Origin of the sequence: Cupriavidus oxalaticus, from assembly GCF_016894385.1 — a bacterium.
GTDB classification, from domain to species: domain Bacteria; phylum Pseudomonadota; class Gammaproteobacteria; order Burkholderiales; family Burkholderiaceae; genus Cupriavidus; species Cupriavidus oxalaticus.
On record NZ_CP069812.1, the window covers coordinates 2934574 to 3049916 of the forward strand.

Consider the following 115343-nt stretch of genomic DNA (forward strand, 5'->3'; position numbering starts at 1 on the left):
CACGGACTCGACCGTCTCTCGCGTGCCGAAAGACCCAAACCAAAACGGATCCAGATTGTAAAATGCCGGCATCACTGTGGTCAACGCGAGTGACGGACGGCCCCCACCGAGAGCAGCTGAAGGCGAAACCCGGTGGATCTGGTTTAATTAAGAGCGTTATCGTTTCCGAGTCCGCGTATAATAATACCCCCTTCACTCCCCTACTCTTTTCGATGAGCCGAATTGGCAGGCACACCTTTCTCCGCTTCGTTCTCGTTGGGGCCAGCGCCACCGCACTGCATTACGCAGTCATGGCCGGGCTGATATATGCAGCCCAGATCAACCCAAGCAACGCATCGGCCACCGGGTATCTGTTGAGCACCTTCTACAACTACTGTGCCAATGCATATTACACCTTTGAGGGTGGTCACAATCACGCCCGCAGCCTTCCACGCTTTCTGGCCACCGCTGCGGTTGGTCTGGGCATCAACCAAATCGTGCTGCTGGGCCTGATTTCGCTCTCCATACCGGTTATCATCGCGCAATTCGTAGCCACCGCCGCGGTGCTGCTATGGAACTACTTCATCAACGCGATCTGGGCCTTTGCCCGAAGAGATTCCTTATGACGCTCCCTGTTCTCGGCCTCGTCATCCCGTGCTACAACGAAGAGGAAGTACTGCACGAAACGACGGCCCGTCTGATTCCGCTGCTCGGAAAAATGCGTGAAGATGGCCTAATCAGCGACCGCAGCGCGATCTTCTATGTGGATGACGGGAGCCGCGACCGCACTTGGTCGCTCATTGAGAAGTTATCCGGGGTACATCCGGAGGTGTGCGGCATCAAGCTGTCATGTAACCGCGGACATCAGAATGCGCTATTGTGTGGTCTAATGACTGCACCCGGCGACGTCCTTATCAGCATAGACGCTGACCTTCAGGACGATCTGGACGCGATCCCACAGATGGTACGTCACTATCGAAATGGCTGCGATATTGTCTATGGAGTCAGAAGGCGACGCGATACCGATACTTTTTTCAAGCGCTTCACTGCTGAAGGCTATTACAAGCTCATGGCCGCAATGAAGGTCGATATTATTTTTAACCATGCAGATTACCGTCTATTGAGCCGCCGTGCCGTTGAATCACTCTCCGAGTACCGCGAGGTGAATCTTTTCTTGCGTGGACTCGTGCGTCTGCTGGGATACCCCAGCGCCATCGTCGAATACGATCGAGCCGAGCGCTTTGCCGGGGAATCTAAATATCCATTGCGCAAAATGGCATCGTTCGCCTGGCAGGGGATCACCTCATTCTCAATCGCTCCGCTACGGCTTATCACCATGATGGGTTTTGTCGTTTCGATCGGTAGCTTAGCACTTGCTAGTTGGGCACTGATTGTCAAGTTGCTCGTTCACGGCGCCTTCCCGGGTTGGGCATCGACCGTTGTCCCGCTATATTTTCTTGGCGGCGTACAACTCCTGAGTCTAGGCACGATCGGTGAGTACATTGGCAAGATCTACATGGAAAGTAAAGGGCGTCCGAGATTTCATGTTTCACAGCGTTTAGGCCAAGCACTCCAGCAAGATCACTAAAATATCTTCAATTTCTCTGGAAGAGAGCACCTCGAATGCATTTCACCATTTTTCCCTTGACGCATTGGTTATTGGATCGCGCATCAGATACATCCATCCAAGATTGGAGTCAATGCCGTGGAGTTTGGCGGGACCGATAGCTGGCAGATGAGCAGTTCAATACACGACTGAAAGGCTGCTATGAATCAATTCGCCATCCTCTAGGTGGAACGCTTCGCCCATCCCCATAACGGAAAAAATGCTGGGTGGCGAGCCTCTAACTTCCGGCAAAAAATGTGGGTCTATTCAGATTGGATAGATGATGTTGCGATAGCAACATCCTCAACATTAGTTATCAACTATTCCCCACCTTACTAGCGCGCGCAAGAATTCTCCGACCAATTCGGATGAAGCGCCAAGCATTCCGCATAATCAATAGATGTGTAGCAGTCACACCAAGAAACATGAGAAAAAGAATTTGCTCAGATATGCCATTTTTCCAACCCATCACTCCGATGAGCCCGAGGAGCGCATTAACAGCGAGAATGAGAAGGACAATGATATCCTGCCCGATACCTAATCGCAGCAGGACGTGATGAAGGTGCGTCCGGTCGGCTGCCAGTGGATTCCGTCGCTTAACCGCGCGACGAATAACAACAACCAACAGATCGATAAGCACAACACCTAGAATCCACAACATTACCACCGGCGGGACCACTGCAGCATTGGGATTATATCGCTTCTGCGATAATTCCACAGAAAACCAGACGATGGCAAATCCAAGCATCAAGCTTCCGGCATCACCCAGAAATACCTTCATACGGCCTCGAAAGGGATTTCTAAGATTGAAGATAAGAAATCCGGCAACCGCGCCGCAGAAAACTATGCAGACACGCTGAGCAGGAGCATTTCCAATCTCACCCGCAAGGTACGCCAACCAGCCAAATATAATCAGTGCTAAGCCGCCCGCCAAGCCATCAAGGCCGTCGCACATATTCATAGCATTGATGACGGCGACTACGGCGAATAGGGTCATCGGAATACCCCAGTTCGCCAACTCTATCTCCCGCCGGCCGAATAAATCACCTAGTGACTCGAGATATACATTCCCCCATGACGTCATCAAAATCGCGGCAAATAGTTGAGCTCCGAGCTTGGTAACAGGGTTCATCCCATAAAGGTCATCCACAAGCCCAACGACCGCCAGCACAGCCACTCCACCCAACAAGGCAATATAGTATCCTTGTGTACGCAAGAATAGTTGACACCCCACAAGGACCGCGATGGTGATCGCAATACCCCCCACCAAGGGGATAACGCCCTCGTGACGTTTACGCGCATCGGGCCGATCAAGCAACCCACCCATCGTCGCTAGCGGTCGAAGCAATAGTACCGCCAAGGCTGACACCAGAAAGGTAAACGCCGGGACCCAAAAATAATCAAACATAATGGTCAACGAGTAGTTGCAGCATGTGGCATTCTACGCAGCCGAAAACGCCAATAGGTTGCAGACAGAAACATCCGAGCGAGGCTTCGTACATGCCATGCCAGATATCCGAATCGGCGATGGCTGTCTCGGCGAGCATCGTGTCGGACCACGATACGGCCTAGTCGGACTACTCGAAAACCAAGGCACCATGTACGCAGGCAAACGTCAACGTCCTCGCAGTACATGTGAAATCGCTCATCAAATCCATGCAGTTGACGAAATACCTCACTCTTAAATCCCATAAACATACCCGCGACCCAGTCGACGTCGACGTCCACGCCGATGGGATAGTCCGACTTCTGCGCGTCTCCCCGCATACGACAAATCATCCGATCGAGTAATCGCCCAGTCGTGGGTACCCTGCGGGCGCTGTCCTCAATCGTACCCGATGGAGAGGCAATACTCGGAGCAACGATTCCCGTGCGTTCGCCTGACAAGAATGCCAATACTGGGGTAAAAGGATCACCGTCCAAAATCAAGTCAGGATTGAGGACAAAAAAATATGGTGTCCGGCATTGGCAAAAAGCAGCATTGTGATTAGCGCCAAACCCTTTTGGTTTTGTATTTTCAATGAATTCAAAACCATAGTCGTCGACATCATCCAGCTTAATGGCACCACGTGTACCAGGCAGATTTTCGGTGACTATGACGTTCATAGGAATCACCGCACTGACTTCATCCAACTGAGCCAACAGCGGCGTCAGGATACTCGCTTGCCCGTGACTAACAATGGAAACCGTTATCAAACAATCGATCACAGTGAACCCAGCTCCGATCAATGCTTCATTTGATGTTCAATGTGGAACCCGAAACTCGAATTCTCGGGGATCAAAATATTCCCCCACACGTATCCCATCAACGCAACCCAACAACTAATATCCTTGTAGGTGACACTCTCGAAATAAGAATTGAATTCTCGCAAGAAATTAAGCACCGAAGGTGAGCAATTCCTTTCCAAAACCACTCGACATTTCCGCCCCTCAATCCATAATTTTTTCAATTCACGCAATGTCGGCAGCGCCCCGTCTTCAAATAGGATATCTTCCGCATTTAGGCGTCCTTGCCGCCCACCCGAGTTCAACCACTTTAGCTGATATTGCCGCCGCAGAATATTTGTCTTTTCGAACTGTCGCCCAGAGTCGGCACGAGAAACGGACTGGGCGTGAATTCTATGATGATAGAGCGGTTTATTCACATAGCGAAACCGACCGAAGTCAGCAATGCGTAATGCCAACTCCCAGTCCTGAATACCGGAAAACTGATCAGATGTGCCACCAACTTTCAAATATACTGACTTACGGATTACTTTGAGATGAGAGGCAACCATGCCGTCCAACAAATCCGATCGAAGATCATTTTTATCGGAGTAAACGATATTCTCATAGCCACCATATAGCGCGTGCCTGAGAATTTCACCGTTTGAGTCAATATCAATTCTGTCGGAAAAGAAGTAGTCCACCGCAGGATAATCACGGATCTGCATCGTCATTTCCGATAGCGCTTGGGATGGTAGCACATCATCGCAATCCAAAAACGCCAGGTACTCGCCCCTTGCATGCGCCACTGCCTCATTTTGATTTGCCGAGATTCCGCAGTTTTGCTCACGCCGCAATACTCTCAGACGTGTGGAGGTTTTCTCGACAAGAGCGAGGAGCTGTGCAACACGAGGATCGGTAGACGCATCGTCGATACACACCACCTCAAACGAAGCTGCATCCTGTGAGGCAACCGAACTGAGGCACTCGATCAAATACTGATAGTGATTGTAGATCGGGATAATCACTGAAATCAGCGGAGCGCCGGCCAACGCGGGAAGTGCGGCGAATTTGGCCGCAAGTTCGGCTAGCTTTGCAGAGGGTTCATCGTCCACAATCTGTGGGACACCGGCACCTGAACCAGTACTACTGGCATTTGCGGTGCCAAGCACCGTCGCCGACGACAGCTCCTCCATATAGCTAGGATGCTTTCGGTAGCACTCCGCATGCCATGCAATTGCAGTATCCATGAACGATGGATACAGGCCTGGCGGCATAAGTGCTCGAATCTTGCCGGCGGCACACAGCCAGCTATCACCCATTCGGAGATATGATCGCCGCATGCTTTGCGCATGCTGCCGGTAGACCGCACCACGAAGTGGGAAATAAGCCATTTTTGATCCGCGCAGCTTAAGCATGCTCCAGAAAACCCAGTCTTCTTTCGCCCGTAAGGTTTCGTCAAAGCGCAGATGGTTCAGCGCCTCACGCCTGAACAGTCCGCAGTGGATAGGGATTGAAAGCCCTCTCTCCCAACGGAAAAGAAAGTCTGATAACTCGAATGCGGATGTCGAAATAGCACTCTCGACATTGCTACACGATATACGCGTATCATCGCACAGCATGTAGTCAGAGACAGAGACATCCAACCCTGGAGCAATGGCGAAGTGATCGAGTTGGCGGTCGATTTTGTTTGGCACCAATAGATCGTCGGCATCCAGGAACTGGACATAGCTGCCAGTGGCATGTTGAAGGCCGGTGTTTCTTGCGCTTGAGAGCCCTCCATTTTCCTTGCGCACGACTCTCAGGATCGAACGTTCCGAACGTAAGTTCTCCAACTCCCTCTTTGTTCTCGCGTCGGTGCTGCCATCATCGACAACGATAAGTTCGAGCGGCCCGCTATATGCGCCCTCAATCGAGTAAAGCGCATCACGCAGATACACACCTTGGTTGTAGCACGGAATGATTACCGTTACTAACGGCAACACCGGACCGAGACTTTCTATATTCGCTGTCGTCATGAATTGGCTATAGATAGTTCGGAACTTCTGTTAGTCTGCGGCAGAACGCCGTCCATGTATGACGCTCATCAATCAATTTCAGCAACCCGGCAGCTCGTCCTACCGCCAGCTCACGGCTAGACCCAATAGTGCGCAACGCATGGACATACTCCTCGGGTGCCGCTTGCGCCGACACCAGAAAGCCCGTTGTCTCGTCAATCAACTCGCCCACGCCACCAACGTCCGGTGCGATGATAGGAATACCAAGCGCTCCGACTTCAAGAAGCATGTTGGGCATGCCCTCCCAACGTGACGTGAATAGGAATGCGTCATAGACACGCTCGTCGACCAATTCGGTGGGGTCCCCGAAGGGCCCGTGGTATTTCAGGTTGGCCAAGTCAGGCATCGGGTGCTTGCTGCCCACCACGCTCTCACCATAGACGTGAAACTGAATATCAGGGCACTGCATGGCCGTCGCGTATAGAAGATCCACACGCTTTTCCTCGTCCAATCGACCAGCCCAAAGCACATTCATTGTTCCATTGGTGGCAGCAGCGGCACGCACGCGTGACAACTGCATCTGTGCCCGTGATTTCCACTCGCTCTCAGCAATACGGCATGCGTTATACACTGGGATAAATTTCTGACGGAAATTTTCCAACCCATAGATATCAATAGCATCAACCTGAAATCGAGAGTTATCGCTTAACAAACCATCGAGAACATCAATGCTTTGCCTGAGATAGTATTCTGCATAGCCAATACGCTTCGCCAGATCCGGGGTGAACTGAAACGCGAACATACTGCCGTACAAGCGCATCACGCCCCGAAGTCGATGTCCTTCTTGGCAAATGAGCTTCCAGCCGAGGTCGCTATTGATGACATGGAAGACGTCGGGCCTCAGCGTCATCAGGCAGTCTCGCAGGAATGCCAAACGCAATTCCTCTCCTGCCTCAGTAGGCAGGTATTGCCAAAGATTGACCACGTGGACATGTGGTGGCACCGCCAAATCCGGCGTTACCATATCTCTGTCCGTGATCCATATGCTGACACTGCGTCCGCCCTTTGCTTGCGCAATGGCTCGCGCAAACTGTAGCGCTGTACGCTCCGCGCCTCCTTTACCCAGAAAGGGCAACGCGATGATGTGCGTCAATGGCCCATACGTACGACAGTGGATTGCAAGATTGGCATAGAGCCGCAGCGCGATGCGCTGAACCGCCTCCTGATCAACCGCATCCTTCGACAGATACGGATTGAACGAATGCTTAACAGGCTGCTGAAATACCTCCAGCGGAAGTCAGCGCGACAGCCGGGTGAAGCGTTGATTTGAGGATCCCATCCAACCTCACATTTATGCGCGGCGCAGACACCTTCTCCGAAAGCCTGTTCACCATGCGGAGGCTGGATGATTTCGTGCCAAAGTCCCACCCGCTGCGCTCGATCCGCACTATGGCCAACCTGGCGCTGGTGAAGATGAACCGGTTGTTCGCGCAGATGTACGAGGCCGACATTAAGGGCGGCCGGCCCAGCATCGCGCCGGAGAAGTTGCTGCGGGCCATGCTGCTGCAGGTGCTCTACAGCATTCGCTCCGAACGCCAGCTCATGGAGCAGACGCAATACAACCTGCTGTTTCGCTGGTTCATCGGGCTGTCGATGGACGATACAGTTTGGGTGCCCACGGTCTTTACCAAGAACCGCGAACGGCTGATCAAGCATGATGCGGTGATCGAGTTCTTCAACGAAGTGCTGGCCATCGCGCAGAAGAAGGACTGGCTGTCGGGCGAGCACTTCAGCGTCGACGGCACGCTGATTCAAGCGTGGGCGGGCCACAAGAGCTTCGTGCGCAAGGATGGCGGCGACGAAGACGACAACGACGGCGCCAACTTCAAGGGTCGCAAGCGCGGCAACGACACGCACGAGTCCAAGACCGATCCCGATGCCAGGCTCTACCGCAAGGGCAAGACCGCCAGTGCACTGCGCTACATGGGTCATACCCTGAGCGACAACCGCCACGGCCTGGTGGTGAGCGCGATGGTCACCAATGCGGACGGACATGCCGAGCGCGAGGCCGCCAAAGTCATGCTAAATGATGCCAGGCAGGTGGCTGAGGACCTGGATGTGGAAGTCACCGTGGGCGCGGATAAGGGCTACGACGCCGAAGAATTCATTCAGGCATGCCTGGAGATGAAGGTGACGCCCCACGTGGCACAGAACACCTCGGGGCGGCGCTCGGCCGTTCCGGACGAGATCGCCAACAGCACCGGTTATGCGATCTCGCAGCAGAAGCGCAAGTTGATCGAACAAGGCTTTGGCTGGGCCAAGACCGTGGGGCGCATGCGCCATGTGATGGTGCGCGGCCTGAAGAAGGTTGACCAGATGTTTGTGCTGAGCATGGCCGCCTACAACCTCGTGCGCATGCGCTCGCTGGGACAAATCCGTCCGCAGTTGCCGTAATCGCGGTAATGAGGCCGGAATCAGGTACCAAATCGCTGATAAAGTCGATGCAGTGACGTTCGGCTTCCGGATTGTGAAAAATCACAAACCAATCAGCCTTGCAGGGGAAGCTTCGCCGCTTGCGCGGCGAGTACTTCAGCAGCCTGTTAAGATGATGCAACAGGTTCCCGTCGAGTTCTGCCTTTCGCAGAGCGAGCAGGATTGGGCCGAACTTCTCCCTCATGCGCCATTTGGCAGCTTGCGAGAGTGGAGCACGATGATACAAGTATCGTGCAAGGCGAAGCGTACGATTTGACAGTGTCATAGCATAGCGTTTTCTGCTCGAACCGGTTGTTAGCGCGGTGCTTCTCGGTCACCACGCCTCTCGGGCACTAGTTCGACGGCCGGTCTAATTCACCGGTACTCAAGTTTGCTGGGACTTTGCCTCACGTCCGCGTGACGCTAGAATCGCCAACGTCAGCCATCAGAGATATCCCGGGACCTTGGTGATGACGGAACGGAAATGCTCCATTGCATGTCGACCGTTCAGCAATTTCACCGCATTTTCCCAAAGTGCACGACCGCATTCGGGACCATCAATCACTGAGCGAATCCCGCTTACGTAGTCCTCTGCATTATCAGGACAGGACACCGGGACGCCTGTCTTCTCCGTTATGAACTCCCCCACGCCCCCTACACTCGAAGCGACGATGGGAAGGCCCGCTGCAGTAGCATCCAAAAGAACAATCGGTAGGCCATCCCATGCCGACGTATAAAGGAAAGCCGAATATTTTCCATCTTCAACCAGCTGATCAAGAGATTCAAACGGGCCGTTCACCGTGACATTTCCGAGCCTGGCTAAGCGCTTCGCCAGTTCCTGTTCTTCCGGACTACTACCACAGCCATGCACGTCGAAGCGGACGTCCGGCATTAGCGAAGCAATTCTCTCGAGTAAATCCACACGCTTCTGCCTGCTGAAGCGTGCCGCCCACAGAATCGATCGCCCACTGCCAGCGCGATACCGTGGCCGAGCGCTCAGAGCATGCGGAAAGTACAAGGTATGGAGCTTACTGACATCTGCACCGAAACGCCGTGCCAGCTCTCTCGGATAGGCCTGCGTATCACAGAAGATACCCTCGATGTATGGCAGACAACCCGGTAGATAGACATCGGCATAGCTCCATCTCACGCCGTCGCTGTCATAATCGTCACAAAATACACTGGCAAATATCGACTTTCCAATCGCGCGCAAGGATTTGCCGTGGCTGCGTACTAGCTCCCAGCCCAACGGGGCATTGATTAGATGGATCGTCCGCGCCGAGGACTGTAGCAGAATTCTGGCCAACACCATCAGCCGCTCCACGGCGGATAGATTGCGTGACATTTGACCGAACGGAAGGAAACCGACGCCCTCCGGTAATCGATTCGACCAAGGTGACTCTGCATCCAGGGTGGTGATCACCAGCACTGATTTTCCCGCCGCGACAGCCGCTTCCGCGTGATAAATAATCCCTTGATCAGCGCCACCATGCTTCAGCCACGGCGCGAGGATGATCAAATCCGGGCGAAGTTGACGCACTGCGGGGTAGCACTCAGCATACAGTTCACCTGCTGCGGGCTGTAGCGGCAGGTGATATCGCTGAAATTGCGTGAGTAATTCGTGCCTCGGATGCAGCGAGGGTTCAATATGAGCAAGCTCGCGCATTTCCTCGATAGCCCAGTCCGGCAAAATTCCGGATCTCCCCTCCTGAACGGCTTCAGATGTCTCGCGGTTCGCCTCTATTCCCGGATTCGACGCGTGGACAACTACACGCTGCGCTGCCGAATGCACCTCGGTTTGCCGAAATCGTATGCTGTGCCCCTGCACCAATGTCAACTTGGTGTAGTGCAGCAACGTCTCAATCCGATTGCTTGTGGACGGTGGCAGTAACCGGATGACCGGCTTGACGATGGATCGCCAGGTTACACGGACAGCCTTCTTCATCAAGGGCTTCATCGCATAACTCCGCTTCCGCCATAAGCTGCCTCTTTCCAGCGCTCAGGCTCATCAAAAAAACGGCTAGGTCTGACGATGGCGCCACCTTGCGCCATCTCGGTTACCATCGACGAGGCCTTGCGTCGATAGAACAGCGCCGTCTTGGGTGCAGTCACGTGACGGATGCCATCGGCCACTGTCTCAAGATTCCAATGCCAGTCTTCAAAGCCAAAGCCGGTCTCGCGAAGCCGCGTCGGTTGATAAGGATGCTGTTTGTAAATGTCCCGCAATCCAAATGAGCATGAAATCCATGGATGCACCATCATGCAACTTGCCATCGGATAGTTCCCTCGATCCATATCGAACGTCTCCGCAACGCAATGTACGGCACCAAACGAGACCGTCAGCTCGGGATGAACAATCACACGCCCGGCCGCTGCCTCCGCCGTGCGCAACGCCTCCGTAAGCCAATTTTTTGAGTAGTAATCGTCCCCATCGAGGATGGCAATGTAGAGAGCATGTGCCGACGCTATGCCATCATTACGCGACGCAGCTAGATCACCGTTTTGCACCCGAAGAATTTGGTCGTCATGCCTGATTGCGGGATGACTGGTAACGATGCGAGTAGTCTCTTCATCCGCCGAATCAAGCACCGCTACCAGTTCGACCGCGATGCCAGCAGCCTCCGCCGCTGTGCGCACACGCAAAAAACCCAGCAACGCAAAATTGGCCAAGACCTGTTCCCGGTGAAAGGTCATGACCACACTAATAGCTGGAATTGCAGCTCGGTCGGAATTGCTATGAAGCGATTGCATCTTGAGTTCCTAACGCTGTTTTCTCGAGACGAAGGCAAACCGGCGTTTTTCGCCTTGTGCAGCATTTGAACGCAACGTTTCATTCTCAAGTCTGAGGGCGGCAGCTTTCGCTTCCTGCTCGTCAATCGCAGCCTTGAGTTCATCAACATAGGCTAACGTGCGCGTCCGGTTGTCCTCAAGCCACTGTTTGCCTTCGAGTACAGCATCAAGATAGGTGCGTAGGTTTTTCAGGTCCTCCCCGAGACGTTCACGCTCACGTGCCATCGCATCTGAACACATTTCTGCGGCAAGCCCGCCGAAATCTACCGCCGCCTGATACACCGACGGACGTGACTTCGCTAGGCCCACGTTCTTTGCACATGCAAGAAGCCGGCTGATTCGGTCGACAATGAAACCCACCTCCCTAGGCTCAAAGGAGGGGGGATCATAGTCAGCTTCAATCGAGCTCAGGTGCCCGCCTACTCTCCTCATGACACTGACGGCTGTCGTTTGCCATGTGGTGCGAGCCGTCTCATGTTCGCCATCCGCTACAAACATGGAACCAAGCAGCCATGCGGCATCCACGGTCTTGGTTAGCAGCGTGATGCTGTAAGCGGCAGCGTCAGCCTGCAGTACACTCTGCAGCATTGCGCGTGCATCATCACGCCGTCCAGCGTCCAGATAGACCAGAGCCATTACATAGCGCAGCGAAATGCCCCAGCGATGAGCATTGGGATTTCCAGGGGGAGTTGCTATATAGTCCTCAATCTGCGTGGAGATTTGTTCGAAGTTACCCTCGAATTGCTGGTCCAGCAGACGATATGCAAGTATTGTCAATGCGGCGCCACGATCGGCACTGCCACGAGTGCTTGCCTCCGACACATGGTGAGCCCATTTCACCTGAAGCGTTGATGACTCCGTGCGCAAACCCATCGCCACGAGGGATCTGACCAGCCATGGATTCTCATAGTCGCGACCAAAGGCCAGCGCATTGCCAGCCGTCTCACGCTCCGTCACGGAGAAACTCCGTTCGACGTACGGCACATGTGTGCCGACAAGAGGACTTTTCATGGCGACGCAGAGCCACCATTCGGCCTCGGCTGGGTCAACATCGACCCCGGGGAGCTCCGTGATGGAACGGGGACGGCTAATCCATTCACACTGGGCATCCAGCCTTTTGACTCGATCTGCCGTCTGGCTGAAGATTGTCTCGATGTCAAACTGCATGCGCAGCTGCCGACGGAACTTATCTAGTGTGTAAACATGAAGATGGAATGGATTCGGATCCTCACCCGTTTCATCACTCCAGTCGTTGGGCACGCTACCAATGAAGCGCCCGCCTGGCGCGAGCACTCGGTTGAATTCTGCTAGAAGGCCTTCCGGATCCTGCACGTGCTCTAGAGTCTCGAAGCTAATAACGAGATCCACGCTATTGTCAGCAACGGAACTCAGGCACTGAGGCAGAAACCCCTCCCGAAACTCCAACATCGCCTCCGGAGACACATAGTTGCGTGCTGCGTACTCTGCCGCATATTCACTACCATCAATGCCGATAACCTTGCTGGCCTTCGTACCGGTCCAAATCAAGTAGCTGCCATACCCCAGACCGCAGGCAGCGTCGAGCACCACATCTCCCGGTCGCACAAACTGCGCCGCGAGTTGATAGCGAAACACATGTGCGTCGGAGCGGCTACCGCTCTCCCGCAGCATATCCATGTGCAAATCACGCTCATCCTTCAGCTTATCAAGCGGATACAAGTCCCACGCCGTTTCGGGAATCTTTTCGAGTGGAATCACGATCCAAGGGCCATCGTGCTGCAAGGCTGCGTAGTCTGCTGCCTGGTAGTAGCACGGATGCTTACGCCACCCTGCTGCAAAGCATGCGGCTTCCCACCATGCGCGGTTGCCGACGCTTCGGAACGCTATGCTAACCTCACCATCCTGTAAGGTCGGTACACGCAAAAGCATGTTGCGCCGGCATATCCGGCGCAAATTCTTCAGGGCAGTGTCCAGGTTTGCCGGCTCCAGGTATTCAAGGCAATCAGTCACCACAACCGTGTCAAAATCCGATGATCCGAACGGGAGAATCGGAAGTGCGCCACGCCCGCTGCCTTCATCCTCCTCATTAGGGACAAAGGCATTACCATCAAAACCAAAACGTCGCAGTGCACGCAACACGGCGCCGGCAGATCGCCCGACGTCTAGAACCTTGCCTAGTCCGAAGAACGCGCGCACCTGCTTCGCGACGAAAGAAGTGTCTTTTGCTTTCACTACTAGATCCTATTTTTTCTGCCGCGCCCCGGAATAGCAGCACGCAACTCCATATGTCCAGCTCAAAACGTGGCGCACATACCCAAGTCCACAATGCCGCCAAAAAAATTCTCGTCCCGCTTGACTAGCACCTGAAAAAAAGCCGCCTCATCTACCCAGTGCAACTGGCGCTGCGACAGATAGTCCGGTGTATCTTCGTACGTTACCGTGCTCTGCACCTCATACAGATTTGATCCCAAGGCACAGGGGAAATCCAACTCCACGGTAACACGCTCATTGGCACCAAACTTCCGAAGCCAGAATACCTCACCCTCCTGATGGCCTTGCATAATACGCATATCCTGATTCAGAGTACCCCAGGAGTAGATTTTTATTCCCTCCTTATTCCGAATGCGTAAGCCAACGTTGAGTTTTTCGAGAGGACGGCTTGTTTCAAAATTAATCCGGATACGGATAGTCTCACCAGGATGAAATACGGAACTGGGTTGATTGTTTCCATCCAGGACTTCAGTACTGACGATCGAAGCACCACCATCGCCAAATTCGAGGCGCCCCACCCGTCCGTCATTGCCCTCAAGAATGGCAGCTTCCTCGGCAGTTTTGCCATTCGTATGCAACGTAACTGTCTCAGTGGACGACTCAGCCATCGGTATCGGCCGCGGAAGAGTCGACGGCTTCTTCATCTCATTGGCTATCCTGCTGTAGTACTCGGACTCACGTGCATGTAAAAGCTTGCGATACTCAAGGACAACTTCTGAAGAAGTACCAATGGCCGCCATTCGTCCGGCGTTCAGCAGAACCGAGCGATTGGTCAGCGTCCGCACTGTCTCCTGATCATGAGAGACAAACAGGAGTGTCACGCCGTCATTCAGCAGTCGTTCAATCTGCTGATAGCAGCGCTTCTGAAAGAGCGCGTCGCCAACTGCCAAAGCCTCATCAACAATGAGAATATCCGGAGAAAGTTGAACCTGAACCGCAAATGCCAAACGGACCAACATGCCGCTGGAGTACGTCCGCACCGGTTGATCGATGTGCTCGCCAATATCCGCGAACGACGCAATTGCATCGAAGCGGCGGAGAATTTCATCTGTTGAAAATCCCAGAACAGCACCATTGAGCATTACATTCTCTCGACCGGTGAAGTCCGGATTGAAGCCGGAGCCCAACTCCAACAGCGCAGCGATTCGTCCCTTGGTATGTACCTCGCCCACTGTCGGTGTCAAGGTACCAGTGATGATCTGCAGCAACGTGCTCTTGCCACTCCCGTTGCTGCCGATAATACCAACGGCCTCCCCCTTTTTTACTTCAAACGAAATGTCCCGTAGCGCCCAGAACTCTCGAAAATACGGGCCCGCCGCCCCTCCCATCAGGGATGCAATGCGAGGCACAACAAACTGCTTCAGGCGGTCACGTGGCGTATCGTACAGTTCGTAACGCTTGCTAACTTCTGCCACGGAGATTGCGAGTTCATTAGAGGACATCAGCAAACCCCCGACGAGTCTTCTGGAACCACCAATAGCCAGCCCATGCGACTACCAGACCGCCAAGAATATGGAGACTCAGGGCCGGTAGATTCGGCCATTTTCCAAAAATAACCGTCGCTCGTGCCTGCTCAATGATAAAAGTCAGAGGATTCAACATAAGTATCTTTCTGTATCCCTCAGGCAGCGCATTGACCGAGTAAAATACCGGGGAGAGAAACATGATAACTGTCGTGGCAATACCTACGGTCTGCGCCACATCGCGAACGTAGACGCCCAATGATGAGAGAATCCAGCCCAGTCCCAAGGAGAGCAGCAGCAGCGGCACCATCACGAGCGGTAACGCCAGTGCGGTGGCAGGAATGCTGCCGGTCATAAGTACTAACGCAATCAACAACACAGCCACGCCGATCAACGTATGAAACAGTGCGGCGCCAATCGCAACGACCGGCAGAACCTCAAGCGGAAAAATCACCTTCTTTACGTAGTTCGCGTTGGCTGTGACCAGGGTAGGAGCACGGTTCAAGGTTTCGGCAAACAAGCCAAAGATATTCATTCCCACAAATAGAATGATGGCAAATTGTGTCTTCGTCTCTTCCCCGCCTGTACCCCAGCGCGCCTTGAATACAACGCTGAAGACAAACGTATATACGGCCAGCATCAGGATGGGGTTGAAGAATGACCAGGTCAGACCCATGATCGACCCTCGATACCGGCCAAGTATCTCTCGGCGAACCATCTGATTTATCAAGCCACGATTGCGTGCCATGGACGCCACTGCGGAGGCAGGAGATACTGGAAAAGGCTTATGTGGATTCATGCGCAGGGGTTGGCTTAATGACGGTTATGCTGGATTTAGCTCGCATTCGGCGCGCTCTAGCACGCCGAGATGCTTGGATTTGCCTCCACACGGATACTGTGGCCGGCTCTCATCTATCATTCCACGCCCGCATAATTCTTCTGTATCCAGCTCCACGTATCTGCGATCCCATCTTCGAGTCGCATCTGTGCGACGAATCCACACTCTCTGGACAATTTTGTCGTATCCAAAACGTTATAGCCGACGTCAACGCCACGAGATTCCACGTAGCGCAGTTCTATATCGAGACCCTGCGCCGACATCACGGGACGAATAAAGTCATTGACCAAGGCATTAATTGAGACCCCCCTGCCCGTACCTATGTTGTAGGCCTCGCCGTTGCTGCCACATTGAATGGCAGCAACAATGCCCTGGGCTATATCGTCTACGTGAACGTAGTCTCGAACTGCGGTACCGTCACCATAAATCGTGACAGGTTTGCCTTGAAGCGCCGATGCCATGACTGTAGGAATCAGTCCTTGGCCCTTGAATGGAAGCTGTCCGGGCCCATAGGCATTCCCAGGTCGCACGACCATCGCCTGCAGGCCTCGTTGGGCTACATACAGCCCGAGTACCTTCTCGATCATGCTCTTCGAAGTTCCGTATACCGATATAGGCCGGAGAGCCGCCTGCTCTGCAATTGGCGATTTCTCGTCGGGATCGCCATAGACCGTTCCGCCCGATGATACGAACAGCAAACGCGCCCGAGGGTGATCAAGACATCGATCGAACAGGCGGATCGCGGGCTCTACATTTCGCTCAATCTCAGGCAACATGCTGGAATTCAAGCCCAGTAACATTGCACGATGCACAAGATGGACGACGATGTCGACGCCATCAAGCATCCGATCAAGATCGGCATTGTCGTTGAAATCGCCAACGACATACTCGATACCATCGGCTAACACCTGCTCGCCGGATGGTACCTGTATGTCAGCCACGCGAACAGAAAATCCCGCCGACTTACACCGCAGTGCCAGTCGAGCACCGATAAACCCACCACCACCGATCAACAATACCTTGGTCATCACCACTGTCCTTGCCGCACAAAAGGCCTATAGGGTCTTCGTGAAACTTATATATGCGGCCACCTGAGCCGGACCACAGGAAGGTAAGCCGGCAAGAATACGCGAAGCAACTGATACGGAGACACCTTGCGATGATCACCGTGACCGCCACGACTTTCAGTCAAAATAATCTGCCTGCGAAAAGGCGTTAGCTTCTCTATCCTTTGCAGCCAGCATCGGGGCCCCCTCGATTGGCCACAAAATACCAAGGTCGGGGTCGTCCCATCGAATGCTACGCTCGTGCTCCGGCGCGTAGTAGTCGGTCGTTTTGTAGAGAAAATCGGCATACTCGGAAAGCACAAGGAACCCATGCGCGAATCCTTGTGGGATCCAAAGTTGGCGCTTATTGGCTGCCGAGAGGTTTACGCCGACCCATTTGCCAAAGGTAGGCGAGCTCTTGCGTAGATCAACCGCGACATCGAATACTTCGCCAACCACCACCCGTACTAGCTTGCCTTGCGGATGGCTAATCTGGTAATGAAGTCCGCGCAGGACATTCTTCTCCGATCGCGAATGGTTGTCTTGCACGAACACATCCTTCAAACCGGTCGCCTGCTGAAAGTTCTGGGCATTGAAACTCTCGAGAAAAAATCCCCGGTCGTCCCCAAATATTCGCGGCTCAAGAATCAGAACATCCGGGATGGATGTCGGGATAACGGTTAGGTTCATAGCTATGGAGTCCGCACTTATTTCTTACTTGATCGTCTCGGTCACGATACGCTGCAGATACTTGCCATAGCCATTCTTGGCCAACGGCCTAGCCAAAGCCGCTACCTGCTCCGCACCAATCCATTTGCTCCGATAGGCAATCTCCTCCGGACAAGCCACCATCAGTCCTTGCCGGTTCTGCAGCGTCGCAATAAAGCTGGCCGCCTCCAGCAGCGAATCATGCGTACCAGTGTCCAACCATGCGTAACCGCGCCCCATGATCTCCACATCGAGCTGGGACATCTCGAGATAGCGCTTGTTGACGTCGGTAATTTCTAGCTCGCCACGGCCTGACGGTTTGATATCCGCTGCAATATCGCAAACCTGATTGTCGTAAAAATAAAGCCCCGTCACGGCATAGTTTGAACGTGGCTTGACCGGCTTCTCTTCCAGAGATAGCACACGGAAGCTCTCATCGAACTCCACCACCCCATACCGCTCGGGGTCGTGCACGTGGTAGGCAAACACGGTTGCCCCTTCTGTCTGCTTGGCAGCACGAGTAAGCTGGCTGACCAAGTCGTGACCATGGAAGATGTTGTCGCCAAGAATCAGCGTGGACGGATCGTTGCCGATAAAGTCCCGCCCGATGATAAAGGCCTGCGCCAACCCATCCGGCGACGGCTGCACCGCATACTGCAGGTTGATCCCCCACTTGCTGCCGTCACCGAGCATGTCAACAAAACGCGGCGTATCTTCCGGCGTGGAAATAATCAGAATGTCCCGAATCCCCGCCAGCATCAGCGTGGACAGCGGATAGTAGATCATCGGCTTGTCATACACCGGCAGCAATTGCTTGGAGACCGATCGCGTGATCGGATAGAGCCGGGTGCCGGAGCCTCCGGCCAGGATGATGCCCTTGCGCATAGCGACTCGCTCAGGAAAAGATCTGGTCCAGCAGGTGGTGCACACCTTGCTGCCAATCTGGAAGATGGATGCCGAAGGTCTGGCGCAGCTTGCCAGTGTCCAGGCGCGAATTGGCCGGGCGCGGGGCAGGCAGTGGATACGCCGTGGCAGGAATGGCTTCGATGCGGGATGGGTCTGCCTTCAGCTCGATGCCTTGGGCCGCGGCGTAGCGCAGAACTTCGGTAGCGTAGGCGTGCCAGGTTGTCTCGCCGGCGGCAGCAAGATGGTAGACGCCTGAGGCGAAGGTGCTGCGGTCACCGTGGAGCCAGTACCGCGCCACGATCTGCGCGGTCACGTCGGCGATCAGCGACGCCGCGGTGGGGGCCCCGAACTGGTCGGCGATCACGCGCAAGCTATCGCGCTCACGGCCGAGCCTGAGCATGGTCTTGGCAAAATTGCCACCGTGAGCCCCCGCCACCCAGCACGTCCGCAGGACCAGTGCTGGACCACCGGCCGCGGCAATAGCCTGCTCGCCGGCAAGCTTGCTCTTGCCGTACACCGATTGCGGATTGACAGGATCGGTTTCGACGTAGGCGCCGTCCTTGTTGCCGTCGAAGACATAGTCGGTCGAGTAGTGAACCAACAGGCTGCCGAGCGCCTTCGCTTCTTCGGCCAGGACGCCGGCGGCGGTGCCATTGATGGCGAAGGCCAGTTCAGTCTCGGTCTCGGCCTTGTCCACTGCGGTGTAGGCCGCCGGATTGATGATCACGTCGGGGCGGTATTCGCGCACCACCCGGCGAATCTCATCCGGGCGCGACAGGTCGCAGCCGGCGCGATCCAGTGCCACCACCCGCCCAAGCGGTGCCAGGCTACGGCGCAACTCGAAGCCGACTTGGCCGTTGCTACCGGTTACGAGGAGAGTGGGAACGCCTGCACTATGCGGCATATTGCTTTTCCACCCAGTTCCGATACTCCCCGGACATCACGTCCTGCACCCATGCCTGGTTGTCGAGGTACCACTGAACCGTCTTGCGCAGGCCGGACTCAAACGTCTCCGCCGGCTTCCAGCCCAACTCGCGCTCCAGCTTGCGCGCATCGATGGCGTAGCGGCGGTCGTGACCCGGACGATCTTTTACAAAGGTGATCTGATCGCGATAGGAGCCCACCGCCTTCGGGCGCAATTCGTCAAGCAGGTCGCAAAGGGTGTGCACAACGTCGAGGTTGGTCTTCTCGTTCCAGCCACCAACGTTGTAGGTCTCGCCGAGCTGGCCCCGCGCCAACACTTCCCTGATGGCTGAGCAATGGTCACGCACGTATAGCCAGTCACGCACGTTCTGTCCGTCGCCATAGATCGGCAGCGGTTTGCCGGCCAGCGCGTTGGCAATAACCAGCGGGATCAGCTTCTCAGGGAAATGATACGGGCCGTAGTTGTTCGAGCAGTTCGTCGTCAGTACCGGCAGGCCATAGGTATGGTGATACGCCCGGACCAGATGGTCGGATGCTGCTTTCGACGCAGAATACGGACTGTTTGGCGCATAGGGGGTGGTCTCGGAGAACTGTGGATCGGTCTCGCTGAGCGAGCCGAACACTTCATCCGTGGACACGTGCAGGAAGCGGAAAGCGGCTTTGGCAGGTTCTTCGAGCTCGCCCCAATAGGCACGCGCCGCTTCCAGCAGCGTAAAGGTACCTACGATATTCGTCTGAATGAATTCAGCCGGTCCATGGATGGATCGATCCACGTGGCTTTCGGCGGCAAAATGTACAACTGCGCGCGGCTTGTGGGTAGCAAAGAGCTTGTCCAGCGCGGCACGGTCACAAATATCCGTCTGCGAAAACACGTGCCGAGGGTCGTTCTCGACCGACGCCAGCGTCTTCCGATTGCCCGCATAGGTGAGCTTGTCGACGTTGATGACCCCATCCGCCGATTTGTCGCCCAGCCATGCCAGAACGAAATTGGCGCCAATGAACCCGGCGCCCCCAGTGACCAGAATATGGGACAAAACTTGCTCCTTGCCTCGATATGTTTCGATGACCCGACAAAAGCCGAGCGCCCACCTTGTCCTCTTCCTGGACGGCGGGGCGTTAAGTGCCTGCAGAAGTGGCGGTATTCTATCTGACTGAATGCACCAACTTACATGCTGCCTTCCTCTTTTTGTAGCCTCATGTAACCGAGCCACGGTATATCGGTCACAAAACTACAAATAGAAGCGAAATAGTTGCTCAGATTCTCAATGACAAAGTCCAACGTAACCGTTACGCCACATTTCGCCGTCGGCGACCTTCAAGGCTGCTCGCCGTCCCTCTCTACCCTGCTCGCCCAGTTCGGCGAGCAACCTACCCTCCGCTTCGTCGGCGATCTCGTCAACCGCGGTCCCGCGTCCCTCCAGACCCTACGCACCATCCATGCCATGGCTCCCCGGGCCGAAACCGTCCTCGGCAACCACGACATCCACCTCCTTGCAGTAGCCAGCGGCGTCCGCAAAAAGGGCAAGTCCGACACCCTCGACGACATCCTCGCCGCGCCCGATTGTGAGGACTTGCTCACCTGGCTGCGCCACCGCCCGTTGGCCTTGCTGGAAGACAACTTCCTGCTGGTCCACGCCGGCGTCCTCCCCCAATGGACGGCCACACAGGTCATCCACCTCGCCCAGGAAGTCGAAGCGCAGCTCCAGGGCGCCAACTGGCAAGGCTTCCTGGCCGACATCTTCGGCAACACCCCCGACCGCTGGCACGACGGCCTGCGCGGCATCGAACGGCATCGCGTGGTGGTCAATGCCCTTACCCGACTGCGCTATTGCACCGTCGATGGCGTGATGGACTTCAAGACCAAGGAGGGGCTCGGCAAGGCGCCGGACGGCTTCATGCCGTGGTTCGATGTGCCGGGGCGGCGCACCGGGGATGTGACCGTGGTGTGCGGGCACTGGTCGACGCTGGGCCTGGTGATGCGGCCGGACCTGATGGCGCTGGATACGGGCTGCGTCTGGGGCGGCAAGCTGACGGCGGCGCGCATGGCGGCGGATCCGGGCGAGCGGACCGTGGTCCAGGTCGATTGCCCGCAATATTGTGATCCGCTGGCCTGAAAGCGCAATCCCGCGTTGGCGGGGTAATGCCGTTCAGTTAAGGGATCAATCACTACTGTCATTCCAGCGCAGGCGGGACAATGCGCACAGCGCATTGGACGTCCAAAGGACGGCCCGAAGGGCGAGCGTAGCGAGCAATCCAGCGTCTTAAAGCCCCCCGATAGGGGTAATGCTGTTCAGTTAACCACTGTCGTTCCCGCGAAGGCGGGAATGACGGTGGGGCTTGATACCTTAACTGAACGGCATTACCCCGATGGGGGACAAAAGTCACTGGGTTCCCGCCTGCGCGGGAACGACAGTGGTTAACCAAACGGCATTAGCGTTGGCGGGGAGGACAACCGCGCTAGCTGATGGCAGCGGGGGCTGGCGCGGGTTGTGCTGAGACAGGCTGGGCCGGCTGGTTCATCCGCTGGACCGTTGCCACGGCCTCGTCACCGGCGCCCTGCGCGAGATGCTGCACGACCTCGCGGGCGGCGCTTGCCAGTTCGCGGCGGTCGGCGGACACCGGCACCAGCGGCGGCCCGATGACCACCCGTGCCTTGATGCGCGGGGCGCGCAGGACGGCGTTCAGCGACTGCAGCAGCGTGGTGTCGTCGATGTAGGCGGCCGCCAGCGTCGGCTGGCCGGTGGCCGCGTCCAGGTAGTTCAGTCCGACCGGCTGCACCGGCAGGCCGCCGGAAATCGGGGCCTGCATCAGGTTGGCGTGAAACGGCAGCACGCCGGTGCCGTCGGTGGTGGTCCCTTCGGGAAACACGCCGACGAGGTCGCCCTGCAGCATGACGTCGGTGATGTCGTGCAGGACCCGGTGGGCGTCGCGCTTGCGTGCGCGTTCGATGAAGATGGTGCCGGTCTTGTCGCACAGCCAGCCGATCAGCGGCCAGCCGCGGATCTCGGACTTGGCGACGAACCGTACCGGCTGCCAGCTATGGATCACATAGATGTCCAGCCACGAGATATGGTTGGACACGACCAGCGCGCCCTGGCGCGCGGCACCGTGCGGGGCCGCGCCGCGGACATCGACGACTTCGACCTCCACCCCGCAGATGCGCAGCAGGCGCCGCGACCAGCGCCGGATGTGCCAGGCGCGCGAACGTACGCCCAGCCACGGGAACAGCACCGCGCAGGTCAGCAGCCCGCGCAGCAGGTGCAGCACCAGCGCGGTCTTGCGCAGCCAGATCATGCGCTGGCGTGGTTGCCGTTGCCGTTACCGCCGTTACCGTTGCCGCTGCCGCTGCCGTTGCCATAGACGATCTGGCCGCCGACCAGCGTCATGCGCACCTTGCCTTCCATCTCGTAGCCGAGCCACGGCGTGTTCTTGCCCTGGCTCTTGAGCGAGCGGCGATCGACCTTCCACACCTGCTTCGGATCGAACACGCAGACATCGGCGGGGGCACCGGCGGCCAGCGTGCCGGCCTTCAGGCTGCTCACGCGCGCGGGCTCGGAGGTGATGCGGGCCAGCGCCTGCGCCAGCGGCACCTTGTGCTCGGCGGCCCAGCGCAGGGTCAGCGGCAGCAGCAGTTCCAGGCCGGTGGCGCCGGGGGTGGCTTCGGCGAAGGGCAGCAGCTTTTCGTCGTCGTCCACCGGGGTGTGGTCGGAGCACAGCGCGTCGATGGTGCCGTCGGCCAGCGCGGCGACGATGGCGTCGCGGTCGCGGGTGCTGCGCAGCGGCGGCGAGAAACGCATCTGCGAGTTGAAGTAGCCGATATCCATGTCGGTCAGCGAGACGTGGTGGATATTGACGTCGCAGCTGACCGGCAGGCCTTCGCGCTTGGCCTGGCGCACCAGCTCCAGCCCGGCGGCGGAGGACAGGCGGCACAGGTGCACGCGGGCGCCGGTGCTGCGCATCAGTTCGAAGATGGTGTGCAGGCGCACGGTCTCGGCGATCACGGAGACGCCGGACAGGCCGAGGCGCGACGCCACGGCGCCGCTGGCGGCGACGCCGCCGCCCAGGAACGGGTCTTCCGGGCGCAGCCAGACGGTGAAGCCGAAGGTCTGCGCATATTGCAGCGCGCGCAGCAGCACCTGGGTGTTGCGCACCGGCTGCTCGGCCTGGCTGAAGCCGACGCAGCCGGCTTCGGTCAGCTGGCCCATCTCGGTCAGCACCTCGCCCTTGAGGCCGACGGTGAGCGCGCCCAGCGGGTAGACGTGGGTCTGGTTGAGCGTGCGCGCGCGGAACTTGAGCATCTCGACCAGGCCGGGCTCGTCCAGCACCGGGTCGGTGTCGGGCGGGCAGACCAGGCTGGTGACGCCGCCGGCGGCGGCCGCGGCGACTTCGGATTCGAGGGTGGCCTTGTACTCGTAGCCGGGCTCGCGCAGGCGCGCGGACAGGTCGACCAGGCCGGGGCAGACGATCAGCCCCTTGGCGTCGACGACCTTGTTGGCGGTGAAGTCCGCCGGGGCGCTGCCGACGCCGACGATCTTGCCGGCGGCAAGGTAGAGGTCCTGCACGGCATCGGTGTTGCTGGCCGGGTCGATCAGGCGGCCGCCCTGGATGTGAATCTTCATATGTGTCGCTTGGCTATGGCGTTTTTATTGCATGACAACCCGACAAACACCACCGTCATTCCCGCGCAGGCGGGAATCCAGCGTCTTAAAGCCACTGGGTCCCCGCCTGCGCGGGGACGACGGGAATCGGGCCGCGTCGCATCATTCAGTTACGTTGCACTTCCGTGATCAGTCGTTGTTCCCTGCCACGATGCCCATCACCGCCATGCGCACGGCGATGCCGAAGGTCACCTGGTTCAGGATCACCGATTGCGGGCCGTCGGCCACGGCGGAGTCGATCTCCACGCCGCGGTTCATCGGGCCCGGGTGCATCACGATGGCGTCGCGGTTGGCCAGCGCCAGGCGCTCAGGCGTGAGGCCGTAGGCCTTGAAATATTCCTGCGCCGACGGCAGCAGCGCCCCGCTCATGCGCTCGTTCTGCAGGCGCAGCATGATGACCACGTCCACACCCTTCAGGCCTTCTTCCATGTTGTGAAAGACGCGTACGCCCATCTGCTCCAGGCCGGACGGCAGCAGCGTGCGCGGGCCGATGGCGCGCACTTCGGGCACGCCGAGCGTGGTCAGCGCGTGGATGTCGGAGCGCGCCACGCGCGAGTGCAGGATGTCGCCGACGATGGCTACCGTCAGGTTGGTGAAGTCCTTCTTGAAGTGCCGGATCGTGTACATGTCCAGCAGGCCCTGCGTCGGGTGCGCATGGCGGCCGTCGCCGGCGTTGATCACGTGCACGTGCGGCGCGACATGCTCGGCGATCAGGTAGGGCGCGCCGGAGCTGGCATGGCGCACGACGAACATGTCGGCGGACATGGCCGACAGGTTGTTGATGGTGTCGAGCAGCGACTCGCCCTTGCTGGTCGACGACGCATTGATGTTCAGGTTGAGCACGTCCGCCGACAGCCGCTTGGCCGCGATCTCGAAGGTGGTGCGGGTGCGGGTGGAGTTCTCGAAGAACAGGTTGAACACGCTCTTGCCGCGCAGCAGCGGCACCTTCTTGACATCGCGGTCTGAGTCGGACAGCGATACGAACTGGCTGGCGGTGTCGAGGATGTGCGTGATCATGTCACGCGACAACCCCTCGATCGACAGCAGATGCTTCAGTTCGCCGTTCTTGGTGAGCTGCGGGTTGCGGAACGTCTTGGTCATGGCAGGTCGGGCGCGGGCAAAAAACGGGGTGGTCTGGTCTCGTGGCAGGCACCAGGCGCGCGTTGTGGCGCATTGCGACGCATGGCGGCGCCTGGCAGGCAACGCCGGCTCAGCCGGCGGTGGTATCGGCAGTTTCGGTGGCGAAGGCGAAGCGCGCGTCGGCGCCCTCGCCCTGGCGCGACAGCACAAGCGTCGTGCCGCGCGGCAGTTCGATCTCGGCGGCGACGAGGTCGGCGGCGATCGGCAGCTGGCGTCCGCCGCGGTCGGCCAGCACGCCCAGCGCCACGCGCGCCGGGCGGCCGTAGTCGAACAGTTCGTTGACGGCGGCGCGGATGGTGCGGCCGGTGGCCAGCACGTCGTCGATCAGCAGGATGTTGCGGTCTTCCACGGCAAACGGCAGCGTGGTCGACTGGGCCTGGCTGTGCAGGCCCTTCTTGGCGTAGTCGTCGCGATGGAAGGCGACGTTGATCACGCCATGATCGGGCAGGTTCAGGTCATTGGCCAGGCGCGCGGCGATCCACGCGCCGCCGGAATGGATGCCCGCCACCGACCAGCGTTCACGCTCGGCGTCGGGGATCAGGGCGCGGGCCTGGTCGAGCAGCTTGCGGTACAGCGACTCGGCGTCGGGTGCGGAAATCTGCGTCATAGCGGAAATTGGTCGAAATACTGTTGCAGGATGATGCGTGCGGCTTCGGCGTCGAGTTCGCCGCGGCGCGCGCCGGCCATCGAGGCGGCACGCGAGGAATAGCGCTCGTCCACCCATTCCACCGGCAGGTTGAAACGGCCGTTGAGCTGGTTGCCGAAGCGCCGCGCCAGCCGCATCATCGGCTGCTCTTCGCCTTCCGGGTTGACTGGCATGCCGACGATCAGCTGCACCGGATTCCACTCGTGGATCAGTGCGCCGACTGCCTCGAAGCGGCCTTCAACGGTGATATTGGGAAGGATGGTCAGCGCGCGCGCCTCGCGCGTGATGAAATTGCCCAGCGCGACGCCGATCTTTTTCTCGCCGTAGTCGAATGCCAGGACCGTGCCGTCGCGGGGCAGTTCGCGCCCCACGGCGTCAGGCATGCCCGGCCTCGCCCGACAGCATGTTGACGTCGACGCCCAGCAGGCCGATGGCCGCGGCAAAGCGCCCTTCGGGCGGCACGCTGAAGATGATCTCGGGATCGGCCAGCACGGTCAGCCAGCCGTTGCGGCTGAGTTCTTCTTCCAGCTGGCCGGCACCCCAGCCGGAATAACCCAGCGTCAGCAGGAAGCGATGCGGGCCGCTGCCGTTGGCCACGGCTTCCAGCACGTCCTTGGAGGTGGTCATTTCCAGCCCGCCCGGCACCGCCAGCGACGAGACATAGACGCCGACCGGATCGTGCAGCACGAACCCGCGCTCGGTCTGCACCGGGCCGCCGAAGTAGACGGGCTGGTGCGCCACCGGCTGGATCTCGAGCTTGAGGTCGATCTTGTCGAACAGCGTGGCCATGTCGATGTCGATGGGCCGGTTGATCACCAGCCCGAGCGCGCCACGCTCGTTGTGTTCGCAGATATAGACGACGGAACCCGAAAAGGTCGGATCGGCCATGCCAGGCATGGCAATCAGGAACTGATTGGTCAGATTGATGGGTGCTTCGGGCTTCGCCATGCCTTGCATTTTATCAAATCGCCGGGGGTCTTCCGGAAAAGATTGGCGGGCGTTGCAGTGCAGCAATGGGCGCCCGCGCGGGCCGCTTGCCGGAAGCTACAGACCGATGATACGGCCCTTTGGTCACGCCTTGTCATGCCTTGTCATGCCTTGCGGGTCAGCGCTGCGAGTTCGTCGGCCGTCAGCCAGCGCCACTCCCCTTCGGCCAGCTCCGGGTCAAGCTGCATGGTGCCGAGCGCGCTGCGGTGCAAGGCGCTGACATGGTTGCCAGCCGCGGCCACCATGCGCTTGACCTGATGGTACTTGCCCTGCAGCAGGGTCAGCCGCAGGTTGCGTTCGCCAGTGATCTCGCAGGCTTCTGCGGCGATCGGCGCCGGTTCGTCCAGCAGCTGCACGCCATTGACCAGTGCCTGCGCCTGTTCGGGCGTGACCGGCTCCGCAGTCGTCACTTCATAGACCTTGGGCACCTTGCGCTTGGGCGAGGTCTGAGCGTGGATGAACTGGCCGTCATCGGTCAGCAGCAGCAGCCCGGTGGTGTCGTGGTCGAGCCGGCCCACGGCCTGGACGTCGCGCTGGCGCAGCGGCACCGGCAGCAGGTTGTACACGCTGGGATGGTGGCGCGGGCGCTGCGAGCATTCATAGCCGGCGGGCTTGTTCAGCATCAGGTAGGCCTTGGTGCAGGCGATCCATGCCTCGCCGTCGACGGTCAGGCGCAGGCCGTCCACCTCGAACTGGGCGCGCGGGTCTTCGCACAGCTCGCCGTTGACTTCGACCAGCCCGGCGGCGACCAGGTCGCCGCAGTAGCGGCGCGTGCCGAAGCCCTGGGATTGGAGGATGCGGTCGAGTGTCATGTGCTTTGTTGCGGTATTCGTTGTTGGGGTGGCGGATCGGTGCCGAACCGCTATGTTAGGGTATTGGCGCGACGCGCCCCGCGACAACCCCATTTGCCGGCCTCATTGCGCGCATTTTCCTTCGACTCCGTCAGGCAGCGAGCATGCAGCCAGCAGACCCTTCGGCATCGGGCCGCAAACCTTACCGGATCGGCCAGGACTTCGAGCGCGGGCTGGTCTGGTTCCGGCGCGACCTGCGCGCCAGCGACCACGCGGCGCTGCATTATGCCCTCAGGCATTGTGCCCGGGTGTGGTGTGTCTTCGTATTCGACCGCGACATCCTCGACCCGCTGCTGGCGCGCGGCCTGCAGGCCGACCGGCGCGTCGAATTCATCCTCGAGTCATTGCGGGAGCTGGCCCACACGCTGACCGCGGCTGGCGGCGGGCTGATCGTGCTGGACAATCGCGCCGTCGACGCCGTTCCCGCGCTGGCGCAGGCACTGGACGTCCAGGCGGTCTTTGCCAACCACGACTACGAGCCTGCCGCCGTTGCACGCGATGACACCGTGCGCCAGGCGCTGGCGGCACAGGCGCGCTTGCTGTTCACGTTCAAGGACCAGGCCATCTTCGAGCGCGACGAGATCCTGAACGGCCAGCGCAAGCCGTTCTCGGTGTTCACGCCGTACAAGAATGCCTGGCTGCGCACGATACGGCCGTTCGACCTGCGCCCGTATCCGATCGACCCGTACCTGCACGCGCTGGCGCCGGTGCCGGCAGCATATCGCAAGCCACTGCCGACGCTCGAACAGCTCGGCTTTAGCACCAGCAACCTCGCCGAGATCGCCATGCCGGCCGGCGCCACCGGTGCGCAAGCCCTGTTCGAGGAATTCACCGGGCGCATCGGCGACTACGGCCGCCGCCGCGACTACCCTGCCCTGCGCGGCCCCAGCTACCTGTCGGTGCACCTGCGCTTCGGCACCCTCTCGATCCGCACGCTGGCGCGCACGGCGCACGAGGCGGTGCTGCGCGGCGGGGCCGACAGCGCGGGCGCGGCGGTGTGGCTGTCCGAGCTGATCTGGCGCGATTTTTATTTCATGATCCTGCACCACCATCCGCGCGTGGCGGACGGCGCGGCCTTCCACCCGGCCTACGACAAGATCCGCTGGCAGGACAGCGAGACCGGCGAGCGCTATTTCCGCGCCTGGTGCGATGCGGCCACCGGCTATCCGCTGGTCGATGCCGCCATGCTGCAGATCCGGCAGAGCGGCTATATGCACAACCGGCTGCGCATGGTCACGGCCAGCTTCCTGGTCAAGGACCTGGGCGTGGACTGGCGCCGCGGCGAGCAGTACTTTGCCGACCAGCTCAATGATTTCGACTTTTCCGCCAACAACGGGGGCTGGCAATGGGCAGCATCAACCGGCTGCGATGCGCAGCCGTGGTTCCGCATCTTCAACCCGGTGACCCAGTCGGAGAGGTTTGACCCGCAGGGGCGCTTTATCCGCAAGTACCTGCCACAACTGGCGGCGTTGCCGGACAAGTACCTGCATGCGCCATGGACCGCCCCCGACCATGTGCTGGCGGACGCCGGCGTCCGGCTGGGCGAGGACTACCCGCGTCCGCTGGTGCAGCACGACGTGGCACGCAAGGAAACGCTGGCGCGGTATGGGGTGGTGAAAGAGCTTGGAAAGGGCCGTGAAAAGAAGGCTGACGTGGAGGACGACGCCTTCTGACGCCGCTCAGGCCGCCAGCATCGCGCTTTCGCGATAGTGCCGCTGCGCCTCTTCGAATCGCTCAGTTTCCTCGAACAGCCGCGCCAGGGCCAGGTGCGTACGCACGCGCAGCCGGCGCTGCTGGTCGATATCGGCATACTTCAGCGCGCGCTCGAAGCTGGACTGGGCCTTGCCCCACAGCTTCTCGCCCAGGCAAAGCACGCCCAGTGTGTAATAGAGGTCGGCGTCGGCGGGATGCCCGGCCAGCCATTTCTCGGCCTGCTGGATCTGCGGCAGCGCGTGGCCGGGCACCGCGCAGTCGGCGTAGCGCAGCACCAGGCGGCTGTCCCAGTTGAACTTGAGCGCGTCCTCGATGATGCGGCGGGCTTCGTTCTGACGGCCCAGCGCGGCAAAGTAGCGCGCGGCGGGTTCGGCGATGCGCGTGGCGCGGCGCTCGTCGGCGGACAGCGAGCGCCAGAATTCGCCCAGCGCGTCGGCATCGTGGCGGCGCTCGTCGAGCATGGCCTCGACCGCCATCTGCTTGAGCCGCAGCGCCAGCACCGGATGCAGCGCGTTGCGCTTCTCCAGCGAGCGCGCCAGGCGCAGTACCTCTGACCAGTTTTTCAGGTGCTGGTGTGCGCGCAGCGCGATGCGCTGCACATGGATCTGACGCGCACCCTGCGCCTGCAGCTGGGCGATGGTTTCCAGCGCGCCGTCGGCGTCGCGGGCGTCGACCAGTAGCTCGGCCATCGACACCAGCCGGGCCTGCTCGCGCTCGGGATCGGTGACCTGCGACATCCAGGCATCGCGCCGTTCGGTCTCCTGCATCCGGTGCGCGGCGCGCGCGCCGATCAGCGCGGCGGTCTGGGCCTGGTCTTCCCATGACTGGGCCTCGCGCGCGCAGCGCTCGGCGCGGGCGAAGCGGCCGGCGAACAGGTTCTCGATCGATTCGCGCAGCGCCGCCTGCGCCTTGTTCATGCGGCTGCGCTCGCGGTAAGCGGCGGCGCGGCGGGGCATGTCGCCCAGATGGCGGATGGTGGACATCACCGTCCAGACCACGAAGAACAGCAGCAGCAGCAAGGCCAGCGCCAGGTTCAGCGACAGTTCGACGCGGTACGGCGGATAGAACAGCACCACATTGCTGTGGTTGAACTGCGTGAATAGCGCCAGCCCGACGGCGCCGCCGAACAGGACCGCAACCCAGAATAGAAGGCGCATGGGCTTACTGTTCCATAATATCTGCTCAAAATTGAGCATTGGATTTATCCGCACTTCGTTGACGCGGCTTGCGCCGCCCAACTGAAGCCACCTGACGCTCAGTTGCGCCGGAGGAGCGCGCGAGCAGAATCTGCTTCACCTGGAGGTGAGGCATATACCGGGTGATTTCCCGGTCGCGAATCCTGTCCCGCACGTTCCGCGCAGCATTGGTATCCGCCTGAAGAACGTCCCCGTTGACACGGTAAAACTTGTCACCCACGCGCTTGCCTTCCAGCAAGCCCGTGAACGAGTCCATTTGCGACGTATAGGCGGCGTTCACGACGACATGCGTCGCTCCGCGCTGCGTACAAACTTCATCGATCGCTTGTGCCAGTACACCCTTGGCCCATGCGCTCATGCGACGGTTGTAGGACCGCCACTGACTCTTCCCCTTGATCGGGGACGTTAGGTCTTCCGAACCGACCACCGCCGCTTTATCCACAATGGTATGAGCCGACTGATAGGCAATCGTGCGCAACCGCTGCTTCGCGCGGTCCCGGCGTGCCTGCAGCTTCACGCGTCCGAGGTTGCACTTCCTGATGCGCTCGGCCTTGGCGATGCGACCGGCTTTGCGATGGGCCTTTTCAAGGGCATGCAGCCGGTTTCGTGCTTTGCCGGTCTTCGAAACCTGGTTGCTGTAAGCGCTCAGCACAGCGCCGAATGTCTGCCCATGATGCTCGCCATCTGAGTCGGCGAAGGCCTCCGTGTAACCTTTATCGACGCCAATTTCCCCTGTGCCGCAGGGGCGCCCTTTGGCCTTCGCGGTAGCGAAGTGGATTTCGACCGCCTCACCCTTTACGATCACACGCAGGTTGCATCCCGTGAGGTCCACATTCTTTCCGTTGCTGTTCGTCGTGAGCTCAATCGGAGGGCCGTATTGCCTGGCGATGTGTATGGTGATGACAAGGTGCCCGTCTCTGACGCAGCTCTCGTGCTTGTCCGAACGGACGATGAACTGATTGTCGCAACTCGAAACGCCGTGCCGAAAGTACCTGCGCATCATCCGGTGTAGGTACCTGTCTTCGAGCCACTTGTCACGTTTGAGCAGGGTATAGAGCCGCTTTCGCTCTGCCTCGTCGGAGGCCCGCTTCGCGATGGCCTGTCGCACCTTCGCGCATGCGGCCGCCTTGTAGGTCAAGATGTCGTTGACGGCGTCCTTCGTGGTCTCGGCTCGAATTGTGCCGTCCACCGCGAGCGAGGCATACCAGCCGCCAGCAGTCACTTCCTTGCGGATATCAGCCGCACTCTTGCCGACGTTCCCCAGCGCGCCGTAGCGACGCCAGAGGTCCGCTCGGACGAACGCCGTCGCCCTGCACACCGCGCGAAGCGATGGAACGCACGAAGGCGTCGCATAGAGAGTGCGGGTGACGGTTGTCATTCCAGAATTTCCTTCGGTTTCTTGCTATCCGGATAGTCTTTCCTTGATCTGCTTCTAGTACCTTCTCATGCCGTACAGGCAGCATGAGAGGTATCGACGATGGCAGGCAGATCCTTAACCATTTCCTGCTCTGGCGACAGCGATTCCTGATTAACCATGATGATCTCACACCCGTTCTCGTGCGCAAGATGGTCAAGCAGGTCGAATCCGAAGCGAACGAACCTATCTTTGTGGGCAATGAGAACTCGCTCAATCTCACCCCGCTGGATGCGCTCAATCAGCACGAGGAAACGCTTGCGCTTGAAGTTCATGCCACCGCCGACTTCCTGAACCCACTCATCAGCAGCAATCGCGCCAGCCCGCCAGTATTCCTCCATCGCCGCGCCCTGAGATTGCAAGTCGTCGCGCTCCCAGCGGCGCACTGTACTCGGAGCCCGTCCAATGCGCTTTGCGAATTCGTTGATCCGATAAACCTTGCTCATGACGAGCGATTATTGATAGCTTTGAGCAGGATTTGCAGAAATTATCAGTTGCTCACTCCTTCTTCAGGGCGCGCAGCGCGCCCAGGCTCTCGGACATGGTCGGCAGTTGCACCGTGACCGCACCCGCCTGTGCCTGCCTGAGCAGGGTCAGCACGCCCTGCACGCGGCGCGACTTGCTGTCGAAGTAGCGCCCGATCATCGCCTGCGCGGCGGCCAGGTCGTTGCGGAACACCGGCTCGTTGCGCGACAGCAGCGCGAGCCGCGCATTGAGCAGGCGCAGCTTGACGTTCTCGCGCAGGAACCAGCCCTGGTCGCCGGACAGCAGCAGCGCTTCGGCATCGTCGACCTTGCGGATGCGGACCACCTGGGCCATTTCCTCGCGCAGGTAGGTCCACAGGCGGGAGAACCAGCCGTTGGCGGCAGCGGCCGCCGCCGGGACGCTGGCCGCGTCCTTGCCGGCCGCGCCATCCTTGCGGGCATCGGCTTCGGTGCGTTCGAGCATGCGTTCGCTGGACAGCAGCGGCAGCGCGTCGACCTGGTTGATGGCCTCGTCCAGCTTGATCGCGGCGCCGGTCAGGTCGGTGTCGGGCACGGCCTTCATGCGCGCGATGTCCCGGGCGATGGCGCGGCGCAGCAGGTTGTACTGCGGCTTGTCGGTGCGTGCCAGGCGCGCGTCGGCGCTCTGCAGCGCGGCCAGCGCGACCTGCACGTTGCCGGTCAGCTGCAGCTGCTGGCCGGCGTTGGTCAGCAGTTGCTGGATCTCGGCGATTTCCCAGTCGTCGCGGTTGCGCATCAGGTCCTGGTAGACCTGCTCCAGCGCCACCTGCTTGTCGCGGGTCTCGCCGACCTGGTTTTCGAGCACGCCGACCTTGGCCTGCAGCTCCTTGACGGTGTCCTGCGCATTGCGCGTCAGCACGCGCGACTCCTGCACCAGCGCATCGTTGCTTTGCTGGCGCCGGGCCAGTTCGCCGGTCAGGTGGTCGACGCGCTGCTGCAGCCACCAGAAGCCGCCGGCGGTGGCGACCACCAGCACGGCCACCAGGGCCCACAGCGCCGCGGGCTTGCGCGCGGCGGCAGCATGGCCGGCAGCGGCAGCGGAAGTGCCAGGGCCCGGAGCGGGCGTGGAGGCCGCAGCGGGCGGCGGCGTAGCGGAGGAGGACGTGGTTTCTTGCGTCACGCGTTCGACCTTCGTTGACGTTGCGGGGACTGCGACAGCCGGCGCCGGCGCCTCGGCGCGCGCGGAGCTGGTGTCTGTTATCGCGCTGGCGCGGCCGGATGCACCGGACGCACCGGCAGCGTCCGGCACAGCGGCCACCGGCGCCGGCGCCGGACCGGCGTGGGCATCGGCCCATTGCAGGCACGCCGCAAGCAGGCCGGCATCGCCCGGCGCGGCGCGCAGGATGTGGCTGAAACCCAGTGCCAGCGCTTGTTCGGCGATTCTCGCATGCGGCGCGATGCACTGCACCTGCCGCAGGCCGGCATTTTCCTGCGGCGAAAGGTGTTGACGCGCGAGCGTGTCGAGGTTACGCACGGCCTCGGAGCTGGTCAGCAGCCATGCATAGGGCGGCGCGCCGGCCTGCAGGCTGTCGCGCACGGCCTGCCATTGCATCGCGCCGGGCTCGGGCAGCGTGCGCCGGTAGGCCTCGACAGCCTCGACCTGGGCACCGGCCTCGCGCAGGCGGTCGCCGAGCCAGTCGCGGCCGCCGTTGCCGCGGACGATCAGGACTGGCTTGCCGGCGAGCGCGGCGGGATCGAGCTGGGCCCACAACGCCTCGGAATCGAAGCGCGGGCCGTCGTGGTCGTGGTTCGTATCGTGGCTCGGGTCGTGGTTGTGATTGCCGCTTTCGCCGGCGTCATCGGCGCCCTGCCCGTTCATAGCGGCACCGGCCGGCGCGATCACGCGGCAGGTGGGCGGCGCGATGCCACGCTCGGCCAGTGCCGCCACGCTGGCCGGGCCAACCACGGCGGCCGGCACCTGCGCGGGCCATTGCGCCGTGGCAGCACCCTGCACGCCGGCCAGCGCATCCAGCGCATGGGCAATGGCGTTGGGACTGACAAAGACCACCAGCGCAAACTGATCGAGCCGCGCCAGGGCCGCGCGCAGCGGCGCGTCGTCGGCGGCCGGGCCGATGGCCAGCAGCGGAAAGCTGAGCACGTCGAGACCCGCGGCCTGCAGCGCCTCGGTCAGTTGCCGGGACTGCCCGGCGGGTCGTGTGACAACGACGGTCGGGCGGGGCATCGGGCAGCCTCAGGCGGGAGGTTGCGTGCCGGGCGTGCCGGGCGAGGCGGCGGCGGGATCGGCCAGCGCGGCGAGAATCGCGTCGGCCCCTTGCGCCAGCAGCTCGCGCGCGCAGGCCTGGCCGAGCGCGTCGGCGGCGGCCAGATCGGCGGCCGGGCCCGCGGCGGCGGCGCGCAGGCCGCGCGTGCCGTCGGGCATCCCGACAAAGGCGTCGAGCCTGAGCTGGTCGCCATCCCACCAGGCGTGGGCGGCCAGCGGCACCTGGCATGAACCGCCCAGCATGCGCGCCACGGCACGTTCCGCCGTCACGGCCAGCAGCGTCGGCTGGTGGTTGAGCGGCGCCAGCCATGCGGCCAGCTCGGGGCGGCTGGCAGGGATCTCGATGCCAAGCGCGCCCTGCCCGGCGGCAGGCAGCGACGCTTCAACGGGGATCAGCGCGCGAATGCGGTCATTCAGGCCCAGGCGCTTGAGCCCCGCGGCGGCCAGGATGATGGCGCCGTATTCGCCCCGGTCGAGCTTGCCCAGGCGCGTGTCGAGGTTGCCGCGCAGCGGCTTGACCGCCAGGTGCGGATAGCGGGTCCGCAGCAGCGCCTCGCGGCGCAGGCTGGAGGTGCCGACCACGGTGCCGGGCGGCATCTCGTCGAGCGAGGCGAAGCTGTTCGAAACCAGCGCGTCGCGCGGGTCCTCGCGCTCCATCACCGCGGTCAGCGCGAAGCCGGGGGGCAGCTCCATCGGCACATCCTTGAGCGAATGCACCGCCAGGTCCGCGCGGCCTTCGTCCATCGCGAACTCCAGTTCTTTGACAAACAGACCCTTGCCGCCGACTTTCGACAGCGTACGGTCTAGAATCTGGTCTCCGCGCGTGGTCATGCCAAGAATGGACACGTCGCACGCGGGATAGTATTGTTGCAACGCAGCACGCACATGTTCAGCCTGCCACATGGCCAGACGGCTCTCGCGGGAGGCAATGACGAGCGTTTGCGGAAGGTTGCTGGACACGACAGCGGTAGAGGAAGACGGAGTGGCGGGTGCTTGCATCCGTAAATGGTAGCACGCGACCCAATAGCCGCTCCGCCCCATATCAGATAAGCAGACGAGGAGATTGCATGACGCAGCACGCTGCGCGCCCCACTGGCCGCAAGTCCGCCGCTTCGGGCGCTTCGGGCACTTCGGGCACATCCGCCGGCGCTTCGGCCACGAAGGATCCGTCCGCCGGCCAAGGTGAAGCAAACGGCGCATCCGCCGCCAAACCGACCCGCGCGGCCCGCCGCAGCGGCACCAGCGCCACCAACGGCGCCACCTCGCCGCGCGCCAGGCGCGTCACCAAGCCCCAGCTTGCCATCGTGTCGAGCAACGGCACCACCATCGCGGCCGCCCCCGGCCGCCGCACCGCCGACAAGGACCTGCCGCTGCGCGAGGACATCCGCTTCCTGGGCCGCCTGCTCGGCGATTGCCTGCGCGAGCAGGAAGGCGACGCCGCCTTCGAGGTGGTCGAGACCATCCGCCAGACCGCGGTGCGCTTTCGCCGCGAGAACGACCGTGCCGCGGGCGCCGAGCTGGACCGGCTGCTCAAGCGCCTGTCGCGCGACCAGACCAACCAGGTGGTGCGTGCGTTCAGCTATTTCTCGCACCTGGCCAATATCGCCGAGGACCAGCACCACAACCGCCGCCGCCGCGTGCACGCGCTGGCCGGATCGCCGCCGCAGGCCGGCAGCCTGCAGCACGCGCTGGAAAAGATCGACGCGGCCGGCGTCACCGGCAAGCAGCTGCGCAAGTTCCTGGACGAGGCGCTGATCGTGCCGGTGCTGACCGCGCACCCGACCGAAGTCCAGCGCAAGAGCATCCTGGACGCCGAGCGCGAGATCGCCCGCCTGCTGGCCGAGCGCGACCTGCCGACGACCGCGCGCGAGCGCGAGCACAACACCGCCCAGCTGCGCGCCAAGGTCACCACGCTGTGGCAGACGCGCATGCTGCGCGACTCGCGCCTGACGGTGGGCGACGAGATCGACAACGCGCTGTCTTACTACCGCACCTGCTTCCTGCGCGGCATCCCGCAGCTGATGACGGAGCTGGAAGAAGACATCGCCGCGGTGTTCCCGACCACGCGCAAGCGCAAGGGCACCCCGGGCGCGCAGCCCGCACCGCTGGCGCCGTTCCTGCAGATGGGCTCGTGGATCGGTGGCGACCGCGACGGCAATCCCAACGTGACCGCCGAGACCCTGGAGCATGCCTCCAGCCAGCAGGCCCAGATGATCCTGGACTGGTACCTGGATGAAGTCCATGCGCTGGGCGCCGAGCTGTCGATGTCGACGCTGATGGTCGATGCCAGCCCCGAACTGCTGGCGCTGGCCGAGCGCTCGCCCGATGTTTCCGAACACCGCGCCGATGAACCGTATCGCCGCGCGCTGATCGGCATCTACGCGCGCCTGGCCGCCACCTGCAAGACGCTGACCGGCCACGCGGCGCCGCGCCGCCCGGTGGCGCCGGCCGAGCCCTATGACAGCGCAGAAAGCTTCGCCGCCGACGTGCAGGTGGTGATCGACTCGCTGCGCGAAAACCATGGCCAGGCACTGGCCGGCGCCCGCATCGACGCGCTGGCGCGTGCCATCGGCGTGTTCGGCTTCCACCTGGCGTCGGTCGACATGCGCCAGGTGTCGGACGTGCATGAGGCGGTCATCGCCGAGCTGTTCGCCGCCGCCGGCATCGCCCCGGACTACGCCGCCCTGCCCGAGCAGCGCAAGCTGGAACTGCTGCTGGCCGAGCTGCGCCAGCCGCGCCTGCTGACGCTGCCGTGGCACGAGTACTCCGGGCAGACCCGCAAGGAGCTGGCGATCTTTGCCGCCGCGCGCGAGCTGCGCAAGCGCTACGGCAAGCGCATCGCGCGCAACTACATCATCTCGCACACCGAGACGCTGTCGGACCTGGTCGAGGTCATGCTGCTGCAGAAGGAGTCCGGCATGCTGCAGGGCACGCTGGGCAGCAAGACCGACCCGGCGCGCATGGAACTGATGGTGATCCCGCTGTTCGAGACCATCGAGGACTTGCGCAACGCCGCCGGCATCATGCAGTCGCTACTGGACCTGCCGGGCTTCGATTCGGTGATCGCGCACCATGGCGTCGAGCAGGAAGTGATGCTCGGCTACTCGGACTCCAACAAGGACGGCGGCTTCCTGACCTCCACCTGGGAGCTGTACAAGGCCGAGCTGGCGCTGGTGCAGCTCTTTGAAGAGCGCAAGGTCAAGCTGCGCCTGTTCCACGGCCGCGGCGGCACCGTCGGCCGCGGCGGCGGCCCGACCTACGACGCGATCCTGTCGCAGCCGCCGGGCACGGTGAACGGCCAGATCCGCCTGACCGAGCAGGGCGAGATCATCAACAGCAAGTTCGCCAACGCCGAGATCGGCCGGCGCAATCTGGAGACGGTGGTCGCGGCCACGCTGGAGGCGTCGCTGCTGCCGCAGCAGAACGCGCCCAGGGACCTCGACATGTTCGAGGCGGTGATGCAGCAGCTGTCCGACCGCGCCTTCTCGGCCTACCGCGACCTGGTCTACGAGACCCCGGGCTTCAAGGACTACTTCTTCGCCACCACGCCGATCACCGAGATCGCCGACCTGAACCTGGGCTCGCGCCCGGCCTCGCGCAAGCTGATGGACAAGAAGCACCGCCGCATCGAAGACCTGCGGGCGATCCCGTGGGGCTTCTCGTGGGGCCAGTGCCGGCTGCTGCTGCCGGGCTGGTACGGCTTTGGCAGCGCGGTGAAGACGCTGCTGGACCGCGCGCCGGACGAGAAGGCCCGCAAGTCCGCCGTCACCACGCTGCGGCGCATGGTCAAGACCTGGCCGTTCTTCTCCACGCTGCTGTCCAACATGGACATGGTGCTGGCCAAGACCGACCTGGCGGTGGCTTCGCGCTATGCGCAGCTGTGCGACGACGCGGCGCTGCGCCGCAATGTGTTCAACCGCATCAGCAAGGAATGGCACCTGACCAGCGAGATGCTGGCGCTGATCACCGGGCACCAGGAGCGGCTGGCGGATAACCCGCTGCTGGCGCGGTCGATCAAGAACCGGTTTGCCTACCTGGATCCGCTGAACCATTTGCAGGTGGAACTGCTGAAGCGCTACCGGGCGGGCAAGGACGGGGATGATATCCGCGTACGGCGAGGGATCCACCTGACCATCAATGGGGTGGCGGCGGGGTTGCGCAATACGGGCTGACCGCTCGTACAAGACTAAAGCGGGCTGCCGGTTTGCTCCCCTCTCCCGCGCAAGTGGGAGAGGGGCCGGGGGTGAGGGCTGGCGCCTGCAACGGGTGGCGGCCTCCCCGGTGCCAGACCCTGATCTGCCGGCAAATCGACCCCCTGCAGTCCTGCCACCGCCTGCCCTCACCCCCTGCCCCTCTCCCGCGAGCGGGAGAGGGGAGCAAACAATCGGCGAGCGTTGCGCTTCAGCCCACAAACGCCCCCGGCACCGGATCCTCGCCCAGCGCATGCAGCAGGATGGCCCAGTGCATGGCCTCGTCCCCGAGGATGCTGCCGGCGGCCCGGGTCAGCTCGCGGTTGTGGAAGTTCGGCAGCACGCCCAGGTAGGCGGCGGTCGCGCCCTTCTCCAGCCCCGCGGCAAAGCGCAGCACATCGGCCTGGTTCTTCAGGCTCTCGGTCGGGAACTTGTATTCCGACGCTTTCTTCGCCACCACCGGCGTGCCACCCAGCTTCGACACCGTCCCGGCCAGCACCTGCGCATGGGCCTTGTGGTGGTCCTGGAACTTCACCGCGGTGGCCAGCACCGGCTTCTGCAGCAGCCCGCTTTCGGCGCCGACCTGATAGGCGGCAATCGCCTGGTACTCCAGCCCCAGCGCGGTATTGAGGATATTGATGTCGTCCCTGGTGCTGCCCGACTGCGTCTGCGCCCACGCCGGCATCGACTCGCCGAGCGTGATGACGGCCAGCGAGCCGAGCGCGAACAGACCGGGCGCCTTGAGCAAGCCCCGCCGGCGCGCATCCGGCAGCGTGACGATGGTCCCGGCCTCGCGCGCGGGTTTCTGTGACATGCGGTCCATGGTGTTCTCCTGTGAGGGATGACAACGTCGCGCCCCGTTGCTGGCCGGGGTGCCTGGCTTGCGCCTGTCACTTCTACGCACGCGCCGCGCGTTTGGATGCGGCGCTACCTATAATCCGGCAAAGCTCCCTTGCAAGGACCCGTCCCGGTGCCGTCCTCCCCCCAGCCGTCCTATGCCGCGCCTGCCAGTCCCGACCGGCTGGAGGCGCTGCTGCAGGCCGTGGCCGTGGGCGACCGCCAGGCACTGCGCGGCCTCTATGACCTCACCGCAACGAAACTGTTTGGCCTCGCGCTGCGTATCACTGGCAGGCGCGATTGGGCGGAGGATGTCGTGCAGGAAAGCTTTGTCAGCATCTGGCACCACGCCGGCGACTACCGGCCGCATCTGGCCGCGCCGATGACCTGGATGACCGCGATCGTGCGCAACCGGGCGCTGGACTGCCTGCGCCGCGCCGCCGCCGCGCGCGTTGCGCAGACCGTCGAGCTGGAAGAAGACCTGGGCGAGTGGCTGGCCGACGACGCCGCCGGCCCCGCCGAACTGGCCGATGCCAGCCAGCAGGCGCGCGCGCTGAACCGCTGCCTGCAGCGGCTGGAGCAGGCACAGCGGCAGGCCATCGTGCTGGCGTACCTGCACGACCTGAGCCATGCCGAGCTGGCGGCGCGGCTGCGCGTGCCGCTGGGCACGGTCAAGTCCTGGGTGCGCCGCGGCCTGGAACGGCTGCGCCACTGCATGGAGGCGGCGACATGAAGCTGGCCGCCCATCCCGAGCTGCTCGACCGCCTCGCCGCCCAGTATGCGCTGGGTGTGCTGCGCGGCGGTGCGCGCCGCCGCATGGAACACCTCGCGCGCGAAGAGCCGGCGGTGCACGCCGCCATCCTGCGCTGGCAGGACCGGCTGGCCGGCGTGTCCGAGCTGCAGGCGACGGCGGAACCGGTCGACAAGGTCTGGTGCGGCATCGAAACCCGGCTGGGGTGGAAGCCGCCCGTTGCGCGTCCGGCTGCGGCGGCGGTCGAAGCGGCGCTGGCACCAGTGGCCGAACCCGCGGCCGAACCGGCGGCTGGCTGGTGGCAGCGGCTGTGGTCGGCCCCGATGTTCTGGCGCGGCGCGGCGGCGGCAATGGCCGTGGTGGCGGTGCTGTCGATCGGAATCGGCATGCAGCGGACGCAGCAGCGCGAGCCCGCGCCGGCCGCGGTCATCGCCGTGCTCAACGACGACCAGGCCCAGCCGGCGATGCTGGTGTCCTGGGACGGCAACGCGCGCAGCCTGATCGTGCGGCGCCTTGATCACATGGCGCTCAGCGAGCAGCAGGTACTGCAACTCTGGGCCCTGCCGGCCGACGGCAAGCCGCGCTCGCTCGGCGTGATCGGCCGGGTGCCGCAGGCCCGCCTGGCGATGGCCGAGCCCCCCACCGCAGCGCCGGCCCTGGCGGTCAGCATCGAGCCGACCGGCGGCTCGCCCAATGCCGACGGGCCGAGCGGCCCGGTGGTGTTCAAGGGGCCTGTGCTCCACAACCCGCCGTAACCGGCGCCCGGCCGGCGCCGCCATGCCCCCGGCGGACGATATAATCGCCCTTTTCGCAAATTCTCCAATTCGCTTGCGCCCGCCGACGCTCACGCGCCGGCCGCCCGCAGCGAGCCACTGCAGCCGACGTCCATGTCCACCTCCCAACTTGCCAAGAAAGGCGAAGCCTGGTCCGCCCGCTTCTCCGAACCGATGTCCGACCTGGTGAAGCGCTACACCGCCTCGGTGTTCTTCGACAAGCGCCTGGCCCTGTTCGACATCCAGGGTTCGCTGGCCCACGCGGCCATGCTGGCGAAGCAGGGCATCATCGCCGAGGCCGACCGCGCCGAGATCGAGCGCGGCATGGCCCAGATCCGGGGCGAGATCGAGGCCGGCAGCTTCGAATGGAAGCTGGACCTGGAAGACGTCCACCTGAATATCGAGGCGCGCCTGACCGCGCTGGTCGGCGACGCCGGCAAGCGCCTGCACACCGGCCGCTCGCGCAATGACCAGGTCGCGACCGACATCCGCCTGTGGCTGCGCAGCGAGATCGACGGCATCGTCGCCCTGCTCGGCGCGCTGCGCACTTCGCTGCTGGACCTGGCCGACCAGAACGCCGACACCATCCTGCCGGGCTTCACCCACCTGCAGGTGGCGCAGCCGGTCACCTTCGGCCACCACCTGCTGGCCTACGTGGAAATGTTCACCCGCGATGCCGAGCGCATGGCCGACTGCCGCAAGCGCGTCAACCGCCTGCCGCTGGGCGCCGCCGCGCTGGCCGGCACCAGCTACCCGATCGACCGCGAGTTCGTGGCGCAGCAGTTGGGCTTTGATGGCGTCTGCCGCAATTCGCTGGACGCCGTCTCCGACCGCGACTTCGCCATCGAATTCTGTGCCGCCGCCGCGCTGGTGATGACCCACGTGTCGCGCTTCTCGGAAGAACTGGTGCTGTGGATGAGCCCGCGCGTCGGCTTTATCGACATCGCCGACCGCTTCTGCACCGGCAGTTCGATCATGCCGCAGAAGAAGAACCCCGACGTGCCCGAGCTGGCGCGCGGCAAGACCGGCCGCGTCAACGGCCACCTGATCGGCCTGCTGACCCTGATGAAGGGCCAGCCGCTGGCGTACAACAAGGACAACCAGGAAGACAAGGAGCCGCTGTTCGACACGGTCGATACCGTCGTCGACACGCTGCGCATCTTCGCCGACATGGTGCCGGGCATCACCGTCAAGCCGGAAGCGATGCGCGCCGCCGCGCTGCAGGGCTACGCCACCGCCACCGACCTGGCCGACTACCTGGTCAAGAAGGGCCTGCCCTTCCGCGACGCGCACGAGGCCGTGGCCCACGCCGTGCGTGCCTGCGACAGCCGCCAGTGCGACCTGGCCGACCTGACCGTGGCCGAGTTGCGCGACGTGTCCGGCCTGGGCGACAAGGCCGCGCTGATCGGCGATGACGTGCACGCGGTGCTGACGCTGGAAGGCTCGGTCGCCGCGCGCAACCATATCGGCGGCACCGCGCCGGACCAGGTGCGCGCTGCCATTGCCGAAGCACGCAAGGCAGTGAACGGCTGACCCACGCCAGGAGGGCGCCCACGCCCACGCCCACGCCGGTCATGACAAACGGGAGCGCGCGCTCCCGTTTGTCGTTTATGTACGCCTTCGCACCGACACTGTTGTTATTTCCACGAAGCGGTTAGCCCACCCTGGAGGGAATGCCGCCAGAAAAATACGGAATTCGCCGCAATTCCGCGTGTATTAGAGCCTGTTCACTGCAAGCGCGGCCGCAAATGTGATGCACTGGGGATTCACCCTAAAGATGCAGGACAAGTGACGCCGTAGACTAACGCGCCACCCCTGTATCCCCCAATCCCTAGGACGATCACATGTCTCTCCTTATGAGGATTTCGCGGCTTATCGACGCCGTGAATGAATTTATCGGGCAATGGGCGAAATGGCTGATCCTGCTGGCCGTATTGGTCTGCGCAGGCAACGCCATCGTTCGCTACACCTTCAGCATCAGTTCCAATGCCTGGCTCGAGCTGCAATGGTATATGTTCGCCGGCGTGTTCCTGCTCGGCGCCCCCTACACGCTGATGCGTGACGAACATGTGCGCATCGACGTCATCGCCGGCCGCTTCTCCGAACGCACCCAGGTCTGGATCGACATCTTCGGCATCCTGCTGTTCATGCTGCCGATCTCGCTGATCATCCTGTGGCTGTCGATCCCCTACTTCTGGCTGTCGTATGCCGGCCATGAGATGTCCGGCAACGCCGGCGGGCTGATCCGCTGGCCGGCCAAGTTCCTCATCGTCGCGGGCTTCTTCCTGCTGATCCTGCAGGGACTGTCCGAGCTGATCAAGCGCTTTGCCTACCTGAAGGGCGAACTGCCGTTCTCCGCCTTCCGCAAGCACGCGGTCGACCCGGCACTGGAGATCGCCGCGATCGCGCAGGCCAACCAGACCGGCCCGTCCGAAAAACAATAAGGGGCGCGCACGATGACGCAATTCCTGATCGCGAACATGGCCCCGATCATGTTCGCTTCGCTGGTCGTATTCCTGCTGTCGGGCTTCCCGATCGCATTCGCGCTGGCCGCCAACGGCCTGCTGTTCGCCTTCATCGGCATCGAACTGGGCATGCTGCCGCCGGAACTGCTGCAGGCACTGCCCAGCCGGCTGTTCGGCATCATCGAGAACGACACGCTGCTGGCGATCCCGTTCTTTACCTTCATGGGCCTCATCCTGGAACGCTCAGGCATGGCCGAGGACCTGCTCGACACCATCGGCCAGCTGTTCGGCCCGATCCGCGGCGGCCTGGCCTACGCGGTGATCTTCGTCGGCGCGCTGCTGGCGGCGACCACCGGCGTGGTGGCGGCCTCGGTGATCTCGATGGGCCTGATCTCGCTGCCGCTGATGCTGAAGTACAAGTACGACAAGCGGCTGGCATCGGGCGTGATCGCGGCGTCAGGCACGCTGGCGCAGATCATCCCGCCGTCGCTGGTGCTGATCGTGCTAGCCGACCAGCTTGGCCGCTCGGTGGGTGATATGTACAAGGGCGCGTTCGTGCCGGGCCTGGTGCTGACCGGCCTGTACATGGGCTACGTGCTGCTGGTCACGCTGATCAAGCCGTCCGCGGCGCCGGCGCTGCCGATCGAGGCACGCACCTTCCGCGAGCCCAGCGGCAAGAGCGGCGCGGCGTCGGTGCTGGTGCTGACCGCGCTGTCGGTCGCGGTAGGCGTGGCGGTAGACCTTCTGTACAAGCCGGAAGCACCGCTGGACGAACGGCTGGTGGTATCGGTGGGCGCCGCCATCCTGTTCGCCTTCGTGGTCGCGGTCATCAACAAGGCGCTCAAGCTGAACCTGCTGTCGCAGATGGCGGAGAAGGTCACCTTCGTGCTGATCCCGCCGCTGGCGCTGATCTTCCTGGTGCTCGGCACCATCTTCATCGGCGTGGCCACGCCGACCGAAGGCGGCGGCATGGGCGCGCTGGGCGCGCTGGTGCTGGCCCTGATCAAGCGCCGCCTGGACCTGAAGCTGACCCAGCAGGCCATGGAAGCGACGCTCAAGCTGTCGGCCTTCGTGATCTTCATCCTGATCGGCGCACGGGTGTTCTCGCTGACGTTCTACGGCGTGGACGGCCATATCTGGGTGGAGCACCTGCTGACCTCCCTGCCCGGCGGCCAGACTGGCTTCCTGGTCGCGGTCAACGTGCTGTTCTTCCTGCTGGCGTTCTTCCTCGACTTCTTCGAACTGGCCTTTATCCTGGTGCCGCTGGTGGGCCCGGTGGCGGACAAGCTCGGCATCGACCTGATCTGGTTCGGCGTGCTGCTGGCGGTGAACATGCAGACTTCGTTCATGCACCCGCCGTTCGGCTTCTCGCTGTTCTACCTGCGCTCGGTGGCGCCGCGCGAGGTGAAGACGTCGGACATCTACTGGGGCGCGGTGCCGTTTGTGGTCATACAGCTGATCATGGTGACGCTGATCATCGTCTTCCCGGGGCTGGTCAGCACCGGCGGCCACAAGCCCCAGGACCGCAGCATCACGCGCGACCTGAGCATCGACCTGGAACAAAGCGCACCCAGGCCGGCAGCGCCGACGCTGTCGGTGCCGGCACCGGGCGCCGAGCCCGGCGGCAGCGGCACGCTGGAGCTGCCTGGCGCCCCCGCGGACAGCGAACCGTCCGTGCCGCAGTTCGAGTTCGAGAAGAAGAACTGACGGCCTGCCCGGCAAGTCCCGAAGCCCCGCTCCGACGCGGGGCTTTTTTCATGGTAACGAGAATTGCGAATCGGCTTATCGATCGCCCTGCGGGCATGGCGCAGACTGCCTTCACCTTCATCACATCTGCCCGGGAGCCATCCCCATGGACACCATCGCCTCTCCACACCCCCGCCGCCAGCCGGCCACGCCGTCAATCGTTACCGATCGAGCGGCACGACGCTATCAATGCTAGCATCGGCGCATCCGGTGATGAGGAGCGCAAGATGGCAACCCTGCTTGTTCGTGGCATCGATGAATCCCTGGTCCAGCGCCTGCGCGAGCAGGCCGCCGCCAATGGCCGCAGCGCCGAGGCCGAGCACAGGGCCATCCTGGCTTTGGCACTGGGCGGCACGCGACGGCGCAGTTTTGCCGAAGTGCTGTCCAGCATGCCAGACGTCGGCGAGGATGCCGATTTCCGACGTGGTCAGGATTCTGTTGAGGCGCCGCGTGTATTTGATTGATACCAATGTCATCAGCGAGGCGCGCAAGCGAGAACGCGCCAATCCGGGCGTGCGCGCGTTCTTCCGGCAGGCGGCGCGGGAGGGCTCGACGCTCTACCTGTCCGCGCTGACCGTGGGTGAGCTGCGGCGCGGCATCGCGCTGATCCGCCATCGCGGCGACTCGGCGCAGGCCCAGGCGCTGGAGCAATGGCTGACGGCCGTACTGCAGGATTTCGGCCGGCATGTGTTGCCGGTCGATGCCGATGTTGCCCAGATATGGGGGCGGCTACGCGTGCCGCGCCCGGAGCAAGCGCTGGACAAGTTCATTGCCGCGACGGCGCTGATCCATGACCTGACGATTGTCACGCGGAATGTGGGGGACTTCAACGGGACGGGGGTGGAGTTGCTGAATCCGTTTGGCTGAGCCGGGCCGAGTCACCGAGTCACACAGGACCGAGTGGGTGCTCCCTCTCCCGCGAGCGGGAGAGGGGAGCAAACCCGCTGTATTGCGGAGGGCGTCGGCAGGAAAAAGGCTCCGCAAAGCGAAGCCCCCTGCCATTTCCAACGCAATCCACCCACTCACGCACCCTGCTTCACGCAGTCGACGAAGTAAGCCTTCTTGCCGTCCACCTCGTCCTCCACCAGCCCGTGGATATCGGTCTCGAATCCCGGGAACAGCTTGTTGAACTCCCGCGCGAACTTCAGGTACTGCACGATGGTGCGGTTGAAGCGCTCGCCCGGGATCAGCAGCGGGATGCCCGGCGGGTACGGCGTCAGCAAGATCGCGGTGACGCGGCCTTCGAGGTCGTCGACCGGCACGCGCTCGATCTCGCGGTGCGCCATCATCGCCCACGCATCCGACGGCTTCATCGCCGGTTCCATGTCCGACAGGTACATCTCGGTGGTCACGCGCGCCACGTCGTTGGCCTTGTACACGCTGTGGATCGCATCGCACAGGTCACGCAGGCCCATGCGCTCGTACTGCGGATACTTGCCGACGAACTCCGGCAGCACGCGCCACAGCGGCTGGTTCTGGTCGTAGTCGTCCTTGAACTGCTGCAGCTCGGTCACCAGCGAGTTCCAGCGGCCCTTGGTGATGCCGATGGTGAACATGATGAAGAACGAGTACAGGCCCGTCTTCTCGATGATGATGCCGTGCTCGGCCAGGTACTTGGTGACGATCGCCGCCGGGATGCCGCGCTCGCTGAATTCGCCATCCACGTCCAGGCCCGGGGTGATGAGGGTGGCCTTGATCGGGTCGAGCAGGTTGAAGCCGTCGGCCAGGTCGCCGAAGCCGTGCCAGCGCTCGTTGGCCTTGAGCATCCACGCCTCGCGATCGCCGATGCCATCTTCGATCAGCGCGTCCGGGCCCCACACCTTGAACCACCAGTCGCCGTTATGGCCGGCGTCGTACTCGCCCTCGACCTTGCGCATGGCGCGGCGGAAGTCCATCGCCTCCTGGATGCTCTCTTCCACCAGCGCGGTGCCGCCCGGGGCTTCCATCATCGCCGCCGCCACATCGCACGAGGCGATGATCGAGTACTGCGGGCTGGTCGAGGTGTGCATCAGGTACGCCTCGTTGAAGCGGTAGCGGTCCAGCTTGCGCGTCTCGGAGTCTTGCACGAGGATCTGCGAGGCCTGCGACAGGCCGGCCAGCAGCTTGTGCGTGGACTGCGTGGCGAACACCAGCGCGTCCTTGCTGCGCGGGCGATCCTTGCCGATCGCGTGCATGTTGCGGTAGAAGTCGTGGAACGCCGCGTGCGGCAGCCAGGCTTCGTCGAAATGCAGCGTGTCGATCTCCGCGGCCAGCATTTCCTTGATCTGCTCGGCGTTGTACAGCACGCCGTCGTAGGTGCCCTGCGTGATCGTCAGGATGCGCGGCTTCTGGTTCCTGGCCTTGCTGGCGAACGGGTGCGCGGCGATCTTGCGCCTGATCGTTTCCGGATCGAACTCGCTCTTGGGGATCGGACCGATGATGCCGTAGTGGTTGCGCGTCGGCATCAGGAACACGGGAATTGCGCCCGTCATCATGATCGCGTGCAGGATCGACTTGTGGCAGTTGCGGTCCACCACCACGATATCGCCCGGCGCCACGTTGGCGTGCCACACCATCTTGTTCGACGTCGAGGTGCCGTTGGTGACGAAGAACATGTGGTCCGAGTTGAAGATGCGCGCGGCATTGCGCTCGGACGCGGCCACCGGGCCGGTGTGGTCCAGCAGCTGGCCCAGCTCGTCCACCGCGTTGCAGACGTCGGCGCGCAGCATGTTCTCGCCGAAGAACTGGTGGAACACCTGGCCCACCGGGCTCTTCAGGAATGCCACGCCGCCCGAGTGGCCCGGGCAGTGCCACGAATACGAGCTGTCCTGCGCATAGTGGATCAGCGCCTTGAAGAACGGCGGCGCCAGCGTGTCCAGATAGGCCTTGGCTTCGCGGATGATGTGGCGCGCCACGAATTCCGGCGTGTCCTCGAACATGTGGATGAAGCCGTGCAGCTCGCGCAGGATATCGTTGGGGATATGGCGCGAAGTGCGGGTCTCGCCGTACAGGAAGATCGGCAGGTCGGAGTTGCGGCGGCGCACCTCGGTCACGAAGGCGCGCAGCTTCTCGATGGCGGCGGCTTCCACCTGGTCGTCGCCGCGCACGAACTCGTCGTCGTCGATCGAGACGATGAAGGTCGATGCCCGGCTGGCCTGCTGGGCGAACGAGGTCAGGTCGCCATAGCTGGTCAGGCCCATGACCTCCATGCCTTCTTTCTCGATCGCCTCTGCCAGCGCGCGGATACCCGAGCCGGAGATGTTCTCGGAGCGGAAGTCTTCGTCAATGATGATGACGGGGAAGCGGAATTTCATCGGGCATCCTTATGGAAAGCAGCAGGACATAAAGGACTTGAGCCACATGGCGCGCAGGGGTTCCCTGCGACGGCGGCATGTGGCTCTCACGTCAGGTCTTGGCGCTGCGCGCGGTCATCGCGCAGCGGCCGTTCCGGCAAACGCCGGCATTGTAATGCGCTCAGGTCTTCGGCAGTGTGACACCGTGCTGGCCCTGGTACTTGCCGCCCCGGTCGGCATACGAGGTCTCGCAGACTTCGTCGCTCTCGAAGAACAGCACCTGGGCACAGCCCTCGCCGGCGTAGATCTTGGCGGGCAGCGGCGTGGTGTTGGAAAACTCCAGCGTCACATAGCCTTCCCATTCCGGCTCGAACGGGGTCACGTTGACGATGATGCCGCAGCGCGCATAGGTGCTCTTGCCCAGGCAGATGGTCAGCACGCTGCGCGGGATGCGGAAATACTCGACCGTCCGCGCCAACGCGAAGGAGTTGGGCGGAATGATGCAGACATCACCCTTGAAGTCCACGAAGGACTTTTCGTCGAAGTTCTTCGGGTCGACGATGGTGCTGTTGATATTGGTGAAGATCTTGAATTCGTTGGCGCAGCGGATGTCGTAGCCGTAGCTCGAGGTGCCGTACGACACGATCTTGCGCCCGTCGGCCTCCCGGACCTGGCCTGGCTCGAACGGCTGGATCATGCCGTGCTGCTCCGCCATGCGGCGGATCCATTTGTCGGATTTGATGCTCATAGTTGGGAGGTAGACACACTGGCTCGGAGTGCGCCGCATTGTACAACCATTCCGCCCGCGTTCCGTTGAGACAACGCCGCATCCGTCGCCGTGCCAGGAGGTGCCGCCTGCGCCACAATCAAGCGACCGCGTCTTCGGGAATCCGGTGACGGAACCGTTCGCGCCCCGTGTAGAGCAGGAAATGCTTGCCGGTGCAGCGCGCGAACAGCGTCAGGTTGACCCGCCTGGCCATCTGGTACCCCATCTGCGTCACGCCCGAGCGCGACAGCAGGAACGGGATGCCCATCTGCGCGCCCTTGATGACCATTTCGGAGGTCAGGCGGCCGGTGGTGTAGAAGATCTTGTCGGCGCCGGTCATGTCTTCCAGCCACATGCGCCCGGCGATGGCATCGACCGCGTTGTGGCGGCCGACGTCCTCGACGAACATCAGCAGCTCGGTCCCCTTGAACAGCGCGCAGCCATGGACCGAGCCGGCCTGCTTGTAGACCGACTGCTGCAGCCGGATGGTGTCGATGATGCCGTACAGGGTATCCTGGTCGAGCATCGTATCGACCGGCAGGCGGATGCTGTCGACCTCATCCAGCAGCGAGCCGAACACCGTGCCTTGCCCGCATCCGGTGGTCACCACGCGGCGCGCGGTGCGTTCCTCGATGCGGTCGACGCCGGTGCGGGTGGTGACGGCGGCGGATTCGGTTTCCCAGTCGACCTGCACCGCGGCGATGTCCTCGATCGACTCGACCAGCCGCTGGTTGCGCAGGTAGCCCAGCACGAGGTGCTCGGGCGCCCCGCCCAGCGTCATCAGCGTGACCAGCTCGCGCTTGTCCAGGTAGACCGTCAGCGGGCGCTCGCCCGGCAGGTAGGCCGCGCGCACGCGGCCCTGCTCGTCAACGACTTCGACCTCTTCGATCAGCGGAACGGCTGCCTGGGTAAGCTCGGGACGCAGGGTCATGACAGGAAGGCTCAGGGCTGCTGGAAGGGGCCCCGTGCCGTCCAGGCGTGCATCGGGGCCGCGGTTACGGTGCCTTTGCGGGCGATTGTACTCCGCTGGCCGCGTCCGGGCCGGTCGAACGCTGCGCGGGGATCTTGCCGGACTGGATGTCGTCGTACCAGAGCTCGTGGTGCTCCTTCGCCCACGCTTCGTCGACCCAGCCGTCGCGCATGGCGCGGTAGGCGCCTTCCATGCCGACCGTGCCCATGTAGATATGGCCGCACGCCATCGCGATCATCAGCACGGCGGCAATGCCATGGATCACGTTGGCGATCTGCATGGTCGCGCGGTAGTAGTCCATGCCCGGCACGATCATGTCGAGCACCCAGCCCGAGGCCGACAGCACGATGCCGAAGATAAACACGCCGACCCAGAACCACATCTTCTCGCCGGCATTGAAGCGCCCGCTGGGCACATGCTTGCCGGACGCCAGCCCGCCCAGGCGGGTGACCCAGCGCACGTCGTCGCGGTTGGGCAGGTTATCGCGCACGAACACCACGAAGGCGACGATCACCGACAGTGTGAAGATCGGCCCGATCACGTTGTGGAGGTTCTTCAGGATATAGCTCAGCCAGCCGAACAGCATGTGCCCCATCACCGGCAACAGGAAATGCTTGCCGAGCAGCATGACGATGCCCGACACCGCCAGCACCACGAACGAGATCGCCATGGTCCAGTGGACGATGCGCTCCAGCGGCGTAAAGCGTTCGATCATGCGGCCGGTGCGCGGCTCGCGCAGCGGGATGGTGCCGCGCCACAGGTAGAAGCCGAGGATGGCCAGCGGCACCACCAGCAGCAGCCAGCCGCCCCAGACGGTGATGACGCCGTTGCGGAACAAGCGCCAGCTCTGGCCGGTGCGCTGGATCAGCACGCCGGCTTCCTTGTCCGGCAGGCTGCTGTAGTGGCGCTGGTCGGAATTGACCTCGCGCCATACCGGCGCGTTGTTGCCCGGCTGCGTGACGGTGCGCTCCTGCTGCGAGCGCGCCTCGGCGGCGATGTCGCGGGCCGGCACGTCGAAGATGTTTTGCGATGCGATGCCGGCCAGCGGCTGGGCCGGGTGCGTGGCCGGGTTGTTGGCATCGGCGCTGCCCGACGCGGTGGCCGGGCCGGTCGACGGCCCCGCTGCGGGAGCCTGGGCGGCGGCGCTTCCGGCCACGGCCATCAGTGCCAGCGCGCCGGCCGCCAGCCAGTGGCGCCATCCGGCGCCCGGCCCGCTGCGGCATGCATTGTGCGACGGCGTCATACGCCCTCCTTCAGGTCATCGGGAGCCTGCGCGCGGATGGCGGCGCCTGCCCACCGCGGCGCATTCATTGCACGCGGTTGTACTCGTTCTGGTACTGGTTGCGCTGGCGGATCTGGTTATCCCAGCTGGTCTTGTCGCCCGCGGTCCAGCCCTTGGCGACGAAGGGGTCGTCGGGCGCGCCCTGGTAGGCCTGGGCGTCGGCCTTGCGGTGCGACTGGTTGATGGTCTGCGGCTTTTCGCCGCACGCGGCCAGCAGCGCGCCGCACAGTGTCAGCAGGGTGATGGCGCAGGCGCGGCTCATGATGTCTGGCCTCCGGGCATGGCGGATGTGGCCGGTGCGGCCGGTGCCGCCGGTGCAGTGCCTGCGCCAGGGGCGTCCGGCGCAGCGGGCCCCGCCGGCGCGGCGGGTGCGCCCGGCGCCGCCTTGGGCACGCCATAGGCCGTGCCCCAGCCGAACACGTCGCCGCCGGTACCGCGCTTGATCACGCGGTTGCGCAGGATATCGGCGATCACATCGCCGTCACCGCCCAGCAGCGCCTTGGTCGAGCACATCTCCGCGCACAACGGCAGCTTGCCTTCGGCCAGCCGGTTGCGCCCGTACTTCTCGAACTCGGCCTCGCTGCCGTTTTTCTCCGGTCCGCCGGCGCAGAAGGTGCACTTGTCCATCTTGCCGCGCACGCCGAAGGTGCCGGTCGACGGGAACTGCGGCGCGCCGAACGGGCAGGCGTACGAGCAGTAGCCGCAGCCGATGCAGACGTCTTTGTCGTGCAGCACCACGCCGTCGTCGGTGCGGTAGAAGCAGTCGACCGGGCACACCGCCATGCACGGCGCGTCGGAGCAATGCATGCAGGCCACCGAGATCGACTTCTCGGCGCCGACCATGCCGTCGTTGACAGTGACCACGCGGCGCCGGTTCACACCCCAGGGCACCTCGTGCTCGTTCTTGCAGGCCGTGACGCAGCTGTTGCACTCGATGCAGCGCTCGGCGTCACAGATGAATTTCATGCGTGCCATGATGTTCCTCTGCTCTGTCCTGTGGCTTATGCAAACCGCTCGATCTGGCAAACGGTGGTCTTGGTCTCCTGCATCATCGTCACCGAGTCATAGCCATACGTGGTGGCGGTGTTGACGGCCTCGCCCCGCACCACCGGCATCGCTCCCTGAGGGTAGTAGTCCTTCAGGTCCTTGCCCTGCCACCAGCCCGAGAAGTGGAACGGGACGAAGGCGGTATCCGGCCCGACCCGCTCGGTCACCAGCGCGCGCACCTTCAGCGCGGCGCCGGTCGGCGTCCTGACCCAGCAGAAGTCGCCGTTGCGGATGCCGCGATCGGAGGCCGCACGCGGGTTGATCTCGACAAAGTTCTCCTGCTGCAGCTCGGCCAGCCACGGGTTGGAGCGGGTTTCCTCGCCGCCGCCCTCGTACTCGACCAGCCGCCCGGAGGTCAGGATGATCGGGAACTTCTCGTAGACCTTGTTCTCGATATTGCGCTGCTGCACCGACTTGTACAGCGTCGGCAGCCGCCAGAACGCCATCTTGTCGTCGTGGGTCGGGTACTTGGCGACCATGTCGGCGCGCGTGGAATACAGCGGCTCGCGGTGTTGCGGGATCGGGTCCGGGAAGTTCCACACCACCGCGCGCGCCTTGGCGTTGCCGAACGGATGGCAGCCATGGTTCTTCAGCACCACGCGCTGGATGCCGCCGGACAGGTCGGTCTTCCAGTTCTTGCCTTCGGCCTTGGCCTTCTCGGCGTCGGTCAGGTCGTCCCACCAGCCCAGCTTCTTCAGCAGCACGTGGTCGAATTCCGGATACCCGGTGGTGATTTCCGCGCCCGCCGAATACGAGCCGTCCTCGGCCAGCAGGTTGACGCCGTCGCGTTCCACGCCGAAGTTGGCGCGGAAGTTGCCGCCGCCGTCCATCACGTGCTTGCTGGTGTCATACAGGTTGGGCGAGCCCGGGTGCTTCAGCTCCGGCGTGCCGTAGCACGGCCACGGCAGGCCAAAGTAGTCGCCGGTCAGGTCGTAGCCCGTGATGGGATCCTTGCCTTGCTTGCAGCGCAGGGTCTTGACGTCGAACATCTGCATATTGCGCATATGCGACTTCAGGCGCTCGGGCGACTGGCCGGTGTAGCCGATGGTCCAGTTGCTGGCGTTGATCTCGCGCAGGATCGACTCCGGCTCCGGCTCCATCCAGGTGCGGCCGGCGCGCTTGACCTCGATCATCTTGTAGTTCTTCGACAGCTCCTTGCCAAAGCCCAGCTTGTCGGCGAACGCCTGCATCAGCGTATGGTCGGGCATCGATTCGAACAGCGGCTCGATCACCTTCTCGCGCCATTGCAGCGAGCGGTTCGATGCCGTGCAGGAACCCGAGGTCTCGAACTGCGTGCATGCCGGCAGCAGGTACACGGCGCGGTTCGGGTTGACCTTGTCGCCCTCCGCCGGCGGCATGTTGGCCATGGCCGCGGTCGCCGACGGATACGGATCGACCACCACCAGCAGGTCGAGCTTGTCCAGCGCCTTCTTCATCTCCAGCCCGCGCGTCTGCGAGTTCGGCGCATGGCCCCAGAAGAACACGGCGCGCACGTTGTTGTCCTGGTCGATCAGCTCGTTCTTCTCGGTGACGATATCGATCCAGCGCGACACCGTGGTGCCGGACTTCTCCATCATCGTCTGCGAGGCGAACTGCTTCTTGATCCATTCGTAGTCCACGCCCCACACCGCCGCGTAGTGCTTCCACGCGCCGGTGGCCAGGCCGTAGTAGCCGGGCAGCGAGTCGGGGTTGGGCCCGACATCGGTGGCGCCCTGCACGTTGTCATGGCCGCGGAAGATATTGGCGCCGCCGCCCGACACGCCGATATTGCCCAGCGCCAGCTGCACGATGCACGACGCGCGCACGATCGCGTTGCCGATGGTGTGCTGGGTCTGGCCCATGCACCACACCAGCGTGCTGGGGCGGTTCTTGGCCATGATCTCGGCGACCAGGTAGACCTGCGCCTCGGGCACGCCGGTCACTTCCTCGACCTTGTCCGGCGTCCACTTGGCCAGCACCTCTTCCTTGACCTTGTCCATGCCGTAGACGCGGTCGTTCAGGTACTTCTGGTCTTCCCAGCCGTTCTTGAAGATGTGGTACAGCATGCCGAACAGGAAGGCGATGTCGGTGCCCGAGCGGATGCGCACATAGTGATGCGCCTTGGCCGCGGTGCGGGTGAAGCGCGGATCGACCACGATCATCTTGCAGCCATTTTCCTTGGCATGCAGCATGTGCAGCATCGATACCGGGTGCGCCTCGGCCGCGTTCGAACCGATGTACAACGCAGCCTTCGAGTTCTGCATGTCGTTGTACGAGTTCGTCATCGCACCGTAGCCCCAGGTGTTGGCCACGCCCGCGACGGTGGTCGAGTGGCAGATGCGCGCCTGGTGGTCGGTGTTGTTGGTGCCGAAGAACGAAACCCATTTGCGCAGCAGGTAGGACTGTTCATTGCTGTGCTTGGACGAGCCGACGAAGAACAGCGAGTCAGGACCGGTCTGCTGGCGGATCTCCTTCATCTTCGCGGTGATCTCGTCCAGCGCCTGGTCCCAGCCGATGCGCTGGTACTTGCCGTTGACCAGCTTCATCGGGTACTTCAGCCGGTATTCGCCGTGGCCGTGCTCGCGCAGCGCGGCGCCCTTGGCGCAGTGCGCGCCCAGGTTGAGGGGCGAGTCGAACACCGGTTCCTGGCGGATCCACACGCCGTTCTGCACCACCGCGTCGACCGCGCAGCCGACCGAGCAGTGGCCGCACACGGTGCGGCGCACGACGATGCCGCTCTTGCCATCGGCGGCGCCCTTCTTGTCGTCGGCGGCATCGGCCTTGCGCAGCAGCGTCAGCTGCGACGCCGCCAGGCCGGCACCGACGCCGATGCCCGAGCGTTTGAGGAAGCTGCGGCGGTCCATGGTCGGCATGGCGCCGGCCAGGCTTGCGGCGAGCCGCTGTGAGAGGCGTCCGGTTCCGGCTTGCGGGCCGGCAGGGTCGTGCCGGTTGGCGAGGCCGTCAGCGAGGCGGGCGGATGCGCCCTGCGCCGCGCGCTTGCGGGTCAAGATCATGTCTCACCTCAGATGCGGACGAGAGCCGTCCGGTTGCAGGCGGCGCGGCGAACCACGCCGCCCTGGCATTTACACCAGTGTGGTCCGGTAGTACTTGCGAATGTGTTCCGAGACCCGGTAGCCCTTGCTGTCCGACGGGGTGTCGGCGGGTTCCGGCAGAGCGGCGGCCTGGTCCGGCAGCGCCGGTCCACGTGCTGTCAGCGCTGCCGCACCCGTTGCGGCAGCCACCACTCCAGCGCCCGCGAGAAACGAGCGGCGCGCGACCCGGGTTGGCTTCTCTCTCATGTGGGGGCTCCTCGGCTGTCAAAGCCCGATGGTTTTCGCCGTTATGCGTTCTTATGCATATTCTAGGAACATCTTGCAGGAAAGACCATGATATGCAAGGGTTTTTCCTGACTTCCAGCGGCCCTCGCTTCCCTCAGTGCATCTCCAGCGCCAGCGCCTCGACATTGGCAAAGGCGGCCAGCAATCCGGCGACACTGCGATAGAAGCGCGCCTGCGGGTGCGCGGTCACTGCATCGCACAATGTCCCGACCCACGGCTGCAGGTGCCGCGCGTAGAAGCGCTGCTGCTCGCCGAGGTTGGACACCGACAGGTCATCGCCGGCCACCAGGAAGCGCATCACCTCGCACAGCGTGGCGATGTGGTCTTCGGTCTCGCTCACTTCCTCATGGGGCGCCAGGCCATAGCGGGCAAGGTCTTCGCGCAGCGCCACCAGCGGGCGCTCGTTGAGGAAGCCGGTCAGGTAGAACGAGCCATACAGGAACACGTCCTGCCTGCCCACGCCGACGAACAGTTGCCGGTATTCCTCCTCAGCCTCGGCCGCCGTGGTCTCCGATGCTGCGTCGCACAACGCATTCCACGCCTTGCCCAGTACCGTATCGGCATCTTCGCCGACAGCGCGGTTGGCCGCGATGTGGTGCAGCAGCGCGGCATCGGGGGCGCGATAGAACAGCGTGGCCAGCAGGCCGTACAGGTCGGCGCGGGCGGTGTCCTCGGCATCGTCGGCGGGTGGTGCGGCGGTGAGCTGGATCGGCTGGAAATCTGTCATGTCGTGATGAATTGTGTCGATGGAGGCTCAGCGCAGCGTGGTGCCGCTCACAGTGCCGCTCACAGTGCCGCTCATGGTGCCGCTCATGGGGCCGCTCTCGTGCTCCATCATGTCGACCACGCGGCAATCCGGGCACATCTTCAGCCGTTCGGCGGCGGCGCCGGAAAATGCCGGGTGGCCGGCCAGCCGGACCAGCATCGATTCCACCATCTGCGCCGTGCCGAACGGCCTGGCGCAGCGCACGCAATGGAACGGCTGGGACTCGTTGAGCGTGACCGGGCGGCGCGCGGCATCGCCCGCCAGCAGGCGCGGCACCAGCGTGATCGCATCTTCCGGGCAGGTCTTCTCGCACAGGCCGCACTGCACGCAGTTGCGCTCGATCAGGCTGAGCACCGGGCGCTCGGGGTTGTCGCGCAGGGCCTGCGACGGGCAGGCGCCGACGCACGCCATGCACAAGGTGCACTTGCCGGTATCGACGGCAATCGCGCCGATCGGCGCGGCCGCGGGCAGCGGCACGATATCGGCGGGCACCGGCGCGTGGCGCACCAGGTGATCGAGCACGAAGTCCAGCATCTCGCGCTTGGGCGCAACGGCGCCGAACGCCGCCGGCGGCAGCGCGTTGCGGCCCGGGCGCAGCGCGGACAGGCCGGCATCCAGTGCCGGTGTATCGGTCGCCTCGACCAGCGACAGCACTTCGGCGTCATAACCCAGCCCCGCCAGCAATGCGCGGCCGACTTCCATCTGCTCGCGCAGCGCGGTGCGGTATTGCGGCGCCTCGTCGCCGGTCAGCAGCACCGCCACGCGGCTGGCGCCCCAGCACAGCGCGGCCAGCCACAGCTCCAGCCCGGCCGCGGCCGGGTGGAACAGCGACAGCGGCATCACATTGGCAGGCACGCCGGCGGCACGGCCCGCGCGCGCGGCGCGGCCCAGCGCCAGCAAGGCGGGCGTGCCATATTCCTCGCCGTGCAGCAGCACGAGCGGGTCGCGCGCACCGCCCTGCCGGTAGGCCGCCAGCAGCGTGCGCAGCCGCGTGCCGGTCGTCTCCGGGCCGGGATAGCCGTAGCTGATGGCGCCGCTGGGGCACACCGTGGTGCAGGCCCCGCAGCCCATGCAGAGGTTGGGCGTGACCTCGATGCGGCCCTTGCCGTCGTGCCAGCGCGACTGGATCGCCCGGGTCGAGCAAATGTCGATACAAGCCGTGCAGCCGGTGGTCTGGTTGCGGCCATGCGCGCACAGGCTGTCCTTGTAGCGGAAGAATTTCGGCTTCTCGAACTCGCCTACCAGGCCCGCCAGCGTCAGCGCCAGCGCTTGCTGCCGCGCCGGGTCGGCGCCGGCGTGCAGGTAGCCTTGCGGCGGCTGGTGCATGGTGAAGGCGGGCTGGTCGCACAGGTCGAAGACCAGGTCGAAGCGGCCCTGCATGGTGCCCTGCGGCCGGTCGAAGTCGATGGCCGCGGCCGCACCGCAGGCGCGCACGCAGTCGCGGTGCGAGCGGCAGCGCGACAGGTCCACCTGGTAGCTGAAATCGATCGCATTTTCGGGACAGGCATCGATGCAGGCGTTGCAGCGGGTGCACAGGTCCAGGTCGATCGGGTTGCTGCGCCCCGCGCCGGTTTCCCAGCTGGCCTCGAAGGCGCCGAGCCAGCCGCTGAGCGCAGCCAGCCGGCCGCTGTGGACTGGCCAGGCGCGCTCGGCCGGCTGCGCGGCAGCGCCCTCGCCCGGTGCGCTGCCCGTCAGCAGTACCGTGACCTCGAACTGCATGGCAGCGAGACGCTCGGCCCAGGGCAGCGCGCGCTGCGCTGGGCCCAGCACCAGCACCGTGCCGTCGGAGCGGTAGTCGACCACGGGCACCGGATCGGGCTCGGGCAAGGCGGCCACCGCCAGCAGCGCGGCGATCTTGGCGTTGGCGGTCCGCGGATCGCGCCGCGCCCCCTGCGACCAGCCGCCGGTCTCGCGGATATTGACGAAGCGGACCGGCGCGGTCACCACCGGGCGGCCATCCTGGCCCTGGGCGGTCTGCGCGGCGACTTCGGTAAACAGCGCGCGCTCCTGCGTGCAGGCCACGATGACATCGTCGGTGCCGTCCAGCGCGGCGGTGAAGGCGCCGATCTCGCGCCGGCACAGCAGGCGATGGACCTTGAGGGGGCCTTGTTGCGGACCTTGTTGCGGGTCCTGGGCTCCCGACAGCGCCGCCCCGTCAAGCGGCATGGTGTCGTTGCAATTGCAGATCAGCGTCGGCATGGCGAATGCGGGCTGACCGGTCCGGACGTCCTTCTTGCGAGGATCTGCGGCCCGGCGGATTGTGGGGATGCCTATTCTAGGCTGCGCTGCCCGGTCGGGCTATGCGCACTTATGCGGGTCTTGCGGGCCCTGCTCTGCGTTTTGACTGGCCACCGCCGGCGGCGTTTCGGCGGCTGCGGGTATGTCCGTAGCATCGGCCGGCTCGCCTGCCACGGCGGGCGCCGCCGGCTGTACATCGCCAGCTTGTGCGTCGGCTTGTGCGTCGGCTTGTGCGTCGGCTTGTGCGTCGGCTTGTGCGTCCGGTTGCGCGGCGGCCTGGGCTGCCGCGCGCTCCTCGTCGGTCGGCTCGAACAGCCCCAGCGACCTGGCCTGGCGCAACTGGCGCAGGATCTCGGGCGGGATCGGGGCGGGCTTGCTGTAGTCGTCGATGTAGGTATCGAGGCCATCCATCACATTGAAGTGCGGATCGGCAAACAAGGTCTTGAGCGCGGCGCGCTTGACCGATTCATCGACGCCGCGCGCGACGAAGCGGGCGATGTTGTCGCCGGGGCGCAGCGCGGCCACGTCCGCGAGAGTCGGCGGCGGGACTTCCGGCTCGGCCTCGGTCACGGCGGCCGCGGCCTCCGGTGGCACGGGCAACGGTGGCGCCTCGGCCGGCTGCAGCGGCTCCGCGGGCACGGCCACGCCCTCCCGCACCGCGGCCTTGCGGCGCGACCAGCGTGACAGGAAGGACGAATCGCTCATCGGCGTGTTCGAACAGTGGGATCAGTAGCGCGCGCGGTCCTGCGGCGCCTTGAAGGATTCGGGCCGGCGCCGCTGCTTGGGCTCGGGCCGGTAATGCTCGCTGACGTAGGCCTGCAGCCAGTCGCGCTGCTCCGGCGCCAGCGGCACGTTCTCGACGGTTTCGCCGGCGTCGAGCCAGCGGCCGGCTTCGTTATACGACAGCGTGACCGTCATCGGCACCGGGTGGGCGTCTTCACCGGTGCCGCCGCCGTCCTCGTCCTCGGGCATGCGCCACAGCACGAACCAGCATGGCGTGGTCGAGGTCAGGTTCAGGTAGTAGCCCTCGCCCTGGTCGCGGAACAGCTCGACCTCGAAGCCGGGATACAGCCAGCGCGCGCCGTGTTCATCGTGTTCCAGGCAGGCCGGGTGCGTGCCGAACTCGCCCAGGTCCGGCAGCACCGCGTCGAGTTGCCATTTCCATGGCTGCCAGCGGCTGGCCAGCGCGACCTTGCGCATCACCACGGCCATGGTGACGGCGGGACGGGCGCCGGGTGGCGGCGGCTGCGGCACGGGCGTAATTTCGGCTTCCATGGCTCACTGGCGCGGCAAGCCGCGCGCTCAGGTGTTCTGCACGACGATGCTCGGGAACTTGCTGGTCATGTCGCGCGCCTTGTCGGCGACCTTGATCGCCACCTTGCGCGCGATGCCTCGGTACAGCTCGGCCACGGGGCTGTCCGGCTCGGCCACCACGGTGGGGCGGCCCGAATCGGCCTGCTCGCGGATCTGCAGGTTCAGCGGCAGGCTGCCCAGCAGCTCCACGCCATAGTCGGCACACATCTTCTCGCCGCCGCCCTGGCCGAAGATATGCTCGACGTGGCCGCAGTTCGGGCAGCAGTACACCGCCATGTTCTCGACGATGCCGAGGATGGGGATGCCCACCTTCTCGAACATCTTCAGGCCCTTCTTGGCGTCGAGCAGCGCGATGTCCTGCGGCGTGGTCACGATCACCGCGCCGGTGACCGGCACCTTCTGCGACAGCGTCAGCTGGACATCGCCGGTGCCGGGGGGCATGTCGACGATCAGGTAGTCGAGGTCGTGCCAGTTGGTCTGACGCAGCAGCTGCTCCAGCGCCGAGGTGACCATCGGCCCGCGCCACACCATCGGGTTGTCCTGCTCGATCAGGAAGCCGATCGAGTTGGCCTGCACGCCGTGGCCCTCCAGCGGCTCCATGGTCTGGCCGTCGGCGGATTCGGGGCGGCCGTCGATGCCGAGCATCATCGGCAGGCTGGGGCCGTAGATATCGGCATCGAGCATGCCCACGCGCGCGCCCTCGGCGGCCAGCGCCAGCGCGAGGTTGACGGCGGTGGTCGACTTGCCGACGCCGCCCTTGCCCGAGGCGACGGCAATCACGTTCTTCACGCCCGGCAGCAGCTTGACGCCCCGCTGCACCGCGTGGGCGACGATCTTCATGGTCACGGCCACGCTGACATTGGTGACGCCCGGCACTTGCCGCACCGCAGCAACCACCAGCTTGCGGATCGGGTCCAGCTGGCTCCTGGCCGGATAGCCGAGTTCGATTTCCAGCGAAACCTCGCCACCGTCGACCCGGATGTTCCGGGCCGAGCGCGTGGACACCAGGTCCTTGCCCGTGTTGGGGTCGATGACGGTGCGCAGGGCTTCGGTGACCTGCTCAGTGCTGACGCTCAAGACAAACTCCGCTTGGTTTTCTCAATGTGGGGATGGCCCGGGGGGCCGGCGCAGGATGAACCCGGCACCTAATGTATCAAAGTATGAAGCTCCGGCCATCGACTCCGGCCATCGACTCCGGCCATAGATTGCCGGCAATTGCCGGTAACGCGCGGCAAGGCCTTGTCCGAGGTGTGGGATTACAGACATTTACAAATCTCACAACCTTGCACTTGTGCGCGCGCCGCCATATCCATATTGTAGTGCGGTTGGGCGCAGGGCACCCGGCACCGGCCACCGCGCCTGCCGCGCTGCCGCCCACGCGTACAAAGGGTTATCTGCGGTATCGCCATGGGGTTACCATCCGCATGCGGTACCACGAACATTTACGGGATCATCAGAAGGAGAAAGCATGAAGATCAAGCTCGTCACTGCCTCGCTCGCCGCCGCCACCCTGCTGGCCGCGGGTTGCGCCACCGAACAGCAGACCCATACGGCGGTCGGTACCGGCGTAGGCGCCGCAGTGGGCGCGGGGCTTGGCAACCTGATCGGCGGCAATACCACCGGCACGCTGGTCGGCGCGGCCGTGGGCGGTGCCGTCGGCGGTGCGACCGGCTACAACTGGAATGCCATCCGCGGCAAGCTGAACAAGGACACCGCCGGCACCGGCACCCAGATCACCGAGCAGCCGGACGGCTCGCTGAAGGTGAACATCCCCAGCCAGGTGACCTTCGATACCGACAGCGCCAGCATCAAGCCGTCGTTCCGCTCGGTGCTCGACCAGGTCGCCCAGACGCTGGGCCAGCACCAGGAAGTCAGCGCCAATGTCGTGGGCCATACCGACAGCACCGGCAATCCCAACTACAACATGCAGCTGTCGCAACGCCGCGCCCAGAGCGTGGCGAGCTACCTGGGTGACCGCGGCGTCTCCCGGAACCGCCTGACGGCCGAGGGCCGGGGCCAGTCCCAGCCCGTGGCGGACAACGCCACAGAGGCCGGCCGGCAACAAAATCGCCGCGTCGAAATTTTTTTGAAACCAATTCAGGGATGACCTAGTCATAGAAACAGGTACCGCTTGCCACCGTTGCTGGCTCGCGATGGGTGGCTGACCTCCCGGGCGGTGCCTGATTTCTCCTCCTTTTCCGTTGTGGAAAGCTGCGCCGGCACTGACCGGCGCTTTTTTTTGGCCGCTTGCAGCGAATCGCCCCGCGCCGTTTCAGAGAATTCCGCCATGCGGAACCGGCGCACCCACGGCACTACGTTGCTAAAATAGCCCCTCCCCGGCACGCGCCCGCCCCGCGCGCAGCGCCGTCGCCACTGATATCCCCCGCTCCTGACCGGCTCTTCGTCTATGACCGCACGTCGCATCCTCGTCACATCCGCCCTGCCTTACGCCAACGGCCAGATCCATATCGGCCACCTGGTGGAATACATCCAGACCGATATCTGGGTGCGTTTCCAGCGCATGATGGGCAACGAGGTCTACTACGTCGGCGCCGACGACACGCACGGCACCCCGGTGATGCTGCGCGCCGAGAAGGAAGGCATCACCCCGAAGCAGCTGATCGACCGCGTCTGGACCGAGCACAAGCGCGATTTCGACAGCTTCCTGGTATCGTTCGACAACTACTACAGCACCGACGCGGAAGAAAACCGCGAGCTGTGCGAGAAGATCTACCTGGCCCTCAAGGCCGAGGACCTGATCGCCGAGCGCGATGTCGAGCAGTTCTTCGACCCGGTCAAGAACATGTTCCTGCCGGACCGCTTCATCAAGGGCGAATGCCCGAAGTGCGGCGCCAAGGACCAGTACGGCGACTCGTGTGAAGTCTGCGGCACTACGTACGTGCCGACCGACCTGAAGAACCCGTACTCGGTGGTGTCGGGCGCCACGCCGGTGCGCAAGTCGTCGACGCACTTCTTCTTCAAGCTGTCCGACCCGCGCTGCGAGACCTTCCTGCGCGAATGGGTGGCCGACCTGGCGCAGCCCGAGGCCGCCAACAAGATGCAGGAATGGCTGGGCGGCGAGGGCGAGGCCTCGACGCTGTCCGACTGGGACATCTCGCGCGATGCGCCCTACTTCGGCTTCGAGATCCCCGGCGCGCCTGGCAAGTATTTCTATGTGTGGCTGGACGCCCCGATCGGCTACTACGCCAGCTTCAGGAACCTGGCGCAGCAGCGCGGCATCGACTTCGACGCCTGGGTCGGCCCGCACTCGACCGCCGAGCAGTACCACTTCATCGGCAAGGACATCCTCTACTTCCACACGCTGTTCTGGCCGGCGATGCTGCGCTTCTCGGGCTACCGCACCCCGACCAACGTGTTCGCGCACGGCTTCCTGACCGTGGACGGCGCCAAGATGAGCAAGTCGCGCGGCACCTTCATCACCGCGCAGAGCTACATCGACACCGGCATGAACCCCGAATGGCTGCGCTACTACTTCGCCGCCAAGCTCAACGCGAGCATGGAAGACCTGGACCTGAACCTGGACGACTTCATCGCCCGCGTCAACAGCGACCTGATCGGCAAGTACGTCAATATCGCCAGCCGCGCGGCGGGCTTCCTGGTCAAGCGCTTCGAAGGCAAGGTCGACGAGGCCGCGCTGGCGCACCCGCTGCTGGAACAGCTGCGCCAGGCCGCGCCGCAGATCGCGCAGCTGTATGAAGCGCGCGAGTACAGCAAGGCGCTGCGCCAGGTGATGGAGCTGACCGACACGGTCAACGCCTTCGTCGACACCGAGAAGCCGTGGGAACTGGCCAAGGACGAAAGCAAGCGCGCCGCGCTGCATGCCGCCTGCTCGGTGTCGCTGGAAGCCTTCCGCCTGCTGACGGTGTACCTGAAGCCGGTGGTGCCGAACGTGGCCGCCGGCGTCGAGCGCTTCCTGAACGTCGAGCCGCTCGACTGGCGCGCGATCGACAAGCAGCTGTCCGCGGCCAGCCCGGTGCAGGCCTACCAGCACCTGATGACGCGCGTCGATGCCAGGCAGGTCGATGCGCTGCTGGCGGCCAACCGCGAGTCGCTGCAGGCGACGGCGGCGCCCGCCGCCGCGGCACCGTCGATCGAGCCGGTGGCCGAGACCATCTCCATCGACGATTTCGCCAAGGTAGACCTGCGCGTGGCAAGGATTGTGGAATGCCAGAAGGTCGAAGGCTCCAACAAGCTGCTGCAGCTGACGCTGGACCTGGGCGAAGGCAAGACCCGCAATGTGTTCTCGGGCATCCAGTCGGCCTACACGCCGGAGCAGCTGGTCGGCAAGCTGACCGTGGTGGTGGCCAACCTGGCACCGCGCAAGATGAAGTTCGGCATGTCCGAGGGCATGGTGCTGGCGGCATCGGCGGCTGACGAAAAGGCCGCGCCGGGCCTGTACATCCTGGAGCCGCACAGCGGCGCCGTGCCGGGCATGCGCATCCGCTAAGCGCAGTACCTGCGCGCCGCGCTCCCGCCCACGGGAGCGCGGCTTCGCGTCCCCCTCCGGTCGCTACCATCCGGCAGCGACAAAAATCCCCCTCGCAAAACCACTCCCTCCGCGCTAATGCCGTTCAGTTAACCGCCGTCGTTCCCGCGCAGGCGGGAACCCAGTGGCTTTTTGTCCCCCATCGGGGGCTTTAAGACGCTGGATTCCCGCCTGCGCGGGAATGACAGTAGTGATTGATCCCTTAACTGAACGGCATTACTCCCTTCGCGCCTTCCATGCGCGCGGCCCGGTCATGCACGCGCGGCATGTCATACATGGTTCCGGCGCATCGCGCTTGAAGCACTTGGGCCCGCCGCGTAGATTTTGCTGCGCAGAATCACAAACCAACAGACAGAAGCGCGCCGCGCAACACTGGCTGCGTGAAGCCGCTTCGCACGGAAGGGGACACCTGTGAAGAAGCTCCTGATCGCCAACCGCGGCGAGATCGCGTTGCGCGTGCAGCGCGCCGCCCGGGACCTTGGCATCGCCACCGTGGCCGTCTATGCGGCCGACGATCACGCCAGCCGGCATCGGCTGCTCGCCGACGAAGCCGTCGCGCTGCCGGGCCAGGGCGCCGCCGCCTACCTCGACATTCCCGCCATCCTCGCCGCCGCGCGCGACACCGGCTGCGACGCCATCCACCCCGGCTACGGCTTTCTCAGCGAACGCGCGGACTTTGCCAGCGCCTGCGCTGCGGCGGAAATCATCTTCGTCGGGCCGCAGCCCGAGCAGCTCGCGCTGTTCGGCGACAAAGGCCGCGCGCTGGCGCTGGCTGCGCGCTGTGGCGTGCCGGTGATGCCCGCCACCACGGGCGGCGCCAGCCTGGAAGCGGTCACCGCCTTCTTCGACGAGCAGGACGGCGCCGGCATCGTGCTCAAGGCCGTGGGCGGCGGCGGCGGGCGTGGCATGCGCGTGGTGCGCGAGCGCGAGGCGCTGCCCGAAGCCTATGCGCGCTGCCGCTCCGAGGCGCGCTCGGCGTTCGGCGTCGATGCGATCTATGCCGAACGGCTGGTCGCACGCGCGCGCCATATCGAAGTGCAGATCGCCGGCGACGGCCACAGCGTGATCGCGCTGGGCGAGCGCGACTGCACGCTGCAGCGCCGCTTCCAGAAGGTGGTCGAGATCGCGCCCAGCCCGGCACTGGACCCGGCGCTGCGCCGGCGCATCGTCGAGGCTGCCTGCAAGCTGGCGCGCGAGGCGCGCTACCGCAGCCTGGGCACGTTCGAGTTCCTGGTCGAAGAGCCCGAGCATGGCACCCGCCAAGACGGCGCCGCGCTGCCCTTTGTCTTTATCGAAGCCAATCCGCGCCTGCAGGTCGAGCACACCGTGACCGAACAGGTGACCGGTGTCGACCTGGTCGCCGTGCAACTGGGACTGGCACAAGGCCACAGCCTGGCCGAGACCGGCCTCGATCCGCAGCAGCCGCCACGCGTGCGCGGCTATGCCATCCAGGTACGGGTCAATGCAGAATCCACCGACGCGCAAGGGCTGGCACGGCCGGCGCAGGGGCGGTTGGAACGATTCGATCCGCCCTGCGGCCCCGACGTGCGCGTCGACACGCACGGCTATACCGGCTATGCGCCTTCGCCGCACTACGACACGCTGCTGGCCAAGCTGATCGTGACCTCGGCCAGCGACCGGTTCGGCGACGCGGTGCGGCGGCTGCAGCGCGCGCTGGCGGAATTCAATATCGCCGGCATCGATACCAACCTGGACCTGCTGCGCGCACTCGCGGAACGCGAAGACTTCGCCAGCCAGCAGCTGCACACCCGCTACCTGGAAGCGGCGCTGCCGGCGTTGCTGGAGCGTGCGGCGCAGATTGCCGCGCAGGACGCGGCCCGGCAAGCGCTGTCGGGCGGCGCTCCCGCCACCGTGGCGGCCGCGGCCAGCACGGCCAGCTTCGATGAACAGCTGGGCGAAGGCCTGTGCGCGGTGCGCGCGCCGATGGCCGGGCGCGTGATCGAACTGGCGGCGGAGAACGCACTGGTCAAGGCCGGCCAGACCGTCGCCGTGCTCGACGCGATGAAGATGGAGCACGCCATCGTGGCCGAGCGCGCCGGCCGCGTGATCGACCTGCGCACCGATGCGGGCGCGCAGGTGGCCGAGGGCCAGGTCATGCTGGTGCTGGAACCGGCCGATGCCGGGGCCCATGCCGAAGGCGAGGCCGAACGCACCGATCCGTCGGCCATCCGCGCCGACCTGCAGCGCGTGCTCGACCGCCACGCCTTCCTCTATGACGCCGCCCGCCCCGACGCGGTGGCACGACGCCGCGCACGCGGGCAGCGCACCGCGCGCGAGAACATCGACGACCTGTGCGATGCCGGCAGCTTCCGCGAATACGGCGGCCTGGCGGTGGCGGCACAGGCCAGCCGCCGCAGCGAAGCCGACCTGATCGCCAACACCCCCGCCGACGGCCTCATCACCGGCACCGGCGCGGTCAATGGCAGCCTGTTCGCGCCCGAGCGCGCGCGCTGCGCGGTGCTGGCCTATGACGCCACCGTGCTGGCCGGCACGCAGGGCAAGCGCAACCATACGAAGACCGACCGCATCCTGGAGGTGGCGCTGCAGAACCGCCTGCCGACGGTGATCTTTGCCGAAGGCGGCGGTGGCCGTCCGGGCGATGTCGACTTCCCCACCGTGGCCGGCCTGTACCAGCCCTCGTTTGCCGCCTTCGCGCAGCTGAGCGGCGAGGTGCCGGTGGTCGGCATCGCCTCCGGGCGCTGCTTTGCCGGCAATGCCGCGCTGCTGGGCTGCTGCGACCTGATCATCGCCACGCGCAACGCCAATATCGGCATGGCGGGCCCGGCCATGATCGAAGGCGGCGGCCTGGGCGTGTACCGGCCAGAGGACATCGGCCCGGCCGCGGTGCAGTACCACAACGGCGTGGCCGACCTGCTGGTCGATGACGAAGCCGCCGCGGTGGCGGCCGCCCGGCATTACCTGTCGATGTTCCAGGGCCGCGTTGCGGCATGGCAGGCGCCTGAGCCGCTGGCGCTGCGCCACGTGGTGCCGGAGAACCGCCTGCGCGTGTACGACACCCGTGCCGCGATCACCGGCGTGGCAGATGCCGGCAGCGTGCTGGAACTGCGCGCGGGCTTCGGCACCGGCATCCATACCGCGCTGGCGCGCATCGAGGGCCGGCCGGTCGGCATCCTGGCCAACAACCCGCGCCACCTCGGCGGCGCCATCGATGCCGACGCGGCAGACAAGGCCGCACGCTTCATGCAGCTGTGCAATGCGCATGGGCTGCCCATCGTCTCGCTGATCGATACGCCGGGCTTCATGGTCGGCCCCGAGGTCGAGGCGCGCGCGCAGGTGCGGCACGTGTCGCGCATGTTCGTCGTCGGCGCCAAGCTGCGCGTGCCGTTCCTGGCGGTGGTGCTGCGCAAGGGCTATGGCCTGGGTGCGATGGCGATGGCGGCCGGCGGCTTCCGCGCGCCGTCGTTCACGGTGTCGTGGCCGACCGGAGAATTCGGCGGCATGGGGCTGGAAGGTGCGGTCCGGCTGGGCTTCCGCAAGGAGCTGGAAGCGCTGCCGGCGGGCCCGCAGCGCGACGCGCTGTACCAGCAGCTGGTGGCGCAGATGTACGAGCGCGGCCACGCCATCAATGCCGCGGCGGCGCTGGAGATCGACGCGGTGATCGATCCCGCCGCCACGCGCCAGTGGCTGGTCAGCGGGCTGGATGCCGGCGCGGCGAATCCGGAGCGGCCGGTGCGCAGCTACGTCGACGCCTGGTAGCGGCAACGGGCGGCACGGATAGTCAGAACAACAGCGAGAGGAGACAGCGGGAATGAACGAGCAAGCGTTCTTCGAAGACCTGGAAGCCCGGCATCGCAAGATCTGGCCCGCCGGCCTGCCCACCGCCCCGGCCTACCCGCACGGCGAAGCGCCGCTGGGCGACTACCTGCGCGCGTGGGCGCGCAAGCGGCCCGACCATGCCGCGCTGGTGTGGTACGGCAGCACCGTGACCTATGCCGAGCTCGACGACCTGTCCGAGCGCTGCGCCGCGCTGCTCAAGGCCGACGGCATCGGCGCGGGCGACCGGGTCGCAGTGATGATGGGCAACTGCCCGCAGTTCCACGTGGTCTTCTACGGGATTCTGAAACTGGGCGCGGTCTACGTGCCGGTCAACCCGTTGTTCAAGGAACACGAGCTGGTCTACGAGCTGAACGATGCCGGTGCCACCACCATCGTCGTGCAGGACCAGCTGGCGCCGCTGCTGATGTCGGTGCGCACGCAGACGCCGCTGCGCACCATCTACACCACCAGTGCCGGCGCGATGCTGCCGGACCAGCCCACGCTGCCGCTGCCGGCCGGGCTGGATGCGCCGCCGGTCGCCGTGGAAGGCGCCACCGACCTGCTGCAGGCACTGCGCCAGATCGCGCCAGCCAGCGACCTGGCGCCGATCGACCTCGATGCGCTCGCTGCCCTCAACTACACCGGCGGCACCACCGGCCTGCCCAAGGGCTGCATGCACACGCAGCGCGACATGGTCTACACCGCGGCGGCCTCGTATGCGATGTCCGGCAGCGCCGACGCTGGCAGCCTGGCAGAAGGCTCGGACGAGGTGATGCTGAACTTCCTGCCGATGTTCTGGATCGCCGGCGAGAACCTGGGGCTGATCAGCCCGGTCTTCAGCGGCGCCACGCTCGTGCTGCTGGCGCGCTGGGACCCCGTGGCGGTGATGGCCGCGATCGAGCGCTACCGCGTCAACCGCACCTTCCTGGTGGTGGACAACGCCGTCGAGCTGATGAACCACCCGGAATGCGGCCGCCACGACCTGCGTTCGCTGCAGCACACGCGCGCCGCCTCGTTCATCCGCAAGATCACGCCCGACATCCGCCAGCGCTGGCACGCGCTCACCGGCAGCATCATTGCCGAGGGCGCGTGGGGCATGACCGAGACCCATACCAGCGACACCTTCACCACCGGCATGCAGACCGACGACATGGACCTGCGCGGCCGCCCGGTCTTCGTCGGCCTGACCGTGCCGGGCACGCGCATCAAGATCTGTGACTTCGACACCGGCGCGGTGCTGCCCATCGGCGCGGAAGGCGAAATCGTGGTGAGCACCCCGTCGCTGCTCAAGGGCTACTGGGGCCGCCCGGAGGTCGACGCCGAAGTCTTCCGCGACGGCTGGTTCCGCACCGGCGATATCGGCGCGTATGACGAGGCGGGCTACCTGCACTTCCTCGGCCGCCGCAAGGAGATGCTGAAGGTGCGCGGCATGAGCGTGTTTCCGTCCGAGCTGGAAGTGCTGCTGTCGCGCCACCCGGCGGTGCTGGGCTCAGCGGTCGTGGGACGCGACGATGCCGACAAGGGCCAGGTTCCCGTGGCCTTTATCCGCCTGCGCCCCGAGCACGCGGACGGCACCACCGCCGACACGGTGCAGGCGTGGTGCCGCGAGCAGATGGCGGTCTACAAGGTGCCCGAGATCCGCATCCTGCCCGAGCTGCCGCTGACTGCCACCGGCAAGGTGCGCAAGGTCGAACTGCAGGCCTTGCTGGACGCCGAAGCCGGCCGCTGAACGGCAGCATCGTCCGCATACCAGAACACGCCGCATCCGACGGCGACCCAGGAGGAGCACACATGCAACCGAAGTTGACTGCCGCCCGACGGCGGTGCCTGCTTGCCGGCATGCTGGCCGCAGCCAGCCTGCCGCTGGCCCACGCCGCCGCCCCCGCCACCGGCAGCCTCACCGTGGCGTTCGGCGCGGAATCGACCACGCTCGATCCGGTCAAGATTTCCGCCGGCGTCGACCACTATTTTGTCGGCCAGATCTTCGAGATGCTGGTGCGCCGCAATGCCGCGCTCAAGGACGAGAACTGGCTGGCGGAAAGCTGGAAGCTGGAGACCGGCAAGGACGGCAAGCCGGTGCTCGACGTGCGGCTGCGCAAGGGCGTGCGCTTCCACAACGGAGATCCACTGACCGCCGAGGACTTCGAGTTTTCCTGGCAACGCCAGCGCGACCCCAAGGGCAGCTTCTTCTCGCATTACGTGTCGTCGATCGAACGCTTTGAGATCGTCGACCCGCATCACTTCAAGCTGCATTTCAAGGAGCCCGACGCGCAGTTCATCGTCGGCAACATGCAGCTGTGGGCGATGCCAAAGAAGTACATCCAGAAGGTCGGCGAGGAAGAGTTTGCGCGCAAGCCCGTCGGCACCGGCCCGTGGAAGTTCGTCTCGCGCACGGTCAAGGACGAGCTGAAGCTGGAAGCCTTCGACGGCTACTGGAACAAGGAAAAGCGCCCGGGCGTCAAGGACCTGACCATCAAGGTGATCCCGGAAGACCTGACCCGCGTGGCGGCGTTCAAGACCGGCAAGGTCGATTTCATCGACAACGTGCCGCCCGCGATGGTCGAGGAGTTCAAGAAGATGCCGGGCGTGAAGACCGTCACGCTGGTGAGCGGCAACAACCTCTTTCTCAACTTCAACACGCAGATGCCGAAGTCGCCGTTCAATGACGTGCGCGTGCGGCAGGCGGCGGCGCATGCCATCGACGTCGACGCCATCATCAAGCGCGTGCTGTTCGGCCAGGGCGAGCGCTACGCGCAGGTGGGCAAGGAATCGAACGGCTACGATCCCGCGCTCAAGCCCTACCCCTTCGACCAGAAGCGCGCGCGCGAGCTGCTGAAGCAGGCGGGCTATCCCAACGGCTTCGACACGCCCTGCTACAACCTCACCACGCCGCGCGAGCCAGGCGTCAAGGAAGTCGGCGAAGCCATGTACGCTTACCTCAGCTCGGTCGGCATCCGCTGCCAGGTGCGCAACCTGGAATACGGCGCGTGGATCAGCCTCGGCAAGCGCGGCCGCACCGGCCCGCCTGAGATGGATGGCGTGCTGAGCTGGATGTGGTCGCAGGGCCTGCCCGGCGATCCCGGGCTGGCATGGTCCGGCCATCTGCACAGCTACCAGGGCGGCGGTGGCTGGGGCACGTACTCCTACACCAACGACCCCGAGGTCGACGCGCTGATCGAAAAGCAGCGCCAGACCATGGATCCGGCGGCGCGCACCGACCTGCTCAAGCAGATCGCCAGGCTGAAGCAGGAGCGCGTGCTGGGCGGCCTGCCGACCTACCGCCCGCTGGTCACCTTTGCCTGGCGCGACAACAAGATCGACTACGTGCCATGGCCGATCCGCGACTACTGGCGCTCGTTCCAGGAAGTGAGCTGGAAGCAGCACTGATCCTCTGGCACTAACGGCACTACCCCGCCACCGCGCCTGCCACGCTGCAGGCGCGGCCCCCCTGCTGGCGTTATCCCCACGGAGCCTGCCATGCCTATCGCGAAACGCCTGTTGCACGGGCTGATCAGCATCCTGGGCGCGAGCGTGATCATCTTCCTGATCTCGCGCCTGTCCGGCGATCCGCTCGCGCTGCTGCTGCCGGCCGATGCCCCGCCCGATGTCATCGCGCAGACGCGCCAGCACCTGGGCCTCGACAAGCCGCTGGTGGCCCAATACCTGGTGTTCCTGAGCCACGCCGTTACCGGGGACTTCGGCAACTCTTACCGCTGGCAGGAGCCGGCACTGGGCCTGATCCTGGAGCGGCTGCCGGCCACGGTGGAACTGGCGCTGGCCGCGCTGGGGTTCTCGATCGCGATGGCGGTGCCGTTCGGCGTGCTCTCGGCGGTGTACCGCGGCTCGTGGTTCGACCGCTTTGCCAAGGTTTTCGCCATGCTCGGGCAGGCCATGCCCAACTTCTGGGTCGGGCTGCTGCTGATCCTGTTCTTCGCGGTGCAGCTGAACTGGCTGCCGGCCTTCGGGCGCGACTCGTGGAACAGCCTGGTGCTGCCAGCGATCGCGCTGGGCTGGTATCCGGTGGCGGCGCAGACGCGGGTGGTGCGCTCGGCCATGCTCGACGTGCTCGACAGCGACTACATCCGCATGGGCCGCGCCATGGGCCTGCCGGAAGGCGTGCTGGTGTGGAAATACGCGCTGCGCAACGCGGCCATCCCGCTGGTCACGATCCTCGGCGTGTATTTCGCGGCGATGCTGGGCGGCGCTTTCGTGGTGGAAGTCATCTTCGCCTGGCCCGGCGTCGGCCGCACCGTGGTGGAGGCGGTGTTCGCGCGCGATTTCCCCGTGGTGCAGGCGGGCGTGATGCTCACCTCCGTGCTGTTCGTGCTGTCCAACCTGCTGGTCGACCTGAGCTACGGCCTGATCGACCCGAGGATCCGCCATGCCTGAGATCGCCATCCCGCCCGCAACCACGGCGGCGCCGCCGGCGCGCAAGCAACGCCGGCGCGAGCCGGGCAGCCTGCCCTGGTTCGCGCTGGCCGTGTTCCCGCTGCTGCTGGTCTGCGCCATCGGCGGCGCAGCGCTGCTGCCGCACGATCCCAACGGCCTCGACCTCGGCCTCGCGTTCCAGCCGCCGGCATGGCTGGAAGGCGGCAGCTGGGCTTATCCGCTCGGCACCGACAACATGGGCCGCGACCTGCTCAGCCGCATCATGGCCGGCACCCGCATTTCGCTGGTGGTGGCGCTGTATGCCATCCTGATCTCGGGCGGCATCGGCACCGCCGCAGGCATGCTGGCCGGCTACTTCGGCGGGCGCCTCGATGCGCTGATCATGCGGCTGGTCGATATCCAGATGTCGATCCCGGCGCTGGCGCTGGCACTGGTGCTGGCCGCGGTGCTGGGCCCGGGCTTCGAGACCGTGGTGCTGGTCATCGTGATCACCTACTGGACCTGGTACGCGCGCATCGTGCGCGGCGAGGTGATGTCGCTGAAGCAGCGCGACTACGTGGCGCTGGCGCGCGTGGCCGGCTGCGGCACCGTCACCATCTTCCGCCGCCACCTGCTGCCCAACCTGCTCAATACGCTGCTGGTACTGGCCACGCTGCAGGTCGGCCAGGTGATCATCTTCGAGGCCTCGCTGAGCTTCCTCGGGCTGGGCATCCAGCAGCCCGACGTGTCCTGGGGCCTGATGCTGGCCGACGCGCGCAACTACATCACCAACGCGTGGTGGGCCATCACCATGCCGGGGCTGGCCATCATGGCGACCTGCCTGGCGTCCAACCTGCTGGGCGACTGGCTGCGCGACCACTTCGACCCGAAACGGAGGCAGCTATGAATGGCACCAGCCAGGACATGACGCAACAACAAGCTGCCCCCGCCGCGCCGGCTGTCCGCGACGTTGCCGCGCCGATGCTGTCGGTGCAGGGCCTGACCACGCATCTGGACCTGCGCCGCGGCCTGGTGCGCGCGGTGGACGGCGTGGACCTGCACGTGCACGAGGGCGAGACGCTGGGCGTGGTCGGCGAGTCCGGCTCGGGCAAGTCGATGACGATCCTGTCGATCCTGCGCCTGCTGCCGCGCGGCGCGCAGCTGGGCGGCAAGGTCTTGCTCGACGGCACCGACCTGCTGCAGCTCCCGGAGAAGGCCATGAGCCGCGAATACCGCGGCCGCAAGATCGCGATGATCTCGCAGGACCCGCTGACCTCGCTGAACCCGGTCTTCACCGTCGGCGACCAGGTCGGCGCGCCCTTGCACTACCACGGCCGCGCCGACAGCCGCGAGGCGCGCCGCCGCCAGGTGGTGCAGGTGCTGGAAAGCGTACGCATTCCCTCGCCGCAGACACGCCTCGACGACTATCCGCACCAGTTCAGCGGCGGCATGCGCCAGCGCGTGGTGACCGGCATGGCGATCGCCAGCGCGCCGCGGCTGCTGGTGGCCGACGAGCCGACTTCCGCGCTGGACGTCACCATCCAGGTGCAGATCATGGCGCTGTTCCGCAAGATCCAGGCGCAGACCGGCGTCGGCATCATCCTGATCACGCACGACCTCGGCGTCGCCGCCAGCATCTGCCATCGCGTGGCGGTGATGTACGCGGGGCGCATCGTCGAGACCGGCGACGTGCGCACGCTGTACCAGCGCCCCGCCCATCCCTATACGCAAGCGCTGCTCAAGTCCATTCCTCACTTCGGCGAAAGGCAGGAGCGGCTGTATGCGATCCCCGGCAGCCCGCCCAGCCTGATCGATCCGCCGCACGGCTGCCGCTTCGCGGCGCGCTGCCCGCACCGCAAGCCGCTGTGCGACGACGCCTATCCGCCCGAGATCGAACTGGAATCCGGCCACAAGGTCAGCTGCTGGCTGGCTTCGGCCGGCTGAGCCACACGCCCTCAGGAGGCACCATGCTGCTCGAAGTCCACGACCTGAAGAAGCACTTCCCCGTACGCGGCGGCGGCACGGTACGCGCCGTCGACGGCGTCAGCTTTGCCGTCGACGCCGGCCAGACCTATGCGCTGGTGGGCGAATCCGGCTGCGGCAAGACCACCATCGCCAGGCAGTTGCTGCTGCTCGAGCGGCCCAGCGCCGGCACCATCCGCTTCGACGGCCAGGACGTGCTCACGCTCGGCCGCACGGGCGTGCTGGCCTACCGGCGCCAGGTGCAAGCGGTGTTCCAGGATCCATCCTCGTCGCTCAATCCGCGCCTGAAGGTCGGCATGCTGCTGGCCGAGCCGCTGCTGGCCCACGGACTCGGCGGCGACCGCGCGGCGCTGCGCCGGCGCCTGCTCGAGCTGCTGGAGATCGTCGGCCTGCCGCCCGGCGCGCTCGACCTGTATCCGCACGAGTTCAGCGGCGGACAGCGGCAGCGCATCGCGGTGGCGCGCGCGCTGGCGCTGCAGCCGCGGCTGATCGTGCTGGACGAGCCGACCTCGGCGCTGGATGTGTCGATCCGCGCGCAGATCGTCAACCTGCTGGCGGACATCCAGCGCAGTTTCGGCATTGCCTATGTGATGATCGCGCACGACCTGGCGCTGGTGGAGCACTTCAGCTCGGCGGTGGGCGTGATGTACCTGGGCAGCATGGCCGAGAGCGGGCCGAGTCCGGCGGTGTTCGGCGCGCCGCGCCATCCCTACACGCAGGCGCTGCTCGGCTCGGCGCCGCGGCCGGACCCGGACCACCAGCCGGCCGAGGGGCTGATCCTCGGCGAGATCGGTTCGGCACTGAACCCGCCACCGGGCTGCAAGTTCCATCCGCGCTGCCCGCGCGCGGTGCCGGCGTGCGGCAAGGACCTGCCGCGCCTGCGCCAGCTTGCGCCGCATGGCGACGGCAAGCCGGTGCATGTGGCGGCCTGCCACCTGCTGGTGTGACCGCCGCGCCCGGCCGCTGGCCGGGCCGCCGTCAGCCGCCCTGCATCCTCGACGGATCGTCGCTGCGCGAAGTCGTCGTCACCGTGCCCTCGCTGTTGAAATGCACGTTGAAGAAGGCCTTGTCGGTCGAGGTCTCCATCCAGCGGTAGCCCCACACCTCTTCCTGCTTCAGCGCGAAGGCCTCGACCTTGGTCGGCTTGCCCAGCAGGCGGCGGATGTCGTCCTTGCTCATGCCCGCACGCACGCGCGCGAAGTTCTCCGGCGTCAGCACCTGCTCGATGCGCGCGACCTTGCCGTCCGCGCCGATGGTGACCATCCACGTGGTCGTGCCCTCGGGCCCGCGCGGATACTCCAGCCGGCGGCCGCCGTCGGCCTCCTCCCAGACGATCTCCGGCTTGCCGGCCTGGCGCCGCAGTTCTTCCTCGGTGGACTGGCCGGGCACGATGCCCTTGAACAGCTCGCTGTCGGGCTTGATCGCGTTCCAGGTGTTGCGCGCGGTTTCGCCCGCCTTCTTCATCGCTTCATCGACCTTCTGCTGGTCGCAGCCGAACAGCGCAAGCACAGAGGCAATCAGTCCCATGGCGGCAAGGCGTCGCGGCGACGCGTAGTTGGCGGGGCGTAGGGGGGTGTGGCTTGCTTCAGCGGCGCACGGGCTCGGCAATGACTGACGAGGCGGCCTGCGCGGCGCTTTCGGGGTCGAGTGTCTGGCCGTCATCCTGGCTCCTCCTGGTGCCGCTGCGGTTGGAGGCGCCCGAGAACAGGATCGCCCAGCTGTCGAAGCGGCGGTTGAACAAGACCGACAATCCGTTGATGGAGCCGCCCTTGGCAATCAGCGACCAGCGCCGCGAGAATTGCCACGTCAGCTTCACCACATTGGAGGCCGAGGTCAGGCTCTGTTCATAGCCCACCGAGATCTGGTCGGTGATGGCCTTGCCCATGCTGACCACCTGCTGGTCGTTCAGGCCCGCGGTGCTGGGCCCGATCGAAAACTCGTCGATGCCGAAATGCGAGACGATGCCCTTGCCCGCCTTGCCGCCGATCAGGCCGAGCGCCGCGCCGCCCAGCGCGGCCCCGCCCAGCTGGCGCTGCTGGCCCGCGCCGGCGCTTTCGGCGCCGTAGCCGAACATCAGCCACGACAGCTTGTCCTCGTCCGGCACGTTGGGCTCCGACACCAGCCGCACGCGCGGCAGCCGCACCGTGCCGGTGACTTCGACCCCCGCCTCCACTTCCTGGTTGCGGCGCATGGCGCGGATGTTCATGTTCGGGTTGTCGATCGGCCCGTTGAAGTTGATGATGCCGCGCTCGATGTCCAGCTTGCGGCCGAAGGCCTCGTAGGTGCCGTCGGTCACGCGCACCGTGCCGGTCGCCTTGAGCGGCACCAGCGGTTCGCTCTTGACCCCGATCTGGCCGGCCAGCAGCAGGTCGGCGCCCGCGCCGCGGAAGCGGAAGTTGTTGCCCAGGTCGACGGTCAGGTCGATCACCGGGCTGAACTTGCTCGCCGGCCTGGTCTCGGGCACCACCGGCGTCGCGGCGGTCTTGACCGCGCGCTGGTCCTTGCGGCGGATCACCACCACGTCGTCGCCCAGCACCGGTGCGCCGGCCTTGGGCAGGTCGAACAGGCCGCGGTCGACGCGGAACTTGCCGCGGATCACGACCTGCTTGTTCTCGTTGGCGATGCTGGCGTCGCCCGACACCACCAGCGTGCGCTCCGGGCTGGCGAACAGCTGCAGCTTGTCGGCGACGATCTTGCCGGTCAGGTTGGGATCGGACTCGTCCAGCTTGACGTTGCCGGTGGCGGTGATCTTGCCGTCGCCGCCGTGGAACTCGACATGCTTCAGCTCCACCGTGTTCTGGTCGAGCGCCACGCGCACCGTGCCGTCGGTCAGGCGCAGGCCGATGTCGTACAGCGTCACGGCGAGATTGTCGCCATCGATGGTGCCGGCCAGCAGCGGCGCGCCGACCGTGCCGCCCAGCCGCAGCGCGGCGGCCAGGCGCCCGTCGAAGGCATACTGCGGCCCGCTCAGCGCCTCCAGCGACTTCAGGCGCGGCACGTCGACCGTGACGGTGCCGGCGAGCGTCGACGCCGGCCCCACCGTCTGCAGGCCCTGTTCCTGCACCAGCCCGGCCGAGGCATCGACCGCCACCTTGCCGATGCGCCCCGACACCATGCCCCCGCGCAGCGCGATGCGGTTGCCGCCCGCCTCGGCGCGCAGGCTGGTCTCGCCCAGGCCCATCGTGGTGAAGCCGCGGCCGGCATTGACCGACAGGTCGCCGCTGCGCCGGCGCACTTCGGCAAACCCGCTCGCGGTCTCGGCCAGCGCCAGGTTCCAGCGGCCGTCGATGACCAGGTCGGAGCGCACCGGCGGCTTCTCGCCGGTGATGGTTTCCATTAGTTCGAGCACGTGGCCGACCTGCAGGCCGTCCAGGCTCCCCTGCGTGCGGATGCGGCCGTGGTCCCAGTCGAGGCTGTCGATGGCGAGCGTGGCCTTGTCCAGCAGCAGCCGCGTGGCGCCCAGGCGCACGCGCTGGTCGGCGACCAGCAGCTGCGCCGGTGCGGCCAGCCGCAGGTTCACGGTGCCGCGCTCTTCCAGCGTGCGGATGGTGCCGTTCCAGCCATCCTTGCCCTTCCATGCGCCCTGCCCCGCCAGCGCCAGCTGCAGCGGCCGGCGGTTCAGGGTGCCGGCCGCCTTGACGTCGAAGGCGTGGTTGGCCTGGGTGCCGTTGAGGGTGGCGTCGAGCGTGCCGAGGCTGGCCTGCGGTCCGCGGTAGTCGCGCGCGGCCAGCTGCACCGACAGCGGTCCGTCCAGCCCGCCGCGCACTTCGGCGCGGCCGCTGGCGCTGGCCACCTTGTGCGGCCCGACCTCCAGCGCCTGCGCGTTGTAGTCGGCCACGACCTCGGGCTTCTTCAGCGTGCCGGTGATGGTGGCATCGAGCCTGAGCTTGCCGGCCACGCCGAACTTCAGGCGCTCCAGCTGCGGCGCGTCGACCGCCAGCCTGAGCTGGTCGCCGCGCGCACCGAAGCTGCCGCGCAGGTTGGCCTGGTTGCCGGCCATGTTGAGCGCGGCTTCGCTCGGCAGCAGCCGCTCGCCGGCGAGCCGCACCTTGCCGCCGCCGGTCATCGGCAGGCCGGCGTATTCGCTCTCGTGCACGGCGAAATCCAGCGCCACGCCAAGCACCGGGGCAATCTCGCCGGTGGCGCTGAAGTCGGCGTTGATGCGGCCCGCGGCCACCTTGGCCAGCCGCGACGGATCGAACGACGCCAGCTTGCCCTTGAAGCTGAACGGCTGCTTGTCCTTCAGGCCGAGCTTGCCTTCGGCGCTCAGCACGCCGGGGCCCACGGTCGCGCGCAGCGTGCCCAGCGTGACGGTGTCGGCATCGATGCTGGCGTCGGCGAACAGCTTGAGCGCCGCGCCGGACAGGTCCAGCGCCACGCTCTGCCGGCCCGGCTCCAGGCGCAGCACCACCGGGCCGGACAGGCTGGCACTGGTCAGCGAGCCGTGCAGCGCGGCCGGGTCGAGCCGGTGCACGTCAAGGTCGAAGCCGCCGCGGCCGTCGCGCAGCGTGCCGCCGCCGGTGATCTCGGCCTTGCCGGTCAGGGCCACGCGCAGGTCGCTGACGGCCTGCGCCATTTCGCTCAGTTCGACATGGGCGCGCACCGAATGCACCGGCAGGCGCTCCTTGTCGAGCGGGCCGGCTTCGAGGTTGCGGATCTCGATGTCGCCGGCGACAGCTAGCGGCGCAGGCGGCGGCACCGCGGCGGGTGCGGAAGCGGGGGCGACGGGTGCCGCGGGTGCAGAAGCGGCCGGCGGCGCCGGAGCCGCCGCCGCGCCATCCACCGGCCGCAGCTCGGCATGCACCGTCAGGTTGGCCTGCGGCGCGGTGGGGCTGAACAGCCGCGGGTTGATACGCTCGCCATCGACCAGCAGGTGCGTGAACGGCACCTTGCCGAACGGCGTCAGGTCGGCGCCGGCGCGCGCATGGATACGGTCGCCGCTGGCCTGCAGCTCGGCGCGCAAGGCTTCGAGCGTGCCCCTGGCAGTGGCGTTGACGGCAAAGGATTCCTTCTGCCAGCTTGCCTCCAGCAGCGCCTCGGCGCCGAGCGGGAACGGCGCGCGCGCGCCGATCTGGGCGTTGGCTGCAAGCTTGCCGTACGGCGTCTCCAGCTTGTCGACGCTGACGCGGTGGTGCTGGCCGTCGCTGTGCAGCGCGCCGGACAGGTTGGCGAACACCAACGGCTCGGCGGTGGGCGACGTGCCCTGCCACAGCGCCAGCCGCTCCAGCGTCAGCGCGTCGACGTCGATCGCCAGCGGCAGTTCCAGCGATTTCGGCATCTGCGCCGGCTCGGTGCTCGGCTCCGACGGGCCCAGCCGGACCTCGGCCTTGCCGATGCGCAGGTAGTCCAGGTGCAGGCGGCGCGGCTGCCAGGTCATGGCCCAGCTGCCATCGACGCGGTCCACCGTCACGCGGGTCTGGCCGCTGGCAAAGACCACGTCGCGCAGCCGCAGGCCATGCGCCACCGTGCCGCCTTCGAGCCGACCACTGAGCATGCCGGCCGACAGCCGCGTGGCCAGCGTCCACAGGTGGCGCGTGCCGGCCTCGGTGGTCAGTGCCGCCACGCCCGCGCCGACCAGCGCCACCACCAGCAACACCAGCACGCCGGCCAGCCAGGCGAGCGCGCGCCATATGGACCATAGGCGCCGGCGCTTGCGCGGCGCGGGCGGGTTCGGCTCATTGGGCGTGCCCTCGCCGGGCACGTCGGGCAGGTCGTGGGCGCTCATGCCGGCATCCCATGCGCGCGGGCGGCCATCAGAACGCCACCCCCAGCGAGATATGCGGACGGAACTGCTGTTCCTGGATGCCGTAGCCGACGTCCAGCTGCAGCGGGCCCACCGGCGTGCGCCAGCGCACGCCGACGCCCACGCCGTTGTAGATCGTCACGCCGCGCAGGTTGTCGGCGGCCGTGCCCAGGTCCCAGAACACCGCCACGCCCCAGTCAGGCTTGAACCAGTACTGGTACTCCAGGCTGCCGGTGCCGAGGTACTTGGCCGGCAGGATACTGGAGCCGCTGGGCGTGCCGATCGACTGGTAGGTATAGCCGCGGATCGAATCGGTGCCGCCGGCGCGGAAGCGCAGCGTTGCCGGGATCTGGCTCGAACTGTCGCCGGTCAGGTCCGCGCCCAGTTCCAGCCGCGCCACCACCAGGTCGCGCTTGCCCACGGGGATGTACTGGCGGATACGGCCATAGAGGCGCAGGAAGGTGGCGTCGCTGAGGAAGCCCCGGGCGGCCACGCCGATCTGGGTATTGATCACGTTGCCCCGGCGCGGAAACACCGGGTTGTCGACATCGCGCCGCGTCCAGGCGAAGGCCGGCACCAGCGCCTTGCTGATCTGGGCGGGCTGGCCCTCGGGCAGCAGCTTGTCGTAGTAGAAATCGAGCGAGGTGGTGACGTCGTACTTCTCGCGCGAGCGCGAGCGCTTCAGGCCCGCGCGCAGGCTGGTGGTGTCGGTGTTCTCGATGTCGATGGTGCGCTCGTAGCTGCTGTACACGCTGTTGCGGTAGGCGCCCCGGGTCGGCGGCATTGCCGCCTCGGCAAACAGGTAGGAACGCTTCTGTTCCAGCCGCGCCTGCGAGTCGAAGGTCCAGGCGCGGTTGAACAGGTTGTAGTAGGAATAGCGCCCTTCCACCTGGGCGCCGGTGTCGGTGGTAAAGCCGACGCCGCTGTTGAGCCGGTGCACCGGGTATTCGCGCACGCGCACCGAGACCGGCGCGGTGACCACGCCGTCCGGCGCCTTGTCGGCATCCGGGGGCGGTTCCAGGTCGACCTGCACGTTGGAGAAATACGGCTGGTTCTGGATGGCGCGCTGCAGCTCCAGCAGCCGCTCCACGCGGTAGGGCTCGCCCTCGCTGAGCGGGTTGACGTTGTAGACGATCTGCTCGGGGTAGCGGCGCGTGCCGGTGACCTTGAGCGGCCCCAGCAGATAGGCCGGGCCGCTGGCGTAGTGCGCCGACAGGTCGGCACGCAGCTCGTCCGGCTCCACCCGCGCCTGCGATGCGGCCAGCCGCGCGCCGTAGTAGTTGTGGCTTTGCAGCGTCACCAGCGCGTCTTCCTTGGCCTTGTCCCAATCCGCCTGGCGGAACGGGTCGCCCACCGGCAGGCCCCACTTGGCCTGCATCTCGGCCACCTGCCCGGGCGAGCGCGTCGCCGCCGGACCGGTCACCTGGACTTCGACATTGCGGATCAGCGTGCGCGCGCCGGGGTCCACGGTGACGTGGACCACGCGCTTGTCGCCCTCGCCCTCCACGCGGGTGGTGGTGACCGGGTCGAAATAGCCTTCGGTCGAGGTGAACTGGCGCACCTGCTCGCCCACGGTCTCGACCATGTAGTCGAACTGGTCCTGCGACAGGTCGGCGCGGTCCTGGTAGCGCGACAGGTCCAGGTGCTCTTCGAGCATCTCCTTGATCGGCTTGGGGGCCTCGACCTCGACCTTGTAGGCGCCATGGGCGGCAAGCGGCAGCAGCAGCATCGCGGCGAGCGCATACGCGGCCGCGCGCGCCCGCACGAGGGTCGGGACGAACGGGGCCGGATGCGCCGCATCATGCACGTCTGTGCGGCCCGGGCGGGCTGTCGTCCTGGCCAGGTCGATCCTCATCCGTTGTTGTCGCCCGGCGCCTCGGGCGCAGGGTCAGCAGTGATAGCGGTGTCTTTCGGCATCGCTCTTTGTCCACACATACGAAGTCGGTATTTGACCACACACCGACCCGCGGCCGGAACCTTCCTGCCCCGGGACGCCGCCAACAGGCCCACCGGCAGGCCAAATTACGTCATCGCACCGGGCCGATACTGTAAAATCCTGCCCCACTGTATCCATTACGCGTCCCCAGCGGCGCATACGGTTTCACCATGGCCATGTACGAATCCGAGATCACCCAGTTCCTGAAGCAGCTCAAGCAAGAGCGCCCGACGCTCGAGGCCGAGCAGCGCGACGGCCGCGCCCTGCTGTGGGACAAGGCGCCGATCGACCTGGAAGAGCGCGCCCGCGCCCAGGCCTCGCGCGTGGCCCAGAAGCCGTACGTCTACTCGCAGGACAACTGATCCCCGCCAGCACGCCCGGTCACCGGCGATGAGCACAGCCGACCAGGACAAGCTGCCGCCACCCGTCGCGGTCGCCGGCGCCGCCGACAACCTTGCCGGACCGGCCGGAGCCGGGGGTCCCGCCGACATGGTCGACGGGATGGCGTTCGCGCGCCTGTACGGCGAGCCGCTGTTCAAGCTGCCGCAGGACCTGTACATCCCGCCCGATGCGCTCGAAATCTTCCTGGAAGCGTTCGAAGGCCCGCTCGACCTGCTGCTGTACCTGATCCGCAAGCAGAACTTCAACGTCCTCGACATCCCGATGTCGCAGGTCACGCGCCAGTACCTGTCGTACATCGAGCAGATCCGCAAGACCAACCTGGAGCTGGCGGCGGAATACCTGCTGATGGCGGCCATGCTGATCGAGATCAAGTCGCGCATGCTGCTGCCGGTCAAGAAGGCCGATAGCGACGAAGACGCCGAAGACCCGCGCGCCGAACTGGTGCGCCGCCTGCTGGAGTACGAGCAGATGAAGCTGGCCGCGCAGCGCCTGGACACGGTGCCGCAGCTCGGCCGCGACTTCCTGCGCTCGCAGGTCTATATCGAGCAGAGCCTGGCGCCGCGCTTCCCGGAAGTCGAGACCATCGACCTGCAGGCCGCCTGGGCCGACGTGCTCAAGCGCGCCAAGCTGAACCAGCACCACAAGATCTCGCGCGAGGAGCTGTCGGTGCGCGAGCACATGAGCCAGATCCTGCGCCGGCTGCAGCATGCGCGCTTCATGGAGTTCTCGGAGCTGTTCGAGGACGCGATCCGCTCGGGCAAGGGCGTGCCGGTGGTGGTGGTCAACTTTATCGCCATGCTGGAGCTGTCGCGCGAGTCGCTGGTCGAGATCACCCAGGCCGAGCCGTTCGCGCCAATTTATGTGCGATTGGCGTACAGCCCTTCCTGACCCACCCTTGCGGCAGGGTCCGCCTCCGCCTCACTTGATCTACAATCCGCCGACAGCCGGCACATAAGCCTCAGAAGGCAAACACCCCGAAGGCCCGGCATGTCACGGCGCCGCCCCCCGGAGACCGGCGCCACGGGTCACCCCCTCACGACAGCACACCTAGCCAGATGAAAGTCATTTCCTCCATCCAAGAGCTGCGGGACCAGCTGCGCGGCCAGAACCGCGCTGCCTTCGTCCCCACCATGGGCAACCTGCACGAAGGCCACCTGTCGCTGATGCGCCTGGCACGCCAGCACGGCGACCCGGTCGTGGCGTCGATCTTCGTGAACCGCCTGCAGTTCGGCCCCAACGAGGATTTCGACAAGTACCCGCGCACGCTGCAGGACGATATCGAGAAGCTGCAGAAGGAAGGCGTCTATGTGCTGTTTGCGCCCTCCGAGCGCGATATGTACCCGGAGCCGCAGGAATACCGCGTCGAGCCGCCGCACGACCTGGGCGACATCCTGGAAGGCGAATTCCGCCCCGGCTTCTTCAAGGGCGTATGCACGGTGGTGATGAAGCTGTTCTCGTGCGCGCAGCCGCGCGTGGCCGTGTTCGGCAAGAAGGATTACCAGCAGCTGATGATCGTGCGCCGCATGGTGCAGCAGTTCGCGCTGCCGATCGACATCATCCCGGCCGAGACCATTCGCGACGAAGACGGCCTGGCGCTGTCGTCGCGCAACCGTTACCTGAGCCCCGACGAGCGCGCCGAGGCGCCGGTGCTGTACCGCACGCTGCATGAGGTGCGCGACACCGTGCTGGGCAGCGACCGCGCCGGGGCCGACCTGCTGGCGGTGGAGGCCAACGCCGTGGCAGCGCTGGCCAAGCGCGGCTGGAAGCCGGATTACGTGTCGATCCGCAAGCGCAGCAACCTGCAGGCGCCGACGCATGAAGAGTTCGTCGCCGGCGAGCCGCTGGTGGTGCTGACCGCGGCCAAGCTGGGCGCGACCCGCCTGATCGACAACCTGGAAATCTGAGCGCGGGCGCAGGTTCGCGGGTTCGCAGAAGAAAAGCAGGCCGGCGGCCTAATGCTGTTCAGTTAATGCATCAAGCACCACTGTCATTCCCGCGCAGGCGGGAATCCAGCGTCGTTTGAAGTCACTGGGTTCCCGCCTGCGCGGGAACGACGGTGGTTAACTGAACGGCATCAAGGCCGCCGGCCTGCTTCTTTCATGCCCGGTGCATGGCCGCGCGCTGCGCCGTCTTCACCACATGGCGGCGGTGCCCCCGCCGCCGCTTCCACCAGATCAGCACGCCGGTCAGGGCAAAGGCCAGCGGCGCCAGCCCGAACAGCGTGATGAAGATCCGTCCCGGCAGGCCGAACGCCTCGCCGGTATGCAGCGGGAACAGCCAGCTCAGCAGCGTGTCGCCGGCGGGCGCATCGAGCGGGTCCTTCACGCCCAGCCGCGTGCCGGTCCAGGCGTCGAGCCAGAGCCGGGTCGCGCCGCTGTCCTTGCGCACCTCGCCCGGCTGGCGCAGCCGCACTTCGAAGGCATCGCCAGGCTTGCGCGGGAAGCTGATGCGGGTGATGCGCGCGTCGGGATACTGGGACTGCGCCGCCGCCAGGATCTGGCCGGCATCGAGCGGGCGGGCATCGGGCGCGGGCGGCGCCGAGGCATGCTTTGCCGGCGGCGTCACCGTCATCACCCCCGCCACGATCGGCGTCACCCATTTCGGCAGATTCAGGTACCAGCCCGAAAAGGCAATGATGGCCAGCACCGGCGCCGCCACGATGCCGCCGGCCCGGTGCAGCGAATAGTTGAAGCGCGACCACGAGCCGCCATGGCTCACCCGGAACGCCTGCGCCCACGCGCGCAGTTTCGTCTTGGGCCACCACACCACCACGCCCACCAGCGTGGTCAGCAGCAGCAGCATGCCGGCCACCCCGATGATGGTCTTGCCGGTCTCGCCGCTGAGCAGGTAACGGTGCAGGTGGAACAGCGTCGGCAGCAGCAGCCGGCGCGAGACGCCGGGCTCGCCCCACACGCGCTCGCCCTTCACTGCCAGCGTCACCGGATCGACCATCACCTGCCGCGAGCGGCCCTGCACCACGCCCTCCGGCCCCTTGACCGGATACCAGGCGGTAAAGACGCCATCGTCATGGGTCGGCAGCATCAGCAGGTTGGGCCGGCCGTACGGGGGCGCGGCCAGGCGTTCGGTCACGGCCTGGACCGTGGCCGGCGTCACGGGGCCGGCAGCGGGCGCCGAGGCGACCAGCAGGTCCGGGTTGAGCCAGGCGTCGAGCTCGTCGCGCCACGCAATGGCCATGCCGGTCAGTCCCAGCAGGACAAAGAGCAGGCCGAGGGTCAGCCCGATATAGAGGTGCAGCTTGACAAGGACGACGCGCAGGCGGCCGGTGACCATGGCTTGTGTTGTGAATGTGGGGCGCTGCAGCGTGCGGCCATATGCGCCAAAAGGCCTATGACCGCAGAATGCAAATGCGAAAGATTCGCAATTCTAACAGGGGATGTTGCGTGGAGACGTCATGATCCGCGCAGTGGCGGATCAGGCACTGGGCGGGTCAGCGCTGCAGCGGCGCGAACATCGCCCCCAGGTCGAGGTGCGCCGCCAGGGTATCGGCGAGCCGCTCGATCGACGCTTCGCGCAGCGCATCGAGGTCCACTGCCTGCGCCTTGTCGAGCCCTGCCCAGCGCAGCAGCGCCTGGCAGCCGGCCGGGTCGTCGAACAGGCCATGGACGTAGGTCGCCAGCACCTGGCCATCGGCCGAGCAGGCGCCGTCGGGGCGCAGGGTGCCGTCGCCGCGGTCCAGCCACAGCGCGGGCCGCTCCAGCCCGGCGCCAGTGGTGACGCCGAGATGGATCTCGTAGCCGCGCACCGGCGCGTCCGCGTCCGCCAGCCGCCCGCTGACCTGGCGCAGCTGCTTCTCGGCGGCGAGCGTGGTCTCGTAGTCGAGCCATCCCAGGCCCGCGCTGCTGCCGGCAGGGCCTTCGCGGCCGTCGGGGTCATGCACCTGCCGGCCCAGCATCTGCATGCCGCCGCAGATACCGACCAGCTTGCCGCCGTAGCGCAGGTGCCGCTGCAACGCGGCTTCCCACCCGTTGGCGCGCAGGAAGGCCAGGTCGGCACGCACGCTCTTGCTGCCGGGCAACACCATCAGGTCAGCGGGCGGGACCGGCATGCCGGGGCCGATGAACCGCAGGTCCACCTGCGGATGGGCGCGCAGCGCGTCGAAATCGGTATGGTTGGCGATGCGCGGCAGCACCGGCACGATCACGCGCAGCCGCTGCGCGTCGGACTCGATGGCCTGCGTGCCGATGATGGCGTCCTCCGCGTCCAGGTGCAGGCCGTGCAGGTATGGCAGCACGCCGAACACCGGCTTGCCGGTGCGCGCGGTGAGCCAGTCCAGGCCCGGTTCGAGCAGGCCGATGTCGCCGCGGAAGCGGTTGATGATGAAGCCGGTCACGCGCGCGCGTTCGCTGCCGGACAGGCAATCGAGCGTGCCGACCAGGTGCGCGAACACGCCGCCGCGGTCGATATCGGCAACCAGCACCACCGGGCAGTCGACCCGCTCGGCAAAGCCCATGTTGGCGATATCGCGCTCGCGCAGGTTGATCTCGGCGGGGCTGCCGGCGCCTTCCACCAGCACCACGTCATGGGCCTGCTCCAGCCGCGCATGCGAGGCCAGCACCGCCTTCATCGCCTCGGGCTTGTAGGCGTGGTAGGCGCGGGCATCGAGGTCGAGCCGCGCGCGGCCGTGGATGATCACCTGCGCGCCGGTGTCGCTGCTGGGCTTGAGCAGCACCGGGTTCATGTCGGTATGCGGCGCCAGCCGGGCGGCCTGCGCCTGCAAGGCCTGCGCGCGGCCGATCTCGCCGCCGTCGGCGGTCACCGCGCTGTTCAGCGCCATGTTCTGCGGCTTGAACGGCGCCACGCGCGTGCCGGCGCGCGCCAGCACGCGGCACAGCCCGGCGACCACGGTGCTCTTGCCGGCATCGGAGGTGGTGCCCTGGACCATCAGCGTGCCGCGCAGGGCACCCGGCGCCAGGGAAAGCGGGAAATCGGTATGCATCGGCGGATTATCGCACCGGCCTCCAGGCGAAGGCGGGATGCGAGGGTGGGATGCGGCGGCTACAATACGCGGATGGAAACCCCGGCCATCGCCCCTGAATCCGCCACCGCCAGCGCGGCGAAGCCGCTTGCCACCGGCACGTCCGGCGCGCGGCAGCTGACGCTGGTGCTGGGCGGCGCGCGCTCCGGCAAGAGCCACTACGCCGAACAGCTGGCGAGCGACCACGCCGGCATCACCGGCGGGCCGGTCACGTATATCGCCACCGCGCGCCAGGATCCCGCCCTGGCCGACCAGGAACTCGAAGTCCGCATCGCGCTGCACCGCGCCCGCCGCCCCGTCGACTGGCGCCTGGTGGAAGAGCCGGTGCGGCTGGCCGATGCGCTCTATGCCAACGCGCGCCACGACGGCTGCATCCTGGTGGACTGCATGACGCTGTGGATGAACAACCTGCTCTTCCCCGACGGCCGCAGCTATCCCGACCACGGCGTGATCACGCCGCCCGATGCCTTCACCGAAGAAATCGAGTCGCTGCTGGCCGCGCTGCCCACGCTGCCCGGCCACGTGATCCTGGTCTCCAACGAGATCGGCTTCGGCGTGGTGCCGATGGGCGCAATCACCCGCTTCTACGTCGATGAACTGGGACGCCTGAACCAGAAACTGGCCGCCGCCGCGGATCGCGTGCGGCTGCTGGTGGCGGGCATCCCGGTCCCGGTCAAGGGCGCCGATCCCGCATGCTGATGCAGGCCTGGCAGGCCTGGCCCGCTTGCGTGGCCGCGGCGCTGGCCGGCGTGCTGCTTGACCAGTGGCTGGGCGAGCCGCGCCGCTTCCATCCGCTGGTGGGCTTTGGCCGCCTCGCTGCGGCCCTCGAACGGCGCTGCAACGATCCCGGACGCCGCGGCACGCCGTGGCGGCAGCGCGTGGCGGGCCTTGCCGGCTGGTGCGTACTGGTGCTGGTGCCGGCGGCGCTCGCATGGTGGCTGGTCGCTGCGGCAGCGCGCTGGCACCCGCTCGCGGCACTGGCGCTGCATGCCATCGCCCTGTACGCCGCGCTCGGCGCGCGCAGCCTGCACCAGCATATCGCCCCGATTGCCGACGCCCTCGCCGCCGCGGACCTGCCCACCGCGCGCACGCTGACCGCGCGCATCGTCTCGCGCGATACCGCCGATGCCGATGCCGAGGCCCTGGCGCGCGCCGCCTGCGAATCGGCGCTGGAGAACGGCAACGATGCCGTCTTCGGCGCGCTGTTCTGGTTCCTGCTCGGCGGCGCGCCGGCGGTGATCGTGTTCCGGCTGGCCAATACGCTCGATGCGATGTGGGGCTACCGCACGCCGCGGCTGCAATATTTCGGCTGGGCGGCGGCGCGCATCGACGATGCGCTCAACCTGGTTCCCGCGCGGCTGACTGCGCTGTCGTACGCGCTGCTGGGCGCCACCGCGCAGGCGCTGCGCTGCTGGCGCACGCAGGCGCCGGCATGGTCCAGTCCCAATGCCGGCCCGGTGATGGCGGCGGGCGCCGGCGCGGTCGGCGTGCAGCTTGGCGGTCCGGCGCGCTATCACGGCGAGCTGGAACAACGTCCGCCGCTGGGTGCCGGCAGCGCGCCGCAGGCCGAGCACGTGATGGCGTGCCTGCGGCTGGTCCATCGCACCTTGTGGCTGTGGCTGGCGCTCGCGGGCGCCGGCGCGCTGGCCGTTCTTGCCGTGTCCGCACCGACGTGAGCCCTGCCCTCCCCCCGATCCGCCATGGCGGCAACCTGCTGGCCGCGGTGCGCCGCTACGGCCGCGCCGAAGCCGACTGGCTCGACTTGTCCACCGGCATCCATCCCGACGGCTATCCCGTGCCGGCGCTGCCCGCTTCCGCATGGCAGCGGCTGCCGCAGGACGGCGACGGGCTCGCCGAACTGGCCGCCCAGGCCTTCGGCGCGCCGCAGGCGTTGCCGGTGGCCGGCTCGCAGGCCGCGATCCGTACGCTGCCAGGCCTGCTGCGGCCGGGGCGCGTCGGCATTGCCGCGCTCGGCTACAGCGAGTACGCACCGGCCTTCGCCTCGGCCGGCCACACGGTAGTGCCGCTGGACGAAGCGGACTTCGCCCGCGCGGACCTGGCCGACGCGCTCGACCATCTGGTCGTCGTCAATCCCAACAACCCGACCGCCCGGCTGCTGCCGCCGGCAACGCTGCTGCGCTGGCATGCCGCGCTGGCCGGACGCGGCGGCACGCTGCTGGTCGATGAGGCCTTTATCGATTGCCTGCCCGCGGCATCGGTCGCCGCCCACAGCGGCGCTGAAGGGCTGGTGGTGCTGCGCTCGATCGGCAAGTTCTATGGTCTCGCCGGCATCCGCTGCGGCTTCGTGCTGGCGCACCAGCCGTTGCTCGATGCCCTGCATGCGCGGCTGGGCCACTGGACCGTCTCGGGGCCGGCGCGCGCCGTCGCCCGGCATGCGCTGGCGGACCGCCGGTGGCAGGAAGCCACGCGGGCGCAGCTGGGCCTGTCCGGCGCACGGCTCGGCACGCTGCTGGCGCGCCACGGGCTGACCGCCGTCGTGCACCCGCTGTTCTGCTGGGTGCCGCATGCCGACGCGCTAACGCTGCACGAAGCGCTGGCGCGCGAGGGCGTCTGGACCCGATACTTCGAGGCCGCCGGCGGCTGCCTGCCGAGCCTGCGCCTCGGCCTGCCGCCTGACCGGCCGGCATGCTGGCAACGGCTCGATGCCGCGCTGGCCGCCGTGACCGCCTGACCCTCACCATGCACGCCTTGAAATTCGCCATTGCCCCGGCGCTGGCCGCCACCGCCCTGCTTGCCGTACCCTCTGCACAAGCCGCCGTATCGGTAGTCGACGACGCCGGCCAGACCATCACGCTGGCCCAGCCGGCACGCCGCGTGGTCTCGCTGGCGCCGCACGTGACCGAGATGATCTTTGCCGCCGGCGGCGGCGACCGCATCGTCGGCACGGTCCACTACAGCGACTACCCGCCGCAGGCGCGCGCCATCCCGCGCGTGGGCGACAACAAGGCGCTGGACCTGGAGCGCATCGCCGCGCTCAAGCCCGACCTGATCGTGGTCTGGCGCCATGGCAATGCGCAGAAGCAGACCGACCGCCTGCGCGCGCTCGGCCTGCCGCTGTTCTACAGCGAGCCGCGCAAGCTGGCATCGATCCCGGAAAACGTGGAGAAGCTGGGCACGCTGCTGGGCACGGAAGCGACCGCGCGGCGCGCCGCCGACAATTTCCGCCAGCAGGTGGAGACGCTGCGCAAGACCTACGCAACGCGGCCTCCGGTGACCGTGTTCTACCAGGTCTGGCAGCAACCGCTGATGACGCTCAACGGCCAGCACCTGGTCAGCGACATGCTGGCGCTGTGCGGCGGGCGCAATCTGTTCGGGGCCGAGACGCCGCTGGTGCCGACCGTGTCGGTCGAGGCGGTGGTGGCGGGCAATCCGGAAGCGATGCTGACCGCCGGCATGGGCGCCACGCGCTCGGACCAGCCGCTGCCCGACTACGCGATGTGGCAGCGCTGGAAGCAAATCACCGCGGTGGCGCGCAACAACCTGTTCGTGATCGACGGCGACCTGGTCAATCGCGCCGGTCCGCGCGTGGTGCAAGGCATCGAACAGATCTGCAAGGACCTCGATGTGGCGCGCAGCCGGCGCCCGGCGCGCTGATCAGCCGCCTCGGTTCCACCATTCGAGCCGCGCTCCATCCGCACCCAGCCGGAAGCGACAGCTCGCGCCGAAGCCCAGCGCCCAGTTGACCGTCACCGACAGCGGCACGCCGAGCCAGTGCGCGGCCAGCATGCGCATCGGACCCGCATGGCCGACCACCCACAGGCAGCGATCGTCGCGCACATCGAGAGAATCGGCCCAGCCAGCCACGCGCGCCATCGCCTGCGCCGGCGACTCGCCGCCGTGCGGGCGCGCATGCAGCAGGTCCGCTGCCCACTGGTCCAGCGCGGCGCGGTCGATCGCGTCCCACGCAACACCTTCCCAATTGCCGAAGTCCAACTCGCGCAACAGCGGTTCGGTGGCGATGGCCGGCACGCCGGCCGGCAAGGTCTGCACCAGCGCCTGCGCGGTCCCGAGCGCACGCGCCAGCGGGCTGCTGACGATGCGCGCCGGCGCCGGCAGGCCCGCCACGATCTGTGCGGCAACCGGCATCAGTGGCGACACCAGCGGCAGGTCGAGGCAGCCGTAGCAAGTGCCCGCGGCCACCTCCGGCTGCGCATGGCGGATCAGGACCAGGTCCATGCCGATGCCACCAGGTAGATCAGGATCTCGGCGCACTGCTGGGCCATGCCGAGGCAATCGCCGGTATAGCCGCCGATGCGGCGCACGAAGTAGCGGCCGAGCAGCACGCGCAACACGAGCAGCGCCACTGCGGCAGCCGCGAAGAAAGACGGCGATACCAGCCACAGCGGCACCACCCCGCACAGCAGCGCGAACCCCAGCCCTGCACCGGCGAGCCGCTGCGCCACCGGCTTTGCCTTGCCTTCCGGACGCACGTATTGCAGCGTGGCAAGGTAGCTGACCGCCATCGTGCGGCTGGCGGCGTGCGCTGCCACCAGCACCCCCAGCAATATCGCCGGACCGTGCTGCGTGCCGATCGCCACCAGCAGTTGCCACTTGAGCAGCAGCGCCACCACCAGCGCGATGGCGCCGAACGCGCCGATGCGGGAGTCGTGCATGATGCGCAGCACGTCTTCGCGCTGCCATGCGCCGCCGAAGGCATCGACGCAGTCGGCCAGGCCGTCCTCATGGAAGGCGCCGGTCAGCAGCAACGTGGCCGCCATGCCCAGCAGCACCGCCACGCCGATCGGCCACCACTGCAGCGCGCCCCACGTGACCAGCGCCCCGGCGCCGCCGACCAGCAAGCCCACCAGCGGGAAATAACGCGCCGCGGCATGCAGGTAATGCGGCTCGAATCCGACCCATCGCGCCAGCCAGCCAGGCAGCGGCACACGCGTGAAATAGCCCAGCGCTGTAAAAAAATAGCGCAGCTCACCACCGAAGCCGGCGGGCGTGGGCGCGGGGTCGGACGGCACGCTCATGCCGAGGCCGTGCTGACGCCGGCGCCGCTGAAGGTTGCCATCTCGTTGAGGAACGCGACCGCGGACGCGAGCAGCGGCCACGCCAGCGCGGCGCCGGTGCCCTCGCCCAAGCGCAGGTCCAGCGCCAGCAGCGGCTCGGCGCCGAAGTGGTCCAGCAGCGCGCGGTGGCCGCGCTCGTGCGAGCAGTGCGTGAACACGCAGTACTGCAGCACGCTGGGGTCGATGCGCTGCGCCACCAGCAGCGCGGCCGAGGCGATAAAGCCGTCGACCAGGATCACCATGCGGCTGGCCGCGGCGGCAAGGAAGGCGCCGGCCATCATCGCGATCTCGAAGCCGCCGAACGTCGCCAGCACGTCCAGCGGCGCCTGCGCATCGGCGTGCAGCGTGAGCGCGCCTTCCAGCACCTCGCGCTTGCGTGCCAGCCCGGCATCGTCGAGCCCGGTGCCGCGGCCGATGCAGTCCGCCAGCGGCAGCCCGGTCAGCCGCTGCATCAGGCACGCGGCGGCCGAAGTATTGGCAATGCCCATCTCGCCGAAGCCGATCACGTTGCAGCCCTGCTGGGCATGGCGCAGCACGCGCGCCATGCCGGCGGTCATCGCCGCCGCGGCCTGTTCCGGCGACATCGCCGGTTCCTGCGCGAAGTTGCGGGTGCCGTCGGCGATGCGGCAGTTGACCAGCCCGGGTGCCGCCGGCAGCGGCGCGCGCACGCCGGCGTCGACGATTTCCAGCGCAATGCCGTGCTGGCGCGAGAACACATTGATCGCCGCGCCGCCGGCCAGGAAATTCCTGACCATCTGCGCGGTGACCTCGGCCGGATAGGCGCTGACGCCCGCGTCAGCCACGCCGTGGTCGGCGGCAAAGACGATCACCGTCGGCCGCTGCAGCACGGGGCGCTGCGTGCCGAGGATCAGCCCCAGTTGCAGCGCCAGCGATTCGAGCCGGCCGAGCGCGCCGAGCGGCTTGGTCTTGTCGTCGATGGCGGCCTGCAGCGCGGGGCGCAGCGTGTTGTCGAGGGGAGTGATTTCGGGAAACTGCATGATGCTGTGGTTCTTGTGGTCTGGATCGGGGACTACATTTCCACGCCGCGCTGCGCCTTGATGCCCTGCTGGAAGGCGTGCTTGACCGGCGTCATGTCGGTGACGGTATCGGCCGCCTCCACCAGCGCCGGCGGTGCGCCGCGGCCGGTGATGACCACGTGCTGCATCGGCGGGCGCGCGCGCAGGTCGGCGATGACCTGGTCCACATCAAGATAGTGCAGCTTGAGCGCGATGTTGAGTTCGTCGAGCAGCACCAGCCCGATGGCGGGGTCGCGCAGCATGCCGCGCGCCACTTCCCACGCGGCCTCCGCCTTGGCCACGTCGCGCGCGCGGTCCTGGGTGTCCCAGGTGTAGCCCTCGCCCATCACGTGGAACGCGCATTCATCGGGAAAGCGGCGCAGGAACATCTCTTCGCCGGTCGGCTGTGCGCCCTTGATGAACTGGACCACGCCGGCACGCATGCCGTGCCCGAGCGCGCGCACCACCATGCCGAAGCCGGAGCTGGACTTGCCCTTGCCGTTGCCGGTGGTGATGACGATCACGCCGCGCTCGTCCTGCGCGGCTGCGATCTTCGCGTCGATCACTTCTTTCTTGCGCACCATGCGCGCCTTGTGGCGCGCGTCGCGCTCCGGGTCATCGGTGGCGGGAGTGTGGGAATCGGTCATGGGTTCGGGTCTTGCGTAAAAGGTCGCGGCGCCGTGGCACCGTCGGGAATCAGTGCCGTATGCACGCCGTCGCTGACGCTGACGATGCGGGTTCGCAGCGCGCGCGAGCAATGCTCGGGAGTCAGTACCTGTGCCGCCGGGCCATGCAGCGCGGTGCCGTCTTCGGCCATCAGCAAGGCATGGGTGGCATAGCGCAGCGCCAGCGTCAGGTCGTGCAGGATCACCACCACGGCGTGGCGGCCGGCGCGGGCCAGCGCGGCAAGCTGCTCCAGCACCAGGATCTGGTGGCGCAGGTCGAGGTGCGAGACCGGCTCGTCGAGCAGCAGCAGCGGCGCCTGCTGCGCCAGCGCGGCGGCCAGCGACGCGCGCTGCCGCTCGCCGCCGGACAGCGTCAGCACATCGCGCGCGGCGAGTGCCTCGATGTCCATGGCGCGGATCGCCTCGTGCACCACGCGGTCATCCTCGCGCCCGGCCCAGCCCCAGCCGGACAGGTGCGGGTGGCGGCCCACGCGCACCGCATCGAGCACCGACATCGAGAACGTATCGTGCACGGCCTGCGGCAGGTAGGCGCGCTGGCGCGCCAGCGCCGACGGCGCCACCTGGGCCGCCGGCTTGCCGTCGATCTCGACGCTGCCGCCGTCGACGTGGCGCAGGCCCGCCAGCGCGGTCATCAGCGTGGACTTGCCGGCGCCGTTGGGCCCGGCGATGCACCATAGCTGGCCCGGGCCGATGTCCAGCGTCAGGCCCTCGACCAGCACGCGCTGGCCGTTATGCAGCCGCACATCGCGCAGCGCCAGCACGGGGCAGGCCGCAAGCGGCTGCGACCAGTCGGCGCCCGCGTTCATCGCGGCCTCCGCAGCAGCAGGTAGAGGAAGGTCGGCACGCCCAGCAGCGCGGTGATCACGCCCACCGGCAGCTGTGCCGGGGCGATCACGGTGCGCGCGACCAGGTCGGCCGCCATCAGCAGCGCACCGCCCAGCAGCACCGCTGCCGGCAGCAGCAGGCGCTGGTCGTTGCCCCACGCCAGCCGCACCAGGTGCGGCACGACCAGGCCGATAAAGCCGATCGAACCGGCGGTAGTGATGGCGACAGCGATGCACACCGAGGCCAGCAGGAAGGTCAGCAGCCGCACCCGGCCCACGCGCACGCCCAGCGACTGCGCCACGGTCTCGCCCAGCAGCATCACGTTGAGCGCGCGCGCCATCGGCATGGCCAGCAGCAGCGCGACGATCATCGTGGCGAGCGCGCCGCCATAGCTGGCGGTGCCGCCCAGGTCGCCGGTCAGCCAGAACAGCATGCCGCGCAGCCGGGATTCCGGTGCCACGGCAAGGATCAGCGTGATCACCGCGCCCCACCCTGCGGCGAGGATCACGCCCGTCAGCAGCAAGCGCGCACCGGCTTCACGATGGCCGCCCTGCACCTGCGGGTGCAGCAGGTCGCGCCGCGCCAGCGTTGCCACCAGCAGCATCGAGCACAGCGCGCCGACCGCGGCGGCCGCCTGCACGCCCCACCACGGGGCCAGCACCAGCATCGCCAGCAAGGCACCGACCGACGCACCGCCGGAAACGCCCAGCACATAGGGTTCGGCCAGCGGGTTGCGCAGCAGCACCTGCATCAGCGCACCGGACAGCGCCAGCAGCCCGCCGCAGGCAAAGGCCGCGGCCGCGCGCGGCAGGCGCAGCTCGCGCACGATGGCGCCGGCGGTGCCCGTATCGGCGCCGCTGAGCGCCTGCCACAGCTCGCGCATATCGAGCGAGACGCTGCCCAGTGCAAGCGAGGCCGCAAAGACTACGACTGATGCCAGCGCGAGCGCCAGCCACAACGCCAGGGCGCGCCGGAACTCAGACATGGCGCGCCCGTGCGCTCATCGCTGGCGCCAGCCCAGCGTGATGAAGCCCGCGCGCCCCTGCGTGTTGTAGGGGTAGGCGAGCTGGTAGTCCTTGTCGAACAGGTTTTCGACGCGGGCGGCAACGAACCATTGCTTGTCGATGTTGTAGCGGGCGTTGAGGTTGACGATACCGTATCCGCCCAGGCGGCGCGAGCCGGCATCCATGCGCGACGACGATACCAGCCATTCGCCGCCGAAGCGCCAGTTGCCGAAGTTGCGGCCCACGTCCAGCGCGGCATGGCGGCGTGCGCGGCGCAGCAGCTGGGTGTTGTTCTGCTCGTCGACCGGATTCTGGAAGGTCACGCTGGCGCCGAGGTCGGTGCCGTACACGGTGGCGCGCCACGACGCCTCGATGCCCTGCACCTTGGCCTTGTTGACGTTCTCCGCCAGGAACAGGCCACTGGGCTGCAGCGCCGATACGATCAGGTCGTCGTAGCGGGTCTCGAACGCGGTCACGCGCAGCAGGCCCGCGCGGGCCGTGGTGTACTGCACGCCCGCCTCGACCGACCTGGCGCGCTCGGGCTGCAGGTTGGGCTGGCCGAAGTTGGGGAAGTACAGCTCGTTGAAGGTCGGCGCGCGGAAGGCGTTGCTGACGCTGGCGATCAGCTTGAACGCATCGGTCACGTTATAGCCGTAGCCGGCGAAGAAGCTGCCCTGGTTGCCGAAGTCGGAATAGTGGTCGTTGCGCGCGTTGAGCTGCAGCTGGTGCTTGCCGATGCGCCCGTCGTAGCCGCCGAACACCGAGAACACGTTGCGCGTGGGCGCGCCGTAGGAACTCGACACCAGCTCCTGCTGCAGGTAGTCGGTGCCGAACAGCAGCGTGTGGCCCGCGGCGACCGCATACTCGTTCTGCCAGTTGAACTGGCGGTTGCGGGTATTGAAGGTGCCGTTGGGGCGCCCGTTGAGGAAGGTGTCGCTGTTGTCCGCGCTCTGCGACAGCTTGAAGTGCGTGGTCCAGTCGGCGCCGACCTTGCCGTTGACAAAGGCCGACAGCGCGTACAGCTCGCTGTTGGTGCGGTTGTCGTCGGTCGGCCGGCCGAAGGCGCTGTCGAACGACAGCTTGCTCTTCGAGTAGTAGCCGCTGAAGCCCGCATCCCAGTCGGGCGTGAAGCGGTGCTTCACCTGGCCCGACACGCTCTGGTTCTCGTACGGGTTGTCGTTGGGGTTGGCGCGCGGCGCCTGCTGCGTATTGATCGACGAGAAGCCATCGGTCTTGAACGCCGAACCGGTCAGGTTGAACGAGGTATCGCCTACCTGCCCGCCGTAGCCCACCGTGCCCTGGCGCGTATTGTTGCTGCCGTACTCCACCGACGCATTGGCCGCCGGCGCCTGGCCCGCGCCGCTCTTGGTAAAGATCTGCACCACGCCGCCGATCGCGTCCGAGCCGTACAGCGCCGACACGTTGCCGCGCACCACTTCGATCCGGTCGATCTGGTCGGGCAGGATGTTGGCGAGCTGCGCGGTGCCGCTGCTGACGGCCGACACGCGCACGCCGTCGATCAGGATCAGCGTCTGGTTGGAGTTGGCGCCGCGCATGAACAGCGAGGTGTTGGTGCCCATGCCACCGTTGGCCGTGAGCTCCACGCCGGCCTGGTTGCGCAGCAGCGTGCGCAGGTCGGGCGCCTGCGAATTGACGATATCTTCCTGCGTCACCACCGTCGTGTGCGGCAGCGCCTCGGTAATGGATTGCGCGGTGCGGGTGGAAGTCACCACCACCGGGGCCAGCTGTTGGGCGCTGCCGCTGTCGGCGGCTTGCGCGAACGAGGTGGCCGGAACCAGGGTGAACGAGGCAAGGGCTGCCGCAATCGCAGACGAGGTTGCGGGTACGAGCGGACGCACCGCCGGGGCTGCCGGGCGGGTCGACCTGTGGAGCGATGAACGCATGATGCAGGACTGGGTAGGAACGGCCGGGCCCGTTCCCCCGCGGACCATATGGCGATGAGGCGTGCCGCGCACGGGCGGCAGCCCGCGTTCAGGCCGGTATCCGGGCTGGCGACTCGGAACCGGCGCCTTCCCGAACCCGAGGTTCAGTGGCGTGTGGCCGGTCCTGCGTGGACATGTGGCCGGGATCGGATCCCGGTCGTTGCCGGCGGCCCTTCCGGCAGGCTGGCTGCGGAAGTGGCTGACACTGGCGGATGCGCACGCGGTCGCTTACCGTTGCGGGGGCAGCACAGGTTGGCCCGTCCGGCGCGCGGCCGGCAAGGCTCCCTGTTTCCCGTTGAACTGCCCTTTCGCCAGGGACGAAAAGGGCGAGCACCTGGAACGTGCGCGAGTGTAGGGAGTTTCGCAACCCGCGTCAACGCGGCGCCCGTAGTGTTTTGTCACAACTCTGCGGGGGTTTTGGGTGCAGAAGACTGCAACTTCCGTGCAGGTCCCCGGTCACAAACGCTTTCCTTCGCATTGTGCGCGGCGGCGCATCGGCTAGAATCGCGTTACCTGACCTTTATCCCATCATGACAGGCCCTATGCTCAACGAACTCGAACAACTGGCCGCGAAGATCGGGCGCGTGCTGCACCATGCGGACACCCTGGCGGCGGAAAACCAGCGGCTGCGCGACGAGATCGCCCGGCTGGAGGGTGAAGCCGCGCAGTTGCGCAGCGAGCGCGAGGCCATGGCAGCCGACCGCGAGTTGCTCAACATCAAGATCGAGGAAGCGCAGCTGCGCATCCAGTCCATCCTTGACAAGCTGCCGACGGCCAGCGACACGCGCCAGCTCGACCTGCTGGGCGAGGGCGCCGCGGCAGGCGCTGAGCCGCACAAGGCCTCCGGAGAACACGCATGAGCAACAAGCAAGTCGAAGTCAACATCGCCGGCCAGCCGTACCGCTTTGCCATCGCGCCCGAGAACGAGGCCGCGCTGCTCGAGGCCGTGGCACTGGTCGACACGCAGATGAACAAGCTGCGCAACGGCATCGCTGCCAAGGGCGTCGAGCGCGTGGCGGTGATGGCCGCCATTTCGATCGCGTCCGATCTGCTGGCCCTGCAGCGCAAGCAGCAGGCCGAGGGCACGATCCCGGTCGAGGCCATCCACGCGCGCATCCGCGAACTGAACGAACGCGCCGACGAAGCGTTGCGGCAATACGCGCACGTGGGTACCGGCACGCGGGGCTGAGCGGGCCGCTTGAGGCCCGCCCAGGCAGCCCCATATACCGTGAAAATGGAGGGATGTGCAGCGGATGCCGCGCTGTCGCGCAAAATGTAACGATACGCGCGTGTGGACTTGGTAAGGCCTGCGACGCGGTGTATAGTGTAGCCAGACTGCACGAGGCACTACAGAAGTGCAGCCAACTGGTCAGGTTATCGCGCCCGGCCGCCGTTTTCATCCCATCCTAGTTAGAAACGGCAAACGTCTGACATCCCGCAGGCAGGTCATCTACCCGGCCGGTCGAAGCGGTTGTAGCGTCAGACGTTTGACAGTTTCCCTGCCTGGTTCGTGAGGGTCATAAACTCCTTGAACCGATATGCATTGCATGGTGCGGGATCATGTCGCGTGGGCGAGCGCGTCGTCGCATTCATAGTCCGGGCCTGGCTTGGACTCCCTGAGTGGATGATGTACCCGAAATGCGACTTCCGCAGCCACTCTGAACCTCACTTGGGTTCAGGATGCCGACCCAGCGGCCGAGGCGGGGACCCCCTAAAAAGGCGGTGGTTTTCTGAACCATCGCCTTTTTTCTTTGCGCACGCGCGTGGCCACGCCCGCGCACCCCGCCCCCTTCATCCACGAGCCGCGCCGTGAGCCCGAACCAGAACAAACGCGCCCGCCAGTACTGGCTGATGAAATCGGAACCGGACGAGGCCAGCATCGACGACCTCGCCCGCGAGGGAACGTTGCCCTGGACCGGCGTGCGCAACTACCAGGCACGCAACTTCATGCGCGACACCATGCAGATCGGCGACGGCGTGCTGTTCTACCACTCGTCGTGCCCCGAGCCCGGCATTGCCGGCCTGGCCGAGGTCTGCTCCACGCCCTACCCCGACCCGACCCAGTTCGATGCCAGGAGCCCGTACTACGACGCCGCGTCGAAGCCCGATGCGCCGCGCTGGCTGCTGGTCGACGTGCGCTACGAACGCAAGAGCACGCTGATTCCGCTGGCCGCGCTGCGCGAGCATGAGGAACTGGCCGACATGGTGGTGCTGCGCCGTGGCAACCGGCTCTCGATCACGCCGGTCACGCCGGCGGAATGGCGCTTCATTACCGGCAAGCTGATGCGCTGAGGCCTGAACCTATGCAGCTTGCTACCCTGCCGGTGCTGGTCCCTGCGCTGCTGGCCCTCGGCGCCTTTACCGGCTTCTGCGCCGGGCTGCTCGGCGTCGGCGGCGGCATGATGATGGTGCCGTTCCTGACGCTGCTGTTCACGGCGCTGGGCTTTCCCACGGAAGCCATCGTCCATATGGCGATCGCCACCTCGATGGGCACCATCCTGTTCACGTCGCTGTCGTCGGTACGCGCGCACCACCAGCGCGGCGCGGTGCGCTGGCCGGTGGTGCTGGCGCTGGCACCGGGCATCGTGCTCGGCGGCATGGTCGGGGGCGGCAAGGTCTTTGCCGCGCTCAAGACCAGCTGGCTGTCGCTTGCCTTTGCCGTGTTTGTCGGGTTTTCCGCGCTGCAGATGCTGCGCAGCCGCCGCCCCGTCCCGAGCCGGCAACTGCCGGGCGCGGCGGGCATGCTGGGCACGGGCGGCGTGATCGGGTTCCTGTCGAGCCTGGTCGGCGCGGGCGGCGCCTTTGTCTCGGTACCGTTCATGACCTGGTGCAACGTGCCGATCCACAACGCCGTGGCAACGTCGGCGGCACTGGGCTTCCCGATCGCTGCCGCCAGCGTGGCGGGCTATGTCTGGAGCGGCTGGCAGATGCCGGGACTGCCGTCGGGATCGGTCGGCTACATCTACCTGCCGGCGCTGCTCGTCATTGTCGCGGCCAGCATGCTGACCGCGCCGCTGGGGGCGCGCACCGCGCACCGGATGGATGTCGGGCAGCTGCGCAGGGCCTTTGCCGTGCTGCTGCTGTGCCTGGCGTCCTACATGCTGTGGAAGGCCTGGCAGGCGTTCTGACGGCACCGGGTCCGCAACATTCGTTTGCAATCTCGCGGAACGTTTCAGGCGCCGGTTCCGTCTGACAGCCATTACGTTTTTTCGGGAGAACAAGATGAAACAATGGCTTGCCGCCACCCTGCTGGGTACCACCGCCATCGTCGCTTCGGCGCATGGCGGGCCGACCGAGACGCCGTCCGGCGTGCTGTCGCTGTCGGCACAGGCCGCAAGCGAAGTGCCGACCGACATCGTGCACCTGACGCTCGCCGCCGAACAGGAAGGCGCGGAGCCCGCGGCGATCTCGACGGCACTGTCCACGCGCACCCAGGCCGTGCTGGCACAGGCCAAGCGCACGCAGGGCGTGACCGCGGAATCGGGCGGCTTCACCATCCACCCGAGCACCGACCGCAACGGCCGCATCAGCACGTGGCGCGGGCGTTCCGAGGTCATCCTGAAGTCGCGCGATTTCTCCGCGGTATCGAAGCTGGCGGGCGAGCTGGCCAGCCAGATGCAGGTGCAGAACATCGCCTTCTCGCTGTCGCGTGAAGCGCGCGAAGCGGCCGAGGCCAAGCTGGCCGAACAGGCCGTTGCGTCGTTCCGCAACAAGGCGCAGTCGACCACCAAGCTGTTTGGGTACAGCAGCTACACCATCCGGGAAGTCAATGTGAGCGAAAGCGGCGTGGTGCCGCCGATGCCGCGCATGTACGGCGCAGCCAAGGCGATGATGGCCGATGCCGCGGTGCCGGTGCCGGTGGAAGGCGGCAAGACGCAGGTGACGGTATCGGTGAACGGGTCGGTGCAGATGCTGAAGTGATCATCCACAATAGGGCCGACGGTTTTGGGTGCTCCCAAGCCGCCAGAGCTGGCCCAAGCAAGGTGTTCTCCCTCTCCCCTCACGGGGAGAGAGTTGGGGTGAGGGGTGGATTAGCTGGGTGCCACATCAAGCAAGGCCTTCGGTTTTAACCCACCGGCGTCAGCCTTTGACCCTCCTGCCCTCACCCCCGGCCCCTCTCCCGCACGCGGGAGAGGGGAGCAAACCCTCGGCACGGCAAGCGTACGAAAAGCCCGTCACAGCGCCGCAAACTGCTGACGCAACACGTTCTTCTGCACTTTCCCCATCGTATTGCGCGGCAGCTCTTCCACCACGTGCACGCGCTTGGGCACCTTGAAGTTGGCGATGCGTCCCTTCAGCGTACCGATCATCTCCGATTCATCGATCTGCGCGCCCGGCTTCTTCACCACCACCGCCACCACCGCCTCACCGAAGTCCGCGTGCGGCACGCCGATCACCGCGCTCTCGGCCACGCCCGGCATCTCGTCGATAAAGCTTTCGATTTCCTTCGGGTAGACGTTGTAGCCGCCCGAGATGATCAGGTCCTTGCTGCGGCCGACGATGGTCAGGTAGCTGTCCGGCACCTGGCGCTCGCCCGCCTGGCTGGCGACGGCGCCGCCGAAGCGGCCGACGTCGCCGGTCTTGAACCAGCCGTCCGCGGTGAACTCTTCCTTCGTTTTTTCCGGCATGCGCCAGTAGCCATGGAACACGTTGGGGCCCTTCACCTCGACATTGCCGATCTCGCCCGGCGCGCAGGACTTGCCTTCGCCATCGACCACGCGCACCGACACGCCCGGCAGCGGCATGCCGACGGTGCCGCCGATACGCTCGCCCAGCGCGGAGTCATACGGGTTGGACACCAGCATCACCGTCTCGCTCATGCCGTAGCGCTCGAGGATGGTGTGGCCGGTGCGCTCGCGGAAGGCGTCGAAGGTTTCCAGCAGCAGCGGCGCCGAGCCCGACACGAACAGCCGCATGCGGCGGCAGGTGTCGTCGTCGAAGCGCGGCTCCTGCAGCATGCGCACGTAGTAGGTCGGCACGCCCATCATCACGGTCGAGCGCGGCAGGAATTTCAGCACCTGCGCCATGTCGAGCCTGGGCGCCCAGATCATCTTGGCGCCGGCCAGCAGCGCGCCGTGCGAGGCTACGAACAGGCCGTGCACGTGGAAGATCGGCAGCATGTGCAGCAGCACGTCGTCGCTGCGCCAGCCCCAGTATTCGTGCAGCGTCTGCGCGTTGGACGCCAGGTTGCGGTGCGTCAGCATCGCGCCCTTGCTGCGGCCGGTGGTGCCGGAGGTGTAGAGGATGGCCGCAAGGTCATCGTCCTGGCGCTCGGCCGTGGCAAACGTGTCGTCCTTGCCGGCGGCGCGCGCCAGCAGCGAGCCGCTGCGGTCATCGTCCAGCGTAAAGACGTGGTTGACGCCGTGGCGGAATGCCACCTTGGAGACCCAGCCGAAATTCTTGCTGCTGCACACCACCACCGACGGCTCGGCGTTGCCGACGAAGTAGTCGATCTCCGCCTCCTGGTAGGCGGTGTTCAGCGGCAGGTAGACATAGCCCGCGCGCAGCGTGGCCAGGTACAGGAACAGCGCCTCGGGCGACTTCTCGACCTGCACGGCCACGCGCGCGCCGTCGGGCAGCTTCAGCGAGGCCAGCAGGTTGGCCAGCTTGGCGGTGGCGCGGTCGAGGTCGTCCCAGCTGTAGTACAGGCCGTCATGGGTCTCGATGCAGCAGGCGGTGCGGTCGGCGGGAAAGCGGGATGCGAACAGGGCGAACAGGTTGGCGTTCATGGCGTGGATCGAACGAAAGGCTGGGAACGGATATCGGAAACGCTGGATTCAGGACGGGACAGGATCGGCGACGCTATTCTCCCCGGAACTGCGGCGGCCGGCGCGCCAGGAAGGCGGCCACGCCCTCGGCATGGTCGGCGCCCTCCGCATAGGCGAAATGCGCGTCGAGCTCGGCCGGCGACAGGGGTGCCGGGATCGGCGCCAGGCGGTGGATGGTGGCCTTGTTGATGCGCGCCGCGGCGGGTGCGCCGGCGGTGATGCGGCGCACCGCGGCGTCGACTTCGGCGGCCAGCGCACCCGGCTCGACCACGCGCGTCAGCAACCCCTTGGCACGCGCCTCGGCGGCGTCGAAGACGCGGCCTTCCAGCAGGATCTCGAGCGTGGCGGCGCGCCCGGCCAGCGTCAGCAGGCCTTGCAGCTCCCCCGGCGCCATCGGGAAACCGAGCCGGTTGATCGGCACCCCGAAGCGGCTGTCCGAGGCGGCGATGCGCAGGTCGCAATGGCACGCAATCTCCAGGCCGCCGCCTACGCATACGCCCTCGATCATCGCCACGGTCGGGTGCGGGCATTGCGCCACGGCGGCCAGCGCGGGCGCGATGGTGGCCATGTGGTAGTGCCGCACCGCCGCCTCGTCGCCGCGTTCGTGGGGAAACTCGGCGATGTCGGCGCCGGCGGCAAAGTTGCCGTCGGCGCCGCGCACCACCACGCAGCGCAGCGCAGGATCGGCAGCCAGCCGGGTGAAGCCCGCGGCCAGCTCGCGCCACATCTGCGCGGAAATGGCATTGAGCTTGCCGGCGTGCGACAGCGTCACGGTCGCCGTGGTGCCCTGCGTGGCAAGGAAGACGGTGCCGCTCATCGCGGCGCCCCGTTGCATCGGATCAGCATGGCCTGGTCGCTCCGTCAGTCCATCCTGGCGCCGGACTGCTGCACCACCTGCGCCCAGCGGCGGATCTCGGCATGCTGGAACTGCGCGAACTGCTCCTGCGTGAAGGCTGGCGTCTCGGAGCCGTTGTTGAGCCAGACCTGCTTCATTTCCGGGGTGTTCAGCGCCTTCTGGGTCTCGGCGTACAGGCGGTCGACGATCTCCTTGGGCGTACCCTTGGGCATCCACATCGCATACCAGGTCGAGACCTCGTAGTTCGGCACCCCGGCCTCGGCCGCGGTCGGCACATTGGGGAAGGCCGGCGAGCGCTTGCTGGAAGCCACCGCCAGCGCCTTGATGCGGCCCGCGCGGATATGCTGCGCCGACGAGCCCAGGCCATCGAACATCAGGTCGACCTGGCCCGCGATCAGGTCGGACAGCGCCGGGCCGGCACCCTTGTACGGGATATGCGTGATAAAGGTCTTGGTCTGGATCTTGAACAGCTCGCCCGCCAGGTGGTGCGACGAGCCATTGCCGGCCGAGCCATAGTTGAGCTTGCCCGGGTTCTTGCTGGCGTAGGCGATCAGTTCCTGCAGCGTGTTGGCCTGCACGCGGGTGGGGTTGACCACCACCACCTGCGGCGGCTGGGCGATGACGGTGACCGGGATGAAATCCTTCTCGATGTCGTAGTCGAGCTTCTTGTAGAACGACGGGGCGATGGCATGGTGCGCACCGCCGATGAACACGGTGTAGCCGTCCGGCGCGGCCTTGGCCGCGATGCTGGCCCCGACCGTGCCGCCGGCGCCGCCGCGGTTGTCGATCACGAACTGCTTGCCCAGCTGCTTGGACAGCTGCGCGGTCAGCGGCCGCGCGAAGGCGTCGGTGCCACCGCCGGCCGGGAACGGCACGATCACGGTGACGGGCTTGGACGGCCAGGTATCGGCATGGGCCGCGGGTGCCGCGAACAGCGTGGCGGCACCGATGCCGGCCACGCCCAGAGCCATGCCTGCTGCCCGCGCGCACGCGGCCAGGCTGAACTGACGACGATTCATCTTGCTGTCTCCTCTCTCTCTTTTCTTCGGAAAGTCGATTAGATTGCCGCGAGCATGCGCCGCGGCATGGGCTTGTTGCAATGGTCCCGACAAGAAAACGCGGCGCGCGTGGCGCCACGGATGCGAGGGCAATCCCGTGACCTGACCAGGGTCACAGCAGCTTCCCGACGCTACGGCCGATGCGCGGGTTGCCTGCACTCAGGCGTGCCAGATTGTCGTCCAGCGCCTCGGGTACGTAAAGGTAATTCACCATCATGCCGCAGCTCTGGCTTCGGCCTTTTCGCGACAGGTCGGCGGCCCAGTTGAGCCGCTCGACACAGGCGCCGTTGCCCAGGTGGAAGCGTGCCACCGGGTCCGCCGGCAGCGCCTGGTGGCGCTCGCGCACGAGGTAATGCGCGGCCAGCGCCATCGCGGTATCGCGTGTCAGCGGATCGGCCTCGGCAGGCGCGTCGGGCGACAGTGCTGCCAGCCAGCCCGCCCCGTCCGCCGGCGCCTCGCCGTGGCGCTCGCGCCAGCGCGCCAGGCGCTTGTCGCCGAGCGCACGCGACACCGCATCGGCGTCCTGCCTGCGCAGCCAGTCGGCAAACCCGGGGATCGGCGACAGCGTGGCGAACTGCGTGACCTTGGGGAATTCGCGCTGCAGTTCCTCGATCACGCGCTTGAGCAGGAAATTGCCGAAGCTGACGCCGCGCAGGCCGGGTTGCGTGTTGCTGATCGAATAGAAGATGGCCCACTTCACGCGGCGCAGATCTTCCAGCGGCGCGGCCTCGTCGAGCAATGTCTGGACATTGGCGGCCATCTCGGGAACGAACGCTACCTCGACAAAGATCAGCGGCTCGCGCGGGATGCGCGGATGGAAGAAGGCGTAGCAGCGGCGGTCGGAGTCGAGCCGGTTGCGCAGGTCGGTCCACGAGGCGATCTCGTGCACGGCCTCGTAGCGGATCAGCTTCTCCAGCAGCGAGGCGGGCGAGTCCCAGGTGATCGGCTGCAGTTCCAGCAGGCCCACGTCGAACCAGTTGGAGAACAGCGCCTCGAGGTCGTCGTCGAGCACGCGCAGCCCCGGCACCCGGCGCTGCCAGCGCAGCATGTCGGCCCGCAGCTGGATCAGGAAGTGCAGGCCGCAGGCGCTGCTGCCGCGCTGGCCGTGGAGCGCTGCCAAGCGCTTGAAGAAGCGGATACGGGCGCTGGACAGGGCGTGGGTCAGCCCGGAATGGCCGCCCTTGCTGTCGGGCTTCGGGTCACCCTTAGCGTCACCCTTGCCCTCGCCTTTGGCGTTGGCGTTGGCGGCTTTTTCGCCGCTGCTGCCGGCAACCTCCGCAAGCAACTCCAGCATCGCACGCCGGGTGGCCTCGCCCGCGGCCTCGTACTCTGCCTGCCATGCCTGCGCGGCGGCATTGGCGGCACCGTCGGTCAGGCGGGCATCGAAGCACAGCCGCAACTGCTCGCGCTGGCGCCGCGCCACGCGCGGTGCCAGCGGCACCTCGCCGTCGGCATGCGCCACCCCGTTGGCGGCCCTGGCCGCGGCCTCGGCCTCGCCTTTGCGGCCCCACCAGCGGCCCAGCCGCGACAGGAAATTACTGCCGGCCGGCTCGCTCTCGCCCAGCGGCGCGCTGATTTTCTGGTCACCCGTGTCGAAGGAGTTCATGCGGTACCTGCCTTGTGCATCGATCGGAACGTGGAGGACTTGCCATGCTGCGGCGTGGAGCGTGGAGCGTGGAGCGTGGGGCGCGGGCGGCTAGTCGTCGCCGCTGGCCACGCGCAGCGCCGGCGGCGCCCGGGTCGGCTGCGCCGCGCCGGCGGCGTTGTCCAGCGCCTGCAGTGCCGCGCGCTGGCGCAGCAGATGGGTCTTCATCATCGCCTCGGCGCCTTCCGGGTCGCGCGCCTTGAGCGCGGCGAACACCGACAGGTGCTCGGCGCAGGACTCGTGGATGCGGCCCGGCAGCTTCAGGCTCTTGTGGCGCGACAACCGCAGCACCTTGCGCAGATCGCTGATCAGCCCCGACAGCCAGCGGTTGCCGGCCAGGCGCTGGATCGCCTCATGGATCTGCGCGTTGGTCTCGTAGTAGGCGTCGATATCGCCGGCCTGCGCGTAGCGGGCCAGGTCGGCGTGCAGGCCGTCCAGCGCGTCCAGGTCGGCACGCGTGGCGTTGCGCGCGGCCTCGTAGGCGCAGCGGCCCTCGAGCAGCGCCATCAGCGGGAAGATCTCGTCCAGGTCCTGCTCGGACAATTTATTGACAAAGCAGCCGCGGCGCGGCTCGAGCCGGACCAGCCCTTCGGCAGCCAGCACCTTCAGCGCTTCGCGCAGCGGCGTGCGCGAGATGCCGAGCGACTCGGCCATCGCGCTTTCGTCGATCCAGGCGCCGGGCGTCAGCGTATGGGCATCGATCATGGCGCGCAGCCGGTCTGCGACTTCGAGGTACAGCGCCTGCTGGACGATGCGCATTGCCACCCCCGGTTTGAGGAATCCGTGGCCGCAATCATGCGTCGCGGCCGCCATAATTCATAATTATGGATTAGGGCGGCGATGATACAAGGAATTTCGATGTTGCACCGCGGAACACAGGACCAAAAGGAATAAGGCGGCGGAGAAAGCGCGCGCGAAGGGGCGTGCGCGGCGTGAAAGACGCCAGCATGGCGCAGAGGAGGTGCGGCGGGCGTTTCCATGCCTCCCTGCAAAGAAACGCCCGCGCCTGAAAAGGACTGCCGAACTGCTTACATCGCCTGCGGATACATCCGTATCCGCCCGCGTGGGTCATCATGGAAACCTGGCGCTGGCCCGGCGCCCCCCTTGAAACGCGCTTGCGCGCGGATTTTCCCGTTGCCCTGTTCTGTAGCGTGAAGCATCCGACCCCAGTGGTCCTGCCGGACCCTCCCTGAATGCTTCCGTGGCGGCTGTGGCTTGCCGCTCATCTTGTAACAGTATCGTTAGCGATTACCGTGCCAGTGGCTCTAAGTCCTTGAATCTATTGATGACACGCATCCGAAACTTGTTACAGATTGCGATCAGTGTAACAGGATGTTTCTCGATTGTTACGAGGGTTTTCCCATGGCGCCAACGAGACAAACCCGACTGTCGGCAATTGCATATGCAAAATGTGCCGCAGTCTTAATTTATCGATGCCAGAATGTGAGGCGCGCACCGCAATGGCCTGATTTCAATTGGTTGCATTTCTGATACAACCACGCAGGGTTATTCGCCGCATTCCCTTCGCCAAACCGCATTTCCACGCATTTTCATTCCCCGGGAGCCCTCCGCCATGCACGCCGGCAGCCGCGATTTCACGTTCTCTTCCTCCGCCGCCTTTGACACGGCGCCGGCGTCGCCCCAGCCTTTGCGCATGTCCTTCACCGGTTCAGGATCGGAATATTTCCGTATCTGGATCGTTAACGTATTGCTGACCATCGTCACCTTCGGCATCTATTCCGCGTGGGCCAAGGTGCGCACGCTGCAGTATTTCTATCGCAATACCCGGCTCGACGGGGCCAGCTTCGATTACCACGGCAAGCCCTCCGCGATCCTGAAAGGCCGCGCCATCGTGTTCGGCCTCGCCCTTGCGTTCCAGCTGGCCTCAAACGTATCGCCCTTCCTCGCGCTGGCGATGCTGGTGGCGCTGCTGGCGGTGTTCCCGCTGCTGCTGGTGCGCTCGCTGCGCTTCCGCATGGCCAATTCCAGCTACCGTGGCCTGCGCTTTGCCTTCACCGGCGGCGATGCCGAGGCCTACAAGGTATTCGTGCTGTGGCCGCTGGCAGCGGTGTTCACGCTGGGGCTGCTCGGGCCGCTGGCGCACCAGCGTTTCAAGCAGTACCAGCACAACAACACGCGCTTCGGCACGGCGCCATTCGGCTTTGCCGCCGGCGCCGGCGAGTTCTACGGCGTCTACCTGCGGGCGTTCGGCGTGGTGCTGGCCGCAGCCGTCGCCGGCATCGTGCTCAGCTTTGTCCTGGGCTCGGTGGTGGCGCCCGGCGCCAAGGGCCTCGCCGCCGCGGTGATCCTCGGCTTTACGATTGCCGGCTTCTACCTCGGCCTGCTGGCGGTCAGCCCCTACCTGATGGCGCGCCTGCAGAACGTCGTGTGGAACCACACCACGCTTGCCCCGCACGCGTTCCGCAGCCAGGTCGGCGCGGGCCGCATGATCTTTATCTTCGTCACCAACCTGATCGCCATCGCGCTCACGCTGGGCTTGTACCTGCCGTTCGCGCGGGTGCGCGCCACGCGTTACCGGGTCGAAAGCGTGACCATGCTGGCGGCCGGCCCGCTCGACAGCTTTGTTGCAGGCGAGGTACAGCAGGTCGGTGCGCTGGGCGATGCCGCGGTAGACTGGTACGACATCGACATCGCGCTTTGACTGCCACGCCCGGCAGGATCAGCACCATGATCCCAGTCACCTTCTTCGATGGCCGCACCTCGCGTGCGCATCCGGCAACCCTGGCCGTGGAAGCGCAGCAGGCGGTGCTGCGCGACGACAGCGGCGCCGAACTGCGCCGCGCCGCGCTGTCCGACGTGCGCGTATCCGAACGCGTACGGCGCGCGCCGCGGCTGGTCACGTTCGCCGACGGCGCCTTCTGCGAAATCAACGACCACGCCGCCTTCGACCACATGCTGGCCGCCACCGGCCACCGGGAAGGGCTGGTGTCGCGCGCGCAGAACAGCTGGCGCCTGGCCGGGATGGCGGTGGTGGCGCTGGTGGCGGTGCTGGTGCTGGGCTACTACGTGCTGCTGCCGTGGGGGGCGGGCGCGATGGCGCGCACGGTGCCGGCGGAAGTGGAAGCCCATCTGGGCAAGCTGACGCTGGCGAGCCTGGACAACGGCGTGGTCAGGCCGACGCAGCTGCCGCAGGCCGAGCAGGAACGCATCCGCCAGGGCTTTGCCGCGCTCAGGCGGCCGCCCGACGCGGGACACGACTACCAGATCCTGTTCCGCCAGGGCGGTGAGATTGGCGCCAATGCCCTGGCGCTGCCCGGCGGCACCATCGTGGTCACCGACGAGCTGGTCAGCCTGGCAGGCACCGGCGCGGGCATGATGGGGGTGCTGGCGCACGAAGCCGGCCACGTGGCGCGCCGCCACGGCCTGCAGCAGGTGATCCAGGCCTCGGCGCTGGGCGCGCTGTCGGCCTACCTGTTCGGCGACATCTCGACGGTGCTGGCCGGCGTGCCGGCCGCCATGCTGACGCTGCGCTACTCACGCGACCACGAGCGCGAAGCCGACGACTTCGCCATCGAGGTCATGCAGCGCAACGGCCTGCCGCCGGCGGCGCTGGCCGATGTGCTGGTCGGGCTGGAACATCGTGCGGGCGCCGGCGCGCCATCGTCGGCATCGGAGCCCACAGCGGATCGCGGCCAGGACTTCCTGTCGACGCACCCGCATACGCAGGCGCGCATCGACGCGCTACGGCGCGCCGGCAAGTGATCCACCGCGCCGCCCGCGCTCAGGCCGCCGGTTGCGGCGCGCCGGCGCCGGGGTGGCGCCGGTAGGCCCAGATCACCATGGCAATGCCGGCCAGGATCATCGGCACGCTCAGCCACTGCCCCATCGACATCTTCAGCGCCAGCAGGCCAAGGAAGCTGTCCGGCTCGCGCGCGAATTCCGCGGCAAAGCGGAACGCGCCATAGCCGATCAGGAACACGCCCGAGACCGCGCCCATCGGCCGCGGCTTGCGCGCGAACAGCCACAGGATGATGAACAGCGCCACGCCCTCGCCGGCGAACTGGTACAGCTGCGACGGGTGGCGCGGGATGTTGTCGCCCGCCTGCGGGAAGATCATGCCCCAGGGCAGGTCGGTGGCGCGGCCCCACAGCTCGCCGTTGATGAAATTGCCGATGCGGCCGGCGGCGAGCCCGCACGGGATCATCGGCGCGATGAAGTCGGTCACCTCCATCCAGTGGCGGCGGCGCAGCTTGCCGAACAGCCACATGGCCACGATCACGCCGAGAAAGCCGCCGTGGAAGGCCATGCCGCCCTCCCATACCTTGAAGATCTCCATCGGGTGCGCCAGGTAGTACGTCGGCTTGTAGAACAGCACGTAGCCCAGCCGCCCGCCCAGGATCACGCCCAGCACGCCGAAGAACAGCATGTCATCGAGGTCGCGCGTGGCCCAGCCCTTGGCCGCCATGTGCGGCTGACGGATGCGCAGGCGCCCGAACCACAGGAACATGATGAACCCGGCCAGGTACATCAGCCCGTACCAGCGGATGGCAAGCGGGCCCAGGTGGATGGCAACCGGGTCGAACTGGGGATGGATCAGCATGTTGGCGTGAATGTAGTTGTCTGGTTGGGCCGGCCGCGCGCTCAGCGCGGCGCCGCGGTGGCCTCGTTGGCCTCGTTGGCCAGTGCACCGGCAATCTCGATGAACGACCGCAGCACCGGCGCCACGCCGGCGCTGCCGCCGTCGCGCCAGGCCAGCCCGGTCTCGATCTGCGGGCCGGACTCGCGCAGGGCCAGGTATGACACGCCGGTGCGCCGCAGGTTGCACAGCGATGCCGGCACCAGCGCCACGCCCATGCCGGCCGACACCAGGCTGACGATGGTCTGCATCTGGATCGCTTCCTGCGCGATCGCCGGCACCAGGCCCTCGCGCGCATAGTAGCCTGTAATGATGTCATAAAACGCCGGCGCGCTTCGGCGCGGGAAGATGATCAGCGGATCGGATGCTGCCTCGCGCAGCGATACCTTGCCATCTTGCGCGAGCCCGCCCGCCGGCCGCCAGCCGTCGGGAACGGCCAGCACCAGCGGTTCGCTGACCAGCGGCAGGTAGGCCAGTCCGTGCGGCATCGCCGGCAGCTGGGGCCGGATCACCAGGCCCGCATCGATCGCGCCTTCCAGCAGGGCTTCGAGCTGGACGTCGCTGGTGGCCTCGCGCAGCTGCAGCTGCACCGCCGGATGACGCGCCCGGAACCGCCGCAGCAGGTCGGGCAGGATGCCGTAGTCGGCCGTGCTGACGAAGGCCAGCGACAGCGAACCCAGCTCGCCCCGCGCCAGCCGCTGCGCCAGCCCGGGCAGTGCCGCGGCATCGGCCAGCACCCGGCGCACCTCGGGCAGCCACTGCGCGCCGGCCGGCGTCAACGCCACGGAGCGCCGCGTGCGCACGAACAGCGGCACGCCGATCTCCTCCTCCAGCGCCTGGATCTGCTGCGACAGCGGAGGCTGCGTCATCGACAACCGTTGCGCGGCGCGGCCGAAATGCAACTCTTCCGCCACGGTGACGAAATAACGCAGCTGACGCAGGTCCAAGCCGGGCTCCTGATATGTTTTACGACTCAATAAAGGGCAAATAATATATTTGACACTCCAAAATGCAAGGGGCATGCTTTCCCGCACAACATCGGCTGCCCGCGTGACACTGCGCGACCCCCGCGGCGCCGGACATTCCCCCGGAGACCCACCATGGCATTCAACAAACGCTCGCAGCACATCACGCAAGGCGTGGCGCGTTCCCCCAACCGCTCGATGTACTACGCCCTTGGCTACAAGAAGGAAGACTTCGACAAGCCGATGGTGGGCATCGCCAACGGCCACTCCACGATCACCCCCTGCAACGCCGGCCTGCAGCGCCTCGCCGATGCGGCGATCGACGCGATCAAGGCCTCGGACGCCAATCCGCAGGTGTTCGGCACCCCGACCATCTCGGACGGCATGTCGATGGGCACCGAGGGGATGAAGTACTCGCTGATCTCGCGCGAGGTCATCGCCGACTGCATCGAGACCGCGGCACAGGGCCAGTGGATGGACGGCGTGGTGGTGATCGGCGGCTGCGACAAGAACATGCCCGGCGGCATGATCGCGCTGGCCCGCACCAACGTGCCGGGCATCTATGTCTACGGCGGCACCATCAAGCCGGGCAACTGGAAGGGCAAGGACCTGACCATCGTGTCGTCGTTCGAGGCCGTGGGCGAATTCACCGCCGGGCGCATGAGCCAGGAAGACTTCGAGGGCGTGGAACAGAACGCCTGCCCGTCGACCGGATCGTGCGGCGGCATGTACACCGCCAACACCATGAGCTCGTCGTTCGAGGCGCTGGGCATGTCGCTGCTGTACTCGTCGACCATGGCCAACCCGGACCAGGAGAAGGTCGACAGCGCGGCCGAATCGGCGCGCGTGCTGGTCGAGGCGATCAAGCAGGACATCAAGCCGCGCGACATCATCACGCGCCAGTCGATCGAGAATGCCGTGGCGCTGATCATGGCCACCGGCGGCTCGACCAACGCGGTGCTGCACTACCTCGCCATCGCCCACGCCGCCGAGGTGGAATGGACCATCGAGGACTTCGAGCGCATCCGCCGCAAGGTGCCGGTGATCTGCAACCTGAAGCCTTCCGGCCAGTACGTGGCCACCGACCTGCACAAGGCGGGCGGCATCCCGCAGGTCATGAAGATCCTGCTGAAGGCCGGCCTGCTGCATGGCGACTGCCTGACCATTACGGGCCGCACGCTGGCCGAAGAACTCGAACACGTGCCGGACACCCCGCGCGCCGACCAGGATGTAATCCTGCCCATCGACAAGGCGCTCTACAAGGAAGGCCACCTCGCCATCCTGAAGGGCAACCTGGCCGAGGAAGGCGCGGTCGCCAAGATCACCGGACTGAAGAACCCCGTCATCACCGGCCCGGCGCGCGTGTTCGAGGACGAGCAGAGCGCGATGGAAGCCATCCTGGCCGACAAGATCAACGCCGGCGACGTGCTGGTGCTGCGCTACCTCGGTCCCAAGGGCGGCCCGGGCATGCCGGAAATGCTGGCGCCGACCTCGGCCATCATCGGCAAGGGACTGGGCGAATCGGTCGGGTTTATCACCGATGGCCGCTTTTCGGGTGGTACCTGGGGCATGGTGGTCGGCCACGTGGCGCCTGAGGCGGCGGTGGGCGGCACGATCGCGCTGGTGCGGGAAGGGGACTCGATCACCATCGACGCGCACAAGCTGCTGCTGCAGCTGAACGTGCCGGAGGAAGAGCTGGCGAAGCGGCGTGCCGACTGGAAGGCGCCGGGGCCGCGCTATACGCGTGGGGTGCTGGCGAAGTTTTCGAAGCTGGCGTCGACGGCCAGCAAGGGTGCAGTGACGGATTGAGGCGCACTTGCCGGATGAGAAAAGCCCGCAATCCCGCGGGCTTTTTTGTTGGCTGAGGCGTCTTGCATGCCGGCCGCGCCAAGGGGGGCGACGGCTCGCTTCAATCCCCGCCCGGCGTCCGCTCGATCTCCTCCAGGGTGGCGTCCAGCCACTCC

96 protein-coding genes, 1 other RNA gene and 1 pseudogene (1 of these 98 running past the window's edge) are annotated in these 115343 nt (G+C 65.8%); 38 read left to right on the plus strand and 60 right to left on the minus strand.

All coding sequences use genetic code 11. The annotated features are described in order from the left end of the window. Nucleotides 1-62 precede the first annotated feature (62 nt). Together JTE92_RS25990 and JTE92_RS25995 are read left to right on the plus strand one after the other, a co-directional pair. The gene (locus tag JTE92_RS25990) at nt 63-605 is read left to right on the plus strand and encodes a GtrA family protein (protein WP_169834842.1); all 543 of its coding nucleotides are present in this window, start codon (nt 63-65) and stop codon (nt 603-605) included. Then, complete coding sequence (locus JTE92_RS25995) at nt 602-1567, plus strand: glycosyltransferase family 2 protein (protein WP_063240554.1); 966 nt, start codon at nt 602-604, stop codon at nt 1565-1567. The genes JTE92_RS25990 and JTE92_RS25995 overlap by 4 nt, the downstream gene beginning before the upstream one ends. Before the next feature lie 334 nt (nt 1568-1901). Here the strand turns inward: JTE92_RS25995 and JTE92_RS26000 are convergent, their stop codons facing one another. From JTE92_RS26000 to JTE92_RS26015, 4 genes are all read right to left on the minus strand, one after another. Next, entirely contained in the window at nt 1902-2993 is a 1092-nt protein-coding gene (locus tag JTE92_RS26000) for an MraY family glycosyltransferase (RefSeq protein WP_084254726.1), read from the minus strand. A 5-nt stretch (nt 2994-2998) separates the two neighbouring features. Continuing rightward, complete coding sequence (locus tag JTE92_RS26005; protein ID WP_116386862.1) at nt 2999-3691, minus strand: glycosyltransferase family 2 protein; 693 nt, start codon at nt 3689-3691, stop codon at nt 2999-3001. Between the two features lie 119 nt (nt 3692-3810). After that, a complete protein-coding gene (locus tag JTE92_RS26010) occupies nt 3811-5808 on the minus strand; it encodes a glycosyltransferase family 2 protein (protein WP_084254723.1) in 1998 nt (665 codons plus the stop codon). Nucleotides 5809-5815: 7 nt separating this feature from the next. Beyond that, complete coding sequence (locus tag JTE92_RS26015; protein WP_147318582.1) at nt 5816-6940, minus strand: glycosyltransferase family 4 protein; 1125 nt, start codon at nt 6938-6940, stop codon at nt 5816-5818. 200 nt (nt 6941-7140) lie between these two features. On the opposite strand from JTE92_RS26015, the gene JTE92_RS26020 reads away from it, so the two are divergent. Continuing rightward, nucleotides 7141-8241 (plus strand): IS5 family transposase, encoded by a 1101-nt coding sequence (locus JTE92_RS26020; protein ID WP_063242167.1) that lies wholly within the window; start codon nt 7141-7143, stop codon nt 8239-8241. 463 nt (nt 8242-8704) lie between these two features. On the opposite strand, the gene JTE92_RS26025 is transcribed toward JTE92_RS26020, so the two are convergent. The 10 genes from JTE92_RS26025 to rfbB all read right to left on the minus strand — a co-directional run bounded on the left by JTE92_RS26025 (nt 8705) and on the right by rfbB (nt 20218). Continuing rightward, complete coding sequence (locus JTE92_RS26025; RefSeq protein WP_084254681.1) at nt 8705-10216, minus strand: glycosyltransferase family 4 protein; 1512 nt, start codon at nt 10214-10216, stop codon at nt 8705-8707. After that, entirely contained in the window at nt 10213-11010 is a 798-nt protein-coding gene (locus tag JTE92_RS26030; protein WP_198065750.1) for a glycosyltransferase family 2 protein, read from the minus strand. The genes JTE92_RS26025 and JTE92_RS26030 overlap by 4 nt, the downstream gene beginning before the upstream one ends. A gap of 9 nt (nt 11011-11019) precedes the next feature. Further along, a complete protein-coding gene (locus JTE92_RS26035) occupies nt 11020-13260 on the minus strand; it encodes a class I SAM-dependent methyltransferase (protein ID WP_147318583.1) in 2241 nt (746 codons plus the stop codon). 62 nt (nt 13261-13322) lie between these two features. Next, nucleotides 13323-14714 (minus strand): ABC transporter ATP-binding protein, encoded by a 1392-nt coding sequence (locus tag JTE92_RS26040; protein WP_232353324.1) that lies wholly within the window; start codon nt 14712-14714, stop codon nt 13323-13325. Between the two features lie 16 nt (nt 14715-14730). Continuing rightward, the gene (locus tag JTE92_RS26045) at nt 14731-15561 is read right to left on the minus strand and encodes an ABC transporter permease (RefSeq protein WP_063240069.1); all 831 of its coding nucleotides are present in this window, start codon (nt 15559-15561) and stop codon (nt 14731-14733) included. A 116-nt stretch (nt 15562-15677) separates the two neighbouring features. Beyond that, complete coding sequence (locus tag JTE92_RS26050) at nt 15678-16628, minus strand: NAD-dependent epimerase/dehydratase family protein (protein WP_084254683.1); 951 nt, start codon at nt 16626-16628, stop codon at nt 15678-15680. A gap of 156 nt (nt 16629-16784) precedes the next feature. Then, a complete protein-coding gene (gene rfbC, locus JTE92_RS26055; RefSeq protein ID WP_063240070.1) occupies nt 16785-17336 on the minus strand; it encodes a dTDP-4-dehydrorhamnose 3,5-epimerase in 552 nt (183 codons plus the stop codon). A gap of 24 nt (nt 17337-17360) precedes the next feature. Continuing rightward, nucleotides 17361-18239 carry a glucose-1-phosphate thymidylyltransferase RfbA gene (gene rfbA / locus JTE92_RS26060; protein ID WP_063240071.1) on the minus strand — a complete coding sequence of 293 codons (879 nt, stop codon included), beginning with the start codon at nt 18237-18239 and terminating at the stop codon, nt 17361-17363. Between the two features lie 10 nt (nt 18240-18249). Then, nucleotides 18250-19164, minus strand: coding sequence for a dTDP-4-dehydrorhamnose reductase (rfbD, locus tag JTE92_RS26065; RefSeq protein WP_063240072.1), 915 nt, complete (start codon nt 19162-19164; stop codon nt 18250-18252). Then, nucleotides 19154-20218: a dTDP-glucose 4,6-dehydratase gene (rfbB, locus tag JTE92_RS26070; RefSeq protein WP_063240073.1), complete on the minus strand. Its 1065-nt coding sequence runs from the start codon at nt 20216-20218 to the stop codon at nt 19154-19156. Before rfbB ends, rfbD begins: the two co-directional genes overlap by 11 nt. A 231-nt stretch (nt 20219-20449) precedes the next feature. Here rfbB and JTE92_RS26075 point away from each other — a divergent pair, with 231 nt between their 5' ends. Further along, complete coding sequence (locus JTE92_RS26075) at nt 20450-21298, plus strand: symmetrical bis(5'-nucleosyl)-tetraphosphatase (RefSeq protein WP_063240074.1); 849 nt, start codon at nt 20450-20452, stop codon at nt 21296-21298. A gap of 343 nt (nt 21299-21641) precedes the next feature. Here JTE92_RS26075 and JTE92_RS26080 read toward each other — a convergent pair whose 3' ends face one another. From JTE92_RS26080 to JTE92_RS26110, 7 genes are all read right to left on the minus strand, one after another. Continuing rightward, complete coding sequence (locus JTE92_RS26080; protein WP_063240075.1) at nt 21642-22478, minus strand: lysophospholipid acyltransferase family protein; 837 nt, start codon at nt 22476-22478, stop codon at nt 21642-21644. Further along, the gene (locus JTE92_RS26085; protein WP_063240076.1) at nt 22475-23803 is read right to left on the minus strand and encodes a dihydroorotase; all 1329 of its coding nucleotides are present in this window, start codon (nt 23801-23803) and stop codon (nt 22475-22477) included. The genes JTE92_RS26080 and JTE92_RS26085 overlap by 4 nt, the downstream gene beginning before the upstream one ends. Nucleotides 23804-23971: 168 nt before the next feature. Continuing rightward, nucleotides 23972-24943 carry an aspartate carbamoyltransferase catalytic subunit gene (locus JTE92_RS26090; RefSeq protein ID WP_063240077.1) on the minus strand — a complete coding sequence of 324 codons (972 nt, stop codon included), beginning with the start codon at nt 24941-24943 and terminating at the stop codon, nt 23972-23974. A gap of 109 nt (nt 24944-25052) precedes the next feature. Further along, nucleotides 25053-25589 carry a bifunctional pyr operon transcriptional regulator/uracil phosphoribosyltransferase PyrR gene (pyrR, locus tag JTE92_RS26095; protein ID WP_063240078.1) on the minus strand — a complete coding sequence of 179 codons (537 nt, stop codon included), beginning with the start codon at nt 25587-25589 and terminating at the stop codon, nt 25053-25055. Continuing rightward, the gene (gene ruvX / locus JTE92_RS26100; RefSeq protein WP_063240079.1) at nt 25586-26011 is read right to left on the minus strand and encodes a Holliday junction resolvase RuvX; all 426 of its coding nucleotides are present in this window, start codon (nt 26009-26011) and stop codon (nt 25586-25588) included. The genes pyrR and ruvX overlap by 4 nt, the downstream gene beginning before the upstream one ends. Next, entirely contained in the window at nt 26004-26576 is a 573-nt protein-coding gene (locus tag JTE92_RS26105) for a YqgE/AlgH family protein (protein WP_063240247.1), read from the minus strand. Before JTE92_RS26105 ends, ruvX begins: the two co-directional genes overlap by 8 nt. A 143-nt stretch (nt 26577-26719) precedes the next feature. Next, entirely contained in the window at nt 26720-27427 is a 708-nt protein-coding gene (locus JTE92_RS26110) for a pseudouridine synthase (protein ID WP_063240080.1), read from the minus strand. 143 nt (nt 27428-27570) lie between these two features. Between JTE92_RS26110 and JTE92_RS26115 the strand changes: the two genes are divergently transcribed. After that, entirely contained in the window at nt 27571-29139 is a 1569-nt protein-coding gene (locus JTE92_RS26115; RefSeq protein ID WP_063240081.1) for a cryptochrome/photolyase family protein, read from the plus strand. Between the two features lie 6 nt (nt 29140-29145). Here the strand turns inward: JTE92_RS26115 and JTE92_RS26120 are convergent, their stop codons facing one another. The 5 genes and pseudogenes from JTE92_RS26120 to hemC all read right to left on the minus strand — a co-directional run bounded on the left by JTE92_RS26120 (nt 29146) and on the right by hemC (nt 35512). Beyond that, nucleotides 29146-30336 carry a heme biosynthesis protein HemY gene (locus JTE92_RS26120; protein WP_063240082.1) on the minus strand — a complete coding sequence of 397 codons (1191 nt, stop codon included), beginning with the start codon at nt 30334-30336 and terminating at the stop codon, nt 29146-29148. A gap of 25 nt (nt 30337-30361) precedes the next feature. After that, on the minus strand, nt 30362-31753 hold the full coding sequence (locus JTE92_RS26125) for a transposase (protein ID WP_063240083.1): 1392 nt from the start codon (nt 31751-31753) through the stop codon (nt 30362-30364). Then, a pseudogene (locus tag JTE92_RS26130) lies at nt 31750-32235 on the minus strand (IS607 family transposase). The gene JTE92_RS26125 and the pseudogene JTE92_RS26130 overlap by 4 nt, the downstream one beginning before the upstream one ends. Nucleotides 32236-32287: 52 nt before the next feature. Then, nucleotides 32288-34474 (minus strand): fused uroporphyrinogen-III synthase HemD/membrane protein HemX, encoded by a 2187-nt coding sequence (gene hemDX, locus JTE92_RS26135; RefSeq protein ID WP_063240084.1) that lies wholly within the window; start codon nt 34472-34474, stop codon nt 32288-32290. 9 nt (nt 34475-34483) lie between these two features. Continuing rightward, entirely contained in the window at nt 34484-35512 is a 1029-nt protein-coding gene (gene hemC, locus JTE92_RS26140; RefSeq protein WP_063240085.1) for a hydroxymethylbilane synthase, read from the minus strand. 68 nt (nt 35513-35580) lie between these two features. Here hemC and ppc point away from each other — a divergent pair, with 68 nt between their 5' ends. Next, nucleotides 35581-38685, plus strand: coding sequence for a phosphoenolpyruvate carboxylase (ppc, locus tag JTE92_RS26145; RefSeq protein ID WP_063240086.1), 3105 nt, complete (start codon nt 35581-35583; stop codon nt 38683-38685). A 229-nt stretch (nt 38686-38914) separates the two neighbouring features. Here the strand turns inward: ppc and JTE92_RS26150 are convergent, their stop codons facing one another. After that, nucleotides 38915-39526: a ferritin-like domain-containing protein gene (locus JTE92_RS26150; protein ID WP_063240087.1), complete on the minus strand. Its 612-nt coding sequence runs from the start codon at nt 39524-39526 to the stop codon at nt 38915-38917. 147 nt (nt 39527-39673) lie between these two features. Between JTE92_RS26150 and JTE92_RS26155 the strand changes: the two genes are divergently transcribed. From JTE92_RS26155 to JTE92_RS26185, 7 genes are all read left to right on the plus strand, one after another. Further along, on the plus strand, nt 39674-40273 hold the full coding sequence (locus tag JTE92_RS26155; protein ID WP_063240088.1) for an RNA polymerase sigma factor: 600 nt from the start codon (nt 39674-39676) through the stop codon (nt 40271-40273). Next, nucleotides 40270-41046, plus strand: a complete 777-nt coding sequence (locus JTE92_RS26160; protein WP_063240089.1) for an anti-sigma factor — start codon at nt 40270-40272, stop codon at nt 41044-41046. The genes JTE92_RS26155 and JTE92_RS26160 overlap by 4 nt, the downstream gene beginning before the upstream one ends. A gap of 132 nt (nt 41047-41178) precedes the next feature. Further along, nucleotides 41179-42597: an argininosuccinate lyase gene (gene argH / locus JTE92_RS26165; RefSeq protein ID WP_063240090.1), complete on the plus strand. Its 1419-nt coding sequence runs from the start codon at nt 41179-41181 to the stop codon at nt 42595-42597. Between the two features lie 311 nt (nt 42598-42908). Beyond that, nucleotides 42909-43508 (plus strand): TRAP transporter small permease subunit, encoded by a 600-nt coding sequence (locus JTE92_RS26170; RefSeq protein WP_063240091.1) that lies wholly within the window; start codon nt 42909-42911, stop codon nt 43506-43508. Nucleotides 43509-43520: 12 nt separating this feature from the next. Then, complete coding sequence (locus JTE92_RS26175) at nt 43521-45236, plus strand: TRAP transporter large permease (RefSeq protein WP_063240092.1); 1716 nt, start codon at nt 43521-43523, stop codon at nt 45234-45236. Nucleotides 45237-45502: 266 nt separating this feature from the next. Further along, nucleotides 45503-45739, plus strand: a complete 237-nt coding sequence (locus tag JTE92_RS26180; RefSeq protein ID WP_063240093.1) for a FitA-like ribbon-helix-helix domain-containing protein — start codon at nt 45503-45505, stop codon at nt 45737-45739. Next, nucleotides 45684-46142 carry a type II toxin-antitoxin system VapC family toxin gene (locus JTE92_RS26185; RefSeq protein WP_198065751.1) on the plus strand — a complete coding sequence of 153 codons (459 nt, stop codon included), beginning with the start codon at nt 45684-45686 and terminating at the stop codon, nt 46140-46142. Before JTE92_RS26180 ends, JTE92_RS26185 begins: the two co-directional genes overlap by 56 nt. 155 nt (nt 46143-46297) lie before the next feature. Here JTE92_RS26185 and JTE92_RS26190 read toward each other — a convergent pair whose 3' ends face one another. From JTE92_RS26190 to apbC, 13 genes are all read right to left on the minus strand, one after another. Further along, complete coding sequence (locus JTE92_RS26190; RefSeq protein WP_063240095.1) at nt 46298-48568, minus strand: arginine/lysine/ornithine decarboxylase; 2271 nt, start codon at nt 48566-48568, stop codon at nt 46298-46300. Nucleotides 48569-48728: 160 nt separating this feature from the next. Further along, nucleotides 48729-49295, minus strand: a complete 567-nt coding sequence (gene dcd / locus JTE92_RS26195) for a dCTP deaminase (RefSeq protein WP_063240096.1) — start codon at nt 49293-49295, stop codon at nt 48729-48731. Between the two features lie 118 nt (nt 49296-49413). Further along, nucleotides 49414-50244: a formate dehydrogenase accessory sulfurtransferase FdhD gene (locus JTE92_RS26200; protein ID WP_063240097.1), complete on the minus strand. Its 831-nt coding sequence runs from the start codon at nt 50242-50244 to the stop codon at nt 49414-49416. 64 nt (nt 50245-50308) lie between these two features. Further along, the gene (locus JTE92_RS26205; RefSeq protein WP_063240098.1) at nt 50309-51526 is read right to left on the minus strand and encodes a formate dehydrogenase subunit gamma; all 1218 of its coding nucleotides are present in this window, start codon (nt 51524-51526) and stop codon (nt 50309-50311) included. Nucleotides 51527-51590: 64 nt separating this feature from the next. Next, nucleotides 51591-51827, minus strand: coding sequence for a hypothetical protein (locus tag JTE92_RS26210; RefSeq protein ID WP_063240099.1), 237 nt, complete (start codon nt 51825-51827; stop codon nt 51591-51593). Further along, complete coding sequence (gene fdh3B / locus JTE92_RS26215) at nt 51824-52540, minus strand: formate dehydrogenase FDH3 subunit beta (protein WP_063240100.1); 717 nt, start codon at nt 52538-52540, stop codon at nt 51824-51826. The genes JTE92_RS26210 and fdh3B overlap by 4 nt, the downstream gene beginning before the upstream one ends. A gap of 26 nt (nt 52541-52566) precedes the next feature. Then, the gene (locus JTE92_RS26220; protein ID WP_063240101.1) at nt 52567-55605 is read right to left on the minus strand and encodes a molybdopterin-dependent oxidoreductase; all 3039 of its coding nucleotides are present in this window, start codon (nt 55603-55605) and stop codon (nt 52567-52569) included. 69 nt (nt 55606-55674) lie between these two features. Continuing rightward, nucleotides 55675-55890: a formate dehydrogenase gene (locus JTE92_RS26225; protein WP_063240102.1), complete on the minus strand. Its 216-nt coding sequence runs from the start codon at nt 55888-55890 to the stop codon at nt 55675-55677. 133 nt (nt 55891-56023) lie between these two features. Next, on the minus strand, nt 56024-56656 hold the full coding sequence (locus JTE92_RS26230; RefSeq protein ID WP_063240103.1) for a TorD/DmsD family molecular chaperone: 633 nt from the start codon (nt 56654-56656) through the stop codon (nt 56024-56026). 27 nt (nt 56657-56683) lie between these two features. After that, a complete protein-coding gene (locus tag JTE92_RS26235) occupies nt 56684-58894 on the minus strand; it encodes a 4Fe-4S binding protein (protein WP_063240104.1) in 2211 nt (736 codons plus the stop codon). Between the two features lie 99 nt (nt 58895-58993). Then, entirely contained in the window at nt 58994-59638 is a 645-nt protein-coding gene (locus tag JTE92_RS26240) for a DUF3306 domain-containing protein (protein WP_063240105.1), read from the minus strand. 21 nt (nt 59639-59659) lie between these two features. Beyond that, the gene (locus JTE92_RS26245) at nt 59660-60208 is read right to left on the minus strand and encodes a DUF3305 domain-containing protein (RefSeq protein WP_063240106.1); all 549 of its coding nucleotides are present in this window, start codon (nt 60206-60208) and stop codon (nt 59660-59662) included. 27 nt (nt 60209-60235) lie between these two features. Beyond that, nucleotides 60236-61324 (minus strand): iron-sulfur cluster carrier protein ApbC, encoded by a 1089-nt coding sequence (gene apbC / locus JTE92_RS26250; RefSeq protein WP_063240107.1) that lies wholly within the window; start codon nt 61322-61324, stop codon nt 60236-60238. 391 nt (nt 61325-61715) lie between these two features. On the opposite strand from apbC, the gene JTE92_RS26255 reads away from it, so the two are divergent. The 9 genes from JTE92_RS26255 (at nt 61716) to JTE92_RS26295 (ending at nt 75850) form a co-directional block, all read left to right on the plus strand. Further along, nucleotides 61716-62354 (plus strand): YiaD family glycine zipper/OmpA-like lipoprotein, encoded by a 639-nt coding sequence (locus JTE92_RS26255; RefSeq protein ID WP_063240108.1) that lies wholly within the window; start codon nt 61716-61718, stop codon nt 62352-62354. Nucleotides 62355-62654: 300 nt separating this feature from the next. Beyond that, entirely contained in the window at nt 62655-64715 is a 2061-nt protein-coding gene (gene metG, locus JTE92_RS26260) for a methionine--tRNA ligase (RefSeq protein WP_063240109.1), read from the plus strand. Nucleotides 64716-65165: 450 nt separating this feature from the next. Further along, complete coding sequence (locus JTE92_RS26265) at nt 65166-68492, plus strand: acetyl-CoA carboxylase family protein (protein WP_063240110.1); 3327 nt, start codon at nt 65166-65168, stop codon at nt 68490-68492. 52 nt (nt 68493-68544) lie between these two features. After that, nucleotides 68545-70281 carry an AMP-binding protein gene (locus JTE92_RS26270; RefSeq protein WP_063240111.1) on the plus strand — a complete coding sequence of 579 codons (1737 nt, stop codon included), beginning with the start codon at nt 68545-68547 and terminating at the stop codon, nt 70279-70281. A gap of 62 nt (nt 70282-70343) precedes the next feature. Beyond that, entirely contained in the window at nt 70344-71939 is a 1596-nt protein-coding gene (locus tag JTE92_RS26275) for an ABC transporter substrate-binding protein (RefSeq protein WP_063240112.1), read from the plus strand. Between the two features lie 90 nt (nt 71940-72029). Beyond that, nucleotides 72030-72941 carry an ABC transporter permease gene (locus JTE92_RS26280; protein ID WP_063240113.1) on the plus strand — a complete coding sequence of 304 codons (912 nt, stop codon included), beginning with the start codon at nt 72030-72032 and terminating at the stop codon, nt 72939-72941. Beyond that, on the plus strand, nt 72934-73827 hold the full coding sequence (locus JTE92_RS26285; protein ID WP_063240114.1) for an ABC transporter permease: 894 nt from the start codon (nt 72934-72936) through the stop codon (nt 73825-73827). The genes JTE92_RS26280 and JTE92_RS26285 overlap by 8 nt, the downstream gene beginning before the upstream one ends. Nucleotides 73828-73844: 17 nt before the next feature. Beyond that, nucleotides 73845-74864 carry an ABC transporter ATP-binding protein gene (locus JTE92_RS26290; RefSeq protein ID WP_063240248.1) on the plus strand — a complete coding sequence of 340 codons (1020 nt, stop codon included), beginning with the start codon at nt 73845-73847 and terminating at the stop codon, nt 74862-74864. A gap of 23 nt (nt 74865-74887) precedes the next feature. Then, nucleotides 74888-75850, plus strand: a complete 963-nt coding sequence (locus JTE92_RS26295; RefSeq protein ID WP_063240115.1) for an ABC transporter ATP-binding protein — start codon at nt 74888-74890, stop codon at nt 75848-75850. 31 nt (nt 75851-75881) lie between these two features. Here JTE92_RS26295 and bamE read toward each other — a convergent pair whose 3' ends face one another. The 3 genes from bamE to JTE92_RS26310 are packed head-to-tail and all read right to left on the minus strand — an operon-like array spanning nt 75882 to nt 82375. After that, nucleotides 75882-76430, minus strand: a complete 549-nt coding sequence (gene bamE, locus JTE92_RS26300; protein ID WP_063240116.1) for an outer membrane protein assembly factor BamE domain-containing protein — start codon at nt 76428-76430, stop codon at nt 75882-75884. A gap of 58 nt (nt 76431-76488) precedes the next feature. Continuing rightward, nucleotides 76489-80628 carry a translocation/assembly module TamB domain-containing protein gene (locus tag JTE92_RS26305; protein WP_063240117.1) on the minus strand — a complete coding sequence of 1380 codons (4140 nt, stop codon included), beginning with the start codon at nt 80626-80628 and terminating at the stop codon, nt 76489-76491. Nucleotides 80629-80656: 28 nt separating this feature from the next. Beyond that, nucleotides 80657-82375: an autotransporter assembly complex protein TamA gene (locus JTE92_RS26310; protein ID WP_435522152.1), complete on the minus strand. Its 1719-nt coding sequence runs from the start codon at nt 82373-82375 to the stop codon at nt 80657-80659. A gap of 377 nt (nt 82376-82752) precedes the next feature. On the opposite strand from JTE92_RS26310, the gene JTE92_RS26315 reads away from it, so the two are divergent. The 3 genes from JTE92_RS26315 (at nt 82753) to panC (ending at nt 84888) form a co-directional block, all read left to right on the plus strand. Continuing rightward, nucleotides 82753-82944: a DUF3460 family protein gene (locus tag JTE92_RS26315; RefSeq protein ID WP_029046065.1), complete on the plus strand. Its 192-nt coding sequence runs from the start codon at nt 82753-82755 to the stop codon at nt 82942-82944. A gap of 28 nt (nt 82945-82972) precedes the next feature. Next, the gene (locus JTE92_RS26320; RefSeq protein ID WP_063240118.1) at nt 82973-83872 is read left to right on the plus strand and encodes a segregation and condensation protein A; all 900 of its coding nucleotides are present in this window, start codon (nt 82973-82975) and stop codon (nt 83870-83872) included. Between the two features lie 167 nt (nt 83873-84039). After that, nucleotides 84040-84888, plus strand: coding sequence for a pantoate--beta-alanine ligase (gene panC, locus JTE92_RS26325; protein WP_063240119.1), 849 nt, complete (start codon nt 84040-84042; stop codon nt 84886-84888). Between the two features lie 193 nt (nt 84889-85081). Here panC and JTE92_RS26330 read toward each other — a convergent pair whose 3' ends face one another. Together JTE92_RS26330 and JTE92_RS26335 are read right to left on the minus strand one after the other, a co-directional pair. Next, nucleotides 85082-86275 carry a PepSY-associated TM helix domain-containing protein gene (locus JTE92_RS26330; RefSeq protein WP_063240120.1) on the minus strand — a complete coding sequence of 398 codons (1194 nt, stop codon included), beginning with the start codon at nt 86273-86275 and terminating at the stop codon, nt 85082-85084. 157 nt (nt 86276-86432) lie between these two features. Next, nucleotides 86433-87941 (minus strand): cobyric acid synthase, encoded by a 1509-nt coding sequence (locus JTE92_RS26335; RefSeq protein ID WP_063240121.1) that lies wholly within the window; start codon nt 87939-87941, stop codon nt 86433-86435. Between the two features lie 72 nt (nt 87942-88013). On the opposite strand from JTE92_RS26335, the gene cobU reads away from it, so the two are divergent. From cobU to JTE92_RS26355, 4 genes are read left to right on the plus strand one after another with little or no spacing between them, the layout of a single operon-like run. Then, the gene (gene cobU, locus JTE92_RS26340) at nt 88014-88679 is read left to right on the plus strand and encodes a bifunctional adenosylcobinamide kinase/adenosylcobinamide-phosphate guanylyltransferase (protein ID WP_084254685.1); all 666 of its coding nucleotides are present in this window, start codon (nt 88014-88016) and stop codon (nt 88677-88679) included. After that, entirely contained in the window at nt 88673-89656 is a 984-nt protein-coding gene (cbiB, locus tag JTE92_RS26345; RefSeq protein ID WP_063240122.1) for an adenosylcobinamide-phosphate synthase CbiB, read from the plus strand. Before cobU ends, cbiB begins: the two co-directional genes overlap by 7 nt. Further along, entirely contained in the window at nt 89653-90672 is a 1020-nt protein-coding gene (gene cobD / locus JTE92_RS26350; RefSeq protein WP_063240123.1) for a threonine-phosphate decarboxylase CobD, read from the plus strand. The genes cbiB and cobD overlap by 4 nt, the downstream gene beginning before the upstream one ends. Before the next feature lie 8 nt (nt 90673-90680). Further along, the gene (locus JTE92_RS26355) at nt 90681-91595 is read left to right on the plus strand and encodes a cobalamin-binding protein (protein WP_063240124.1); all 915 of its coding nucleotides are present in this window, start codon (nt 90681-90683) and stop codon (nt 91593-91595) included. Here the strand turns inward: JTE92_RS26355 and JTE92_RS26360 are convergent, their stop codons facing one another. From JTE92_RS26360 to JTE92_RS26390, 7 genes are read right to left on the minus strand one after another with little or no spacing between them, the layout of a single operon-like run. Next, the gene (locus tag JTE92_RS26360; protein WP_063240125.1) at nt 91596-92177 is read right to left on the minus strand and encodes a histidine phosphatase family protein; all 582 of its coding nucleotides are present in this window, start codon (nt 92175-92177) and stop codon (nt 91596-91598) included. Beyond that, nucleotides 92162-92977, minus strand: a complete 816-nt coding sequence (locus JTE92_RS26365; RefSeq protein ID WP_063240126.1) for an adenosylcobinamide-GDP ribazoletransferase — start codon at nt 92975-92977, stop codon at nt 92162-92164. Before JTE92_RS26365 ends, JTE92_RS26360 begins: the two co-directional genes overlap by 16 nt. Next, on the minus strand, nt 92974-94014 hold the full coding sequence (gene cobT / locus JTE92_RS26370; protein ID WP_063240127.1) for a nicotinate-nucleotide--dimethylbenzimidazole phosphoribosyltransferase: 1041 nt from the start codon (nt 94012-94014) through the stop codon (nt 92974-92976). Before cobT ends, JTE92_RS26365 begins: the two co-directional genes overlap by 4 nt. Before the next feature lie 32 nt (nt 94015-94046). After that, nucleotides 94047-94679: a cob(I)yrinic acid a,c-diamide adenosyltransferase gene (gene cobO / locus JTE92_RS26375; protein WP_063240128.1), complete on the minus strand. Its 633-nt coding sequence runs from the start codon at nt 94677-94679 to the stop codon at nt 94047-94049. Further along, nucleotides 94676-95524, minus strand: coding sequence for an ABC transporter ATP-binding protein (locus JTE92_RS26380; protein WP_063240129.1), 849 nt, complete (start codon nt 95522-95524; stop codon nt 94676-94678). Before JTE92_RS26380 ends, cobO begins: the two co-directional genes overlap by 4 nt. Continuing rightward, complete coding sequence (locus JTE92_RS26385; RefSeq protein ID WP_063240130.1) at nt 95521-96528, minus strand: FecCD family ABC transporter permease; 1008 nt, start codon at nt 96526-96528, stop codon at nt 95521-95523. The genes JTE92_RS26380 and JTE92_RS26385 overlap by 4 nt, the downstream gene beginning before the upstream one ends. A gap of 15 nt (nt 96529-96543) precedes the next feature. Then, on the minus strand, nt 96544-98451 hold the full coding sequence (locus JTE92_RS26390) for a TonB-dependent receptor domain-containing protein (RefSeq protein ID WP_063240131.1): 1908 nt from the start codon (nt 98449-98451) through the stop codon (nt 96544-96546). Nucleotides 98452-99032: 581 nt separating this feature from the next. Here JTE92_RS26390 and JTE92_RS26395 point away from each other — a divergent pair. The 6 genes from JTE92_RS26395 (at nt 99033) to JTE92_RS26420 (ending at nt 102411) form a co-directional block, all read left to right on the plus strand. After that, a complete protein-coding gene (locus JTE92_RS26395; RefSeq protein WP_063240132.1) occupies nt 99033-99350 on the plus strand; it encodes an MreC domain-containing protein in 318 nt (105 codons plus the stop codon). After that, nucleotides 99347-99679, plus strand: a complete 333-nt coding sequence (locus JTE92_RS26400; protein ID WP_029046048.1) for a cell division protein ZapA — start codon at nt 99347-99349, stop codon at nt 99677-99679. Before JTE92_RS26395 ends, JTE92_RS26400 begins: the two co-directional genes overlap by 4 nt. 304 nt (nt 99680-99983) lie before the next feature. Then, nucleotides 99984-100201, plus strand: a non-coding RNA gene (gene ssrS, locus JTE92_RS26405) — 6S RNA. 98 nt (nt 100202-100299) lie between these two features. After that, nucleotides 100300-100782 carry an EVE domain-containing protein gene (locus tag JTE92_RS26410; RefSeq protein WP_174544871.1) on the plus strand — a complete coding sequence of 161 codons (483 nt, stop codon included), beginning with the start codon at nt 100300-100302 and terminating at the stop codon, nt 100780-100782. A gap of 11 nt (nt 100783-100793) precedes the next feature. Beyond that, nucleotides 100794-101618 (plus strand): sulfite exporter TauE/SafE family protein, encoded by an 825-nt coding sequence (locus JTE92_RS26415; RefSeq protein WP_063240133.1) that lies wholly within the window; start codon nt 100794-100796, stop codon nt 101616-101618. Between the two features lie 94 nt (nt 101619-101712). After that, nucleotides 101713-102411: an SIMPL domain-containing protein gene (locus tag JTE92_RS26420; RefSeq protein ID WP_063240134.1), complete on the plus strand. Its 699-nt coding sequence runs from the start codon at nt 101713-101715 to the stop codon at nt 102409-102411. A 254-nt stretch (nt 102412-102665) separates the two neighbouring features. Here JTE92_RS26420 and JTE92_RS26425 read toward each other — a convergent pair whose 3' ends face one another. From JTE92_RS26425 to JTE92_RS26445, 5 genes are all read right to left on the minus strand, one after another. Next, nucleotides 102666-104219, minus strand: coding sequence for a malonate--CoA ligase (locus JTE92_RS26425; RefSeq protein WP_063240135.1), 1554 nt, complete (start codon nt 104217-104219; stop codon nt 102666-102668). A gap of 73 nt (nt 104220-104292) precedes the next feature. Further along, complete coding sequence (locus tag JTE92_RS26430; RefSeq protein ID WP_063240136.1) at nt 104293-105075, minus strand: enoyl-CoA hydratase/isomerase family protein; 783 nt, start codon at nt 105073-105075, stop codon at nt 104293-104295. Nucleotides 105076-105119: 44 nt separating this feature from the next. After that, entirely contained in the window at nt 105120-106133 is a 1014-nt protein-coding gene (locus JTE92_RS26435) for a Bug family tripartite tricarboxylate transporter substrate binding protein (RefSeq protein ID WP_063240137.1), read from the minus strand. Nucleotides 106134-106284: 151 nt separating this feature from the next. Next, the gene (locus JTE92_RS26440) at nt 106285-107778 is read right to left on the minus strand and encodes a malonyl-CoA decarboxylase domain-containing protein (RefSeq protein ID WP_063240138.1); all 1494 of its coding nucleotides are present in this window, start codon (nt 107776-107778) and stop codon (nt 106285-106287) included. A gap of 90 nt (nt 107779-107868) precedes the next feature. Next, nucleotides 107869-108576, minus strand: a complete 708-nt coding sequence (locus tag JTE92_RS26445; protein ID WP_063240139.1) for a GntR family transcriptional regulator — start codon at nt 108574-108576, stop codon at nt 107869-107871. Nucleotides 108577-109390: 814 nt separating this feature from the next. Between JTE92_RS26445 and JTE92_RS26450 the strand changes: the two genes are divergently transcribed. Next, nucleotides 109391-110479 (plus strand): YjgN family protein, encoded by a 1089-nt coding sequence (locus tag JTE92_RS26450; RefSeq protein WP_063240140.1) that lies wholly within the window; start codon nt 109391-109393, stop codon nt 110477-110479. 26 nt (nt 110480-110505) lie between these two features. Then, nucleotides 110506-111540: a M48 family metallopeptidase gene (locus tag JTE92_RS26455; RefSeq protein WP_063240141.1), complete on the plus strand. Its 1035-nt coding sequence runs from the start codon at nt 110506-110508 to the stop codon at nt 111538-111540. A 19-nt stretch (nt 111541-111559) separates the two neighbouring features. Here JTE92_RS26455 and lgt read toward each other — a convergent pair whose 3' ends face one another. Together lgt and JTE92_RS26465 are read right to left on the minus strand one after the other, a co-directional pair. After that, on the minus strand, nt 111560-112378 hold the full coding sequence (lgt, locus tag JTE92_RS26460) for a prolipoprotein diacylglyceryl transferase (RefSeq protein WP_063240142.1): 819 nt from the start codon (nt 112376-112378) through the stop codon (nt 111560-111562). Between the two features lie 41 nt (nt 112379-112419). Continuing rightward, entirely contained in the window at nt 112420-113361 is a 942-nt protein-coding gene (locus JTE92_RS26465; protein WP_063240143.1) for a LysR family transcriptional regulator, read from the minus strand. Nucleotides 113362-113514: 153 nt separating this feature from the next. Between JTE92_RS26465 and ilvD the strand changes: the two genes are divergently transcribed. Next, the gene (ilvD, locus tag JTE92_RS26470) at nt 113515-115188 is read left to right on the plus strand and encodes a dihydroxy-acid dehydratase (protein ID WP_063240144.1); all 1674 of its coding nucleotides are present in this window, start codon (nt 113515-113517) and stop codon (nt 115186-115188) included. A 100-nt stretch (nt 115189-115288) separates the two neighbouring features. On the opposite strand, the gene JTE92_RS26475 is transcribed toward ilvD, so the two are convergent. Continuing rightward, nucleotides 115289-115343, minus strand: partial view of a DUF2486 family protein gene (locus JTE92_RS26475; RefSeq protein WP_063240145.1) — the final stretch only. The gene runs 434 nt beyond the window's last position; 55 of the gene's 489 nt are visible here — the last part of the coding sequence; its start codon lies beyond the right edge, outside the window; it ends in the stop codon at nt 115289-115291.

Excerpts from the sequence above, each read along its gene's own strand:
- JTE92_RS25990 (WP_169834842.1), top strand. The coding sequence starts at position 63 with ATGCCGGCATCACTGTGGTCAACGCGAGTGACGGACGGCCCCCACCGA.
- JTE92_RS25995 (WP_063240554.1), top strand. The coding sequence starts at position 602 with ATGACGCTCCCTGTTCTCGGCCTCGTCATCCCGTGCTACAACGAAGAG.
- JTE92_RS26000 (WP_084254726.1), bottom strand. The coding sequence starts at position 2,993 with ATGTTTGATTATTTTTGGGTCCCGGCGTTTACCTTTCTGGTGTCAGCC.
- JTE92_RS26005 (WP_116386862.1), bottom strand. The coding sequence starts at position 3,691 with ATGAACGTCATAGTCACCGAAAATCTGCCTGGTACACGTGGTGCCATT.
- JTE92_RS26010 (WP_084254723.1), bottom strand. The coding sequence starts at position 5,808 with ATGACGACAGCGAATATAGAAAGTCTCGGTCCGGTGTTGCCGTTAGTA.
- JTE92_RS26020 (WP_063242167.1), top strand. The coding sequence starts at position 7,141 with ATGCGCGGCGCAGACACCTTCTCCGAAAGCCTGTTCACCATGCGGAGG.
- JTE92_RS26025 (WP_084254681.1), bottom strand. The coding sequence starts at position 10,216 with ATGAAGCCCTTGATGAAGAAGGCTGTCCGTGTAACCTGGCGATCCATC.
- JTE92_RS26030 (WP_198065750.1), bottom strand. The coding sequence starts at position 11,010 with ATGCAATCGCTTCATAGCAATTCCGACCGAGCTGCAATTCCAGCTATT.
- JTE92_RS26045 (WP_063240069.1), bottom strand. The coding sequence starts at position 15,561 with ATGAATCCACATAAGCCTTTTCCAGTATCTCCTGCCTCCGCAGTGGCG.
- JTE92_RS26050 (WP_084254683.1), bottom strand. The coding sequence starts at position 16,628 with ATGACCAAGGTATTGTTGATCGGTGGTGGTGGGTTTATCGGTGCTCGA.
- rfbC (WP_063240070.1), bottom strand. The coding sequence starts at position 17,336 with ATGAACCTAACCGTTATCCCGACATCCATCCCGGATGTTCTGATTCTT.
- rfbA (WP_063240071.1), bottom strand. The coding sequence starts at position 18,239 with ATGCGCAAGGGCATCATCCTGGCCGGAGGCTCCGGCACCCGGCTCTAT.
- rfbD (WP_063240072.1), bottom strand. The coding sequence starts at position 19,164 with ATGCCGCATAGTGCAGGCGTTCCCACTCTCCTCGTAACCGGTAGCAAC.
- JTE92_RS26075 (WP_063240074.1), top strand. The coding sequence starts at position 20,450 with ATGACAAAGTCCAACGTAACCGTTACGCCACATTTCGCCGTCGGCGAC.
- JTE92_RS26080 (WP_063240075.1), bottom strand. The coding sequence starts at position 22,478 with ATGATCTGGCTGCGCAAGACCGCGCTGGTGCTGCACCTGCTGCGCGGG.
- JTE92_RS26085 (WP_063240076.1), bottom strand. The coding sequence starts at position 23,803 with ATGAAGATTCACATCCAGGGCGGCCGCCTGATCGACCCGGCCAGCAAC.
- JTE92_RS26090 (WP_063240077.1), bottom strand. The coding sequence starts at position 24,943 with ATGACCAAGACGTTCCGCAACCCGCAGCTCACCAAGAACGGCGAACTG.
- pyrR (WP_063240078.1), bottom strand. The coding sequence starts at position 25,589 with ATGACGCAGATTTCCGCACCCGACGCCGAGTCGCTGTACCGCAAGCTG.
- ruvX (WP_063240079.1), bottom strand. The coding sequence starts at position 26,011 with ATGCCTGACGCCGTGGGGCGCGAACTGCCCCGCGACGGCACGGTCCTG.
- JTE92_RS26105 (WP_063240247.1), bottom strand. The coding sequence starts at position 26,576 with ATGGCGAAGCCCGAAGCACCCATCAATCTGACCAATCAGTTCCTGATT.
- JTE92_RS26110 (WP_063240080.1), bottom strand. The coding sequence starts at position 27,427 with ATGACACTCGACCGCATCCTCCAATCCCAGGGCTTCGGCACGCGCCGC.
- JTE92_RS26115 (WP_063240081.1), top strand. The coding sequence starts at position 27,571 with ATGCAGCCAGCAGACCCTTCGGCATCGGGCCGCAAACCTTACCGGATC.
- JTE92_RS26120 (WP_063240082.1), bottom strand. The coding sequence starts at position 30,336 with ATGCGCCTTCTATTCTGGGTTGCGGTCCTGTTCGGCGGCGCCGTCGGG.
- JTE92_RS26125 (WP_063240083.1), bottom strand. The coding sequence starts at position 31,753 with ATGACAACCGTCACCCGCACTCTCTATGCGACGCCTTCGTGCGTTCCA.
- hemDX (WP_063240084.1), bottom strand. The coding sequence starts at position 34,474 with ATGCCCCGCCCGACCGTCGTTGTCACACGACCCGCCGGGCAGTCCCGG.
- hemC (WP_063240085.1), bottom strand. The coding sequence starts at position 35,512 with ATGCAAGCACCCGCCACTCCGTCTTCCTCTACCGCTGTCGTGTCCAGC.
- ppc (WP_063240086.1), top strand. The coding sequence starts at position 35,581 with ATGACGCAGCACGCTGCGCGCCCCACTGGCCGCAAGTCCGCCGCTTCG.
- JTE92_RS26150 (WP_063240087.1), bottom strand. The coding sequence starts at position 39,526 with ATGGACCGCATGTCACAGAAACCCGCGCGCGAGGCCGGGACCATCGTC.
- JTE92_RS26160 (WP_063240089.1), top strand. The coding sequence starts at position 40,270 with ATGAAGCTGGCCGCCCATCCCGAGCTGCTCGACCGCCTCGCCGCCCAG.
- argH (WP_063240090.1), top strand. The coding sequence starts at position 41,179 with ATGTCCACCTCCCAACTTGCCAAGAAAGGCGAAGCCTGGTCCGCCCGC.
- JTE92_RS26170 (WP_063240091.1), top strand. The coding sequence starts at position 42,909 with ATGTCTCTCCTTATGAGGATTTCGCGGCTTATCGACGCCGTGAATGAA.
- JTE92_RS26175 (WP_063240092.1), top strand. The coding sequence starts at position 43,521 with ATGACGCAATTCCTGATCGCGAACATGGCCCCGATCATGTTCGCTTCG.
- JTE92_RS26180 (WP_063240093.1), top strand. The coding sequence starts at position 45,503 with ATGGCAACCCTGCTTGTTCGTGGCATCGATGAATCCCTGGTCCAGCGC.
- JTE92_RS26185 (WP_198065751.1), top strand. The coding sequence starts at position 45,684 with ATGCCGATTTCCGACGTGGTCAGGATTCTGTTGAGGCGCCGCGTGTAT.
- JTE92_RS26190 (WP_063240095.1), bottom strand. The coding sequence starts at position 48,568 with ATGAAATTCCGCTTCCCCGTCATCATCATTGACGAAGACTTCCGCTCC.
- dcd (WP_063240096.1), bottom strand. The coding sequence starts at position 49,295 with ATGAGCATCAAATCCGACAAATGGATCCGCCGCATGGCGGAGCAGCAC.
- JTE92_RS26200 (WP_063240097.1), bottom strand. The coding sequence starts at position 50,244 with ATGACCCTGCGTCCCGAGCTTACCCAGGCAGCCGTTCCGCTGATCGAA.
- JTE92_RS26205 (WP_063240098.1), bottom strand. The coding sequence starts at position 51,526 with ATGACGCCGTCGCACAATGCATGCCGCAGCGGGCCGGGCGCCGGATGG.
- JTE92_RS26210 (WP_063240099.1), bottom strand. The coding sequence starts at position 51,827 with ATGAGCCGCGCCTGCGCCATCACCCTGCTGACACTGTGCGGCGCGCTG.
- fdh3B (WP_063240100.1), bottom strand. The coding sequence starts at position 52,540 with ATGGCACGCATGAAATTCATCTGTGACGCCGAGCGCTGCATCGAGTGC.
- JTE92_RS26220 (WP_063240101.1), bottom strand. The coding sequence starts at position 55,605 with ATGATCTTGACCCGCAAGCGCGCGGCGCAGGGCGCATCCGCCCGCCTC.
- JTE92_RS26225 (WP_063240102.1), bottom strand. The coding sequence starts at position 55,890 with ATGAGAGAGAAGCCAACCCGGGTCGCGCGCCGCTCGTTTCTCGCGGGC.
- JTE92_RS26230 (WP_063240103.1), bottom strand. The coding sequence starts at position 56,656 with ATGACAGATTTCCAGCCGATCCAGCTCACCGCCGCACCACCCGCCGAC.
- JTE92_RS26235 (WP_063240104.1), bottom strand. The coding sequence starts at position 58,894 with ATGCCGACGCTGATCTGCAATTGCAACGACACCATGCCGCTTGACGGG.
- JTE92_RS26240 (WP_063240105.1), bottom strand. The coding sequence starts at position 59,638 with ATGAGCGATTCGTCCTTCCTGTCACGCTGGTCGCGCCGCAAGGCCGCG.
- JTE92_RS26245 (WP_063240106.1), bottom strand. The coding sequence starts at position 60,208 with ATGGAAGCCGAAATTACGCCCGTGCCGCAGCCGCCGCCACCCGGCGCC.
- JTE92_RS26255 (WP_063240108.1), top strand. The coding sequence starts at position 61,716 with ATGAAGATCAAGCTCGTCACTGCCTCGCTCGCCGCCGCCACCCTGCTG.
- metG (WP_063240109.1), top strand. The coding sequence starts at position 62,655 with ATGACCGCACGTCGCATCCTCGTCACATCCGCCCTGCCTTACGCCAAC.
- JTE92_RS26270 (WP_063240111.1), top strand. The coding sequence starts at position 68,545 with ATGAACGAGCAAGCGTTCTTCGAAGACCTGGAAGCCCGGCATCGCAAG.
- JTE92_RS26275 (WP_063240112.1), top strand. The coding sequence starts at position 70,344 with ATGCAACCGAAGTTGACTGCCGCCCGACGGCGGTGCCTGCTTGCCGGC.
- JTE92_RS26280 (WP_063240113.1), top strand. The coding sequence starts at position 72,030 with ATGCCTATCGCGAAACGCCTGTTGCACGGGCTGATCAGCATCCTGGGC.
- JTE92_RS26285 (WP_063240114.1), top strand. The coding sequence starts at position 72,934 with ATGCCTGAGATCGCCATCCCGCCCGCAACCACGGCGGCGCCGCCGGCG.
- JTE92_RS26290 (WP_063240248.1), top strand. The coding sequence starts at position 73,845 with ATGACGCAACAACAAGCTGCCCCCGCCGCGCCGGCTGTCCGCGACGTT.
- JTE92_RS26295 (WP_063240115.1), top strand. The coding sequence starts at position 74,888 with ATGCTGCTCGAAGTCCACGACCTGAAGAAGCACTTCCCCGTACGCGGC.
- bamE (WP_063240116.1), bottom strand. The coding sequence starts at position 76,430 with ATGGGACTGATTGCCTCTGTGCTTGCGCTGTTCGGCTGCGACCAGCAG.
- JTE92_RS26305 (WP_063240117.1), bottom strand. The coding sequence starts at position 80,628 with ATGAGCGCCCACGACCTGCCCGACGTGCCCGGCGAGGGCACGCCCAAT.
- JTE92_RS26310 (WP_435522152.1), bottom strand. The coding sequence starts at position 82,375 with ATGCTGCTGCTGCCGCTTGCCGCCCATGGCGCCTACAAGGTCGAGGTC.
- JTE92_RS26315 (WP_029046065.1), top strand. The coding sequence starts at position 82,753 with ATGGCCATGTACGAATCCGAGATCACCCAGTTCCTGAAGCAGCTCAAG.
- JTE92_RS26320 (WP_063240118.1), top strand. The coding sequence starts at position 82,973 with ATGAGCACAGCCGACCAGGACAAGCTGCCGCCACCCGTCGCGGTCGCC.
- panC (WP_063240119.1), top strand. The coding sequence starts at position 84,040 with ATGAAAGTCATTTCCTCCATCCAAGAGCTGCGGGACCAGCTGCGCGGC.
- JTE92_RS26330 (WP_063240120.1), bottom strand. The coding sequence starts at position 86,275 with ATGGTCACCGGCCGCCTGCGCGTCGTCCTTGTCAAGCTGCACCTCTAT.
- JTE92_RS26335 (WP_063240121.1), bottom strand. The coding sequence starts at position 87,941 with ATGCATACCGATTTCCCGCTTTCCCTGGCGCCGGGTGCCCTGCGCGGC.
- cobU (WP_084254685.1), top strand. The coding sequence starts at position 88,014 with ATGGAAACCCCGGCCATCGCCCCTGAATCCGCCACCGCCAGCGCGGCG.
- cbiB (WP_063240122.1), top strand. The coding sequence starts at position 88,673 with ATGCTGATGCAGGCCTGGCAGGCCTGGCCCGCTTGCGTGGCCGCGGCG.
- JTE92_RS26355 (WP_063240124.1), top strand. The coding sequence starts at position 90,681 with ATGCACGCCTTGAAATTCGCCATTGCCCCGGCGCTGGCCGCCACCGCC.
- JTE92_RS26360 (WP_063240125.1), bottom strand. The coding sequence starts at position 92,177 with ATGGACCTGGTCCTGATCCGCCATGCGCAGCCGGAGGTGGCCGCGGGC.
- JTE92_RS26365 (WP_063240126.1), bottom strand. The coding sequence starts at position 92,977 with ATGAGCGTGCCGTCCGACCCCGCGCCCACGCCCGCCGGCTTCGGTGGT.
- cobT (WP_063240127.1), bottom strand. The coding sequence starts at position 94,014 with ATGCAGTTTCCCGAAATCACTCCCCTCGACAACACGCTGCGCCCCGCG.
- cobO (WP_063240128.1), bottom strand. The coding sequence starts at position 94,679 with ATGACCGATTCCCACACTCCCGCCACCGATGACCCGGAGCGCGACGCG.
- JTE92_RS26380 (WP_063240129.1), bottom strand. The coding sequence starts at position 95,524 with ATGAACGCGGGCGCCGACTGGTCGCAGCCGCTTGCGGCCTGCCCCGTG.
- JTE92_RS26385 (WP_063240130.1), bottom strand. The coding sequence starts at position 96,528 with ATGTCTGAGTTCCGGCGCGCCCTGGCGTTGTGGCTGGCGCTCGCGCTG.
- JTE92_RS26390 (WP_063240131.1), bottom strand. The coding sequence starts at position 98,451 with ATGCGTTCATCGCTCCACAGGTCGACCCGCCCGGCAGCCCCGGCGGTG.
- JTE92_RS26395 (WP_063240132.1), top strand. The coding sequence starts at position 99,033 with ATGCTCAACGAACTCGAACAACTGGCCGCGAAGATCGGGCGCGTGCTG.
- JTE92_RS26400 (WP_029046048.1), top strand. The coding sequence starts at position 99,347 with ATGAGCAACAAGCAAGTCGAAGTCAACATCGCCGGCCAGCCGTACCGC.
- JTE92_RS26415 (WP_063240133.1), top strand. The coding sequence starts at position 100,794 with ATGCAGCTTGCTACCCTGCCGGTGCTGGTCCCTGCGCTGCTGGCCCTC.
- JTE92_RS26420 (WP_063240134.1), top strand. The coding sequence starts at position 101,713 with ATGAAACAATGGCTTGCCGCCACCCTGCTGGGTACCACCGCCATCGTC.
- JTE92_RS26425 (WP_063240135.1), bottom strand. The coding sequence starts at position 104,219 with ATGAACGCCAACCTGTTCGCCCTGTTCGCATCCCGCTTTCCCGCCGAC.
- JTE92_RS26430 (WP_063240136.1), bottom strand. The coding sequence starts at position 105,075 with ATGAGCGGCACCGTCTTCCTTGCCACGCAGGGCACCACGGCGACCGTG.
- JTE92_RS26435 (WP_063240137.1), bottom strand. The coding sequence starts at position 106,133 with ATGAATCGTCGTCAGTTCAGCCTGGCCGCGTGCGCGCGGGCAGCAGGC.
- JTE92_RS26440 (WP_063240138.1), bottom strand. The coding sequence starts at position 107,778 with ATGAACTCCTTCGACACGGGTGACCAGAAAATCAGCGCGCCGCTGGGC.
- JTE92_RS26445 (WP_063240139.1), bottom strand. The coding sequence starts at position 108,576 with ATGCGCATCGTCCAGCAGGCGCTGTACCTCGAAGTCGCAGACCGGCTG.
- JTE92_RS26450 (WP_063240140.1), top strand. The coding sequence starts at position 109,391 with ATGCACGCCGGCAGCCGCGATTTCACGTTCTCTTCCTCCGCCGCCTTT.
- JTE92_RS26455 (WP_063240141.1), top strand. The coding sequence starts at position 110,506 with ATGATCCCAGTCACCTTCTTCGATGGCCGCACCTCGCGTGCGCATCCG.
- lgt (WP_063240142.1), bottom strand. The coding sequence starts at position 112,378 with ATGCTGATCCATCCCCAGTTCGACCCGGTTGCCATCCACCTGGGCCCG.
- ilvD (WP_063240144.1), top strand. The coding sequence starts at position 113,515 with ATGGCATTCAACAAACGCTCGCAGCACATCACGCAAGGCGTGGCGCGT.